The organism is Paracoccus aestuarii, from assembly GCF_028553885.1.
In the GTDB taxonomy this organism is placed as follows: Bacteria; Pseudomonadota; Alphaproteobacteria; order Rhodobacterales; family Rhodobacteraceae; genus Paracoccus; species Paracoccus aestuarii.
In genome coordinates this window covers 2405001-2515824 of record NZ_CP067169.1, presented here as the reverse complement: position 1 = coordinate 2515824, position 110824 = coordinate 2405001, and the positions used below count along the sequence as shown (strand labels likewise).

General features: G+C 68.5%; 113 protein-coding genes, 1 tRNA gene and 6 pseudogenes (2 of these 120 only partly in view). 71 read left to right on the top strand and 49 right to left on the bottom strand.

Translation table 11 applies throughout. The features are described 5' to 3' along the window. Together purU and JHW48_RS12800 are read left to right on the top strand one after the other, a co-directional pair. Positions 1–185 carry the end of a formyltetrahydrofolate deformylase gene (gene purU, locus JHW48_RS12805; RefSeq protein ID WP_119887530.1) on the top strand. 700 nt of this gene lie to the left of the window's left edge, so 185 of the gene's 885 nt are visible here — the last part of the coding sequence; the start codon falls outside the window, past its left edge; it ends in the stop codon at positions 183–185. After that, positions 185–907 carry a class I SAM-dependent methyltransferase gene (locus JHW48_RS12800; protein WP_119887529.1) on the top strand — a complete coding sequence of 241 codons (723 nt, stop codon included), beginning with the start codon at positions 185–187 and terminating at the stop codon, positions 905–907. The genes purU and JHW48_RS12800 overlap by 1 nt, the downstream gene beginning before the upstream one ends. Here the strand turns inward: JHW48_RS12800 and JHW48_RS12795 are convergent. Genes JHW48_RS12795 through JHW48_RS12780 form a run of 4 tightly spaced genes read right to left on the bottom strand, consistent with a single transcriptional unit; the run spans position 885 to position 5475 of the window. After that, entirely contained in the window at positions 885–1961 is a 1077-nt protein-coding gene (locus JHW48_RS12795) for a BMP family ABC transporter substrate-binding protein (RefSeq protein ID WP_119887528.1), read from the bottom strand. The two genes, JHW48_RS12800 and JHW48_RS12795, sit on opposite strands and share 23 nt — an antisense overlap. A 33-nt stretch (positions 1962–1994) precedes the next feature. Further along, a complete protein-coding gene (locus tag JHW48_RS12790; RefSeq protein ID WP_272835617.1) occupies positions 1995–2885 on the bottom strand; it encodes an ABC transporter permease in 891 nt (296 codons plus the stop codon). Beyond that, positions 2882–3958, bottom strand: coding sequence for an ABC transporter permease (locus JHW48_RS12785; RefSeq protein WP_119886684.1), 1077 nt, complete (start codon positions 3956–3958; stop codon positions 2882–2884). Before JHW48_RS12785 ends, JHW48_RS12790 begins: the two co-directional genes overlap by 4 nt. Continuing rightward, complete coding sequence (locus JHW48_RS12780; RefSeq protein WP_119886685.1) at positions 3955–5475, bottom strand: ABC transporter ATP-binding protein; 1521 nt, start codon at positions 5473–5475, stop codon at positions 3955–3957. Before JHW48_RS12780 ends, JHW48_RS12785 begins: the two co-directional genes overlap by 4 nt. Before the next feature lie 96 nt (positions 5476–5571). Between JHW48_RS12780 and dnaE the strand changes: the two genes are divergently transcribed. The 17 genes from dnaE to folD all read left to right on the top strand — a co-directional run bounded on the left by dnaE (position 5572) and on the right by folD (position 23722). Then, the gene (gene dnaE / locus JHW48_RS12775; RefSeq protein ID WP_119886686.1) at positions 5572–9042 is read left to right on the top strand and encodes a DNA polymerase III subunit alpha; all 3471 of its coding nucleotides are present in this window, start codon (positions 5572–5574) and stop codon (positions 9040–9042) included. 100 nt (positions 9043–9142) lie between these two features. Beyond that, positions 9143–9640 (top strand): crossover junction endodeoxyribonuclease RuvC, encoded by a 498-nt coding sequence (gene ruvC / locus JHW48_RS12770; protein ID WP_119886687.1) that lies wholly within the window; start codon positions 9143–9145, stop codon positions 9638–9640. Continuing rightward, entirely contained in the window at positions 9637–10344 is a 708-nt protein-coding gene (gene ruvA, locus JHW48_RS12765; RefSeq protein ID WP_119886688.1) for a Holliday junction branch migration protein RuvA, read from the top strand. The genes ruvC and ruvA overlap by 4 nt, the downstream gene beginning before the upstream one ends. A gap of 15 nt (positions 10345–10359) precedes the next feature. Then, positions 10360–11295 carry a zinc metalloprotease HtpX gene (gene htpX / locus JHW48_RS12760; protein WP_272835616.1) on the top strand — a complete coding sequence of 312 codons (936 nt, stop codon included), beginning with the start codon at positions 10360–10362 and terminating at the stop codon, positions 11293–11295. Further along, entirely contained in the window at positions 11292–12323 is a 1032-nt protein-coding gene (ruvB, locus tag JHW48_RS12755) for a Holliday junction branch migration DNA helicase RuvB (RefSeq protein WP_272835615.1), read from the top strand. Before htpX ends, ruvB begins: the two co-directional genes overlap by 4 nt. A 36-nt stretch (positions 12324–12359) precedes the next feature. After that, positions 12360–12773 carry a tol-pal system-associated acyl-CoA thioesterase gene (ybgC, locus tag JHW48_RS12750; protein ID WP_119886690.1) on the top strand — a complete coding sequence of 138 codons (414 nt, stop codon included), beginning with the start codon at positions 12360–12362 and terminating at the stop codon, positions 12771–12773. 150 nt (positions 12774–12923) lie between these two features. Further along, on the top strand, positions 12924–13616 hold the full coding sequence (gene tolQ / locus JHW48_RS12745; RefSeq protein WP_119886691.1) for a protein TolQ: 693 nt from the start codon (positions 12924–12926) through the stop codon (positions 13614–13616). Positions 13617–13619: 3 nt separating this feature from the next. Next, positions 13620–14069, top strand: a complete 450-nt coding sequence (gene tolR / locus JHW48_RS12740; RefSeq protein ID WP_119886692.1) for a protein TolR — start codon at positions 13620–13622, stop codon at positions 14067–14069. A gap of 3 nt (positions 14070–14072) precedes the next feature. After that, positions 14073–15791, top strand: coding sequence for a protein TolA (locus JHW48_RS12735; protein ID WP_272835614.1), 1719 nt, complete (start codon positions 14073–14075; stop codon positions 15789–15791). Positions 15792–15820: 29 nt separating this feature from the next. Further along, positions 15821–17137 carry a Tol-Pal system beta propeller repeat protein TolB gene (gene tolB, locus JHW48_RS12730; RefSeq protein WP_119886694.1) on the top strand — a complete coding sequence of 439 codons (1317 nt, stop codon included), beginning with the start codon at positions 15821–15823 and terminating at the stop codon, positions 17135–17137. 10 nt (positions 17138–17147) lie between these two features. Then, on the top strand, positions 17148–17756 hold the full coding sequence (locus JHW48_RS12725) for an OmpA family protein (RefSeq protein ID WP_119886700.1): 609 nt from the start codon (positions 17148–17150) through the stop codon (positions 17754–17756). After that, entirely contained in the window at positions 17756–18661 is a 906-nt protein-coding gene (locus JHW48_RS12720) for a tol-pal system YbgF family protein (RefSeq protein WP_119886695.1), read from the top strand. The genes JHW48_RS12725 and JHW48_RS12720 overlap by 1 nt, the downstream gene beginning before the upstream one ends. Beyond that, complete coding sequence (gene tilS / locus JHW48_RS12715; RefSeq protein WP_240637882.1) at positions 18658–19884, top strand: tRNA lysidine(34) synthetase TilS; 1227 nt, start codon at positions 18658–18660, stop codon at positions 19882–19884. Before JHW48_RS12720 ends, tilS begins: the two co-directional genes overlap by 4 nt. A gap of 56 nt (positions 19885–19940) precedes the next feature. Then, entirely contained in the window at positions 19941–21833 is a 1893-nt protein-coding gene (ftsH, locus tag JHW48_RS12710; RefSeq protein ID WP_119886696.1) for an ATP-dependent zinc metalloprotease FtsH, read from the top strand. A gap of 255 nt (positions 21834–22088) precedes the next feature. Continuing rightward, positions 22089–22502, top strand: coding sequence for a MarR family winged helix-turn-helix transcriptional regulator (locus JHW48_RS12705; protein WP_240637883.1), 414 nt, complete (start codon positions 22089–22091; stop codon positions 22500–22502). Positions 22503–22547: 45 nt separating this feature from the next. Then, entirely contained in the window at positions 22548–22850 is a 303-nt protein-coding gene (locus JHW48_RS12700) for a chorismate mutase (RefSeq protein WP_240637884.1), read from the top strand. After that, positions 22847–23722 (top strand): bifunctional methylenetetrahydrofolate dehydrogenase/methenyltetrahydrofolate cyclohydrolase FolD, encoded by an 876-nt coding sequence (gene folD / locus JHW48_RS12695; RefSeq protein ID WP_272835613.1) that lies wholly within the window; start codon positions 22847–22849, stop codon positions 23720–23722. Before JHW48_RS12700 ends, folD begins: the two co-directional genes overlap by 4 nt. Here folD and JHW48_RS12690 read toward each other — a convergent pair. The 6 genes from JHW48_RS12690 to tldD form a co-directional block, all read right to left on the bottom strand. Then, positions 23719–24279, bottom strand: coding sequence for a hypothetical protein (locus JHW48_RS12690; RefSeq protein ID WP_240637982.1), 561 nt, complete (start codon positions 24277–24279; stop codon positions 23719–23721). The two genes, folD and JHW48_RS12690, sit on opposite strands and share 4 nt — an antisense overlap. Before the next feature lie 94 nt (positions 24280–24373). Beyond that, entirely contained in the window at positions 24374–25000 is a 627-nt protein-coding gene (locus tag JHW48_RS12685) for a CoA transferase subunit B (protein WP_119887814.1), read from the bottom strand. Continuing rightward, on the bottom strand, positions 25000–25704 hold the full coding sequence (locus JHW48_RS12680) for a CoA transferase subunit A (RefSeq protein ID WP_119887813.1): 705 nt from the start codon (positions 25702–25704) through the stop codon (positions 25000–25002). Before JHW48_RS12680 ends, JHW48_RS12685 begins: the two co-directional genes overlap by 1 nt. A gap of 84 nt (positions 25705–25788) precedes the next feature. Further along, on the bottom strand, positions 25789–28494 hold the full coding sequence (gene topA, locus JHW48_RS12675) for a type I DNA topoisomerase (protein WP_119887816.1): 2706 nt from the start codon (positions 28492–28494) through the stop codon (positions 25789–25791). 72 nt (positions 28495–28566) lie between these two features. After that, a complete protein-coding gene (gene dprA, locus JHW48_RS12670; protein WP_272835612.1) occupies positions 28567–29676 on the bottom strand; it encodes a DNA-processing protein DprA in 1110 nt (369 codons plus the stop codon). Positions 29677–29737: 61 nt separating this feature from the next. Then, positions 29738–31165: a metalloprotease TldD gene (gene tldD, locus JHW48_RS12665; RefSeq protein ID WP_119886453.1), complete on the bottom strand. Its 1428-nt coding sequence runs from the start codon at positions 31163–31165 to the stop codon at positions 29738–29740. A 215-nt stretch (positions 31166–31380) separates the two neighbouring features. On the opposite strand from tldD, the gene coxB reads away from it, so the two are divergent. The 10 genes from coxB (at position 31381) to JHW48_RS12615 (ending at position 40298) form a co-directional block, all read left to right on the top strand. After that, positions 31381–32271, top strand: coding sequence for a cytochrome c oxidase subunit II (coxB, locus tag JHW48_RS12660; protein ID WP_240637861.1), 891 nt, complete (start codon positions 31381–31383; stop codon positions 32269–32271). Positions 32272–32335: 64 nt separating this feature from the next. Beyond that, on the top strand, positions 32336–33253 hold the full coding sequence (gene cyoE / locus JHW48_RS12655) for a heme o synthase (RefSeq protein WP_119886451.1): 918 nt from the start codon (positions 32336–32338) through the stop codon (positions 33251–33253). After that, positions 33253–33468 carry a hypothetical protein gene (locus JHW48_RS12650; protein ID WP_119886450.1) on the top strand — a complete coding sequence of 72 codons (216 nt, stop codon included), beginning with the start codon at positions 33253–33255 and terminating at the stop codon, positions 33466–33468. Before cyoE ends, JHW48_RS12650 begins: the two co-directional genes overlap by 1 nt. Further along, a complete protein-coding gene (locus JHW48_RS12645; protein ID WP_119886449.1) occupies positions 33468–34043 on the top strand; it encodes a cytochrome c oxidase assembly protein in 576 nt (191 codons plus the stop codon). Before JHW48_RS12650 ends, JHW48_RS12645 begins: the two co-directional genes overlap by 1 nt. 32 nt (positions 34044–34075) lie before the next feature. Continuing rightward, positions 34076–34903, top strand: a complete 828-nt coding sequence (locus JHW48_RS12640; RefSeq protein WP_119886448.1) for a cytochrome c oxidase subunit 3 — start codon at positions 34076–34078, stop codon at positions 34901–34903. A gap of 78 nt (positions 34904–34981) precedes the next feature. Then, the gene (locus tag JHW48_RS12635; protein WP_119886447.1) at positions 34982–35653 is read left to right on the top strand and encodes an SURF1 family protein; all 672 of its coding nucleotides are present in this window, start codon (positions 34982–34984) and stop codon (positions 35651–35653) included. 10 nt (positions 35654–35663) lie between these two features. Further along, positions 35664–37040 (top strand): threonine synthase, encoded by a 1377-nt coding sequence (gene thrC / locus JHW48_RS12630; protein WP_119886446.1) that lies wholly within the window; start codon positions 35664–35666, stop codon positions 37038–37040. A gap of 5 nt (positions 37041–37045) precedes the next feature. Further along, positions 37046–38311: a M16 family metallopeptidase gene (locus tag JHW48_RS12625; protein WP_119886459.1), complete on the top strand. Its 1266-nt coding sequence runs from the start codon at positions 37046–37048 to the stop codon at positions 38309–38311. Then, a complete protein-coding gene (locus JHW48_RS12620) occupies positions 38311–38892 on the top strand; it encodes a GNAT family N-acetyltransferase (protein ID WP_119886458.1) in 582 nt (193 codons plus the stop codon). The genes JHW48_RS12625 and JHW48_RS12620 overlap by 1 nt, the downstream gene beginning before the upstream one ends. Continuing rightward, positions 38892–40298: an FAD-binding oxidoreductase gene (locus tag JHW48_RS12615; protein ID WP_119886445.1), complete on the top strand. Its 1407-nt coding sequence runs from the start codon at positions 38892–38894 to the stop codon at positions 40296–40298. Before JHW48_RS12620 ends, JHW48_RS12615 begins: the two co-directional genes overlap by 1 nt. On the opposite strand, the gene JHW48_RS12610 is transcribed toward JHW48_RS12615, so the two are convergent. From JHW48_RS12610 to JHW48_RS12600, 3 genes are read right to left on the bottom strand one after another with little or no spacing between them, the layout of a single operon-like run. Beyond that, positions 40261–41037 (bottom strand): ABC transporter ATP-binding protein, encoded by a 777-nt coding sequence (locus JHW48_RS12610; RefSeq protein WP_119886444.1) that lies wholly within the window; start codon positions 41035–41037, stop codon positions 40261–40263. The two genes, JHW48_RS12615 and JHW48_RS12610, sit on opposite strands and share 38 nt — an antisense overlap. Continuing rightward, a complete protein-coding gene (locus JHW48_RS12605; RefSeq protein WP_119886443.1) occupies positions 41034–42017 on the bottom strand; it encodes a FecCD family ABC transporter permease in 984 nt (327 codons plus the stop codon). The genes JHW48_RS12610 and JHW48_RS12605 overlap by 4 nt, the downstream gene beginning before the upstream one ends. Further along, entirely contained in the window at positions 42014–42826 is an 813-nt protein-coding gene (locus tag JHW48_RS12600; RefSeq protein WP_119886442.1) for an ABC transporter substrate-binding protein, read from the bottom strand. The genes JHW48_RS12605 and JHW48_RS12600 overlap by 4 nt, the downstream gene beginning before the upstream one ends. A gap of 183 nt (positions 42827–43009) precedes the next feature. Between JHW48_RS12600 and JHW48_RS12595 the strand changes: the two genes are divergently transcribed. Further along, positions 43010–44053 (top strand): NAD(P)-dependent alcohol dehydrogenase, encoded by a 1044-nt coding sequence (locus JHW48_RS12595; protein ID WP_119886457.1) that lies wholly within the window; start codon positions 43010–43012, stop codon positions 44051–44053. A 78-nt stretch (positions 44054–44131) separates the two neighbouring features. On the opposite strand, the gene JHW48_RS12590 is transcribed toward JHW48_RS12595, so the two are convergent. Continuing rightward, entirely contained in the window at positions 44132–44668 is a 537-nt protein-coding gene (locus JHW48_RS12590) for an NADPH-dependent FMN reductase (protein ID WP_119886441.1), read from the bottom strand. A gap of 103 nt (positions 44669–44771) precedes the next feature. On the opposite strand from JHW48_RS12590, the gene cobT reads away from it, so the two are divergent. From cobT to aspS, 5 genes are all read left to right on the top strand, one after another. Continuing rightward, entirely contained in the window at positions 44772–46640 is a 1869-nt protein-coding gene (cobT, locus tag JHW48_RS12585) for a cobaltochelatase subunit CobT (RefSeq protein ID WP_119886456.1), read from the top strand. 94 nt (positions 46641–46734) lie between these two features. After that, positions 46735–47076, top strand: coding sequence for a hypothetical protein (locus tag JHW48_RS12580; RefSeq protein ID WP_119886440.1), 342 nt, complete (start codon positions 46735–46737; stop codon positions 47074–47076). A gap of 176 nt (positions 47077–47252) precedes the next feature. Then, positions 47253–48056 (top strand): glycoside hydrolase family 25 protein, encoded by an 804-nt coding sequence (locus JHW48_RS12575; RefSeq protein WP_419182418.1) that lies wholly within the window; start codon positions 47253–47255, stop codon positions 48054–48056. 14 nt (positions 48057–48070) lie between these two features. After that, positions 48071–48691 carry a CPBP family glutamic-type intramembrane protease gene (locus JHW48_RS12570; RefSeq protein WP_336390888.1) on the top strand — a complete coding sequence of 207 codons (621 nt, stop codon included), beginning with the start codon at positions 48071–48073 and terminating at the stop codon, positions 48689–48691. Positions 48692–48752: 61 nt separating this feature from the next. Then, on the top strand, positions 48753–50528 hold the full coding sequence (gene aspS, locus JHW48_RS12565) for an aspartate--tRNA ligase (protein ID WP_119886437.1): 1776 nt from the start codon (positions 48753–48755) through the stop codon (positions 50526–50528). Positions 50529–50801: 273 nt separating this feature from the next. Here aspS and JHW48_RS12560 read toward each other — a convergent pair whose 3' ends face one another. After that, positions 50802–51536 (bottom strand): response regulator, encoded by a 735-nt coding sequence (locus JHW48_RS12560; protein ID WP_119886436.1) that lies wholly within the window; start codon positions 51534–51536, stop codon positions 50802–50804. 126 nt (positions 51537–51662) lie between these two features. On the opposite strand from JHW48_RS12560, the gene mce reads away from it, so the two are divergent. Then, positions 51663–52067 carry a methylmalonyl-CoA epimerase gene (mce, locus tag JHW48_RS12555; RefSeq protein ID WP_119886435.1) on the top strand — a complete coding sequence of 135 codons (405 nt, stop codon included), beginning with the start codon at positions 51663–51665 and terminating at the stop codon, positions 52065–52067. Then, on the top strand, positions 52067–52336 hold the full coding sequence (locus JHW48_RS12550; protein WP_119886434.1) for a DUF1467 family protein: 270 nt from the start codon (positions 52067–52069) through the stop codon (positions 52334–52336). The genes mce and JHW48_RS12550 overlap by 1 nt, the downstream gene beginning before the upstream one ends. Here JHW48_RS12550 and JHW48_RS12545 read toward each other — a convergent pair. Genes JHW48_RS12545 through JHW48_RS12535 form a run of 3 tightly spaced genes read right to left on the bottom strand, consistent with a single transcriptional unit; the run spans position 52293 to position 53866 of the window. Continuing rightward, the gene (locus JHW48_RS12545) at positions 52293–53009 is read right to left on the bottom strand and encodes an EI24 domain-containing protein (protein ID WP_272835611.1); all 717 of its coding nucleotides are present in this window, start codon (positions 53007–53009) and stop codon (positions 52293–52295) included. The two genes, JHW48_RS12550 and JHW48_RS12545, sit on opposite strands and share 44 nt — an antisense overlap. Continuing rightward, positions 53006–53590, bottom strand: coding sequence for a nitroreductase family protein (locus JHW48_RS12540; RefSeq protein WP_119886433.1), 585 nt, complete (start codon positions 53588–53590; stop codon positions 53006–53008). Before JHW48_RS12540 ends, JHW48_RS12545 begins: the two co-directional genes overlap by 4 nt. Positions 53591–53620: 30 nt before the next feature. Further along, positions 53621–53866, bottom strand: coding sequence for a hypothetical protein (locus JHW48_RS12535; protein ID WP_119886432.1), 246 nt, complete (start codon positions 53864–53866; stop codon positions 53621–53623). A gap of 154 nt (positions 53867–54020) precedes the next feature. Here JHW48_RS12535 and JHW48_RS12530 point away from each other — a divergent pair, with 154 nt between their 5' ends. The 4 genes from JHW48_RS12530 to JHW48_RS12515 all read left to right on the top strand — a co-directional run bounded on the left by JHW48_RS12530 (position 54021) and on the right by JHW48_RS12515 (position 56621). Beyond that, positions 54021–54170, top strand: a complete 150-nt coding sequence (locus JHW48_RS12530; RefSeq protein WP_272835610.1) for a hypothetical protein — start codon at positions 54021–54023, stop codon at positions 54168–54170. 40 nt (positions 54171–54210) lie between these two features. Further along, positions 54211–54789, top strand: coding sequence for a M48 family metalloprotease (locus tag JHW48_RS12525; protein ID WP_272835856.1), 579 nt, complete (start codon positions 54211–54213; stop codon positions 54787–54789). Positions 54790–54791: 2 nt separating this feature from the next. Beyond that, positions 54792–56072, top strand: a complete 1281-nt coding sequence (locus tag JHW48_RS12520; RefSeq protein ID WP_119886590.1) for a DUF2254 domain-containing protein — start codon at positions 54792–54794, stop codon at positions 56070–56072. A gap of 180 nt (positions 56073–56252) precedes the next feature. Then, positions 56253–56621 carry a hypothetical protein gene (locus JHW48_RS12515; protein ID WP_205961923.1) on the top strand — a complete coding sequence of 123 codons (369 nt, stop codon included), beginning with the start codon at positions 56253–56255 and terminating at the stop codon, positions 56619–56621. 59 nt (positions 56622–56680) lie between these two features. Here JHW48_RS12515 and ilvN read toward each other — a convergent pair whose 3' ends face one another. From ilvN to JHW48_RS12500, 3 genes are all read right to left on the bottom strand, one after another. After that, positions 56681–57241: an acetolactate synthase small subunit gene (ilvN, locus tag JHW48_RS12510; RefSeq protein ID WP_119886589.1), complete on the bottom strand. Its 561-nt coding sequence runs from the start codon at positions 57239–57241 to the stop codon at positions 56681–56683. A gap of 25 nt (positions 57242–57266) precedes the next feature. Further along, on the bottom strand, positions 57267–59021 hold the full coding sequence (locus JHW48_RS12505; protein ID WP_119886588.1) for an acetolactate synthase 3 large subunit: 1755 nt from the start codon (positions 59019–59021) through the stop codon (positions 57267–57269). A 153-nt stretch (positions 59022–59174) separates the two neighbouring features. Next, entirely contained in the window at positions 59175–60014 is an 840-nt protein-coding gene (locus tag JHW48_RS12500; RefSeq protein ID WP_119886587.1) for an arginyltransferase, read from the bottom strand. Between the two features lie 196 nt (positions 60015–60210). Here JHW48_RS12500 and JHW48_RS12495 point away from each other — a divergent pair, with 196 nt between their 5' ends. Further along, positions 60211–63000 (top strand): [protein-PII] uridylyltransferase family protein, encoded by a 2790-nt coding sequence (locus JHW48_RS12495; protein ID WP_119886586.1) that lies wholly within the window; start codon positions 60211–60213, stop codon positions 62998–63000. On the opposite strand, the gene JHW48_RS12490 is transcribed toward JHW48_RS12495, so the two are convergent. Continuing rightward, positions 62997–64835: a glycosyltransferase gene (locus tag JHW48_RS12490; RefSeq protein WP_240637871.1), complete on the bottom strand. Its 1839-nt coding sequence runs from the start codon at positions 64833–64835 to the stop codon at positions 62997–62999. The genes JHW48_RS12495 and JHW48_RS12490 overlap by 4 nt on opposite strands. Before the next feature lie 443 nt (positions 64836–65278). Between JHW48_RS12490 and JHW48_RS12485 the strand changes: the two genes are divergently transcribed. Both JHW48_RS12485 and JHW48_RS12480 read left to right on the top strand, forming a co-directional pair. Then, positions 65279–66036, top strand: a protein-coding gene (locus JHW48_RS12485; protein ID WP_119885608.1) for an IS5-like element ISPaes2 family transposase whose coding sequence is annotated in 2 segments (ribosomal slippage) — positions 65279–65603 and positions 65603–66036 — 759 coding nt in all. Because the reading frame shifts where the segments join, the coding sequence is not laid out codon by codon here. Between the two features lie 33 nt (positions 66037–66069). Then, positions 66070–67040: pseudogene (locus JHW48_RS12480) on the top strand (integrase core domain-containing protein); the annotation flags it as partial. On the opposite strand, the pseudogene JHW48_RS12475 reads toward JHW48_RS12480, so the two are convergent. Beyond that, positions 67010–67456 (bottom strand): annotated as a pseudogene (locus tag JHW48_RS12475) (IS5 family transposase); the annotation flags it as partial. The pseudogenes JHW48_RS12480 and JHW48_RS12475 overlap by 31 nt on opposite strands. A 79-nt stretch (positions 67457–67535) precedes the next feature. Between JHW48_RS12475 and JHW48_RS12470 the strand changes: the two are divergent. The 3 pseudogenes from JHW48_RS12470 to JHW48_RS12460 all read left to right on the top strand — a co-directional run. Continuing rightward, positions 67536–68300: pseudogene (locus JHW48_RS12470) on the top strand (IS3 family transposase); the annotation flags it as partial. Between the two features lie 23 nt (positions 68301–68323). Further along, a pseudogene (locus JHW48_RS12465) lies at positions 68324–68749 on the top strand (transposase); the annotation flags it as partial. 78 nt (positions 68750–68827) lie between these two features. Further along, positions 68828–68995 (top strand): annotated as a pseudogene (locus tag JHW48_RS12460) (IS3 family transposase); the annotation flags it as partial. Positions 68996–69096: 101 nt separating this feature from the next. Here JHW48_RS12460 and carA read toward each other — a convergent pair. Then, entirely contained in the window at positions 69097–70242 is a 1146-nt protein-coding gene (carA, locus tag JHW48_RS12455; protein WP_119886582.1) for a glutamine-hydrolyzing carbamoyl-phosphate synthase small subunit, read from the bottom strand. Between the two features lie 139 nt (positions 70243–70381). Here carA and JHW48_RS12450 point away from each other — a divergent pair, with 139 nt between their 5' ends. Both JHW48_RS12450 and JHW48_RS12445 read left to right on the top strand, forming a co-directional pair. Next, positions 70382–70843: a GatB/YqeY domain-containing protein gene (locus tag JHW48_RS12450; protein WP_119886581.1), complete on the top strand. Its 462-nt coding sequence runs from the start codon at positions 70382–70384 to the stop codon at positions 70841–70843. 58 nt (positions 70844–70901) lie between these two features. Beyond that, complete coding sequence (locus JHW48_RS12445) at positions 70902–71090, top strand: DUF3008 family protein (RefSeq protein ID WP_119886580.1); 189 nt, start codon at positions 70902–70904, stop codon at positions 71088–71090. Here JHW48_RS12445 and JHW48_RS12440 read toward each other — a convergent pair. The 4 genes from JHW48_RS12440 to lipB form a co-directional block, all read right to left on the bottom strand. Continuing rightward, the gene (locus JHW48_RS12440) at positions 71087–71584 is read right to left on the bottom strand and encodes a DUF2244 domain-containing protein (protein WP_119886579.1); all 498 of its coding nucleotides are present in this window, start codon (positions 71582–71584) and stop codon (positions 71087–71089) included. The two genes, JHW48_RS12445 and JHW48_RS12440, sit on opposite strands and share 4 nt — an antisense overlap. An 11-nt stretch (positions 71585–71595) precedes the next feature. After that, positions 71596–73275, bottom strand: coding sequence for a cytochrome c oxidase subunit I (locus JHW48_RS12435; RefSeq protein ID WP_119886578.1), 1680 nt, complete (start codon positions 73273–73275; stop codon positions 71596–71598). Between the two features lie 183 nt (positions 73276–73458). After that, entirely contained in the window at positions 73459–73899 is a 441-nt protein-coding gene (locus JHW48_RS12430; protein ID WP_119886577.1) for a c-type cytochrome, read from the bottom strand. 117 nt (positions 73900–74016) lie between these two features. Further along, complete coding sequence (lipB, locus tag JHW48_RS12425; RefSeq protein ID WP_119886576.1) at positions 74017–74661, bottom strand: lipoyl(octanoyl) transferase LipB; 645 nt, start codon at positions 74659–74661, stop codon at positions 74017–74019. 107 nt (positions 74662–74768) lie between these two features. On the opposite strand from lipB, the gene JHW48_RS12420 reads away from it, so the two are divergent. Continuing rightward, positions 74769–74855, top strand: a tRNA-Leu gene (locus JHW48_RS12420). A gap of 25 nt (positions 74856–74880) precedes the next feature. Here JHW48_RS12420 and JHW48_RS12415 read toward each other — a convergent pair. Both JHW48_RS12415 and JHW48_RS12410 read right to left on the bottom strand, forming a co-directional pair. Next, complete coding sequence (locus tag JHW48_RS12415; RefSeq protein WP_119886575.1) at positions 74881–75414, bottom strand: adenine phosphoribosyltransferase; 534 nt, start codon at positions 75412–75414, stop codon at positions 74881–74883. Next, the gene (locus tag JHW48_RS12410) at positions 75411–76013 is read right to left on the bottom strand and encodes a flavin reductase family protein (protein ID WP_119886574.1); all 603 of its coding nucleotides are present in this window, start codon (positions 76011–76013) and stop codon (positions 75411–75413) included. Before JHW48_RS12410 ends, JHW48_RS12415 begins: the two co-directional genes overlap by 4 nt. A gap of 111 nt (positions 76014–76124) precedes the next feature. Here JHW48_RS12410 and JHW48_RS12405 point away from each other — a divergent pair, with 111 nt between their 5' ends. Then, positions 76125–76709, top strand: coding sequence for a GNAT family N-acetyltransferase (locus tag JHW48_RS12405; protein ID WP_119886573.1), 585 nt, complete (start codon positions 76125–76127; stop codon positions 76707–76709). After that, positions 76687–77481: an EcsC family protein gene (locus JHW48_RS12400; RefSeq protein ID WP_272835608.1), complete on the top strand. Its 795-nt coding sequence runs from the start codon at positions 76687–76689 to the stop codon at positions 77479–77481. Before JHW48_RS12405 ends, JHW48_RS12400 begins: the two co-directional genes overlap by 23 nt. On the opposite strand, the gene JHW48_RS12395 is transcribed toward JHW48_RS12400, so the two are convergent. Then, a complete protein-coding gene (locus JHW48_RS12395) occupies positions 77482–79014 on the bottom strand; it encodes an ATP-dependent DNA helicase (protein ID WP_119887507.1) in 1533 nt (510 codons plus the stop codon). Between the two features lie 99 nt (positions 79015–79113). Between JHW48_RS12395 and JHW48_RS12390 the strand changes: the two genes are divergently transcribed. Further along, positions 79114–79320, top strand: a complete 207-nt coding sequence (locus tag JHW48_RS12390) for a hypothetical protein (protein WP_119887508.1) — start codon at positions 79114–79116, stop codon at positions 79318–79320. Between the two features lie 101 nt (positions 79321–79421). Next, complete coding sequence (locus tag JHW48_RS12385; RefSeq protein WP_119887509.1) at positions 79422–79628, top strand: hypothetical protein; 207 nt, start codon at positions 79422–79424, stop codon at positions 79626–79628. Positions 79629–79647: 19 nt separating this feature from the next. Here JHW48_RS12385 and ccrA read toward each other — a convergent pair whose 3' ends face one another. Further along, the gene (ccrA, locus tag JHW48_RS12380) at positions 79648–80937 is read right to left on the bottom strand and encodes a crotonyl-CoA carboxylase/reductase (protein WP_119887510.1); all 1290 of its coding nucleotides are present in this window, start codon (positions 80935–80937) and stop codon (positions 79648–79650) included. Positions 80938–81147: 210 nt separating this feature from the next. Between ccrA and JHW48_RS12375 the strand changes: the two genes are divergently transcribed. After that, complete coding sequence (locus tag JHW48_RS12375; RefSeq protein ID WP_119887511.1) at positions 81148–83106, top strand: protein meaA; 1959 nt, start codon at positions 81148–81150, stop codon at positions 83104–83106. 54 nt (positions 83107–83160) lie between these two features. Here JHW48_RS12375 and rpmE read toward each other — a convergent pair whose 3' ends face one another. The 9 genes from rpmE to JHW48_RS12330 form a co-directional block, all read right to left on the bottom strand. After that, positions 83161–83382 (bottom strand): 50S ribosomal protein L31, encoded by a 222-nt coding sequence (gene rpmE, locus JHW48_RS12370; RefSeq protein ID WP_119887512.1) that lies wholly within the window; start codon positions 83380–83382, stop codon positions 83161–83163. 14 nt (positions 83383–83396) lie between these two features. Beyond that, on the bottom strand, positions 83397–83780 hold the full coding sequence (rplS, locus tag JHW48_RS12365) for a 50S ribosomal protein L19 (RefSeq protein WP_119887513.1): 384 nt from the start codon (positions 83778–83780) through the stop codon (positions 83397–83399). Beyond that, positions 83777–84643, bottom strand: a complete 867-nt coding sequence (gene trmD / locus JHW48_RS12360) for a tRNA (guanosine(37)-N1)-methyltransferase TrmD (protein WP_119887514.1) — start codon at positions 84641–84643, stop codon at positions 83777–83779. The genes rplS and trmD overlap by 4 nt, the downstream gene beginning before the upstream one ends. Beyond that, the gene (gene rimM, locus JHW48_RS12355; protein ID WP_119887515.1) at positions 84640–85155 is read right to left on the bottom strand and encodes a ribosome maturation factor RimM; all 516 of its coding nucleotides are present in this window, start codon (positions 85153–85155) and stop codon (positions 84640–84642) included. Before rimM ends, trmD begins: the two co-directional genes overlap by 4 nt. Positions 85156–85203: 48 nt before the next feature. Continuing rightward, a complete protein-coding gene (gene rpsP, locus JHW48_RS12350; protein ID WP_119887516.1) occupies positions 85204–85557 on the bottom strand; it encodes a 30S ribosomal protein S16 in 354 nt (117 codons plus the stop codon). Positions 85558–85584: 27 nt separating this feature from the next. Then, the gene (locus JHW48_RS12345; protein ID WP_119887517.1) at positions 85585–85881 is read right to left on the bottom strand and encodes a chorismate mutase; all 297 of its coding nucleotides are present in this window, start codon (positions 85879–85881) and stop codon (positions 85585–85587) included. Further along, entirely contained in the window at positions 85878–86420 is a 543-nt protein-coding gene (locus JHW48_RS12340) for a GNAT family N-acetyltransferase (protein ID WP_119887518.1), read from the bottom strand. The genes JHW48_RS12345 and JHW48_RS12340 overlap by 4 nt, the downstream gene beginning before the upstream one ends. Further along, on the bottom strand, positions 86417–87913 hold the full coding sequence (ffh, locus tag JHW48_RS12335; protein ID WP_272835607.1) for a signal recognition particle protein: 1497 nt from the start codon (positions 87911–87913) through the stop codon (positions 86417–86419). Before ffh ends, JHW48_RS12340 begins: the two co-directional genes overlap by 4 nt. Before the next feature lie 165 nt (positions 87914–88078). Further along, on the bottom strand, positions 88079–88666 hold the full coding sequence (locus tag JHW48_RS12330; RefSeq protein ID WP_119887373.1) for an FMN-dependent NADH-azoreductase: 588 nt from the start codon (positions 88664–88666) through the stop codon (positions 88079–88081). A gap of 97 nt (positions 88667–88763) precedes the next feature. Between JHW48_RS12330 and JHW48_RS12325 the strand changes: the two genes are divergently transcribed. From JHW48_RS12325 to JHW48_RS12310, 4 genes and pseudogenes are all read left to right on the top strand, one after another. Next, positions 88764–89609, top strand: a complete 846-nt coding sequence (locus JHW48_RS12325) for a LysR family transcriptional regulator (RefSeq protein ID WP_119887372.1) — start codon at positions 88764–88766, stop codon at positions 89607–89609. A gap of 54 nt (positions 89610–89663) precedes the next feature. Next, positions 89664–90041, top strand: a pseudogene (locus JHW48_RS12320) (EamA family transporter); the annotation flags it as partial. Between the two features lie 85 nt (positions 90042–90126). After that, positions 90127–90615 (top strand): DMT family transporter, encoded by a 489-nt coding sequence (locus JHW48_RS12315; RefSeq protein WP_336390887.1) that lies wholly within the window; start codon positions 90127–90129, stop codon positions 90613–90615. A 70-nt stretch (positions 90616–90685) separates the two neighbouring features. Then, positions 90686–91456 (top strand): division plane positioning ATPase MipZ, encoded by a 771-nt coding sequence (locus JHW48_RS12310; RefSeq protein ID WP_119887371.1) that lies wholly within the window; start codon positions 90686–90688, stop codon positions 91454–91456. Between the two features lie 39 nt (positions 91457–91495). Here JHW48_RS12310 and JHW48_RS12305 read toward each other — a convergent pair whose 3' ends face one another. The 7 genes from JHW48_RS12305 to JHW48_RS12275 form a co-directional block, all read right to left on the bottom strand. After that, positions 91496–92818: a pyruvate dehydrogenase complex dihydrolipoamide acetyltransferase gene (locus JHW48_RS12305; protein WP_119887370.1), complete on the bottom strand. Its 1323-nt coding sequence runs from the start codon at positions 92816–92818 to the stop codon at positions 91496–91498. Between the two features lie 12 nt (positions 92819–92830). Next, positions 92831–94216: a pyruvate dehydrogenase complex E1 component subunit beta gene (locus tag JHW48_RS12300; protein ID WP_119887369.1), complete on the bottom strand. Its 1386-nt coding sequence runs from the start codon at positions 94214–94216 to the stop codon at positions 92831–92833. Between the two features lie 15 nt (positions 94217–94231). After that, positions 94232–95266: a pyruvate dehydrogenase (acetyl-transferring) E1 component subunit alpha gene (gene pdhA / locus JHW48_RS12295; RefSeq protein WP_119887368.1), complete on the bottom strand. Its 1035-nt coding sequence runs from the start codon at positions 95264–95266 to the stop codon at positions 94232–94234. Positions 95267–95350: 84 nt separating this feature from the next. After that, a complete protein-coding gene (locus JHW48_RS12290) occupies positions 95351–95644 on the bottom strand; it encodes an FtsB family cell division protein (RefSeq protein ID WP_119887367.1) in 294 nt (97 codons plus the stop codon). 61 nt (positions 95645–95705) lie between these two features. Beyond that, complete coding sequence (locus tag JHW48_RS12285) at positions 95706–96485, bottom strand: 23S rRNA (adenine(2030)-N(6))-methyltransferase RlmJ (RefSeq protein ID WP_119887366.1); 780 nt, start codon at positions 96483–96485, stop codon at positions 95706–95708. A gap of 38 nt (positions 96486–96523) precedes the next feature. Next, on the bottom strand, positions 96524–96739 hold the full coding sequence (locus JHW48_RS12280; protein WP_170152346.1) for a hypervirulence associated TUDOR domain-containing protein: 216 nt from the start codon (positions 96737–96739) through the stop codon (positions 96524–96526). A 603-nt stretch (positions 96740–97342) separates the two neighbouring features. Next, the gene (locus JHW48_RS12275; protein WP_170152345.1) at positions 97343–97570 is read right to left on the bottom strand and encodes a DUF1127 domain-containing protein; all 228 of its coding nucleotides are present in this window, start codon (positions 97568–97570) and stop codon (positions 97343–97345) included. Between the two features lie 340 nt (positions 97571–97910). On the opposite strand from JHW48_RS12275, the gene JHW48_RS12270 reads away from it, so the two are divergent. From JHW48_RS12270 to murD, 9 genes are all read left to right on the top strand, one after another. Further along, complete coding sequence (locus JHW48_RS12270; RefSeq protein WP_272835606.1) at positions 97911–99002, top strand: Mrp/NBP35 family ATP-binding protein; 1092 nt, start codon at positions 97911–97913, stop codon at positions 99000–99002. 601 nt (positions 99003–99603) lie between these two features. Next, positions 99604–100119 carry a division/cell wall cluster transcriptional repressor MraZ gene (locus tag JHW48_RS12265; RefSeq protein ID WP_119887242.1) on the top strand — a complete coding sequence of 172 codons (516 nt, stop codon included), beginning with the start codon at positions 99604–99606 and terminating at the stop codon, positions 100117–100119. A 3-nt stretch (positions 100120–100122) separates the two neighbouring features. Beyond that, entirely contained in the window at positions 100123–101085 is a 963-nt protein-coding gene (gene rsmH / locus JHW48_RS12260) for a 16S rRNA (cytosine(1402)-N(4))-methyltransferase RsmH (protein ID WP_119887243.1), read from the top strand. Beyond that, positions 101085–101423 carry a cell division protein FtsL gene (ftsL, locus tag JHW48_RS12255; protein ID WP_119887244.1) on the top strand — a complete coding sequence of 113 codons (339 nt, stop codon included), beginning with the start codon at positions 101085–101087 and terminating at the stop codon, positions 101421–101423. The genes rsmH and ftsL overlap by 1 nt, the downstream gene beginning before the upstream one ends. Continuing rightward, a complete protein-coding gene (locus JHW48_RS12250; RefSeq protein WP_119887245.1) occupies positions 101420–103249 on the top strand; it encodes a peptidoglycan D,D-transpeptidase FtsI family protein in 1830 nt (609 codons plus the stop codon). Before ftsL ends, JHW48_RS12250 begins: the two co-directional genes overlap by 4 nt. Then, complete coding sequence (locus JHW48_RS12245; protein WP_205961962.1) at positions 103246–104745, top strand: UDP-N-acetylmuramoyl-L-alanyl-D-glutamate--2,6-diaminopimelate ligase; 1500 nt, start codon at positions 103246–103248, stop codon at positions 104743–104745. Before JHW48_RS12250 ends, JHW48_RS12245 begins: the two co-directional genes overlap by 4 nt. Further along, the gene (locus JHW48_RS12240; protein ID WP_119887246.1) at positions 104742–106112 is read left to right on the top strand and encodes a UDP-N-acetylmuramoyl-tripeptide--D-alanyl-D-alanine ligase; all 1371 of its coding nucleotides are present in this window, start codon (positions 104742–104744) and stop codon (positions 106110–106112) included. The genes JHW48_RS12245 and JHW48_RS12240 overlap by 4 nt, the downstream gene beginning before the upstream one ends. Positions 106113–106116: 4 nt before the next feature. Further along, positions 106117–107199, top strand: coding sequence for a phospho-N-acetylmuramoyl-pentapeptide-transferase (mraY, locus tag JHW48_RS12235; protein ID WP_119887247.1), 1083 nt, complete (start codon positions 106117–106119; stop codon positions 107197–107199). Between the two features lie 70 nt (positions 107200–107269). Next, positions 107270–108667 carry a UDP-N-acetylmuramoyl-L-alanine--D-glutamate ligase gene (gene murD / locus JHW48_RS12230; protein WP_119887248.1) on the top strand — a complete coding sequence of 466 codons (1398 nt, stop codon included), beginning with the start codon at positions 107270–107272 and terminating at the stop codon, positions 108665–108667. Between the two features lie 4 nt (positions 108668–108671). On the opposite strand, the gene JHW48_RS12225 is transcribed toward murD, so the two are convergent. After that, positions 108672–109439: an enoyl-CoA hydratase gene (locus JHW48_RS12225; protein WP_119887249.1), complete on the bottom strand. Its 768-nt coding sequence runs from the start codon at positions 109437–109439 to the stop codon at positions 108672–108674. Between the two features lie 56 nt (positions 109440–109495). Between JHW48_RS12225 and JHW48_RS12220 the strand changes: the two genes are divergently transcribed. The 3 genes from JHW48_RS12220 to rpsI all read left to right on the top strand — a co-directional run. Beyond that, positions 109496–109915, top strand: coding sequence for a PaaI family thioesterase (locus JHW48_RS12220; protein WP_119887250.1), 420 nt, complete (start codon positions 109496–109498; stop codon positions 109913–109915). A 154-nt stretch (positions 109916–110069) separates the two neighbouring features. Next, positions 110070–110534, top strand: a complete 465-nt coding sequence (gene rplM, locus JHW48_RS12215; protein WP_119887251.1) for a 50S ribosomal protein L13 — start codon at positions 110070–110072, stop codon at positions 110532–110534. Between the two features lie 2 nt (positions 110535–110536). Further along, positions 110537–110824 carry the 5' portion of a 30S ribosomal protein S9 gene (rpsI, locus tag JHW48_RS12210; RefSeq protein WP_119887253.1) on the top strand. The gene runs 195 nt beyond the window's last position, so the window shows 288 of its 483 coding nt (coding positions 1–288); the start codon lies at positions 110537–110539; its stop codon lies off the right edge, out of view.

Here is a 110824-nt window from a genome sequence, read left to right as displayed (position 1 = left end):
ACACGGTGCGCGTGACCCATGCCCAATCGCCCGCCGATTACGTCAGCCTGGGCCGCGATGTCGAGGCGCAGGTCCTGGCCCACGCGATCCATGCCCATATCCACGGGCGGGTGTTCCTGAACGGCGACAAGACGGTGGTCTTTCCGCCCTCTCCGGGCAGCTATGCCAGCGAACGGATGGGGTGATGCCGGATAACGGATGGGAGGCATCGGCCCGCGCCTGGATCGCCGATATGGGCTCGGACGGCGATTTCTCGCGCCGTCATGTGCTGGACGGGCCGATGCTGGCGCGGGTCCGGGCCTCGGGGGCGCATGACGCGGTGGATGTGGGCTGCGGCGAGGGGCGGTTCTGCCGCCTGATGCGCGCCGAGGGGATCGACCCCATCGGCGTGGAACCCACCGCCGATCTGCGCGCCACGGCGGCGGCGCGCGACCCCGGCGGGCGCTATCTGGACGCCCGGGCCGAGGCGCTGCCGCTGGATGACGCATCCACCGATCTGGTGGTCAGCTATCTGACGCTGATCGACATCGACGGGCTGGAGGAGGCGGTGGCCCAGATGGCCCGCATCCTGCGTCCCGGCGGGCGGCTGCTGATCGCGAACCTGAACAGCTTCAGCACGGCGGGGACCTGGCGCGGGCGCGCCGATGACAGCCGGGAATTCGTGATGAACGGCTATGCCGATCCGCGCGCGGAATGGGTCAGCTGGCGCGGCATCACGGTGCGCAACTGGCATCGGCCCTTCCAGACCTATCTGCAGGCGCTGTTGGGGCAGGGGCTGGTGATGACCCATTTCGAGGAACCCCAGCCCACCGGCGGCCCGCCCGAAACGGTGCGCCGCTTCCGCGACGCACCCTGGTTTCACGTCATGGAGTGGCGAAAGCCCGTTACTGCGGGATCTGGGCGGTGATGCCCTCGACGAAGAAATCCATCGATTGCAGCATCTCGTCGGTGGCGACCTCGCCCTCGGCCAGCCAGACGCTGCCATCGGCCTTGTTCAGCGGGCCGGTGAAGGGGTGGTATTCGCCCGCGCCGATCGCGTCGCGCAGGGCCTCGGCCTCTTCGCGGACCTCGGCGGGGACAGCCTCGGTGATCTCGCCGATGACGACCTCGCCCTCGCCGATCCCGGCCCAGCTGGAGCCGCTTTCCCACGTGCCGTCCAGCATCGCCTGCACGCGCTTGATGTAATAGGGCGACCAGTCGTCGATGATCGAGGCGACGCGGGGGCTGGGTTTGTACTGCGCCATGTCGCTGGCCTGGCCGAAGCCGATCGCGCCCGCCGCCTCGGCCTGGGCCAGGGGGGCGGTGGAATCGGTGTGCTGCATGATCACGTCCACGCCTTCGGCCAGCAGGGCGTTGGCGGCATCGGCCTCGCGCGCGGGGTCGAACCAGCTATAGGCCCAGACAATGCGCATCTCGACATCCGGGTTGACCTTGCGGGCATGGATGAAGCTGGAATTGATGCCCTGGATCACTTCGGGGATCGGGAAGGAGCCGATATAGCCGATGCGGTTCGATTCCGTCATATGGCCCGCGATGGTGCCGATGACCGCGCGCCCCTCGTAGAAGCGGGCGTCATAGGTGGCGACGTTCTCGGCGGTCTTGTAGCCGGTGGCGTGTTCGAATTTCACGTCCGGGAACCGCGCCGCCACGTTGATCGTGGGGTCCATGAAGCCGAAGCTGGTCGCGAAGATCAGCTGGTTGCCGGCCAGCGCCAGCTGGGTCAGGGCGCGTTCGGCATCCGCCCCTTCGGGGACGCTTTCGATGAAGGTGGTCTGGACGCGGTCGCCGAACTCCTCCTCGATGGCCAGGCGGCCTTGGTCATGCTGATAGGTCCAGCCGCCATCGCCCACCGGGCCCACATAGATGAAGCCGATCTTCAGCGGCTCGTCCTGGGCGAAGGCCGGGGCGGCCAGCACGGCCATCAGGGCGGTGGCGCCGGCCATGATCGTTCTGCGGTTCATGTCATCCCTCTCTCTGCTGTTGGTGCCTGCGGTTCACCGCAGCGCATGGAAATTCGTGCCGAGCGATCCGGGCGCACCCGTCCCCGCGCGGCGGCTGTATTTCTGCCGGGCCGAGATGGCCACCAGCACGATGATCGTCGCCAGATAGGGCGCCATGGACAGCAATTGCACCGGCACCGCGACCCCCGCCGCCTGCAGGCGCAGTTGCAGCACCGTGACCCCGCCGAAGAGCCACGCCCCCGCCAGCACTCCCGGCGCGGTCCAGTTGGAAAAGACCACGATGGCCAGCGCGATCCAGCCTGCGCCCGCCGTCATGCCTTCGGTCCATTGCAGCACGGTGGCGATCGAGATGAAGGCCCCGCCCACCCCAGCCATGGCGCCCCCGAAGGCGATCGCCGCCAGCCGCGTCAGGCGCACGTTGTAGCCAAGCGCATGCGCGGCCTCGTGGTTCTCGCCCACTGCGCGCAGGATCAACCCGCGGCGGGTGCGGTTCAGGAACCACCAGAGCGCGGGCACCATGACCAGCCCCAGCCAGACGATCCAGTTGATGCGCAGGGGGCCTGCGGGCATGACGGGGGCGCGCACGCCCTCGAAGGGCTTGCCCAGCATCGCGGCCAGGCCCAGCCCGAACAGTGTCAGCGCAAGGCCCGAGGCGACCTGATTGCCCAGAAACACCTGCGTCAGCGCCGCGAACAGCAGCGAGATCGCGGCCCCCGCGATGGCCGCGACCAGAAAGCCCAGGAACGGGTTGCCCGTCCCATAGGCCGCGGCGAAGCCCGCCAGCGCGCCGGTGATCATCATCCCCTCGACGCCCAGATTCAGCACGCCCGCGCGTTCCGCGACCAGTTCGCCAAGCGCGGCAAACAGGATCGGCGTCGCGGCCCCCAGCAACACCAGAAAGATCGAGATCGGGTCGATCATCATGCGCGCACCCTCCGGCGGATCTGGAAGCGGGTCAGCAGATCGAAGCCCAACAGAAAGAACAGCAGCATCCCCTGGAACACCTGCACGGTGGCGGCGGGCAGGCCCATGGTCAGCTGCGCCAGCTCCCCCCCGATATAGGTCAGCGCCAGCAGCAGCCCGGCCAGCAGGATCCCCACCGGATGCAGCCGCCCCAGGAACGCCACGATGATCGCGGTGAAGCCATAACCCACGCCGATCCGGTCGGTGATCTGGCCCGCCGGCCCCGCGACCTCGAACAACCCCGCCGCCCCGGCCAGCGCGCCCGAGAGGCCGAGGCAGAAGGCTACCAGCACCGCAGGCCTGACGCCCGCAAAGCGCGCGGCGCGCGGCGCAGTGCCTGCCGCGCGGATGTGGAAGCCGCGGATATGGCGGCTCATCAGAACCCAGGTGCCCAGCACGGCGACCGCCGCCGCAACGACGCCCCAATGCGCGCCGGTCCCGGCGATCAGTTCCGGGTTCGCCGCGGATGGGTATTGCTGCAGGTTGCGCGATCCGGGAAAGCCCATGCCCTGCGGGTTGCGCATCGGGCCAAAGGCCATCCAGGCCGCGATCCGCTGCGCCACATAGACCAGCATCAGCGACACGAGGATCTCGGACGCGCCGAACCAGTTCCGCAGCATCGCGGGGATCATGCCCCAGGCCCAGCCCCCGGCCATGCCCGCCGCGACCATCAGCGGGAACAGCCACCACGCCTCCAGCGGATAGAAGGCCAGCGCGACGGCCGCGCCGGTGATGGCGCCGATGATGTATTGCCCCTCGGCCCCGATGTTCCAGATGCCGGCGCGAAACCCGATGGCGAGGCCCGAGGCGATCAGGATCAGCGGCGCGGCCTTGACCAGCAGCTGCGGGCGGGAATAGCCGGATGCAGGGCCGAACAGCGGGTCCCAGAAGATCGTGCGGATCGCCGCCACCGGGTCATAGCCCATGATCGCGAACAGAAGCCCGCCCGTCAGCATCGTGGCCAGCACGGCCAGAAGGGGGGTCGCCAGCTGCCATTGCGGGGCGGGGGTGGTGCGGGGGATGAGGGCGATCATATCCGCGCCTCCTCCATCCCATGCGCGCCGCCCAGCATCAGGCCGATGCGGTCCAGCGTCAGGCCCTCGGTGGGCACGGGCAGCGACAGGCGGCCTTCGTTCAGCGCGCAGAAACGGTCGGACAGTTCCAAAAGCTCATCCAGATCCTGAGAGATGACGATGACCCCCGCCCCCTGCCGCGCCAGATCCAGCAGCGACTGGCGCACGGCGGCGGCGGCCCCTGCATCGACGCCCCATGTGGGCTGGTTCACGACCAGCACGCGCGGCGCTTGCAGCACCTCGCGGCCGATGACGAATTTCTGCAGGTTGCCGCCCGACAGCGCGCGGGCCGCGACATGGGGGCCGGGGGTGCGCACGTCGAAGGCGGTGATGACCTCCTCGGCAAAGCGGCGGGCGCCCGCGTGATCGATCAGGCCGCGCCGCACCAGCCCGCGACGGGGGCCTGCGGTCAGCAGGGTGTTTTCGGTCAGGCTGAAATCGGGAACGGCGGCATGGCCCAAGCGGTCCTCGGGCGCGGCCAGAAGGCCCGCGCGGCGGCGCGGGTCGGGGCCTTCGCGCGACAGGTCCGCCCCTTCCAGCGTGACGGTGCCGGGGGCGGAGGGCGCCTCGCCCGACAGGGCGGCCAACAGCTCCTCCTGGCCGTTGCCGGCGACGCCGCCGATGCCCAGGATCTCGCCCGCGCGCAGGGTCAGGGCAATGTCCTTGAGCGCCGTGCCTTCCGCATTGGGCGCGGGCTGCGACAGTCCCGCGACGCGCAGCAGCACATCGCCCGCCTGCCGCCCCGAGCGGTCGACCACCCGCATCTGCCCGCCCACCATCATCGCCGCCAGATCGCGGGCCGAATGGGCGCGGGGATCGCAGCTGTCCACGACGCGGCCATGGCGCAGGATCGTGGCGCGGTCGCAATGGGCGCGGATCTCGTCCAGCTTGTGGCTGATATAGAGGATCGCGGTGCCCTGCGCCGCCAGCTTGCGCAGGGTGGCGAACAGCAGCTCGGCCTCCTGCGGGGTCAGGACGCTGGTGGGCTCGTCCATGATCAGAAGGCGCGGGTCCTGCAGCAGGCAGCGGATGATCTCGACCCGCTGACGCTCACCCGCCGACAGGGTGACGATGCGCCGCGCGGGGTTCAGCGGCAGGCCGAAATCATGGCTGACCCGGGTGATCCGCGCGGCCAGTTCGCGCCGCGGCGGCGGGTTTTCCATCCCCAGGGCGATGTTCTCGGCGACCGTCAGCGCGTCGAACAGGCTGAAATGCTGGAACACCATCGCCACGCCCGAGGCGCGGGCGGCGCGGGGATCTGCCGGCGCATGGAGCGCGCCGCCCAGGGTCATCCGCCCGTCATCGGGGCGGACCAAGCCATAGATCATCTTGACCAGGGTCGATTTGCCGGCGCCGTTCTCGCCCAGAAGGGCGTGGATCTCTCCGGGCATGACATGAAACGAGACGTCGTCATTGGCACGCACACCGGGATAGGATTTGCCGACCCCTTCGGCACGGAACACGGGCGTCTCGGTCAAAATCTGTCCCCTTGGTCAAATCCTTGACCTGCTTATCCCGCAATTCGGTGGCCGCGCAATTGCGCTGTTTGGTCAGCCTGCGATACTGTCCCGATCATGACCGTAAAATCCCCCCGATTCATCCATCTTCGCACACATTCCGAGCATTCCTTGCTGGAAGGTGCCATTCCGGTAGGCAAACTGCCAAGCCTTGCCTTGGATGCGGGCATGCCGGCGGTCGCGCTGACCGATACGAACAACATGTTCGCGGCGCTGGAATTCAGCGTGAAGGCCCGCGACAAGGGCATCCAGCCGATCATTGGCTGCACGGTTACGCTGGCGGCGGATGCGACGGGGCCGGTTGTCCTCTTGGCGCAGAACCGCGACGGGTGGATGAACCTGATGGCCCTGTCCTCGTGCCTCTATCTGCGCGAGGGGGGCGCGCTGCCGCATGTGACAGCGGATGAGCTGTGCGATCGTGCCGAGGGGCTGATCTGCCTGACCGGGGGCGCGACGGGTCCGTTGGGCCTGCTGATCGCGCAGGGGCAGGGGGCCAAGGCCGAGGCGCTGGCCGACCGGTTGGCGTCGGCCTTTCCGGGGCGGCTGTATGTCGAACTGCAGCGCCATCCCGGCGAGAACGGCCAGCTAATGGCCGCCGAGGCCGCGTCCGAGGGCGGTCTGGTCGACCTGGCCTATGCACGCGATCTGCCGCTGGTGGCGACGAACGATGTCTATTTTCCCAAGACCACTATGTACGAGGCGCATGACGCACTGATCTGCATCGCGGAAAAGGCCTATGTCGACCAGTCCCAGCCACGGCGCCGCCTGACGCCCCAGCATTACTTCAAGTCCGCCGAAGAGATGGCGGTCCTGTTCGCCGACCTGCCCGAGGCGATCGAGAACACGGTGGAAATCGCCCGCCGCTGCGCCTTTGCAGTGGCCAAGCACGCCCCCATCCTGCCCAAATTCGCCGATGATGAGGTGACGGAACTGCGTCGCCAGGCCCATGCCGGTCTGGCCGAGCGGCTGAAGGTCATCCCCCACGCCGTCACGGTCGAGGAATACACCGCGCGTCTGGATTTCGAGCTGGGGATCATCGAGCAGATGGGGTTTCCCGGCTATTTCCTGATCGTCGCCGATTTCATCCATTGGGCCAAGGAACAGGGCATTCCGGTCGGTCCCGGGCGCGGGTCGGGGGCCGGGTCGCTGGTCGCCTATGCGCTGACCATCACCGACTTGGACCCGCTGCGCTACAACCTGCTGTTCGAACGGTTCCTGAACCCCGAACGCGTCAGCATGCCGGATTTCGACATCGACTTCTGCATGGACCGCCGCGAGGAGGTCATCCGCTACGTCCAGGACAAGTACGGCAAGGACAAGGTGGGCCAGATCATCACCTTCGGCGCGCTGCTGTCCAAGGCGGCGGTGCGTGACGTTGGGCGCGTGCTGCAGCTGCCGTTTGGCCAGGTGGACCGCCTGTCCAAGATGATCCCGGTCGAGGGCGTGAAACCCGTTAGCATCACCAAGGCCCGCGCCGAGGAACCCCGCCTGCGCGAGGCCGCCCGCGAAGAGGTCGTGGCGCGCCTTCTGGATTACGCCGAACAGCTGGAGGGGCTCTATCGCAACGCCTCGACCCATGCCGCCGGGGTGGTGATCGGGGACAGGCCGCTGGACCAGCTTGTGCCGCTTTACCGCGACCCGGCCTCTGACATGCCGGCGACGCAGTTCAACATGAAATGGGTCGAGCAGGCCGGGCTGGTCAAGTTCGACTTTCTGGGCCTGAAGACGCTGACCGTGATCCAGAACGCGGTGGACCTGATCAACGGGCAGGGCCGCCCGCTGCACATCGCGGCCGACGGACGGCAACTTTATCAGCCCGCGCCGGGGACGGAAAACCAGATCAACCTGATCCCGCTGGACGACAAGGCCAGCTATGACCTGTTCGCCAGCGCCCGCACGGTGGCGGTGTTCCAGGTGGAATCGTCGGGCATGATGGACGCGCTGCGCCGCATGAAGCCCACTTGCATCGAGGATATCGTCGCGCTGGTGGCCCTTTATCGTCCCGGCCCGATGGAGAACATCCCGGTCTATTGCGACGTGAAGAACGGCGCGCGGGAGCTGGAATCGATCCACCCCTCGATCGATGACATCCTGGCCGAAACCCAGGGCATCATCGTCTATCAGGAACAGGTGATGCAGATCGCCCAGGTCATGGCGGGATATTCGCTTGGCGGCGCGGACCTTTTGCGCCGCGCCATGGGCAAGAAGATCGCGGCCGAGATGGCCAAGGAGCGCCCCAAATTCGTCAAGGGCGCCGTGGCCAACGGCGTGCCCGAGAAGAAGGCCGGCGAGGTCTTCGACCTGCTGGAGAAATTCGCGAATTACGGCTTCAACAAGTCGCATGCCGCCGCCTATGCGGTGGTCAGCTATCAGACCGCCTGGCTCAAGGCGAACCACCCGGTCGAATTCATGGCCGCGGTGATGAATTGCGACATCCACCTGACCGACAAGCTGGCCGTCTACAAACGCGAATGCGACCGCATGGGGATCGAGATCGTGCCGCCCTGCGTCAACCGCTCGGCGCCGACCTTCACCGTGGGGCCGGGGCGCATCCACTATGCCCTGGGCGCGCTGAAGGGCGTGGGGATCGAGGCCATGCGCCTGATCCACGAGGCGCGCGGGCAGACGCCCTTCCGCGACATGCACGACCTGGCCCGCCGCGTCGACATGAAGCGCGTGGGCAAGCGCCCGCTAGAGATGCTGGCCCGCGCGGGGGCCTTCGATCTGCTGGACGACAACCGCGCGCGGGTGATGAAGGCGCTGGACGGGCTCTGCGCCTGGTCGGCGGCGGTGCAGGAGCAGGCGGCCTCGGCGCAGACATCGCTCTTCGGCGGGGGCGAGGATCTGCCGCCGCCCCGCGCGCCCCTGACCGGCATCTGGCTGCCCGCCGAGAAGCTGGGCGAGGAGCACAAGGCCATCGGCTTCTACCTGTCGGGGCATCCGCTGGACGATTACCAGGCCCCGCTGAAGCGCAAGAAGGTGATGACCCTGGCCGAGATCAACCAGGACGCGCTGAACGGCCCGATGGTCGCCCAGATCGCCGGCACCGTCGCCGCCCGGATGGAGCGGAAATCGGCCAAGGGCACGCAATATGCCTTCGTGGGCCTCTCGGACCCGACGGGCCTCTACGAGGTCACGGTCTTCTCGGACCTGCTGACCGCGTCGCGCGACAAGCTGGAGCCGGGCCAGAACGTGGTCCTGCAGGTCAAGGTCGAGCCTTCGGGCGATCAGGTCAAGATGCTGGCCAATTCCGTGGCCGCGCTGGAGGATTTCGTGGCCGATGCCGGCGCAGGCTGCCTCGCGGTCGAGATCCAGGGCGCCGACACCATCCCGCGCCTGGCCGAGGTCCTGACCCGCGTCACGGCCGAGATCGCCGCCCCCTCCCGCGCCCGCGGGCCGATCCGCCTGCGCCTGCGCCACGAGGACGAGATCATCGAGATCGAGGTGGCAAACGACGCCCCCTTGACCACCCCCGCCCGCCAGGCCCTGCGTGCCGTGCCGGGCGTGCTGGACGTCCTTGAGGAGTGACCGCCGTTTCTTCGTTGCCCAAATACCCATCTTCGCTCCGGGCATTCCTCTGGATAGATGTTCGCGCTTCGTGCTAGAGGTGGGAGAAAATGGGGGCAGCATGAAGGTCTTGGGCATCGATCCCGGTTTGCGGAACATGGGCTGGGGGGTGATCCAGGTCGATGGCCCGCGCATCCGCCACGTCGCCAATGGCACGATCCATTCGGATGGCGCACAGGATCTGGGGTCGCGGCTGTCGGTCCTGTTCCGGGGGCTCTGCGCGGTGATCGCGGCCCATGCGCCCGACGAGGCGGCGGTCGAGCAGACCTTCGTGAACAAGGACGCGACCGGCACGCTGAAGCTGGGACAGGCGCGGGGCGTCGCCCTGCTGGCCCCGGCCGAGGCGGGGATCGCGGTCGGGGAATACGCCCCGAACGCGGTCAAGAAGACCGTCGTGGGCGTGGGTCATGCGGGCAAGGAGCAGGTCCAGCACATGGTGCGCGTCCAGCTGCCCGGCGTGCAGTTCGAAAGCCCGGATGCCGCGGATGCCTTGGCCATCGCCATCTGCCACGCCCGCCATCTGCAGGGCCGCAGCCTGCGCCAGGCGAGGCCCGCATGATCGGGCGCATCGCCGGGGTGATCCTGCACCGTGCCCATGACCAGGTGCTGATCGACGTGCGGGGCGTGGGCTATATCGTGCATGTCAGCGAACGCACGGCGGCAGGGCTGCCGCCGGTGGGGCAGGCGGCTGCGCTCTATACCGAACTGGTCGTGCGCGAGGACCTGATGCAGCTGATCGGCTTTCCGACCATGCTGGACAAGGAATGGCACCGGCTGCTGACATCCGTGCAGGGAGTGGGGGCCAAGGTGTCGCTGGCGATCCTGAGCACCCTTGGCCCGGAGGGGCTGGGTCGGGCGATCGCGCTTGGCGATTGGGCCTCGGTCCGGAAGGCCAATGGCGTGGGGCCGAAGCTGGCACAGCGGATCGTGCTGGAGCTGAAGGACAAGGCGCCCTCGGTCATGGCCCTGGGGGGCGCGCTGACCATCGATGCAGGGGACGTTGCCGCGGGCGGCGGAGCGGAGGAACCGGGCATCGAGCCCGGCCCCTCCGCGGCCCCGGCGCAGGGCGCCGCGGCCCGCCCGGCCTCGGCCGCCGCGCTGACGGGCCAGGCCATGGCGGATGCGCTGTCGGCGCTGACCAATCTGGGCTATGGTCCGTCGGAGGCGGCCAGCGCCGTGGCCGAGGCGCAGGCGCGGGAACCCGGGGCCGCCATGCCCGCGTTGATCCGCGCGGCGCTGCGTCTGCTGGCGCCCAAGGACTGAACCGGAGGACGGATGATGGCAGGAAACGTCAAGGTCTTCATGTTGATGGCGGCGCTGACCGCGCTGGTCATGGCGCTTGGCTGGATGCTGGGCGGATCGGGCGGCGCGCTGATCGCGCTGCTGATCGCGGGGGGCATGAACTTCTTTAGCTATTGGAACAGCGACAAGATGGTGCTGCGCCAGCAGGGCGCGATCGAGCTGTCGCCCCGGCAGGGGGCCGAGCTTTACGCCATGACCAAGCGGCTGGCCGACCGGGCGCAGATGCCGATGCCCAAGCTCTATCTGCTGCCGACCGAGCAGCCCAACGCCTTTGCCACCGGGCGCAACCCGGAAAACGCCGCCGTCGCCGTCACCCAAGGCCTGCTGAACCATCTGTCGGCCGACGAGATCGAGGGCGTCATCGCCCATGAGCTGGCCCATATCCATCACCGTGACACGCTGACCATGACGATCACCGCCACCATGGCCGGGGCCATCGCGATGATGGGCAACATGATGCTGTTCGCGGGCGGCCGCGACGGGCGGGGCGGCGCCTTGGGCGGGATCATCGCGATGATCCTGGCGCCCATGGCCGCGATGATGGTGCAGATGGCCATATCCCGCGCCCGCGAATACGAGGCCGACGCCACCGGCGCGCGCATCTGCGGCAAGCCGCGGGCGCTGGCCTCGGCGCTGCAGCGGATCAGCCAGGCGGCGGGCCGCAGCGTCAACGTCCCGGCCGAGAAGAACCCCGCCGCGGCGGCCATGTTCATCATCAACCCCCTGCACGCCCTGCGCGCCGACCGGCTGTTCACCACCCATCCGCCCACCGAGGAGCGCATCGCCCGGCTTATGGCGATGGAGGGGCGCACCCCCCCCGCCGCGCCTCCGACCGCCCCCTCTGCGGCGGCCTCGCGCATCCCGCGCAGCGGCGCATCGCAGCCGCCCCGCGCCCCTTGGGGCCGGGGATGACCGGTCCCGACCCCGATCTGCGGCCCGAACGGCAGGAGGGTGATGCCGAGGACCGCGCCCTGCGCCCGCAGGGCCTGTCGGAATTCGTGGGCCAGGCCGAGGCGCGCGCCAATCTGAAGGTCTTCATCGAAAGCGCGCGGATGCGCGGCAAGGCGATGGACCACACACTGTTCTTCGGCCCGCCGGGCCTGGGCAAGACCACCTTGGCGCAGATCATGGCGCGGGAGCTGGGGGTGAACTTTCGCATGACCTCCGGGCCCGTCATCGCGCGGGCGGGGGACCTGGCGGCGATCCTGACCAACCTCGAATCGCGCGACGTGCTGTTCATCGACGAGATCCACCGCATGAACCCGGCGGTGGAGGAGGTCCTCTATCCCGCGATGGAGGATTTTGAGCTGGATCTGGTCATCGGCGAGGGCCCGGCGGCCCGCACCGTGCGGATCGAGCTGCAGCCCTTCACGCTGGTGGGGGCGACGACGCGTCTGGGGCTGTTGACCACGCCCTTGCGCGACCGTTTCGGCATCCCCACCCGCCTGCAATTTTACGAGATCCCGGAGCTGGACCTGATCGTGCAGCGCGGCGCGCGGTTGATGGGGATCCCCGCCGATCCCGAAGGCACATGGGAGATCGCACGCCGCGCCCGGGGCACGCCGCGCATCGCCGGGCGCCTGCTGCGCCGTGTCGTCGATTTCGCGCTGGTCGAGGGCAATGGCCGCCTGACGCGCGAGATCGCGGACATGGCGCTGACCCGCCTTGGGGTGGACGACCTGGGGCTGGACGGGGCGGACCGGCGATACCTGACGCTGATGGCCGACCATTACGGCGGCGGCCCGGTGGGGGTCGAGACCCTGTCGGCGGCCCTGTCGGAAAGCCGCGACGCCATCGAGGAGGTGATCGAGCCCTATCTGCTGCAGCAGGGGCTGATCGCGCGCACCCCGCGGGGCCGGATGCTGGCCGCCCGCGCTTGGCGCCATCTGGGGCTGGAGGCGCCGCAGCCCGCCGGGCAGGCGACGCTGTTCGAGCCGTGATTGCCTTCGGGCCGCGCGCCGATTACCGTGCCGCGCATGAGCCATGACCTGACCCTGCGCGTCTATTACGAGGATACCGACCTGGCCGGGATCGTCTATTACGCGAATTACCTGAAATTCATCGAACGCGGCCGCAGCGAATGGCTGCGCGATCTGGGCATCGACCAGGTGGCGATGAAGGCGCAGGGCGCGGTCTTTGCCGTGCGCAGCCTGCAGGCCGATTACCTGCAGCCCGCGCGGTTCGACGACCTCTTGGTGGTGCGCACCGGGCTGGCGCGGATGACCGCGGCGCGGATCGAGGTGGACCAGGCCGTGCTGCGCGACGGGCGGGCGATCTTCACCGCGCGGGTGGTGCTGGCCTGCCTGGACGGGGCGGGGCGGCCGCTGCGCCTGCCGGGCGCGCTGCGGGCCGCGATGGCCCCACTGGCCATGCCCGCCGCCCCGGCATAAGAGGCGATTGCGCCGCACCCGGCGCGCCTTGATGAAAATTGACGCCATTGTGTTGCCGCGGGGGCTGAAACCCGTGGCAGTTACAGGGTAATAGGCCGCAATGCCGGGCTGCCCGATGCAGTCGCGGCCACAGACGATGAGGCAGTGAAGATGGAACCCATTCAGGCCGCCGAGGCCATCGACTTTTCGGCCGTGGCGCTGTTCTGGCGGTCGTCGCTGACGGTCCAGGTGGTGATGATCATGCTGATCGTCGCCTCGTTCTGGGCCTGGGCGATCATCGTGCAGAAATTCCTGGTCTTCGCGCAGACCCGCGCCGAGGCCGCGAAATTCGACCGCGCCTTCTGGTCGGGCGAACCGCTGGACGACCTCTATGACCGCTTGGGCGACCGGCCCAAGGGCCCGTCCGAGCGGATCTTTTCCGCCGGGATGACGGAATGGCGGCGCAGCCACCGCGATGACGGGCGGCTGATTCCCGGCGGCATCGCCCGCATCGACCGCGCCATGAACGTGGCCATCCAGCGCGAGGAGGGGCGGCTGTTCCGCGGCCTGTCCTTCCTGGCGACGGTGGGTTCGACCGCGCCCTTCATCGGGCTCTTCGGCACGGTCTGGGGCATCAAGACCGCCTTCGAGGGCATCGCGCTGTCCCAGGACACCAGCCTGGCCGTCGTGGCGCCGGGCATCGCCGAGGCGCTGCTGGCCACCGCCCTGGGCTTGGTCGCGGCCATCCCGGCGGTCGTCTTCTACAACAAGCTGTCGGGCGACGCGGAACGCATCACCGGCGGGTGGGAGGCGTTCTCGGACGAGTTCTCGACGCTTCTGTCGCGCCAGATGGACGAGGAGTGATCCATGGCAGCCTCGGTCGTCAAACGGGTCCGCAGCAAGGGGCGCAGGCGCAACATGCCGATGTCCGAGATCAACGTCACGCCTTTCGTGGACGTGATGCTGGTGCTGCTGATCATCTTCATGGTGGCGGCGCCCCTGATGACGGCGGGCGTGCCGCTGAACCTGCCGCAGACCGCCGCCAATGCGGTGCCCACCGAACAGGAGGAGCCGCTGACGATCTCGATCCCCGCCGATGGGGCGATGCAGATCATGGACCGGGCGGTGGCCGATGACCAGGTCGTCATCACGCTGCGTGCGATGCTGGCCGAACGTCAGTCGGGCCGGGTCTTCCTGCGCGCGGACGGCACCATCCCCTATGCCCGCGTGGTCCAGATCATGGGCGCGCTGAACGCGGCGGGCATCACCGACATCGTGCTGGTCACCGAGACCGGCGGACCGCGGATGGACGGCTAGGCCATGCAGGATCGCGAGGGTCGCATCGGTTACTGGGTCTCGGGGGTCGCGCATGGGTCGCTGATCCTCTGGGCGATCCTGGGCGGCGCGCTGTTCCGCCCCCAGGACAACCCGCCGGTGCGCACGACCCAGGTCTCGACCATCAGCGGGGCCGAGTTCGAGGCCCTGGCCGCCGCCGCCCGCGGAGCCGGCCCGGTGGGCGCGGATGCGACCGCGGTGGCCAGCCTGCCCGACCCCGTCGATCCGGTCGAGGACGGGGCCGCGCGCCCCGTCGATGCGGTTCCGCCCCGGCCCGGTGACGCCGCCGCGCTGGAACAGCCCGATCAGGGCGAGCTCGCCCCCGATCTGAGCGATCTGGAACCCGCGGCCCCGGTCGACGTAGCCACCGACCTGCCCGAGGCGACGCCCCCGCCGCCGCCGATCCCACCCCCGCCGCACCGCCGCAGCTGGCGCAGGAGGCTCCGGCCGCCCAGCCCGCGCAGCCGCGGCCCCCCACCCGACAGCGCCGCCCTGCCGGTCGCGCCGCGATCCGCCTTGGCGCTGGATGCCTCGCCGCGGCCGCTGGACCGCCCGGCGGGCCTGGTCGAGGCCTTCAACCGCCGCGTGGCCGAGGCCGCCGCCGCCGAGGCCGCGCGCCAGGCGGCCGCCGCCGCCGAAGCCGAGGAACAGCGCGCCGCAGCCGCCGCCGCCCGCGAGGCCGAGGAACGCCGCGCCGCCGAAGCCGCCGCCCGTGAGGCCGAGGAACGCCGCGCCGCCGAAGCCGCTACCCGCGAGGCCGAGGAACGCCGCGCCGCCGAAGCCGCCGCCCGCGAGGCCGAGGAACGCCGCGCCGCCGAAGCCGCCGCCCGCGAGGCCGAGGAACGCCGCGCCGCCGAGGCCGCCGCCCGCGAGGCCGAAGAACGCCGCGCCGCCGAGGCCGCCGCCCGCGAGGTCGAAGAACGCCGCGCCGCCGAAGCCGCCGCCCGCGAGGCCGAGGAACGCCGCGCCGCCGAAGCCGCCGCCCGTGAGGCCGAAGAACGCCGCGCCGCCGAAGCCGCCGCCCGTGAGGCCGAGGAACGCCGTGCCGCCGAGGCTGCCCGTCAAGCGGCCGAGCGCGAGGCCGCCGACCGGCAGGCGCTGGAGGATGCGCTGCGCGAAGCCCAAGGCGGCGCGGGGGGCACCGAGACCGCGTCGGGCGGCGACACGCCCGGCACCCCCTCGCAGACGATCGAGGGCGGCAGCGGCGCCTCGGCGGGCCTCGACCCGCTGGCCGCGGCGCTGGCCGGGGCGATGGCGGGGTCTGGCGCCTCGGATGATGGGGCCGCGGTGCCCTCGGGGCCGCCCACGGACATGATGCGCCTGACCCCTGCGCCGATCGACAGCTCGGTCCTGCCGGATCCGGGGCAGGGGGTGCCGATGGGCGATCCGCTGACCCTGTCGGAACGCGACGGGCTGCGCTTTGCCATCCAGAACTGCTGGAACGTGGGCGCGCTGTCGGTCGAGGCGGCGATGATGACCGTCTCGGTCGGTTTCACGCTGACGCCCGGCGGCGTGCCCGACCAGAACAGCCTGCGCCTGGCCGGATACCAGGGCGGCAGCGAGGCCGCGGCCCAGCAGGCCTTCGACGTCGCCCGCCGCGCGATCCTGATGTGCGGGCGCGACGGCTATCCGCTGCCCGCCTCCAAATACGGCCGCTGGCGCGATGTCGTGGTCGATTTCCGCCCCGACGGGGTCAGCTTCTGATGCCGGTTTGAAAAAGGGATGAGGACACCATGTTCCGTCGATTGATGATTGCCCCCGCCCTGGCCGTCCTGGCCCTGCTGCCCGCCGTCCCGGCCCTGGCCCAGGACGGGCCCCTGCGCATCGAGATCACCGATGGCGTGATCGAGCCCATGTCCATCGCCATCCCCGCCTTTCACGGCGATGCCGAGATCGCGGCCCGCGTCCGCCAGGTCGTGGCCGACAACCTGACCGGCACCGGCCTTTTCCGCGAGATCGCGCCCGAGGCCCATCCCGCCCGCCAGGCCAGCTTCACCGAGGCGGTCAGCTATGAGGATTGGCGCGCGGTGAACGCGCAGGCGCTGGTCTCGGCCGAGGTGCGGCAGATGGGGGACAGCATCTCGGTGCGGTTCCGGCTGTTCGACATCGTCTCGGGCCAGCCGCAGGGCGACGGGATGCAGTTAGACGCCCGCGCCGCCGACTGGCGCCGCGCGGCCCACAAGATCGCCGACCAGATCTATGTCCGCCTGACGGGCGAGCGGCCCTATTTCGACAGCCGCATCGCCTTCGTCCAGGAGACCGGCCCGAAAAGCGCCCGGATCAAGCGGATCGGGGTGATGGATTACGACGGCGCGAACATCCTGTGGATGACCGACAGCTCGTCGCTGGTTCTGGCGCCGAAATTCTCGCCCGACGGGCGGCGGCTGCTGTTCACCAGCTATGGCAGCGGCTTTCCCCAGATCCAGATCATGGATGTGGCCACCGTCAGCGCGCGGCCCCTGACCACCGATCCGAACGCCATGGCCTTTGCGCCGACCTTCAGCCCGGATGGCCGGTGGGTCGCCTATTCGCGCGAACAGGGCGGCAATACCGACATCTGGCTGATGGATGTGGCGACGGGCACGCAGCGGGCGCTGACCAATTCGCCGGCGATCGACACCTCGCCCGGCTTCAGCCCGGACGGGCGGCGCATCGTCTTCGAAAGCGACCGGTCGGGCACGCCGCAGCTCTATATCATGGGGCTGGACGGGGGCGAGCCCACGCGCATCAGCTTTGGCGAGGGGCGCTATGGCACGCCCGCCTGGTCGCCCAAGGGGGACCTGATCGCCTTCACCAAGCAGATCGGCGACCGTTTCCACATCGCCACGATGCGCACCGACGGGTCGGGCGAGCGGATGCTGACCGAATCCTTCCTGGACGAGGGGCCGACCTGGGCACCGAACGGGCGGGTCGTGATGTTCACGCGCGTCACCCCGGGGGGAACCGGCCAGCCGCGGCTGCATTCGGTGGACATCACCGGGCGGAACATGCGACCGATGAATCTGGATTTCGCCGCCTCGGACCCGTCCTGGGGTCCCTTGCTGCCATGAGGGGATGATGATGAACGCCGCGACAAAGCCCGTCCTGCTGGCCGCCCTGCTGGGGCTGGCCGCCTGTGCCCAGCCCGCGCCCCCGGCCCCGCCGGTCGTCGACCCCTATGCCAGCGTCGGCGGCGGCGCGGTGTTCCAGGGCGATCTGGCCGGCGGCACCCTGACCGCCGAGGCGACAGCCCAGTATTTCCAGACCACCGTGGGCGACACGGTGCTGTTTCCCGCCGACCAGACCACCCTGACCCCGGAGGCCCGGGCGGTCCTGGCGCGGCAGGCGGCATGGCTGACCCGGCATCCGGGCTTCACCGCCGTCGTCCAAGGCCATGCCGAGGAGACGGGCACCCGAGAATTCAACCTCGGGCTCGGCGCGCGCCGCGCCAGCGCGGTCCAGGAATACCTGGTCGCCAACGGCGTCGCGCCGAACCGCATCCGCACCCTGTCCTTTGGCAAGGAACGCCCTGCGGCGACCTGCTCGGACGAAAGCTGCTATGCCCAGAACCGCCGCACTGTCACCGTGGTGACCGAGGCCGCGCCCTCCCAATCCCCGGTGGCCCAGGTGCCGATGGCGCAGGCCCCGATCGCACAGGCCCCAATTGCTCAGGCCGGGGCCGGTCTGTGATGCGGCTGGCGCGGTCGCTGTCGCTGGCCTTGGCGCTGGCCCTGCCGGGGGCGGCGCTGGCCCAGGACGACGCCACCTTGGCGGATATGCGCGGCGAGGTCAGCCAGATCCGCAGCCAGCTGCAATCGCTGCGGGCGGAACTGGTCGCCTCGGGCTCCGCCGGGTTCCAGGCGGTGGGCGGCGCGGGCGCCATCGACCGCATGAACGCGATGGAGGCGCAGCTGATGCGCCTGACCAACCAGGCCGAACAGCTGCAGAACCGCATCAACCGCGTCATCGGCGACAATGAACGCCGCCTGGCCGATCTGGAATTCCGCTTGTGCGAATTGCAGCCGGGCTGCGATCTGTCGGCGCTGACCGTGCCCACGGCGCCCTCGGGGCTGCGGCCCGAACTGGCGCCATCGGCGCCGGCCGTGGCCTCGGACGGGGCGCCCGCCTCGACCGCGGCCGAACAGGCCGATTTCGACGCCGCCCGCGCGGTGATGGACAGCGGCGATCACGCCCGCGCCGCCCAGATGTTCGCCGAGGTGGCCGAGACCCATGCCGGCGGCCCCCTGACCGCCGAGGCGCTGTTCCTGCGCGGCCGGGCGCTGGACATGGCGGGCGATCCGCGCGCCGCTGCCGCCGCCTGGCTGGAGGGCTTCGCCGCCGATCCCGACGGCGCGCGCGCCGCCCCCAGCCTGCTGGGCATCGCCCGCGTGATCGAGGGGCAGGGCGACGCCACCGCCGCCTGTCTCTATCTGGCCGAGATCCCGGCGCGTTTCCCCGGCAGCCCCGAGGCCGCCGAGGCCGAGGGCGACATCCTGCGGCTTGGCTGCGGGACGGCGGATCTGGGGGCGCTGGACCCCCTGCTGGACCCCCTGCTGGACCCCGAGGCGGCGGCCGACCTGGCCGAACATCCGTGACGACCGACCCCGCGGCGCGCATCCGGGCCGCGCTGGACCGGCTGGCGGGCGACATGCCCGCGCTTGGGCTGGCGGTGTCGGGCGGCGGCGATTCCGTGGCGATGATGCATGTGGCCGCCGAATGGGCGCAGGGGCGGCGGCTGATGGTCGCCACCGTCGATCACGGGCTGCGCGAGGACAGCGCCGCCGAGGCCGAGGCCGTGGCCCGCGCCGCCCGCGATCTGGGCCTGTCCCATGCGGTCCTGCTGTGGCGGCGCGACACGCCGGTGGGCAATCTGATGGCCCAGGCCCGCGACGCGCGGCTGCGGCTGCTGTCGGGCTGGGCGCGGCGCAACGACCTGCCCGCCGTGGCCATCGGCCATACCGCCGACGACCTGGCCGAGACGCTGGTCATGCGGCTCGGGCGCGGCTCGGGGGTGGACGGGCTGTCGGCGATGACGGATTGGCGCGACGCCTTCGACATGCGCTGGCTGCGGCCCCTGCTGGGCTGCGGCCGGGCGGAACTGCGGTCCTGGCTGGGCGCGCGGGGCATCGGCTGGATCGACGATCCCAGCAATGACAATGCCGATTACGACCGGGTGCGCGCGCGTCAGGCCATCGCGGCGCTTGGGCTGGACGTGGGCGGGCTGGCCCGGTCCGCCCGCCACATCGCCGAGGCGCGCGACGCGCTGGCCAGCTATGCCGCGCTGGTGGCCGATGGCGCGCAGGTCGATCGCGGCAGCCTGACCCTGCCCGCCGCCGCCCTGCGCGAGGCCCCGCCCGAGATCCGCCGCCGCATCCTGGTCGCCGCCGTGCGGTGGGTGACGGGGGCCGATTACCCGCCGCGGCGGGCGGCGATGATGCATGCCCTCGGCGCGATGCTGGCCCAGGGGCGGGTGACCTTGGACGGCGCGATGCTGTCGCCCACCGGCGGCGGGCTGCGCATCACGCGCGAGGCGCAGGCCGCGCTCAGGACCGGGCCCACCCGCGCCCCGGTCTGGGACCGCCGCTGGCAGGTGGACGGGCTGGCCCCCGACCAGCATGTCGCCGCCTTGGGCACCGCGCCCCTGGGCCAGCTGCCATGGCGCGATTCGGGCCTGCTGCGCGACGAGGCCGCGGCCAGCCCCGGCATTTGGCGCGGCGCCGATCTGGTGGGGGCGCCGCTGCTGCGACCCGTGGCGGGCATCCGCCTTGCCCCCCTGCGGGGCGCGGCAGATTTCCGCAGCCTGGTGAAGGCGCATTGAACCTGCCGCGATAATCCCTATTTTCACCCTGACACTTTCCGGCCGGAGGACCCGATTTGGGCAATGCACGCAACTTCGCCTTCTGGGTGGTTCTTTTCCTGATGATCCTGGCGCTGTTCAATCTGTTCAGCGACGGATCGGGGGCGAATAACGGGCGCCAGATCAGCTATTCCGAATTCATTCAGCGCGTGCAGAACAATCAGGTCACCGCCGTCACGATCGACGGCGAGGACGTGACGATCACCGGCGCGGACGGGCAGCAATACGCCACCATCCGCCCGATGGGCGAGGATATCGCCGACCGCCTGATCCAGCAGGGCGTCGACGTGCGCGTCGTCCGCCAGCAGAGCAGCGGCTTCATGTCGCTGCTGGGCGTCTGGCTGCCCTTCATCCTGCTGATCGGGGTGTGGATCTTCTTCATGAACCGCATGCAGGGCGGCGGCAAGGGCGGCGCGATGGGCTTTGGCAAGTCGCGCGCCAAGCTGCTGACCGAAAAGCACGGCCGGGTGACCTTCGACGACGTGGCCGGCATCGACGAGGCCAAGGAGGAGCTGGAGGAGATCGTCGAATTCCTGCGCAACCCGCAGAAGTTCAGCCGCTTGGGCGGCAAGATCCCCAAGGGCGCGCTGCTGGTCGGCCCTCCGGGCACCGGCAAGACGCTGCTGGCCCGCGCCATCGCGGGCGAGGCGGGCGTGCCCTTCTTCACCATCTCGGGCTCGGACTTCGTCGAGATGTTCGTGGGCGTCGGCGCATCGCGCGTCCGCGACATGTTCGAGCAGGCCAAGAAATCCGCCCCCTGCATCCTGTTCATCGACGAGATCGACGCGGTGGGCCGTGCCCGCGGCGTGGGCATCGGCGGCGGCAATGACGAACGCGAGCAGACGCTGAACCAGCTGCTGGTGGAAATGGACGGCTTCGAGGCCAATGAAGGCATCATCATCGTCGCCGCCACCAACCGCAAGGACGTGCTGGACCCCGCGCTGCTGCGCCCGGGCCGCTTCGACCGCCAGATCCACGTGCCCAATCCCGACATCAAGGGGCGCGAAAAGATTCTCTCCGTCCATGCCCGCAAGGTGCCTGTCGGCCCGGATGTCGACCTGCGCCTGATTGCGCGCGGCACGCCGGGATTCTCGGGCGCCGATCTGATGAACCTGGTGAACGAGGCCGCGCTGATGGCCGCGCGCATCGGCCGCCGCTTCGTCAGCATGGCCGATTTCGAAAGCGCCAAGGACAAGGTGATGCTGGGCGTCGAGCGCCGCAGCCTGGTCCTGACGCCGGAGCAGAAGGAAAAGACCGCCTATCACGAGGCCGGCCACGCCATCGTCGGCCTGTCGCTGCCCAAATGCGACCCGGTCTACAAGGCGACGATCATCCCGCGCGGTGGTGCCTTGGGCATGGTCGTCAGCCTGCCCGAGATGGACCGGCTGAACTTCCACAAGGACGAGGCCAAGCAGAAGATCATCATGACCATGGCCGGCAAGGCCGCCGAGATCATCAAATACGGCGAGGAGGGTGTCAGCAACGGCCCGGCCGGCGACATCCAGCAGGCCAGCGCCCTGGCCCGTGCGATGGTGATGCGGTGGGGCATGTCCGACAAGGTCGGCGCCGTGGACTATGCCGAGGCGCATGAGGGCTACAACGGCAGCACCGGCGGCTTCTCGGTCTCGGCCGCGACCAAGGAGCTGATCGAGCAGGAGGTCCGCGACCTGATCGAGGACGGCTATCAGGAGGCCCGCCGCATCCTGATCGAGAAGGAGGCCGAGTTCGAGCGTCTGGCCAAGGGCCTGTTGGAATACGAGACCCTGACCGGCGAGGAGATCGGCCGCATCATCCGCGGCGAGAGCCTGGATGGCGGCGATGACGACACGCCCTCCAGCGTGATCCCCTCGGTCACCGCGATCCCCAAGGCGGGCAAGCCCCTGCCCGGCGGCGATCCCGCCCCCGCCTGATCCGACAAGGGCCCCGGTGTTGTTGCATCGGGGCCTTTTGTCCGGACATGTGCCGGCCCGCACAGCATCTTGCAGATGACGCAGCGTTGAAAACGTTGTCACATGGCGATCCCCATGTCATGCTGCGGGAAAGACTATTGTGCGATTGATTTGGGACTTGCAGGAAACGCAACAGTTGCGAACTGTGCAGTCTGCATCTAGACGGTGGATATGAGCGATAGTGCGGCACCAGACCCGTTTTCAGCCTTGGATTCGATGCTCTGCTTCGATGTCTACGGGGTGAATCTGGCCTTTGGACGGATCTACAAGCCGCTGCTTGATCCGCTCGGGCTGACCTATCCGCAATTCCTGGTCATGATGACGCTGTGGACCGATGACAGCCTGAGCGTGGGCGGCATCGGCGACAAGCTGGGGCTGGACAGCAGCACCCTGACCCCGCTGATCAAGCGGCTGGAACTGGCCAGCCTGGTCACCCGCCAGCGCGACAGCCGCGACGAGCGGCGCGTCATCGTGTCCCTGACCGAGAAGGGCCGCGCCCTGCAGGACAAGAGCGGCCATGTCCAGACCTGCGCCACCGGGGCCACCGGCCTGACCATGGCCCAGATCGCCGATCTGTCGTCCCGGCTGCGCAAGCTGCGGGAATCGCTGCGCCGGTCGGCCCGCGACTGATCGGGGACTTGCGGTTCAGCCCCTTGCGGTGCAAGGAACGGGCCCATGAGCCAGTTCGACGACATCCAAGACATGCCCCGCCTGCGCGCCCGGATCGACGCGCTGGACGCCCAGCTGATGGACCTGATGGCCGATCGCCACGCGCTGATCGATCGCGCCGCGGCGATCAAGGCCGGGATCGGCCTGCCCGCCCGCATCCCCGACCGCGTCGAGGAGGTCGTCGCCAACATCCGTCGCCATGCGCGGGATCGCGGGCTGGACCCCGACCTCTATGACGCGCTGTGGCGGATGCTGATCGAGGCCGCCATCGCCCAGGAGGAACGCCTTTTGAACAAGGACCTGCCATGACCGCCCATATCATCGACGGCAAGGCCTTTGCCGCCACGCTCCGCACCCGCCTGGCAGCCGAGGTCGCGGCCATGGCCGCGCGCGGCATCACGCCGGGCCTGGCGGTCGTGCTGGTGGGCGAGGATCCGGCCAGCCAGGTCTATGTCCGGTCCAAGGGCCGCATGACGCGCGAGATCGGCATGGCCTCCTTCGAGCATCGCCTGCCCGCGACCACCAGCCAGGCCGAGCTGCTGGCCCTGATCGCGCGGCTGAACGAGGATGCCGCGGTGAACGGCATCCTGGTCCAGCTGCCTTTGCCGCAGGGTCTGGACGAGGCCGCGGTGATCAACGCCATCCGCCCCGACAAGGACGTGGACGGGTTCCACATCCTGAACGTGGGCCGCCTGGCCACGGGGCAGAGCGCGATGGTCCCCTGCACCCCCCTGGGCTGCCTGATGCTGCTGCGCGACCATCTGGGGTCGCTGGCGGGGCGCCGCGCGGTGGTGCTGGGGCGCAGCAATATCGTGGGCAAGCCGATGGCCCAGCTGCTGCTGCGCGACAGCGCGACGGTGACCATCGCCCATTCGCGGACCCGCGACCTGCCGGATCTGTGCCGTCAGGCCGACATCCTGGTGGCCGCGGTGGGCCGCCCGCATTTCGTCCAAGGCGACTGGATCAGGCCCGGCGCCACGGTGATCGACGTGGGCATCAACCGGACCGATGACGGGCTGGTGGGGGATGTGGATTTCGACGCCGTGATGGCGGTGGCGGGGGCGATCACGCCGGTGCCGGGCGGGGTGGGGCCGATGACCATCGCCTGCCTGCTGGCCAATACGCTGACCGCGACGGCGCGCGCCAACGGCCTGCCCGATCCCGAGGGGCTGACCCCCTAGGCCGCGATCCGCGCCGCCAGCCGCAGCGCGTGGCTGGCATCCGTGGCCGCGGCAGGCAGGACCGGGTCATAGGCCGCGCGGATCAGCGCCGCCAGATCGGCCGAGGGCGCGATCTCGGTCGCGAAGGTCAGGGCGGATTGCATCATCAGGCGTTCGGCCAAGGCGGCGGGATGGGCCTCGGCCAGGGGGCCGTCCATCGACAGGAAGATCAGGCAGGCCCGGATCGCCCCGGCCTCGTCAAAGCGGAACAAGCGATACTGATCGGCCCCGTCCGCGCGCAGCCGCGCGGGCAGGTCGGGCATTCCCGTCAGCCGGTCCAGATCGGGCAGCCGCGCGAGGTCGTCCCAGTCCCGCGCAAAAAAGATCATCAGGTTCGCGCCGCTTTCGGGGTCGGCATCCGTCACCGGATGGCCCGCATGGGCATAGCCCGCCCGGATCGCCGCGCGAAAGATGTCCAGGCTGTCATCGGCCAGGCCAAAGATCACCGGCGCGACGGGCCGCCCCCACCGGGCGCAGAGGAAACCGCCCTCGGGGCGGGTGAACAGCGTCTGGATCATCTCGGCCTGCATCGGCGGCGCCCCCTTGTCGAAAGGGCCGCGCCCGCGGCCTTGGGTGGTGAATGGGGCGCGCGGGATGCCGCGCGCCCGGTCTTCAGGCGACGATGGTCGCTTGGGTGGCGGCGCGCAGCTCGTCCTCGGTCACGCCCTCGGCGGTCTCGACAATGCGCAACCCGCCCTCGACCACGTCCAGGACACCCAGATTGGTGATGATGCGGTCCACCACGCCCTTGCCGGTCAAAGGCAGGGTGCATTCGCGCAGCACCTTGCTGTCGCCGGCCTTGTTGGTGTGGTCCATGACCACGATCACGCGGCCCACGCCCGCGACCAGGTCCATCGCGCCGCCCATGCCCTTGACCAGCTTGCCGGGGATCATCCAGTTGGCCAGGTCGCCGTTCTCGGCCACCTCCATCGCGCCCAGGATCGCGGCCGCGATCTTGCCGCCGCGGATCATGCCGAAGCTGGTCGCGCTGTCGAAATAGGACGTGCGCGACAGTTCGGTGATGGTCTGCTTGCCCGCGTTGATCAGGTCGGGATCCTCCTCGCCCTCATAGGGGAAGGGGCCCATGCCCAGCATGCCGTTTTCCGACTGCAGGGTGATGTCCTTGTCGCCCACGTAATTCGCCACCAGCGTTGGGATGCCGATGCCGAGGTTCACGTACCAGCCGTCTTCCAGCTCCTGCGCGGCGCGGGCGGCCATCTGATTGCGGTCCCAAGGCATCACGCGGTCTCCTTCTTGCGGGTGGTGCGCTGCTCGATGCGCTTCTCGTGGCTGCCTTGGATGATCCGGTGGACATAGATGCCGGGCAGGTGGATGTGGTCGGGGTCCAGGCTGCCGCGTTCGACGATCTCCTCGACCTCGACGATGCAGATCTTGCCGCACATGGCGGCGGGCGGGTTGAAGTTGCGGGCCGTCTTGCGGAAGACCAGGTTGCCCGTGTCATCGGCCTTCCAGGCCTTGACGATCGAGATGTCGGCCACGATCCCGCGTTCCAGGATGTAATCCTGGCCGTCGAAGGACTTGACCTCCTTGCCCTCGGCGATGACGGTGCCCACGCCGGTCTTGGTGTAGAAGCCGGGGATGCCGCTGCCGCCCGCGCGCATGCGCTCGGCGAGGGTGCCTTGGGGGTTGAATTCCAGCTCCAGCTCGCCCGACAGGTATTGCCGCATGAATTCGGCATTCTCGCCGACATAGGAGCTGATCATCTTCTTGATCTGCCGCGTCTCCAGCAGCTTGCCCAGGCCGAACCCGTCCACGCCGCAATTGTTGCTGGCGATGGTCAGGTCCTTGACCCCTGTTTCGACCAGCGCATCGATCAGCAGTTCGGGGATGCCGCACAGACCGAACCCCCCCGCCGCGATGAACATTCCGTCATGCACGATGCCGTCCAGGGCATCGGCCGCGCTGTCATAGACCTTCTTCATCGGTCCTCCCCGTCCTCGGATGTCTGTCAGGGCCAAGTTGTGGCAAGCGGCCCCGACAGTGTCAATCGCATGGGCGGGGGCCGATCAACCGGCCTCCCCATCCGTATCAGCGGCCTTCCTGGCCGGGGCCTTCTTGGCGGAGGGCTTTTTCGCCGCCGGTTTCTTGGCGGCCGCCTTCTTGGCCGGGGCCTTCTTCGCGGGGGCCTTCTTGGCCTTGGAGGGCGATTTGGCGGCCTTGGCGGCGATCAGCTCCAGCGCCTGGTCCTGGGTCAGATCCTCGGGCGCCACGTCGCGGGGCAGGGTGGCATTGACCTTGGCCCATTTGACATAGGGGCCATAGCGGCCGCTCATGACCTGGATCGGGCCACCATCGGGATGCTCGCCCAGCTCGCGCAGCGGGGCGGCGGCGGTGCGGCCGCGGGTCTGCTTCTGGGCCAGCACCTCGACGGCGCGGTTCATGCCGATGGTGAAGACCTCGTCCACATCGGCGATGTTGGCGTATTTCGACCCGTGCTTCACATAGGGGCCGTAGCGGCCGATATTGGTCTCGATCGGCTGGCCGTCCTCGGGGTGCAGGCCGATCTGGCGCGGCAGGCCCAGCAGCATCAGCGCCTGCGACAGATCCAGATTGGCCGCGTCCCAGCCCTTGGGGATCGAGGCGCGGGGCGGTTTCGGCACCTCCTCGGTCGCCTCGCCGCGCTGGACATAGGGGCCGAAGCGCCCAGTCTTCAGGCTGATCTGGTCGCCCGCATCCTCGCCCAGCACGCGGTCGCCCACCGGCGCCTCGCCATCGGGTGCCGACAGCGGCCTTGTATAGCGGCATTCGGGATAGTTCGTGCAGCCGATGAAGGCCCCGCCCGAACGCGCGGTCTTCAGGTTCAGCCGCCCCGCCCCGCAAAGCGGGCATTCCCGCGGATCGCCTCCGTCGGCGCGCGGCGGATAGAGATGCGGCGCAAGCGCGTCGTCGATCGCGTCAAGAACCTCGGTGATGCGCAGTTCGGAGGTGCCCTCCAGCGCCTTTGAAAAATCCTTCCAGAACCGGCCCAGAACATCGCGCCAGACGCGTTCCCCGGCGCTGATCTCGTCCAGCTCCGTCTCCAGATCGGCGGTGAAGTCATAGCTGACATAGCGCGGGAAGTATTTCAGCAGAAAGATCGTGACCAGTCGGCCCTTGTCCTCGGGGATCAGGCGGTTCTTGTCCTTGCGGACGTAATCGCGGTCCTGGATCGTGGTGACGATGCTGGCATAGGTGGACGGGCGGCCGATCCCCAGCTCCTCCATGCGCTTGACCAAGGTGGCCTCGGTATAGCGGGGGGGCGGTTGGGTGAAATGCTGGCGCGAGGCGACGCGGGCGGCCTCGTCGGTCAACAGGCCGGGTGCGCCGCGCTGGCCCGCGGGGGCCGGGGCGGGATCGCCGCCCTTGTCATGGGCCTTGGCCAGTTCGGCGTCGAAGGCTGCGGGGACCAGGCGCGCGGCCTCGCCCTCGGTGATGGCGGGCAGGCGGGCGCTGTCCTCGCCCTCGTCATCGTCGCGGCCTTGGTCATAGACGCGCAGGAAGCCGTCGAACAGCATCACCTGACCGGTGGCACGCAGGCCCACCTGGCCGTCGGGGCTGGCGATCTCGACCGTGGTCCGCTCCATCCGGGCGGCCTCCATCTGGCTGGCGATGGTGCGCTTCCAGATCAGGTCATAGAGCTTGCGCTGGTCATCCGCGCTGACCTTCAGCCTGTCGGGCGACAGCATCATGTCGGTGGGGCGGATGCATTCATGCGCCTCCTGCGCGTTCTTGGCCTTGTTCTTGTACATGCGCGGCGATTTCGGCAGGTATTCTTCGCCGAAGCGGGCCTTGATGGCGTCGCGGGCCGACATCACCGCTTCGGGGGCCATGTCGATGCCGTCGGTCCGCATATAGGTGATCAGCCCGGCCTCATAGAGGCGCTGCGCCGCCGACATGCAGGCCTTGGCGCCCATGCCCATCTTGCGGCTGGCCTCCTGCTGCAGGGTCGAGGTCATGAAGGGCGGCCAGGGATTGCGGCTGGCGGGCTTGGCGGCGACGCTGGAAACCGTCAGATCGCGGCTGGCGACGGCGCTGACGGCCATCGCCGCCTGACCGGCATCGGCCAGATCGAAGCGGTCCAGCTTCTTGCCGGCCAGCTGGGTCAGGGTCGCGTCATATTCGTCGCCGCCGGGCGTGGCCAGGCGGGCATGGACGGACCAGTATTCGCGGGGCTTGAAGGCCTCGATCTCCATTTCCCGGTCGACGATCAGGCGCAGGCAGACCGATTGCACCCGGCCCGCCGATTTCGCGCCCGGCAGCTTGCGCCACAGGACCGGCGAGAGATTGAAGCCCACCAGATAATCCAGCGCCCGGCGCGCCAGATAGGCATCGACCAGCGGCTGGTCGATGCGGCGCGGCTTGGCGATGGCCTCGGTCACGGCGGTCTTGGTGATGGCGTTGAAGGTCACCCGGTCGACCTGCGCGCCCTTCTTCAGGGCGGGGGCCAAGGCCTCCAGCAGGTGCCAGCTGATCGCCTCGCCCTCGCGATCGGGGTCGGTGGCCAGGATCAGGTTCGGATCGTCCTTCAGCGCGTCCTTGATCGCCTTGAGGTGCTTCTTGCTGTCGGCCGCCACCTCCCATTTCATGTCGAAATCATTGTCGGTATCGACGCTGCCATCCTTGGGGGGCAGGTCGCGGACATGGCCGAAACTGGCCAGCACGCGATAGTCGCCGCCGAGATATTTCTCGATGGTCTTGGCCTTGGCCGGGGATTCGACGACGACGACGGGCATGATGACCTCGGACAGCTGCAATGGGGCGGCAAGATGGGTTCCGGGCGCGGCAGTGTCAACGGGGGTCGCCCGTCACGACAGCGCCAGACGCCCCCCGGCCAGGCGGGTCACGCGGCCCTCCAGCTCCAGCGCCATGATCGCGGCGCTGGCATCGGATGCGGGAATGCCCAGGTCGCGGATCAGGTCGTCCTCCTCGGTGGGCGAGGGCGACAGGCGCGACAGGATGCGCGTCTCCAGCTGGATCGGGCCTTCGGGCGCCGCGGCCCGCGCGGTCGGGCGCAGGGGCGGGGCCGGGCGCGGGGGCGCGGGCGGGTCCATGGCATCCTGGGGCGACAGCGCGTCGATCACATCCGCGGCGCTGCGCACCAAGGTCGCCCCGTCGCGGATCAGCGCGTTGCAGCCCGAGGCGCGGGCATCCATCGGATGGCCCGGCACCGCCATCACGTCGCGATGCTGGTCCAGCGCGTTGCGCGCGGTGATCAGCGTGCCGGACCGCTGCGCGGCCTCGATCACCACGACCGCCCGCGACAGACCCGAGACGATCCGGTTGCGGGCCGGAAAGTTGCGCGCCGCCGGTTCCGCCCCCGGCGGCTGTTCCGAGACCAAGGCCCCGGCTTCGGCGATTCGCGCGGCTAGGCCGCTGTTTTCGGGCGGATAGATCACGTCGATGCCGCCCGCCATGACGGCGATGGTGCCGGTGGCCAGCGCCGCCTCATGCGCCGCGGTGTCTACGCCGCGCGCCAGGCCCGCGACGACGGTCATCCCGGCCTCGCCCAGGCCGCGGGCCATGCCGCGCGCCATCCGCAGCCCCAGGGACGAGGCGTTGCGCGCCCCGATCACCGCAACGATCTGGCGCGACAGCCAGGCCGGGTCGCCCCGCAGCCACAGGACCGGCGGCGCGCCGTCGATCTGGCGCAGCAGGGCGGGGTATTCGGGGCCGTCATGCCGGATCAGCCGCGCGCCCGCGCGCAGCCCCGCGGCCAGTTCCGCATGCACGACGCCTTCGGGGCAGGGGCGATAGCCGGCGATCCCGGCCTGGGCCGCGATCTCGGGCAGGGCGTCCAGGGCGGCGCGGGCGGATCCGTGTTCGGCCACCAGCCGGTGATAGCTGGCCGGACCGACCCGGCGCGACCGAATCAGCTGCAGCACGGCGATGTCGTCATCGGGGATCAGGGGGGGCATCGGTCTCTCCCGGCGGTGGAGAGACCGGCATAGCGCCCGGATGGTTAATATTCGGTTACCGTCAGCCGCCCGAGGCCGATCCGCCCACCGTCAGCCCGCCGATCATCAGCGTCGGCTGACCCACGCCCACGGGCACCCATTGGCCCTGCTTGCCGCAATTGCCGATGCCGGGGTCCAGGGCCATGTCATCGCCCACGGCGCGCACCTGCTGCAGCGCGGTCGCCCCGTCGCCGATCAGCGTGGCGCCGCGAATCGGATCGCCGACGACGCCGTTCCTGACGCGATAGGCCTCGGTGCAGCTGAAGACGAACTTGCCGTTGGTGATGTCCACCTGGCCGCCGCCGAAGCCCACCGCATAGATGCCGTCCTTCAGGTCGGCCAGGATCGCCGCCGGGTCCGCGTCGCCGCCGGGCATGTAGGTGTTGGTCATGCGCGGCATCGGCACATGGGCAAAGCTTTCGCGCCGCCCGTTGCCGGTGGGCTCCACGCCCATCAGGCGCGCGTTCTGGCGGTCCTGCATATAGCCCACCAGGATGCCGTCATCGATCAGTACGTTGCGGGCGGGGGGCGTGCCCTCGTCGTCGATGTTGATGCTGCCGCGGCGGCCCTCGATGGTGCCGTCATCGACCACGGTGACGCCGGGGGCGGCGACGCGTTGGCCCATCAGGCCGGCGAAGGCCGATGCCTTCTTGCGGTTGAAATCCCCCTCTAGCCCGTGGCCCACGGCCTCGTGCAGCAGGATGCCGGGCCAGCCCGGGCCCAGCACCACATCCATCACCCCGGCAGGCGCGGGGACGGATCGCAGATTGACCAGCGCGATGCGCAGCGCCTCGTGGACAAGGCCCTGCCAGTGGTCGTCCTGCATCAGGGGGGACAGGCCGCGCCGGCCGCCGCCGCCCGCGCTGCCGCTTTCGCGGCGGTCGTTGTTCTCGCAGATCACTGCGACATTCAGCCGCGCCATGGGGCGGATGTCGGTGGCCATGCCGCCCTCGGGGCGCAGGATGGCGACCTCTTGCAGGCTGGTGGCCATCGAGACGGTGACCTGCACCACCCGCGGGTCCAGGGCGCGGGCGAAGGCGTCGATCTCGCGCAGCAGGGCGATGCGCCGGGCGACGGGCACGTCCCCCGCCGGGTCGATCGCGGGATAGAGCGCGACCGGCGCCATCGCCGGGGGCAGGGCCATGCGGCCCCCGCCCGCGCCCACGGCCAGGCGCGCCGTCTCGGCCGCGCGGGTCAGGGCGGGTTCGGAAATCTCGGTCGAATGGGCGTATCCGGTGACCTCGCCGCGCACGGCGCGCAGGCCGAAGCCCCGCCCGGCGGTGAATCCCGAATGGCGCAGCCGCCCGTCGTCGAAGACCAGCGATTCCGTCTGGCTGCGTTCCAGGAACAGTTCGCCGTCATCGGCCCCCGCCACGGCCCCGCGCAGGACGCGCAGCGCGCGGTCACGGTCGAGATCGGTCGAGAACGGGTCGAATTGCGGACGGCTCATGCGGGTCTCCTGGAGGGGGCTTGTGGACCTTTTGCCGGGCGCGGCAGGGGGTCGCGTTCCCTTTCCGGCGGGAAATGCTGTAGGTATGACTTGCCCGGACGGGCCAGATATGGTCATAGAACGGACACTGTGAAAGGAAAAGGGGCAGCCTCCCGGCCGCCCCTGCGGCCATTGAGGCCGGGCCAATGCAACGGGATGGAATGATGGCAAAAGCGATGATTGGCCGTGCATTCGCGGCAGCGACCGGGTTCGCGACCGCGAGCATGCTGGCCGGGGCTGCGGCGGCGCAGGGCGTGCTGGGGGACCTGCCCTCGATCGGCAAACCGGTGGCGCGGGGCACGGGGTTCCACCCGGCCGCGACCGAACTGGCACGCGACCAGCAATGGCTGGATTATTTCGTGCTGATCATCATCACCGCCGTGACGGTCCTGGTCTGCGTGCTGCTGCTGATCGTGATCTTCCGCTTCAACAGCCGTGCGAACCCGGTTCCCGCCAAGTTCACCCACAACACCCCGCTGGAGATCGCCTGGACCCTGGTCCCCGTGCTGATCCTGGTGGCGATCGGTGCCTTCTCGCTGCCCATCCTGTTCCGCAGCCAGGAGATGCCCGAAAACCCCGACATCGTCATCAAGGCGACCGGCCACCAGTGGTACTGGTCCTATGAATATCCCGATAACGGCATCGCCTTCGATTCGCTGATGCTGGCCGAGGACGAGCTGGCCGATTTCGGCTATGCCCCCGATGAATACCTGCTGGCGACCGACACCGCCGTGGTTGTTCCCGTGGGCCAGACGGTCCTGCTGCAGGTGACCGCCAGCGACGTGATCCATTCCTGGACCATCCCCGCCTTCGCCGTGAAGCAGGACGCCGTTCCGGGCCGCATCGCCCAGGCCTGGTTCAACGTCGAGACCGAGGGCACCTATTTCGGCCAGTGCAGCGAGCTGTGCGGGATCAACCACGCCTATATGCCCATCGTGGTCAAGGCCGTGCAGCCCGACGTCTATGCGGCCTGGGTCGCCGAACAGGGCGGCACCCTGGGCGACGAGCCCGCCGCCACCGCCGGCCTGGACGCCGATGCCGAGGTCACCTTGGCCCGCGCCGAGTAAGACCGGCTGACATGCAACCGGCGGGGCCCTGCGGGGCCCGGCCAGCCAGACAGAAATAGGCGCGATGACCGATATCAACGCATATGACTCCGCCCCCGAGGCCCAGTTCGGCGACTATGTCGCCCTGCTGAAGCCGCGCGTCATGTCGCTGGTGGTGTTCACCGCCTTCGTCGGGCTGATCGTCGCGCCGATCGACGTGCATCCCTTCATCGCCTTCTGTTCGGTGCTGTTCATCGCCCTGGGCGGCGGCGCCTCGGGCGCTCTGAACATGTGGTATGACCGCGACATCGACGCGGTGATGAACCGCACCCAGTCCCGGCCCATTCCCTCGGGCCGCGTGGACGGGGGCGAGGCCCTGGGCCTGGGCATCGTGCTGGGCGTCATCTCGGTCATGATGCTGGGGCTGGTCGCGAACTGGTTCGCGGCGCTGTTTCTGGCCTTCACGATCTTCTTCTATGCCGTGGTCTATACCGTCTGGCTGAAGCGCTGGACGCCGCAGAACATCGTCATCGGCGGCGCCGCGGGCGCCTTTCCCCCGATGATCGGATGGGCCTGCGCCACGGGCGGGATCAGCATCGAATCGGTGCTGATGTTCGCGCTGATCTTCTTCTGGACGCCGCCCCATTTCTGGGCGCTGGCGCTGTTCATGAAGGAGGATTACCACAAGGCCGGCGTGCCGATGCTGACGGTCACCCATGGCCGCCCCGTCGCGCGGCGCCACATCTTCGCCTATACGCTGGTCCTGGCGCCCTTCGCGCTGTGGCTGGGGCTGACCTCGGTCGGCGGGCCGCTCTACATGGCGGTGGCGGTGGTGCTGAACCTGGCCTTCATCCGCGGCGGCTGGCAGGTGCTGCGCCGGACCGAGGAGGCGGCGGTCGCCGACGGCTATCTGGTCGAGAAGCGCGTCTTCAAGCTGTCGCTCTATTATCTGTTCCTGCATTTCCTGGCACTGCTGGTGCAAAGCTGGATGGGAGGCTGGTGATGGCCCTGAGAACCGAACATGAAATCCACGGGCGCCGCAAATCGCGCAATGTGGGCCTGGGCGTGGTGCTGATCGGCTTTGTCGGCCTGGTCTTCGCCCTGACCGTGGTCAAGGTCCAGCAGGGCTCCATGCTGGAGGCCTTCGACCACCAGCCGCGCGTCTCGCTGCTGCCCGCTGAGGAACCCGCGGCACCCGCCGCGACGGAGGTCCGCTGATGCCGCGTCGTCTCAGCCCCGAGGGCCGCACGGTCGCCATGCTGGTCGGCGTCGTCGTCACCATGGGCGCGCTGTCCTGGGCGGCGGTGCCCTTCTATGACTGGTTCTGCCGCGTCACCGGCTTCGGCGGCACGACCCAGGTGTCCCAGACCACCTCGGACGAGGTTCTGGACGAGGTCGTCCGCGTGCGCTTCGACGCCAATGTGGACAGCAACCTGGGCTGGACCTTCCGCCCGATGCAGACCCGCATGGACCTGAAGATCGGCGAAAGCGGCTTGGCCTTCTACGAGGCGGTTAACACCTCGGACGAGCCCTTGACCGGCACGGCCAGCTATAACGTCGCCCCGGAGGTGTCGGGCTATTATTTCATCAAGGTCGAATGCTTCTGCTTCACCGAGCAGACGCTGCAGCCGGGCGAAAGCATCGAGATGCCGGTCAGCTTCTATGTCGATCCCGACCTGGTGCGCGACCGCGATTCCTCGCATGTGCGCGACATCACCTTGTCCTATACCTTCCACCGGACCGAACCGCGTCGGGCTGCGCTTGACACGGCCCCGGCGGACACCATCAACTAAGACGAATACGAGGGAGCCGACGGGGGACCGCCATGGCGCACGCAAAGAACCACGACTATCATATCCTGCCGGCCTCGATCTGGCCCTTCCTGACCTCGGTCGGCGTCTTCGTCATGCTGTTCGGCGGCGTTGCCTGGCTGACCGGCGAAGTCACGATCATGGGCGTGCCGATCACCGGCCCCTGGATGTTCGCGATCGGCCTGGTGGCCGTGTGCTATGTCTCCTTCGCCTGGTGGGCCGACATGGTGCGCGAGGCCGAGCAGGGCGACCACACCCCGGTGGTGCGCCTTGGCCTGCAATACGGCTTCATCCTGTTCGTCATGTCCGAGATGATGCTGTTCGTGTCGCTGTTCTGGAACTTCATCAAGAACGCGATGTATCCGATGGGCGAGAACAGCCCGATCGAGGACGGCGTCTGGCCCCCGGCGGGGATCGAGACCTTCGACCCCTGGCACCTGCCCTTCATCAACACGCTGGTCCTGCTGCTGTCGGGCGTGGCCGTGACCTGGGCGCACCATGCCTGGGCGCATGAGGGCGACCGCAAGGTGGCGATCAACGGCCTGGCCATCGCGGTGGCCCTGGGCGTGATCTTCACCGGCCTGCAGGCCTATGAATACAGCCACGCGGCCTTCGGTCTGGCCGACACGGCCTATGCCTCGGCCTTCTACATCGCGACGGGCTTTCACGGCCTGCACGTGATCATCGGCACGATCTTCCTGGCCGTCTGCCTGCTGCGCTTCATGCGCGGCCAGATGACCAAGGATCAGCATCTGGGCTTCGAGGCCGCCGCCTGGTACTGGCACTTCGTCGACGTGATCTGGCTGATCCTCTTTGCCGTCATCTATGTCTGGGGCAGCTGACCCCCGCCCTGACTGACCGGAAACGCGCGGAGGGGACCCTCCGCGCGTTTTTCATTGACCCCGACCCGAAGGCTTTCCATGCGCCGCTATCTCTTTCCCGTGATCCTGGGCATCCTCGGCTGCGTCGCGCTGGTCCAGCTGGGCCTGTGGCAGTTGGAGCGTGCCGCCTGGAAGGAGGGCCTGCTGGCCGAGATCCGCGCCGGGATCGAGGGCGACCCCGTGCCCCTGCCGGATGCGGTGGACCGGTCGATGAAATACCTGCCCGTGACCGTCAGCGGCACCACATCCGGGGCCGAGATCGACGTGCTGTCCCATACCCGCGAACAGGGGGCGGGCTATCAGATCGTGTCGCGCTTCGTCACCGATGACGGCCGCGCCATCCTCTTGGATCGCGGCTTCGTCCCGCAGGAGGCGCGGCGACTGGAGCGTCCGCCCGTGCGGCTGGAGGTTGTGGGCAACCTGCACTGGCCCGAGGATGCCAGCGCCTCGACCCCCGCCCCGAACATGGACGAGAACATCTGGTTCGCCCGCGACGTCGAGGCCATGGCCGCGCAGCTGGAAACCGAGCCGGTGCTGGTCGTCGCCCGCGCCATCGGCGGCGACAATCAGGGCGCCCGTCCCTTGGGCGTCACGGTCGAGGGCATCCCGAACAACCATCTGGGCTATGCGGTGCAGTGGTTCCTGATCGCGCTGACCTGGGCGGTGATGACACTGGCGCTGATCTGGCGTATCAGGCAGCGCAGCTATTGAAGGAATTCCGATGCGTTACGTCTCGACGCGGGGCCAGGCCCCGGTTCTGAACTTCGAACAGGCCATGCTGTCGGGGCTGGCGCGCGACGGGGGCCTCTATCTGCCCGAGACGATCCCGGCGCTGGACGACCTGGCCGCGCTGGACGGCCTGCCCTATGAGGAGGTCGCCTTCCGCGTGGTGCGGCCCTTCACCGGCGACAGCTTCACCGATGGCGAACTGCGCGGCGCCATCGACCGCGCCTATGCGCGGATCAGCCATGACGCCCGCGCGCCCTTGGTCCAGCTGGCCCCCGGCCATCACCTGCTGGAGCTGTTCCACGGCCCCACCTTGGCCTTCAAGGATTTCGCGATGCAGCTGATCGCCCAGCTGTTCCAGATCGCGCTGACGCGGTCGGGCCAGCGGATCACCATCGTGGGCGCGACCTCGGGCGATACCGGATCGGCGGCGATCGAGGCCTTCCGCGGCATCGACAATGTGGATGTCTTCATCATGTATCCGCATGGCCGCGTCAGCGAGGTGCAGCGCCGCCAGATGACCACGCCCCCCGCGGCCAATGTCCATGCGCTGGCCCTGACCGGGCATTTCGACGATTGCCAGGCGCGGCTGAAGGACCTGTTCAACGACCATGCCTTCCGCGACGGCGTGGGGCTGGCCGGCGTGAACAGCATCAACTGGGCCCGCGTCGTGGCGCAGATCGTCTATTACTTCACCGCCTGTGCGTCCTTGGGCATGCGGCCCACGGATTTCTGCGTCCCCACCGGCAATTTCGGCGACATCTTCGCGGGGTCCATCGCCCGGCGCATGGGCCTGCCGATCCGCCGCCTGATCGTGGCCACGAACCAGAACGACATCCTGCACCGCGCGCTGACCAGCGGCGAATACCGCATGGGCCAGGTCGAACCCTCGATCAGCCCGTCCATGGACATCCAGATCAGCTCGAATTTCGAACGCGCGCTGTATCTGGCTTATGGCGGCGATGCCGGCGCGATCCGCCAGCTGATGGACGAGCTGAAGGCCGGCGGCTTCGCCATCAGCCAAGGCGCGCTGGAGACGCTGCGCGAGGAATTCTCCTCCGGGCGTGTCTCGGAGGAGGAGACGCTGGCGACCATCCGCGACATGCGCGCCCGCACGGGCGAGGTCCTCTGCCCGCACAGCGCCGTGGGCGTCGCCGTGGCCGAGCGGCATCTGGAACCGGGCGTGCCGATGGTGACCTTGGCCACCGCCCATCCCGCCAAGTTCCCCGATGCGGTGGAACGCGCGACCGGCCTGCGCCCCGGCCTGCCGCCGCATATGGCCGAGCTGTTCGACCTGCCCGAACGCGTCACCCGGGTTGAAAACGATGTCGAGGCGCTTAAGTCCCTGATCCTCGACCGGAGAACGAATTGACCGACATGACCGCCCCCCGCCTGACCACGCTGCCCAACGGGCTGCGCATCGTGACCCGCCAGATGCCGGGGCTGCATTCCGCGGCCTTGGGCATCTGGGTCAGCGCGGGGGGGCGCAACGAACGCGCCGATCAGAACGGCATCGCCCATTTCCTGGAGCATATGGCCTTCAAGGGCACCGCCACCCGCAGCGCGCTGCAGATCGCCGAGGCGATCGAGGATGTGGGCGGCTATATCAACGCCTATACCTCGCGCGACGCGACGGCCTATTACGTCCGCGTGCTGGAGGATCACGTCGATCTGGCCTTTGACGTGATCAGCGACATCGTGCTGAACCCCGTCTTCGACGACCGCGAGATCGAGGTCGAGCGCGGCGTCATCCTGCAGGAGATCGGCCAAGCGCTGGACACGCCCGACGACATCATCTTCGACTGGCTGCAGGAGGCCGCCTATCCCGACCAGCCGATGGGCCGCACCATCCTGGGCCCCGCCGAACGGGTCAGCAGCTTTGGCCGCGCCGATCTGTCGGGCTTTGTGGCGGAAAATTACGGGCCCGGCCAGATGGTCGTCGCCGCAGCCGGTGCCGTCGATCACGACCGCATCGTGCGGCTGGCCGAACAGGTGCTGGGCCATATCGCACCCCGGCCCCAAGGCGCGCGCGAGACCGCCCGCTGGCAGGGCCTGGAGACCCGCCGCGTCAAGCCCTTGGAACAGGCCCATTTCGCCATGGCGCTGGAGGGTCCGGGCTTTCTGGCGCCCGATTTCTATGCCGCCCAGATCTTTTCCTCGGCGCTTGGCGGGGGCATGTCCTCGCGCCTGTTCCAGAAGATCCGCGAGGAGCGGGGGCTGTGCTACACCATCTTCGCGCAATCGGGCTTTCACGACGACACGGGCATGCTGACCATCTATGCCGGGACCGGGGCGGATGATCTGGACGATCTGGCCAGGCTGACCATTGACGAGATCAAGCGTGCCGCTGAGGACATGTCCGAGGCCGAGATCGCCCGCGCCAAGGCGCAGCTGCGCGCGGGCCTGCTGATGGGGCTGGAAAGCCCCTCGGGCCAGGCCGAGCGCATGGCACGGAGTTTGGCGATCTGGGGCCGCGTCCCGGACCCGGCCGAGGTCGCCGAACGCATCGCCGCCGTCTCCGCCGCCGATATCCGCACCCATGCCGAGGCGCTGCTGGGCGGGGCGCGTCCGGCGCTGGCGCTCTATGGTCCGGTGGATCGGGCGCCGACGCTACAGGCCCTGTCCAAAAGGCTGGCTGCGTGATCCTGACGCGGCGCCGTCCCTTCCGGCTGGATGCCGAACGGATCGTGCTGCGCCTGCCCCAGCATTCGGATTTCAACGCCTGGTGCGCGCTGCGCGATGCCAGCCGCGATTTCCTGACGCCGTGGGAACCCGTCTGGTCGCCCGACCACCTGTCGCGGAAAAGCTTTACCAACCGCGTCTATTGGGCGGCGCGCTCGGCCAAGACCGGCACCGCCTTTCCGCTGTTCCTGGTCCATCGCGACGACACGCTGCTGGGGGCGATCACGCTGGACAACATCCGCCGCGGGCCCGCGCAATCGGGCACGATCGGTTATTGGATCGGCCAGCCCCATGCGCGTCAGGGCTTCATGCGCGAGGCGATCGGGGTGCTGGTCCATCACGCCTTCACGACGCTGGACCTGAGCCGGATCGAGGCCGCCTGCCTGCCCGAAAACGCCGCCTCGCGCGGGGTGCTGGAGCGGTCGGGCTTCAAATACGAGGGCGTGGCCCAGAGCTATCTGCAGATCGACGGGCGGTGGCGCAACCATGTGCTCTATGCCAATCTGCGCCGCGACCGGCGCGGCCGGACCGAGGTGCGCTGATGCTGTCCCCCGCCGATCACCGCCTGGCCGCCTCCCTGCCCGAGGGCGTGCTGCGCGACCCCGATCCGCGCTATCTGGAGGAGCCGCGCGGCCGCTGGCAGGGGCGGGCCGGGCTGATCGCCGCGCCCCGCGATGCGGAAGAATGCGCCGCGATCATCCGCGCCTGCGCCGCGGCCCGGGTGGCCGTCGTGCCGCGCGGCGGCGGCACCGGGCTGGTCGGCGGCCAGGTCATGGCGGACGGCCCCGCCCCCCTTGTCCTGACGCTGGAGCGCATGGGCGCCATCCGCGCGACCTTCCCCGAGGAAGGTGTGATGATCGCCGAAGCGGGCGTCACCCTGCAGGCCGCGCGCGATGCCGCCGCGGCGCTGGACCGGCAGTTCCCGCTGTCGCTCGCCTCGCAGGGGACGGCCCAGATCGGCGGGGTGCTGTCGACCAATGCCGGCGGCGTGAACGTGCTGCGTCACGGCAATGCCCGCGCGCTGTGCCTGGGGGTCGAGGCGGTGCTGCCCGACGGGTCGGTGATGCATGACCTGAAACGCCTGCGGAAGGACAATACCGGATATGATCTGCGCGACCTGCTGATCGGGGCCGAGGGGACCTTGGGCATCATCACCGCCGCATCGCTGGTTCTGGCCCCGCGCCCGGCTGAAACCGGCGTGGCGATGCTGGTCGTGGACAGCCCCGCCGCGGCCCTGTCGCTGCTGGCCATGGCGCAGGCGCGCATGGCGGGCGGCGTCACCGCCTTCGAGCTGATCTCGGGTCAGAGCCTGCATTTCCTGGACGCGGCCTTTCCCGCCATGCGCCAGCCGTTTGCCACGCGCCCCGACTGGCTGGTCCTGGTCGAGGTCGGCCTGCCCGCGGGCCTGTCCGCCGATGCCGCGCTGGAGGGGCTGTTCACCGCGGGTGCGGGGGCCGGTCTGGTCCGGGACGGCGTCATCGCGCAATCGGGCCAGCAGGGGGCGGAGCTGTGGGCGCTGCGCGAGCATATCCCGCTGGCCAACCGCCATGTCGGCGCCATCGCCAGCCATGACATCAGCCTGCCCCTGTCCGAGGTCGCCCGCTTCATCGCCGATGCGGGGGCCTGGCTGGCGGGGCAGGGGGACATGCGGATCAACTGCTTCGGCCATCTGGGCGATGGCAACCTGCATTACAACCTGTTCCCCGCGCCCGGCCGGACCCGCAACGATTACGAGGGCATCCGCCGCGACCTGTCCCGCGCCATCCACGAGATGGTCGTGGCGCGGGGCGGCTCGTTCTCGGCCGAACATGGGGTGGGCCGGCTGAAGGCCGCGGACCTGGCGCGATGGGGCGATCCGGCCCGGCTGGCCGCGATGCGGGCGATCAAGGGGGCGCTGGACCCCTTGGGGATCATGAATCCCGGTGCGGTTCTGCCGCCTGCGGGCTGAGCGACAGCGGCTGAAAGACCGGGCCGTCGGGGCCCTGCGACAGATGCGCGGTGATCCCGAAGACCCGCGCCAGCAGGCCGGGCGTCAGGACCTGCATCGGCGGGCCGTCCGCCGCGATCCGGCCCCGGTCCAGCACCACCAGCCGCGTGCAGTGCCGCGCCGCCAGCCCCAGATCATGCAGCGAGGCCACGACCCCGCGCCCCTGCGCGGCCAGTTCTGCGAAAAGCTGCATCACCCGGATGCCCGCCGCCGGGTCCAGCCCCGCCACGGGTTCGTCCGCGACCAGCAGGGGCGTGTCCTGCGCCAAGGCGCGGGCGATCAGAACGCGCGCCTGTTCGCCCCCCGACAGGGTGGTGGCGTCCCGGTCGCGCAGGGGCTCCAGGTCCAGGGCGGCGATGGCGCGGTCCACGGCCTCGCGGTCCCGGGGCGCGGCCATGCCGGGATGGGCGATGCGGCCCAAGGCCACCACGGCGGATACGGGCATGGGCCAGGCGATCTCGCGCGCCTGCGGCAGAAAGGCCGCCGCCCGCGCCCGATCGGCCGGCGTCATCCGCGCCAGCGACGATCCCCCCCGCGACGGCAGCAGGCCCAGGGCCGCGCGCAGCAGCGTCGTCTTGCCCGCGCCGTTCGGGCCCAGCAGGCCCACGAATTCCCCCGCGCGGACGGCCAGGTCGATCCCCTCCAGCACCCGGCAGGATCCGCGCGCGACATCCAGCGATGACAGGCTCAGCAGGGTCATGCGGCCAGCCTCCGCATCCGCAGGATCAGGTGCAGGAAGAAGGGCGCGCCGATCAGCGCGGTCAGCACCCCCAGCTTCAGGTCGCGCCCGGGCAGGATCACCCGCACCGCGATATCGGCGGCCAGCACCATCGCCGCCCCGCCAAGCGCCGAGGCCGCCATCAGCCGCGCCGGATCGCCGCCCACCGCCCGGCGCAGCAGATGCGGCACCACCAGGCCCACGAAGCCGATCGTCCCCGCCACCGCCGTGGCGCCCCCCACCAGCGCCGCAGTGCCCAAGGCCAGCCGCAGCCGCAGGCGCGACAGGCCGACGCCCATGCTGGCGGCGGTATCCTCGCCCAGGGACAGGGCACGCAGGGCGCGGCCCGCGGGCCACAGGATCACCGCGCCCAGCACCATCACCGGCAGGCCGATGCGCACATGCAGCATGGACCGGTCGGCCAGCGACCCCATCATCCAGAAGACGATCTCGTTCGCGGCGAAGGGGTTGGGGGACAGGTTCAGGACCAGCGAGGTCGCAGCCCCCGCCAAGGCCGATATGGCGATCCCCGCCAGGATCAGCGCCAAGGCCCCGCCGCGCGGCCCGGCCAAGGCCAGGACCAGCGCCACCGACAGCCCCGCCCCGGTCAGCGCCGCCAAGGGCAGGCCCAGGGGAAAGGCCGCCGCCAGCCCGGTCTGGATGGCCAGCACCGCGCCCAAGGCGGCGGTGCCCGATGTGCCGATCAGCCCGGGCTCGGCCAGGGGGTTGCGCAGGAATCCCTGCATGGCCGCCCCCGCCAGGCCCAGTGCGGCCCCCACCGCCGCCCCCAGGATCGCGCGGGGCAGGCGCAGTTCCTGCATGACCAGGACCATCAGCGGATCGCCCCGCCCGGCCAGCGCCGCCAGCCCCGCCCCCGGCGCCAGCCAGGTCGTGCCCACCAGCAGCGATCCCAGAAACAGCGCCGCCACCACCAGCGCCAGCCCGGCATTCAGCCGCGTCACGAGGCATCCTCGCGCAGCCGGGCATCCTCGCGCAGGCGGGCGGCGGCGCGCAGCACATGGGGCGTGCCGCAGACCCAATCGCCCCCCGATATCGCCGCGCGGCCCGCGGTGACGGCGCGCAGGGCGGGGTGGTCCAGAACCTCCTCGGCGCGCGAGGCGCCGGGATAGCGGGCCGCGCCCACCACCAGGTCGGGATCGGCCAGGACCAGATCCTCCAGCGGCAGGAAGCCGCCATGGGGCAGGCCCAGCTCGGAGGCGATGCTCTCCAGCCCGGCCAGGGACAGGATCACCCCCGCCAGCCCCTGATCGCCCGAACTGTAGCCGTTCGCCCCGTAAAGCGCCGCGCGCCCGCCCGGGCCTGGCATCTCGGCCAGCGCCGCCAGGTCCGCATCGAACCGCGCGATCACGGCACGGGCGCGGTCCCGGCGGCCCAGCAGGCGGCCCATGCGGTCCAGGTTGGCACGGATGTCCTGCAGGTCCTCCTCGGGGTCGAAGACCTGCACGGGCAGGTCCAGCCGGCGCAGCATGTCCAGCGTGGCGGGCGCGCTGTAGGCGCTGGCCAGGACCAGGTCGGGCCGCAGGCGCAGGATGTCCTCGGCCAGGCCGTGATTGACGGGCAGGGCGGCCGCCTCGCCGGTCATGGCCGACACGCGCGGATCGCGCGACAGATGGCTGACCGAGACCAGCTGCCCCGGCCCCGCCACCAGCATGGCCAGCTGATCGGTGCACAGGTTGATCGACACGACACGCGCGGGCCCCTCGGCCAGTGCCGGGGCTGCGATCAGAGCAAGGGTCAGGGCCAGCCTCATGGATCGGGCCTTTTGCGGTGGCAGGCAGCGCCTGCGGCGACAGTATGGGTCCCGCGCCTTCATCGCGGCGGGGACTTCATCCCCGTGGGCGGGCCGGGTGTCAAGCGCCGGGGGGATTTACACCCGTGCCCCGTTGGCGTTGGATGCGCCCGGAACTCGGGACCGCACAAGGGGGGAATGCCGATGCCAAGATCGCTGGTGCTGGAACGCAAGGGTCAGCTGTCGCTGCGCGAGATCGCGCTGGATCAGCCGATGGGGCCGGGCGATGTGCGCATCGCCGTCCACACGGTCGGGATCTGCGGGTCGGACGTGCATTACTACACCCATGGCCGGATCGGCCCCTTCGTGGTCGAGGCGCCGATGATCCTGGGCCACGAGGCCTCGGGCACGGTGACCGAAGTGGGGGCCGAGGTCACCCATCTGAAGCCCGGCGACCGCGTCTGCATGGAGCCGGGCATCCCCGATCCGTCCTCGCGCGCGTCCAAGATGGGGATCTACAACGTCGATCCGGCGGTGCGGTTCTGGGCCACGCCGCCGGTGCATGGCTGCCTGACGTCGCATGTGGTCCATCCGGCGGCCTTCACCTATCGCCTGCCCGATGCGGTGTCCTTTGCCGAAGGGGCGATGGTCGAACCCTTCGCGATCGGCATGCAGGCCGCGCTGCGCGCCCGGATCCAGCCGGGCGACATCGCCATGGTGCTGGGGGCGGGGCCGATCGGGATGATGACCGCGCTGGCCGCGCTGGCGGGGGGCTGCGCCAAGGTGCTGGTGGCGGATCTGGCGCAACCCAAGCTGGACATCATCGGCGCCTATCCGGGGATCGAGACGGTGAACATCCGCGACATGCCCGCGGGACGCGCCATCGCGCAGGCGACCGATGGCTGGGGGGCGGATGTGGTCTTCGAATGTTCGGGCGCGGCGCCCGCGGTGCTGGGCCTGCCGGCGCTGGCGCGTCCGGGCGGCGCGGTGGTGCTGGTCGGCATGCCCGTCGATCCGGTGCCCATGGACATCGTGGGCCTGCAGGCCCGCGAATTGCGGGTCGAGACGGTGTTCCGCTATGCCAATGTCTATGACCGGGCGATCGCGCTGATCGCGGCGGGGCGGATCGACCTGAAGCCGCTGATCTCGGACACGGTGGATTTCGAGGATGCGGTCGCCGCCTTCGACCGCGCGGCCGAGGGGCGCGAGACCGACGTCAAGCTGCAGATCCGCATGCCCGGGGCATGAGGGGCGCGCCCCCCGGGCAGGGGGGCGCGGTCTGGCTCAGCGCGCGGCCTTCAGGGTTTTGGCATAGAAGGCCAGCTCCTACAGCGTGCCGTCCAGGGCGTTCTTCAGGTTGTCCTCGATCTCGCTGATCGGGGCGTCCTGGCCCAGGGGCGAGACCTTGAAGAAATCGCCGCCGCCGATATGGACTGCGTTGCGGCAGGGGACCATCTGCAGCTCGATCGCGATCAGGCGCAGCTGTTCCAGCGCGCGGGCGCCGCCGACGCTGCCATAGGCCAGCGCGGTCATCGGCTTGCGGTTCCATTCCTTGTAGGCCTGGTCCAGCGCGTTCTTCAGCGCCCCCGTGACCGAGCGGTTGTATTCCGCCACCACGAAGACGAAGCCGTCGAACCCGGCCAGCTTTTCCTGCCATGCGACGGCGCGCGGATCCTCGGAGGGCACCCAGAGGTTCGACGCCTTCTCGTCGAAGAAGGGCAGGTCCTGGTCGCGCAGGTCCAGTTTCTCGAATTCCAGCTCGACGTGATCGCGGACCTTGTCCATGAACCAGTCGGTGGGCTTGTCGGCGAAGCGGGTCTCGCGGGTCGAACCGATGATGACGGCGATGCGTGGCTTGGACATGGGAAATCCTTTCGGGGATGGGATGCGGGGGCACAACACCGAAGGCGGGCCCCGGGTTCAGCGGGGCCTTGCCTGCCGCGCCGGGTGGTGTTCTATGGTCGGCATGAAACGCAGCGACAATCCCGCCGATCCCTTCAAGAAGGCCCTGACCGAGGCGACCCGGGCCCTGGCCGATGACGGCGATCTGAACGTCACCTTCAGCGCCGATCCCGCCGGGGTCGCGGGCGACACGATGCGCCTGCCGCAGGTCAGCCGCCGCCTGACGCGCGATGAGGTGCTGATGGCGCGCGGCACCGCCGATGCGCTGGCGATGCGGGTGCGCCATCATGACGCGGCCACCCATGCGCGCTATGCCCCCGCGGGACCGATGGCGCGCGAGCTCTACGAGGCGATGGAGACGGCGCGCTGCGAGGCCTTGGGCGCGCGCGACATGCCCGGCGCGCTGTCCAATATCGACGCGCGGATCGGCGCGGATGCCGACCGCAAGGGCTATGCCCAGATCAAGGCGCCTGCCGATGCGCCCCTGTCGGTGGCGGCCGGATACATCCTGCGCGAGGCCGCGACCGGCCGCAGCCTGCCCGCCGCGGCCCAGCATGTGGCCGATCTGTGGCGTCCCTTCGTCGAAAGCCAGGCCGCGGGCACCATCGCCGGGGCGACCGGCGCGCTGTCCGACCAGGCGGCCTTCGCGCGGCTGTCGCGCCAGATCATCACCGATCTGGGCTATGGCGATCAGCTGGGCGAGGATCCCGACGCCCCCGAGGAGGACGAGGCCGAGGACGAGGCCGAGCAGGACGAGGAGGCCGGCGACAACCAGGCCCGCGACCAGGATGACAGCGACGAGGCCGAGGCCAGCCCCGAGCGCAGCCAGGAACAGACCCAGGACGAGCGCCAGGCGCAGGTCAGCATGGACGAATCCTCCGAGGACGAGATGTCCGACGAGGCCGAGATGCCCGACAGCGACAGCCCGCCCGACCTGCCGCCCCCGGTCAGCGATGCCAGCCCCGATTACCGCGTCTTTGCCCAGACCTGGGACGAGGAGATCCGCGCCGAGGATCTGGCCGACGCGGCCGAGCTGGAGCGCCTGCGCGCCTATCTGGACAAGCAGCTGGACCCGCTGCGCGGCGCGGTCAGCCGCCTGGCCAACAAGCTGCAGCGCCGGTTGCAGGCCCAGCAGAACCGCAGCTGGGAATTCGACAAGGAGGAGGGCGTGCTGGATGCCGGCCGCCTGGCGCGCGTGGTGGCGAACCCGACCATGCCCCTGTCCTTCAAGATCGAGAAGGACACCGAATTCCGCGACACGGTGGTGACGCTGCTGATCGACAATTCCGGGTCGATGCGCGGGCGGCCCATCAGCATCGCCGCGATCTGCGCCGATGTGCTGGCCCGCACGCTGGAACGCTGCAACGTCAAGGTCGAGATCCTGGGATTCACCACCCGCGCCTGGAAGGGCGGGCAGGCGCGCGAATCCTGGCTGGCCGCGGGCCGCCCGGCCCAGCCCGGCCGCCTGAACGACCTGCGCCACATCATCTACAAATCCGCCGATGCGCCCTGGCGCCGGGTGCGCCCGAATCTGGGCCTGATGATGAAGGAGGGCCTGCTGAAGGAGAATATTGACGGCGAGGCCCTGGAATGGGCGCATCGTCGCTTGGTCAAGCGGGCCGAGGCGCGCAAGATCCTGATGGTGATCTCGGACGGGGCGCCGGTGGATGACAGCACCTTGTCGGTGAACCCGGCGAATTTCCTGGAAAAGCACCTGCGCGACGTGATCGCCATGGTCGAGCGCCGCCGCGCGGTCGAGCTGTTGGCGATCGGCATCGGCCATGACGTGACGCGATATTATCAGCGCGCGGTGACGATCACCGATGCCGAACAGCTGGCCGGCGCGATCACCGAACAGCTGGCCGCGCTGTTCGACAGCGACCCGCGCAAGCGCGCCCGTGTGCTGGGCATGGGCGGCATTCGCAGGGGCTGACGGCCCCCCGGCCAAGCCCTTGCATTTCCACGCAAGCGCCGGGAACCGCCCCGCGCGGGCGACGTTCCCCTGTCACGAAACAATGAGGTGACGCATGTCCTTTAACCACGACAATCCCGAGAAGGCCGCCCGCAAGCACAAACCGGCCATCATCGCCATCATCGTGGCGCTGGCCGTCGCCCTGATCGCCTTCTTGGTCTTCTCGCCCGGTGCGGATGAACAGAATGACGGCATCGCGACGACCCCGCCGCCCGAGGGCACGCCGATCACCGATGCCGAAGGCCTGGGCCAGGATACCGCGCCCCCGATCACCGGCGGCGACAACACCCCCGCCGACGGCACGGCCGGCCCCGTTGGCAATGCCGACCGCCCGGCGGGGGACGACACGCCGACCGGCGGCCCGGTGGACGAACCCGCCCCGGCCCCGGCCAACTGATCCCAAGAACGACTTGGCCCGGCCCGCGCGACAGCTGAGGGCCGGGCCATCTGACGCAACCGTGACCGGGTTGGGTCGGTGACAAGGCCTCACGGTTTTGCGATAACGCGGGGAATGACGCGGCAAGCGTCCGACGCGCAATCGTCGCGAAACCATATGGGGCAGGCATGAAATTTCTGACAAAGCTGATGATGGGACTGGTCGTGGTGACCTTTGCCGTATCCTGTGCGCGCACGCCGCCGCGCGGGCCGGGCGGGGTGCCGCAGGGATACCAGGTGGCCCCCGGGCCGGGCGCGAACCCGCAGCTGGGCGACAGCCGCCCGCATCCTTGGCGCAACGGCGCGCCCTACGGCCATGCCGTTCACGGAATCGACGTATCCCGGTGGCAGGGTGACATCGACTGGATGCGCGTGCGCAATGCCGGGATCAGCTTTGCCTTCATCAAGGCGACCGAGGGGGGCGACCATTCCGACCCGAACTTCCGCCGCTACTGGCACGACGCCGCGCAGGCGCGCATTCCGCGCGGGGCCTATCATTTCTATTACTTCTGCCGGACCGGGGCCGAGCAGGCCTATTGGTTCATCCAGAACGTCCCGCGCGAGGCCGGATCGCTGCCGCCGGTGCTGGACCTGGAATGGACCAATTCGCGCAACTGCCCCCGACGCCCGCCCCCGTCCGAGGTCCTGCGCGAGGCCGAGATCTTCATGCAGATCGTCGGCCGCCATTACGGGCAGCGCCCGGTGATCTATACGACGGTCGATTTCTATCGCGAAAACCAGATGGGCCGCATGAACGCGGAATTCTGGCTGCGTTCGGTGGCGGATCACCCCCGTGTGACCTATCCCGGCCAGGCCTGGACCTTCTGGCAATATACGGGCACGGGGATCGTGCCGGGCATCCGGGGTGATGTCGATATCAACGCCTTTGTAGGGTCCGCTGCGGATTGGTCACGATGGTTGCAGAGACGACTGGTGCGGTAGCCCCGCATCGCTGGTTGAGGTTCGAGTTCGCGGCGCTCTATATCGGGGCGCCGCTGGTCATTGCGCTGTTCCTGCCCGGCGACGCGCTGTTCACGGCGCTGGCGGTGTTCAGCCTGGCGGGCATGGGACTGCTGTGGCTGACGGGCGGGTTCCGCTGGCGCATCCTGGTGCGCGGCTGGCGGCGCATGCCCTGGCGCGAGGTGGCGGGCATCGCCCTGGCCACCGCGCTGGCCAGCTGGGTCATCCTGACCCTGACCCGGCCCGAGGCGCTGTTCGTCATCATCCGCAACCGGCCGGAATTCCTGCTGGTCATCTGGGCCTTCTATCCGATCCTGTCCGCCCTGCCGCAGGAGCTGATCTTTCGACCGCTGTTCTTTCACCGTTATGGCGCGATCCTGCCACAGGGGCGCGCGGCGCTGGCGCTGAACGCGGCGGTGTTCTCCTTCGCGCATCTGATGTTCTGGTCCTGGATCGTGGTGATCATGACCTTCATCGGCGGCTGGTTCTTTGCCCGCGCCTATCTGCGCCACGGCTTTCCGGCGGCCTTCGTGCTGCATGCGGTGGCGGGCAACATCCTGTTCGCGATGGGGATGGGGCTCTACTTCTATACCGGCAATGTGGTCCGGCCGTTCTAACGGTTGACTTCCCCGCCGTCCCGCGCTTTGTGCGGGGGCTGAAAACTTGGGGAAAACGCACATGCACGCCTATCGCAGCCATACCTGCGGCGACCTGAAGGCCGCCGATGCCGGGTCCACCATCCGCCTGTCGGGTTGGGTCCACCGGGTCCGCGACCATGGGGGCGTGCTGTTCGTCGATCTGCGCGACCATTACGGCATGACGCAGGTCTTGGCCGACAGCGACAGCCCCGCCTTCGCCGCGATGGAGCGTCTGCGGGCCGAGACCGTCATCCGCATCGACGGCCGCGTGAAGCTGCGCGACGCGTCGCTGGTCAACCCCAAGCTGCCCACAGGCGAGATCGAGGTCTATGCCACCGAGGTCGAGGTGCTGGGCCCCGCCGACGAGCTGCCTTTGCCGGTCTTCGGCGATCAGGACTACCCCGAGGAGACGCGGCTGGCCTATCGCTTCCTGGACCTGCGCCGCGAGAGCCTGCATGACAACATCATGCTGCGGTCCAATGTGATCCGGTCGATCCGCAACCGCATGTGGGACCAGAACTTCACCGAATTCCAGACCCCGATCATCACCGCGTCCTCCCCCGAGGGCGCGCGCGACTTCCTGGTGCCCTCGCGCCTGCATCCGGGCAAGTTCTATGCCCTGCCGCAGGCGCCGCAGCAGTTCAAGCAGCTGATCATGGTCGCGGGCTTCGACAAGTATTTCCAGATCGCGCCCTGCTTCCGCGACGAGGACCCGCGCGCCGACCGCTCGCCCACCGATTTCTATCAGCTGGACATGGAGATGTCCTTTGTCCGGCAGGAGGACGTCTTCGCCACCGTCCAGCCCGTGATCCAAGGCCTCTTCGAGGAGTTCGGCGGCGGGCGCCGCGTCGATGCCGACTGGCCGCTGATCCCCTATGCCGATGCGCTGCTGAAATACGGCAGCGACAAGCCCGACCTGCGCAACCCGATCGAGATGCAGGTGGTCAGCGACCATTTCCGCGGCTCGGGCTTCGGCATCTTCGCCAAGCTCCTGGAGCAGGAGGGCACCCAGGTTCGCGCCATTCCCGCCCCCACCGGCGGCAGCCGCAAGTTCGCCGACCGCATGAACGCCTTCGCCCAGAGCCAAGGCCTGCCCGGCATGGGCTATATCATCTGGCGCCGCGCCGAGGACGGCTCGACCGAAGCCGCCGGTCCCATCGCCAAGGCGCTCGGGCCTGAGAAGACCGAGGCCATCCGCGCGCAGCTGGGTCTGGCCGAGGGTGACGCGGCCTTCTTCCTGGGCGGCAAGCCGGACCAGTTCGAGGCCGTCGCGGGCCGCGCCCGGACCGAGATCGGCCGCGAGCTGGGCCTAATCGATGAAAACCAGTTCAAGTTCGCCTGGATCGTCGATTTCCCGATGTATGAGAAGACCGATGACGGCAAGATCGACTTCAGCCACAACCCCTTCTCCATGCCGCAGGGCGGGATGGAGGCGCTGGAGGGCGATCCGCTGAAGGTGCTGGGATACCAGTATGACCTGGCCTGCAACGGCTATGAGCTGATCAGCGGCGCGATCCGCAACCACAAGCCCGAGATCATGTTCAAGGCCTTCGAACTGGCGGGCTATCCGGCCTCCGAGGTCGAAAAGCGCTTCGGCGGAATGGTCAAGGCCTTCCGCTATGGCGCGCCCCCGCATGGCGGCTGTGCGGCCGGGATCGACCGGATCGTGATGCTGCTGGCGGATGAGCAGAACATCCGCGAGGTCATCATGTTCCCGATGAACCAGCGCGCCGAGGACCTGATGATGGGCGCCCCCAGTGAGCCTACCAACGAACAGATGCGCGACCTGCGCCTGCGGTCCTTGCCGAAGGAATAAGAGCGAGGCCTCGGGGCTGATGGCAGTACGGTCAGGCGATGGGCTGGCGCATCGCCAAGCCGATCTTGCTACAAGTCGTTCGGTATGCCTTTGAGGGCTGTCGTCTCGATGATCCGAAGCGATAAGCCGCTTGCACAGAATAAGTTACGTAGAGCGCGGGTGAAGCCATATTTCTTCTGCGTTCCACCGTTGCGGCGAGCAAGAGCGGCTTCAAGCTACGTTTTTTGACCAAGTGACCGAGGCGGTAAAAAAGGTGGAGCCTGTCTCGCCGCCTCACATCTCGGCGGCATGGGCCAGGCGGTCGTGGACCATGCCGCTGATCCGCGCCAGGTCCGTGGCCAAGGCATTGCCCGCGTCATGGTCGCGCGCCAGTGCTGCGGCCGCGGCCTCCAGCGCGGGGTCACGCGCCGATCGCGCGACCCCGGCCAGGAAGCGGGCGATATAGTCGATTTCGGTCGTGTCTTGGGCGCTGGAAAGGATCTCGGCCACATGGGTCAGGTCGTCGCGCAGCCCCGATGCGTCGGGCTGGATCACGTCATCGGGCAAAGCGCGCAGCGCGGTCCCGGCCATGCCCGCAGGCAGGCGGCTGAGGATCGCCTGTTGGAACACCGCCAGACTTTCGACGGGCTTGGGCAGGAAGCCGTCGGCGCCCGCGGCCATCGCCTCGGCCGCGCGGTCGGCATCGCCGGACATGGCCAGGATCACGGGGACGCGATGTTCGGCGCGGTTCATCTCGGCGATCAGCGGCACGCCGTCGCCATCGGGCAGGCCCAGATCCACGATCACCACCGCCGGGCGATAGGTCCGCAGGTGACGGTCCGCCGAACGCAGGCAATCCGCGCGGCGAATCCGCGCACCCGATTTCAGGCAGAGCAGGCGCACGGCCTCGCTGGCAAAGCGCGAATCCTCGATCACCAGCACGGTCAGCCCGGTCAGGGGCCTGTTGGGCAGCGACAAACGCCATTGCGGCAAGGGCTTGGCAGCTTCGCTGTGCTGTTCGGTCTGCATGGCGCGATCCCCGTTCCTCTCGATCACCCCATAAAAGCCCCGAATCCCTAAGAAGCGGTTAACGACGCCGCTTTTCCTTTCCCGCAGGGCCCGAAAGCCGTAGAAAGCCCGGAAACGGAGGATGTGATGATCGGTCGCCTGAACCATGTCGCAATCGCCGTCCCCGACCTGTCGGCGGCGGCGGCGCAATACCAGACCACGCTTGGCGCCACCGTCGGCCCGCCCCAGGACGAGCCCGATCACGGCGTCACGGTGATCTTCATCGAGCTGCCCAACACCAAGATCGAGCTGCTGCACCCCTTGGGCGCGGACAGCCCCATCCAGGGGTTTCTGGACAAGAACCCCGCGGGCGGGATCCATCACATCTGCTACGAGGTCGAGGACATCCTGGCCGCCCGCGACCGGCTGCTGGCCCAAGGCGCGCGCGTCTTGGGCGGCGGCGAGCCGAAGATCGGGGCCCATGGCAAGCCGGTCCTGTTCCTGCATCCCAAGGATTTCAACGGCTGCCTGATCGAACTGGAGCAAGTCTGATGAACCTGACCGGCGGTATCGTCCTTTTCGCGTCCCTGTGGTTTCTGACCCTGTTCGTGGTCATGCCCATCGGCCAGCAGAGCCAGGCCGATGCCGGCGCCGTGGTGCCGGGCACCCATGCGGGCGCGCCATCAGGCGTCAACTGGCGGCGCAAGCTGCTGTGGACGACGGCGATCACCTCGCTGATGTGGGCGGTGATCGCGGTCATCATCTTTGGCGGGCTGATCACGCGGGCCGATATCTCGAACCTGGACCAGCTGATCCGCTGACCATCTGGAACAGATGGGTGAAGGCCGCCGCCGCCAGCAGCGGCACGGTGATGTTCACCACCGGGATGACCAGCCCGATCGCCACCGCGACCCCCACCGCCAGCACGCGCCCGCCATGGGCGCGGCGCAGATCGCGCGCGGCCATCTCGGGCATGTGGCGCCGCGCGGCCATCTGGAAGAACTCGCGCCCCAGCAGCCAGCCATTGGCGCCAAAGAACAGGACCGGCGCCAAGGGCCCCAGAAAGGGCGTCAGCACCAAGGTCAGCAGCGCGATCCCCAGCATGGCCAGCATCACCGCCCCCGCCTCCAACAGCCCGTCGAGAAAATCCAGCGACCGGCCCTGACGGTCGGGATAGTGGATGCGCTCGACCGTCTCGGCGACGTTTTCGGCGAACAGGCCCGCAAAGCCCGCCGCCACCGGCGCCATCAGGAAGAACCCCATGATCGGAAACAGCGCCAGCGACCCCCAGGAAAAGATCATCCCGTAATCGACCTGGCCCAGCCAAGGCAAGGTGACGCCGCCGGGGACCAGTATGCGGATCACCCAGAAGATCGCCACCTGCAGCGCCACGAACAGCGTGACGGTCAGCGCCACGCCCAGGATCGCCAGCCGCAGCACCGAGGGGCGCATCAGATCCCCCCAGCCCCGCGCCAAGGCCCGGACCGCGATCACGCGCGCCACTGGGTCTTGGCGGCGATATCGGGGCGCGGACGTTCGGGCGGGGTGGCGCCGCGGGTGCCGATATGGATCAGGCCCGCGATGCGCTCGCCCTCGGCCAGGCCCAGATGGGCGCGGCCGAAATCCGCGTCCAGCGCGGCAAAGCCCGTCAGCCAGGCCGCCCCCCAGCCCGAGGCCAGCGCCGCATTCACCACCCCCAGGCACAGCGCCCCCGCCGACAGGGTCTGTTCCCAGAGCGGCACCTTGGGGCTGTCCACCGGCGACAGGATCACCGCGACGATGACCGGCGAGGCCATGGCCGAGGCGGCCTTGTCCGCGGCCGCCTGGTCCTGGCCCGCATCCAGCACCGCCCGGTGCAGCTGCAGGGCCAGATCGTCCAGCGTCTGCCGGCCCAGCACCAGAAAGCGCCACGGCTCCAGCTTGCCGTGATCAGGGACGCGGGCGGCCAAGGTCAGGATGCGCTCCATGGCCGCGCGGTCGGGGGCGGGGCCGGTCAGCAGCTTGGGCGGATGCGACCGGCGCGTGGCCAGGAAGTCCAGAGCCGCCTGGTTGGGTTGGTCGGGTCGATCGGTCATGGGGTCACTTTCCGGCCGGGGCCTTGCGCGTCAGTCGCGCTTTTCGATGCGGTAATTGCCCTCGGGCAGGTTCAGGGCCAGCCGCAGCTCGGTCAGCTGGTGCATGGACAGGCTGATGCGGACGACCTCCTCGCCATCCTCGCTCATCTGTTCCAGGATCACCCGGTCGTCGAAGCTGAGGATGACCACATCCTCGTTCAGGGGGCGGGTGTTCGGCCCGGCCTCGTCGATCAGGGTGATCACGGTCGCGTCGAAGTCATGCTCGATGGTGAACATCCGAATCTCCTTGTGGCTGGGGCGACAATCGCGTGAATGGCGCCGTGCGGCAAGAAGCCGGGCTTGCCGCCGCATCCGCAGGGGGTAAACTGCGCGAAAGGTCAAAAGGTGCCGCCGCGGCGCCGAAATCAGGGCAGGGCAGATGGCAGGACGGATGGCGCAGGGTTGGTTGGCGGGGGTCCTGGTGGCCGTTCTGGCGGTGGCGGGCTGCGCCCCTATGCCCGAAGGCGCCACCATGCCCGCCCCGCAGCCGTCCCAGCAGGCCCCGGCCCGCGTGGGCCTGCCCCCGCATCGCCCCCCATGACGCCACCCCCAGTGGCGCGGCCCGCAGCTTCGTGCAGGTCATGCGCCGGATGGAGCCGCAGGTCCGCGAGGATTGCCTGGCCCGCCGCACCCGGCCCATCAGCTGCGACTTCGTCTTCGTCGTCGACGACCGCCCGGGGCTGGAACCCAACGCCTTCCAGACCGTGGACCGCAACGGCCGCCCGGTCGTGGGCTTCACCCTGTCGCTGATCGCCCAGACCCGCAATCCCGACGAGATCGCCTTCGTCGTCGGCCACGAGGCCGCGCATCACATCCTGAACCACCTGGACCGCCGGTCGGGCGCGGCCACCGCCGCCGCCGTGGTGCTGGGCAGCATCGCGTCGGCCTATGGCGGCGACACCTCGGCCGTGGCCCGCGCGCAGGAGATCGGCGCCTCGGTCGGGTCGCGATACTATTCCCGCGAATGGGAGCTGGAGGCCGATTATCTGGGCGCCATCATCGCGCTGAACGCGGGCTATGACCCGATCAACGGATCGCGCCTGTTCGAACGCATCCCGGATCCCGGCAACCACGTGCTGGGCACCCACCCCTCGCGCGCGCAGCGCCTGACGCAGGTCCGCCGCGCGGTGGGCGACGTCCAGGCCGGCCGCGTCCGCTGAGGATGGCGCGGCTGGAAGGGGTGAGCCGCCTGCGCTGGCGGCTGCACGAGATCCTGAACTCCCTGTGGTTCCGCGTCACCATCTTCGCGGTTCTGGGGCTGGTGACGGCGGTGGCGGGATCGCTGCTGCGCGACCAGATCCCCGCGGGGCTGGCCGGCCAGATCGGGGCCGAGGCGATCGAGCCGATCCTGGACATCGTCGCCTCCTCCATGCTGACGGTGACGACGTTCTCGCTGTCGATCCTGACGGCGGCCTATGCGACTGCCAGTTCGGGATCCACGCCGCGGGCGGTGACGCTGCTGGTGCGCGACGGGGTCAGCCAGACGGTGCTGGCCACCTTCATCGGGGCCTTCGTCTTCAGCCTGGTCGGGCTGATCATGCTGAACACCGAGCTTTACGGCGATGGCGGGCGGGTGGTGCTGTTCGCGGTGACGCTGCTGGTGATCCTGGTCGTGATCGTGTCGCTGCTGCGCTGGATCAACAGGCTGGGCGAGCTGGGCCTGATCGGCGACAACCTGACCCGGCTGGAGACCGCGACCGCCGTGACGCTGCATGCGCGCCTCGACCGGCCGTGGCTGGGCGCGAACCCGATGCGCGGCGACGCCCCCGCCGATTCCGTCCCGGTCCTGACGCCCGAGGTGGGCCATGTCCAGTCCTGCGACATGGAGAGCCTGTCGGGCCTGGCCGAGACGCATGGGCTGATCGTCTGGATGACCGCGACGCCGGGCGACCTCGTCCATGCCGGGCGGCCTCTGCTGCATGTGAACGGCCTGCCGGGCGACCCGGACGAGGCCGGACCGATTCGCGATTCGCTGGTCGGCTGCTTCACCCTGCGGCCCACGCGCAGCTTCGAACAGGACCCCCGATTCGGCTTTCGCGTCCTGTCCGAGATGGGCCAGCGCGCCCTGTCGCCCGCGGTGAACGACCCAGGCACCGCGATCTCGGCAACGGTGCGGATGATGCGCATCCTGTCCGCTTGGACCGAGGAGGTCGCCCCGGAGGTCACCTATCCGCGCCTGCACATCCGCAGCATCACCGCCGAGGAGATCCTGGAGGACAGCCTGATCCCCCTGGCCCGCGACGGCGCCTCGATCGTCGAGATGCAGGCGGCGCTGCAGGACATGCTGCTGGGGCTGGTCCGGCAGGCGCCCGAGGTCTTCGGTCCCCCCGCCCGCGCCCTGTCGCCGCAGCTGCTGGCCCATGGGCTGGAGGGGCTGGTCCTGGAGGCCGACAAGGCCCGCATCCGGGCCGCATCGCAGAGGGTTCTGGCCGAGGCCGGCTGAGCCTGTGCCAGCCACGACACGCTGCAACCGCCGCGTGAAAAAAAGTTCCGGGCGCAGGATAAAAATGCTGGCAAACCGGCGGATTTCTGCTTTAGTTCAATCAAATTCGCGCAAATGCGCCAGTTTTTGTATTGACAACCCGGGGATGCAACAGGCCCTCGGACGGATGAAGGATCGCCCATGATCGGGGTCGTCGTTTGGAGCAGTGGATCGCGGGAAAAGGCGATCATCTGGTGCGAGGATCAGGCCACGCTGGCCTATCTTCAGGGACATGCGAATTTCGCGGGACCCGTCTGGCCGCAGCCGGGCGACCTGGTGGAGCTGGAGACCCGGACCGTCGGCAACCTGCGCCATGCGCTGCAGGTGACAATGCTGTCCGAACAGGGCTGCCCGGACCTGCCGCGGCTGCTGGCGGACACGCCCCCGGCGCCGCGCCCGGCGCTGCGCGTCGTGGCCCAGCAGGACCGCCCCCAAGCTGACGCGCCCGCCGTGCCGCCGCGCCCGGCGACCCTGTCGCCGGTGCTGGCGCGCTTGGGCGCCGCGCGCTGAGATCACGCTGAAACAAGGAACCCGACCCGCCGGAAGATCGTCCGGCGGGTCTTTTGCCGTCAGATGCCGCGCGACAGGGCGGCGACGCCGGTCCGGGCCAGGTCCATCAGCCCCAAGGGCCGCATCAGATCGGCAAAGGCGTCCAGCTTGGAGGGCGTGCCCACCAGCTCGAAGACAAAGCTTTCCAGCGTCGAATCGACGACATTCGCGCGAAAGATCTCGGCGATGCGCAGCGCCTCGACGCGCTTGTCGCCCTGACCGCGCACCTTGAAGAGGCCCAGCTCGCGTTCCACCGCAGGCCCCTCGACCGTCAGGTCATGGACCTCGTGCACGACGACGATCCGGCCCAGCTGGGCCTTGATCTGTTCGATGACCGAGGGTGTGCCGCGCGTTACCACGGTGATGCGCGAGCGGTGCCCGGTATGGTCCACCTCGGCCACGGTCAGGCTGTCGATATTGTAGCCGCGCCCGGAAAACAGACCGATCACGCGGGCCAGGACGCCCGGCTCGTTCTCGACCATGATGGCCAGGGTGTGGCTTTCCTCGACCTGGGAATGGGGATCGCGCAGGTCATAGGCCGAATGGCGCGACATGCCCTTCTGGATGTTCAATGCGTTCATGGCTCTGCCCTTTCCTGTCCGGCCGTCAGACCAGCACCGCGCCTTCGGATTCGATCACGCCCTGCGTCTCGGCCTCGCCCAGCAGCATCTCGTTATGCGGCTTGCCCGAGGGGATCATCGGGAAGCAGTTCTCGTGCTTCTCGACCAGCACGTCCAGGATGAAGGGGCCGTCATAGTCGATCATCGCTTGGATCGCCGCGTCCAGATCCTTCGGGTCGCGCACCTGCGCGCCCGCACAGCCGAAGGCCTCGGCCAGCTTGACGAAATCGGGCAGGCTGTCCGACCAGCTCTGGCTGTAGCGCTCGCCATGCAGCAGCTGCTGCCACTGGCGCACCATGCCGAGGCGTTCGTTGTTCAGGATGAACTGCTTGACCGGCAGGCGGAACTGCACCGCGGTGCCCATCTCCTGCATGTTCATCAGCCAGCTGGCATCGCCCGCGACGTTGATGACCAGCGCCTCCGGATGCGCCATCTGCACACCGATCGAGGCCGGCAGGCCATAGCCCATCGTGCCCAGCCCGCCCGAGGTCATCCAGCGGTTCGGCCCCTCGAAGCCCAGATATTGCGCGGCCCACATCTGATGCTGGCCGACCTCGGTCGTGATGTAGCGGTCATGGCCCTTGGTCAGCGCCTCCAGCCGTTCCAGCGCATATTGCGGCTTGATGATCGTGCTGCTGGGGCGATAGGCCAGACATTTGCGCGCCCGCCATTCCTCGATCTGGCCCCACCACTGCTTCAGTGCCGGGCTGTTGACCTTGCGGCCGCGGGATTTCCAGACCTTCAGCAGGTCCTCCAGCACATGGCCGACATCGCCGACGATCGGCACGTCGACGCGCACGACCTTGTTGATGGACGACGGGTCGATGTCGATATGCGCCTTGACCGAGCCGGGGCTGAAATCCGCGATCCGCCCGGTGATCCGGTCGTCGAAGCGCGCGCCGATATTGATCATCAGGTCGCAGCCATGCATGGCCAGATTGGCCTCATAGGTGCCGTGCATGCCCAGCATGCCCAGCCAGGCCTTGCCGGATGCCGGATAGCAGCCCAGCCCCATCAGCGTCGAGGTCACCGGAAAGCCCGTCCCCTCGGCCAGTTCGCGCAGCAGCTGGCTGGCGCCGGGGCCGGAATTGATGACCCCGCCGCCGGTATAGAGGATCGGGCGCTCGGCCTGTTCCATCAGCTCGACCAGGCGGGTGATCGCGTCCAGATCGCCCTTCTTGGCGGGCTGATAGCGGCCCTTGTCGATCTGCTTGGGGCCGACATAGGGGCCGGTGGCGAATTGGACATCCTTGGGGATATCGATCAGCACCGGGCCGGGACGGCCCGAGGTCGCGACATGAAAGCCCTTGTGGATCGTCTCGGCCAGCTTGGCCGTATCCTTGACCAGCCAGTTATGCTTGGTGCAGGGGCGGGTGATGCCGACGGTGTCGGCCTCCTGGAACCCGTCGGTGCCGATCATGAAGGTCGGGACCTGGCCCGACAGCACCACCAGCGGGATCGAATCCAGCAGCGCGTCGGTCAGCCCTGTGACCGCATTCGTGGCACCGGGACCGGAGGTCACCAGCACGACGCCCGGCTTGCCCGTGGCGCGGGCATAGCCCTCGGCCATGTGGACGGCACCCTGTTCGTGGCGGACCAGGACATGGGTGATGTCGTTCTGCTGGAAGATCTCGTCATAGATGGGTAGGACGGCCCCGCCCGGATAGCCGAATACGGTATCGACGCCCTGATCGCGCAGCGCCTCGACCACCATTCTCGCACCCGTCATCTCTCGGGACATCGTCTTGCTCCATCATCGTAAAGGACCTGTCCGGGGCACGCGTCACGGCACCCCGACGTCGGCGCAAACTAGGGTGACGCCCGGGCAGGGTCAATGGGTGGCTGCGGATAAAATGACGCAGACGCGGCGGTTCTTGAAACTTTATTTCGCCGTTCAGCGGTCGAACTGGGGCAGGGCGATCCGGGCCACCTGTTCGACGATGGGATCGACGGACAGGGGATGGGCCTCGTTCGAATGATCCTCGGGGTTGCCGATATCCTGCCAGACGCCGCCCTTGTAGATCTCCAATGCGCTGAAGCGGGCCTTGTAGTCCATCTTGCGGCTGCCCGGCACCCAATAGCCCAGATAGACATAGGGCAGGTTCGCCGCGCGCGCGATCTCGATATGGTCCAGGATGATATAGGTGCCCAGGCTGGCCGGCGTCAGCAGCGGGTCATAGAAGCTGTAGACCAGGCTCAGCCCGTCATCCAGCACGTCGGTCAGGCAGACGGCGGCCAGATGGTCGTCGCCCGGGCGCAGCTCCGGCATGGCGTCGTCGTCGCAGCGATATTCGATGACGCGGGTCTTGACCGGGGTCTCCTCGATCATGGCGGCGAATTCGAAGATGTCCATGTCGGCCATGCCGCCATCGGCGTGGCGGCGGTCCAGATAGCGGCGGAACAGCTCGAACTGTTCCTCGGTGGCCCAGGCACTGGTGGCCAGGCGGCGCAGGGCGGTGTTGCGCTGATGGACGCGGCGCTGCGTACGGGTGGGGGCAAAATCGGCCACCCGGATGCGCGCCGACATGCAGGCCACGCAGCTTTCGCAGCTGGGACGATAGAGCACGTTCTGCGACCGGCGAAAGCCCTGCCGCGACAGGGCGTTGTTCAGGTCGGCGGCATTGTCGCCCTGAAGCGCGGTGAACAGCTTGCGTTCCGCCCGACCGTGCAGATAGGGGCAGGGCTGCGGCGCCGTCACATAGAATTGCGGCGCATGGGGAAGCGTATGGCGCATCACGCGCGCCCTTTGCGGCTGCTGTTCAGGTCACGGCTGGTCATGCGGGCGCTGCGATTTCCGTTCCGCCGGGCGGTTGATCGCGTGAGCCTAGCAACCTTTCCCCCACAGGCCAAGCGGGTAGTGCGCCCCTTGGCACGGTCCTGCCGTCCCGGGGCACGTTGACTGATGCCGGGCGGCGGCTAATCTGCCCGCCATGACATTCGCATCCCGCATCACCCGCCTGCCGCTGCCCGTCGATCACGCCCGCGCGGCGGATGTGGCGGGCCTGTTCGCCGATCTGCCCCGGCCCGTGCGCGACCTGATCGCCGGGGCGGCGGGGTCCAGCCCCTATCTGGCCGACCTGCTGCGGCGCGAGGCGGAATGGCTGCCCGGCGCGCTGGATCACGACGATGTCATGGCGCGCGAGACGGCGGGCTTTGCCGATCTGTCCCCCGACGATCTGGCCGTCGGGCTGCGGCGCGCGAAACGGCGCGTGGCGCTGCTGACCGCGCTGGCCGATCTGGGCGGCGTCTGGCCGTTGGAGCGGGTGACCGGCGCGCTGTCGGATCTGGCCGACCGGGCCGTGGACCTGGCCCTGCGCGCCCATGTCGCCACCGAGGCGCGGCGCGGCAAGCTGCCCCCCAGCCAGGCCGATGCGGGCGGCATCTTCGCGCTGGCCATGGGCAAGGGCGGCGCGGGCGAGCTGAACTATTCCTCCGATATCGACCTGATCGTGCTGTTCGACGAGACCGCCTATGCCGAGGCGGACCAGATGGAGGCGCGCGCCGCCCTGATCCGCGCCACGCGCCGGATGGCCGCGACCCTGTCGGACGTGACCGAACACGGCTATGTCTTTCGCGTGGACCTGCGGCTGCGGCCCGATGCGGCGGTGACGCCGGTCTGCATCTCGACCGCCGCCGCGCTGGCCTATTACGAGGCCGAGGGGCGGACCTGGGAACGCGCGGCCTTCATCAAGGCCCGCGCGGCGGCCGGCGACATCGCGGCGGGCCAGCGGTTCCTGCGCGAGCTGCGCCCCTTCGTCTGGCGCAAGCATCTGGATTTCGCGGCGATCCAGGACGCCCATGACATGCGGCTGCGCATCCGCGACCACAAGGGCCTGGGCGGGCGGCTGGAGGTGGCGGGCCACAACCTGAAACTGGGCCAGGGCGGCATCCGGGAAATCGAGTTCTTCACCCAGACCCGCCAGCTGATCGCGGGGGGGCGCGACCGCGATCTGCGCGCCCGCGACACGGTGGGCGGGCTGGCCGCGCTGGCGCAAAAGGGCTGGGTGCCCGCCGATGTGGCGCGCGAGCTGACCGATCATTACCGCCAGCACCGCGACATCGAACACCGCATCCAGATGGTGAACGACGCCCAGACCCACAGCCTGCCCAAGGATGACGAGGGGCTGCGCATCGTCGCCGCCCTGTCGGGCCAGGACGACCCCGCCGCCTGGTGCGCGGCGCTGAAGGACCGGCTGGCCCGCGTCCATCACCTGACCGAAAGCTTCTTCGCCCCCGCCGCGCCGAGCGAGCCCGCGCCCGAGCTTTCCGAGGAATCCCGCGCGATCATCCAGCGCTGGCAGTCCTATCCCGCGCTGCGGTCGGACCGGGCGCGTCAGATCTTTCGCCGGATCGAGGCGCCGCTGCTGGCGCGCATGGCCCGGTCCGGCCACCCGGCCGAGGCCTTGGCCCGGTTCGACGGCTTCCTGTCCGGCCTGCCCGCGGGGGTCCAGCTGTTCGCGCTGTTCGAGGCCAATCCCCAGCTGATCGACCTGTTGGTGGATATCTGCGGCACCGCGCCCGCGCTGGCCGCCTATCTGGCGCGGCACCCGGCGGTGCTGGACGGGGTGCTGGCGGGCAGCTTCTTCGCCCCCTGGCCCGGCCCGGAGGGGCTGCGCGCCGATCTGGACCTGGCGCTGAACCGGGCGCTGTCCCGGCCCGGCGGCGGCTATGAACGCGCGCTGGATGCGGCGCGGCGTTGGGCGCATGAATGGCAGTTCCGCATCGGCGTGCATCACCTGCGCGGCCTGATCGGCGCCGAGGAGGCCGCGCAGCACTATGCCGATCTGGCGGGGGCCTGCGTGGCCGGGCTGTTCCCGGTGACGGCCGACGATTTCGCCCGCCGCCACGGCCCCCCGCCGGGGCGCGGGGCGGTGGTCCTGGGCATGGGGTCCCTGGGGGCACGGGTGCTGAATGCCGGGTCGGACCTGGACCTGATCGTGATCTATGATGCCGGGGGGCAGGACGCGTCCGAGGGGCCGCGGCCCTTGGCGGCGCGGCCCTATTACGCGCGGCTGACGCAGGCGATGGTGACCGCGCTGTCCGCCCCCACGGCCGAGGGGCGGCTCTACGAGGTCGACATGCGGCTGCGCCCCTCGGGGCGCCAAGGGCCGGTGGCGACCTCGCTGGACAGTTTCCGCGCCTATCAGATGGACGAGGCCTGGACCTGGGAACATCTGGCCCTGACCCGCGCCCGCGCCGTCGCCCATGCCGGCCCCGAAGGCGCGTCCCTGGCCGCCGAGATCGAGGATCTGCGCCTGCAGGTCCTGCGCGCGCGGGGCGGCGATGCCCGGGTCCTGCCCGATCTGGCCGAGATGCGCGACCGCCTGTTCGCCGCCAAGCCCGCGCGCGGGGCGCTGGACATGCGCCAAGGGCCGGGGCGGTTGCAGGATATCGACCTGATCGCCCAGAGCTGCGCGCTGCGGGCGGGGGACGGGGCCCGCAGCAGCCTGGCGCAGCTGCGGGCCGGGCGCCGGGCGGGGTTGCTGACGGCGGAACAGGCGGATCGGCTGGCCTCGATCTGGCGGATGCTCTGGGGGCTGCATGCCTCGGGGCGGCTGCTGACCGACCGGGTGCCCTCCCCGTCCGAGATCGGCAAGGGCGGTCGGGATTTCCTGCTGCGCGACAGCGGGGCGGCGGATCTGGACGATCTGGCCGCGACCGCGGGCAGCTTGGCCGGGGAGGCCGCGGGCCTGATCGACGCGCTGGTTCCCCGCCCCTAGGCGCGGGCCTGTTCGGGCAGCGGCTCTGCGGGCGGCGGGCCGGGCTGGCTGGCCGCCTGCGCGCTGTCCTGCAATTCGGCGGCGACCTCGGACAGGCTGCGCCCGCCGATCTGGCCCAGCACCGGGATCGAGACCAGCCCCGGCGCCAGCGGCGCGGGCAGGGCCTCGGCCGCCTCCAGATAGAGGCCATGGGCGGTCTTGTCCCAATAGAAGGGTTTCGCGACCACCTCGTAGATCGCCTTCCACCCCGCCAGGCACCCCAGGGGATAATAGAGATGCAGCGTCGGCACCCATGGCAGCAGGTGGCGGTGCTTGGCCCCGCGGACCGCGCGCATGCCGATGAAGATGCTCAACGCCTCGGAAGCGACGAAAGTCACGAACAGCGCGGTGATGATCCAAGGGCCGATCCCTGCCTCCAGCGGCGGGCGCAGGGGATGGGGTAGGGCCAGCGCCATCAGCCAGAAGCTCCAGAGGATCGGGGCCAGCAGGTATTGCGACAGCGCCCCCAGGAACTGGACCTGAAAGCCCCAGAACCGCCACGCCCCCAGGTCGCGATGAAGCGCGGCCGGGTCACGCATATGCACGGCCCAGGTCATCGCATAGCCCTTGAGCCAGCGCGACCGCTGCTTGATCCAAGGCAGGGTGCGGCAGTTGGCCTCCTCGTCGGTGGTGGTGTTGATGATCTCGGTCCGATAGCCGCGGCGGGCCAGGCGGACGCCCAGATCGGCATCCTCGGTCACGTTCCACGCGTCCCAGGCCCCGACCCGTTCCAGCAGCGCGCGGCGAAAGAACAGGGTCGTCCCGCCAAGCGGCACCACCAGCCCCAAGCGCGCCACGCCCGGCAGCAGGACCCGGAACCAGCCCGCATATTCCACCGTGAAGCAGCGGGCCAGCCAGTTGGTCCGCGGGTTGTAGAAATCCAGCGCCCCCTGCAGGCAGGCCACGTCGGCGGGGGCGTGGTGGAAGCGCCGGGCGACGACATGCAGCTGGTCGGGATCGGGCCGGTCCTCGGCATCCCAGATGCCCACGATCTCGCCCCGGCAGAAGTTCAGCGCATAGTTCAGCGCCCGGGGCTTGGTCTTGATCGGCCCGTCGGGCACGCGGATCACGCGCATCCAATGGGGCAGGCGCACGCCCTCCAGCGCGCGTTCGGTGACGTCGTCGCTGGCCTCGATCACCAGCAGGATGTCGGTGCGGTCGCGCGGATAGGTCAGCCGGGCCAGTCGCGCGACCAGCTTGCCCGCGACATCGCTTTCCTGAAACAGCGGCACCATCACCGAGATCACCGGCAGCGGCACATCCGCCCCCGCCTCGGGGACCGGCTGCGGCCCCGCGCGGCGGGCGGCCAGGAATGCCGCCAGCTTCAGCGCGCTCTGGGTCAGCAGGGTCAGGATCGCCCAGAAGGCCAAGGCGCCGACGACCAGCGTGGGCAGCAGGATCAGCCCCGCGATCACCCCCAGCATCACGATCCAGGCCAGCCGCGCGGTGCGGGCCTGGTTGCGGCTGCGACAGCTTTCGGCGGCGGGCACGCGCAGCTCGGCCTCGCGGATCAGGCGGGTGCGGCTGGAGGCCAGCACCCCCGCCTCGATCTGCGCCTCGGTGCAGAGCAGCATGCGCACATGGCCGAAGGACCGGGGCAGGCGGTGCAGCAGGTCGGTGAAGCGGTCGGGCCGGGCCGTGGCGATCCAGGTGACGCCGCCGATCCGCCGCCACGGCAACAGCCCGTGGGTCAGGCAGAACCCGGCGCCGGCGGCATCGACCAGGCGGGGGTCGGCGGGGCTTTGATCAGGGTCGATGGCGGTGGTGCGCCACTGCCGGGAAAGGGCGTGCGCCAACTGAGTTGCTGTGATCCACCCCTGTTCCAAAAGGACCTGACCAAGCTTTTGGCCAGTATTCTGCTTGATGGACTTCGCGGCCTCCAAGCGATCAATGGTGATCAGGCCCTCATTAACAAAGATTTCACCGAGCCGACGAAGATCTCGCGGAGCAAGGGTTGGACCATTTAATATCACTGTCGTCTGATCGGCTGCTCCCCAGTGCGAGAGGTTACTCATTTGTGCGGAGTGACGATCCTGCATTACGTAACCCCACACTGATTAGACTGCGACATGAATGCGTTAAGCGAGTTAATAAATCGTTAAGCTGGTCGCTGTGAGGAGTATTTGATCCGGTAAATCTTCAGCGGTAGGTCACGTTGAATAGCCCCATATGACTAGGCTCCAGGCCCATTGATCTTACGGTCTTTGCATGATTCAGGCTCCTCAAGGAGACCTGATCGATGAGTAATCTTTACTGGCTGAGCGACGCCCAAATGGAGCGTCTGAAACCGTTCTTTCCCAAGAGCCATGGCAAGCCCCGGGTCGATGATCGTCGCGTTCTCAGCGGCATAATTTTCATCAATCGTAATGGGTTGCGGTGGTGTGACGCGCCGAAGGAATACGGCCCGGCCAAAACCCTCTACAACCGCTGGAAGCGCTGGAGCGATAACGGGGTTTTTGCCCGGATCATGGTCGGCCTTGCCGCCGAGAGCGCCGAGCACAAGACGATCATGAATGACGCGACCTATCTCAAGGCACACCGCACGGCCTCGAGCCTTGGGGTGAAAAAGGGGGGCGCGGGCGCCAGATCGGGCGCACCAAAGGCGGTATGAACACCAAGTTGCACGCTGTCGCCGATGCGAAGGGGCGGCCGATCGGGTTCTTCATGTCGGCCGGCCAGGTTAGCGATTACACCGGCGCGGCGGCGCTGCTGGGCAGCCTGCCGAAGGCTGAGTGGCTTCTGGCCGACAGGGGCTACGACGCTGATTGGTTCAGAGACGCTTTGAAAGACAAGGGGATAAAGGTTTGCATCCCCGGACGGAGGTCCCGCAAGAAGGTCGTCAAATACGACAAGCGGCGTTACAAAAGGCGTAACCGCATCGAAATCATGTTCGGACGTCTGAAGGACTGGAGGCGCGTCGCAACCCGTTATGACCGCTGCCCGGAAACGTTCTTCTCAGCGATCATGCTCGCCGCAACCGTCTTGTTCTGGCTGTGAAACTTAATGGGTCTGGAGCCTAAATGGCGATAGCGCCATACGGTTGAGGATCTCAAGACCGGGCCAAGAGAACCGCGTTCGACGATCTTGACCGAGGCCGAAGAGGTGACCATCGTCGCTTTCCGGCGGTACACGCTGATGCCGTTGGACGATTGCCTGTATGCCCTGCAGCCATCCATCCCGCATCTGACGCGCTCAGCGCTGCATCGGTGCCTGCAGCGATGAGCCATTGCGGCGCCATTGGTTCAAGCCCAATGGCGAATGCATTTCCCGGTTGCCTGATGTGGAGGGCGACAAGCCGAAGCGCCAGAAGTTCAAGCGCTACCCCATCGGCTTCTTTCACATCGACATCGCCGAGGTGCAGACCGCTGAGGGCAAGCTATTTCTGTTCGTTGGCATCGACCGCACGAGCAAGTTTGCCGTCACCCAGCTCGTCGACAAGGCAGACAGGAAGACAGCATGGGAGTTCCTGCAGCACATGCTTGAAGCATTCGCCGACATGCGGCTCATCCTATCAGATCCACACCATTCTCACCGATCGAGCCAGCGGGCGCCACCGGTTCAAGCCCGATGGCGAGGGGCATTCAGTTCGCCGAGCAGCCGCGTAACCGGAATACACTCTCTTCCCGGCCCATGCGCTTTGACATGATCTGCGAGGGCGAGACCTTGTCCGCCATTGGTCCGAGGACAATGGTCGAGCGGTATCGAGCACCGCCTCACGAAGCCAAACCACCCTTGGACGAATGGGCAGGTCGAGCGGATGAACCGCACGATCAAGGACGCGACCGTCAAACGCTTTTATTACGACGATCACGACCAGCTCCGCATCCCCTTTGGCGGACTTCATGGCAGCCTGCAATTTCGCCCGCCGGCTCAAGACCCTCGGAGGGCTCACGCCCCGCGAATACATCTGCAAGATCTGGACATCCGAGCCAGACAGATTCATCCTAAACCCGATCCACCAAATGCCGGGACTGAACAAGGTCTCCGGGCACCTTTCGTAACGCGTGGCGACACGTCTCCAGTCCTTCAGACAACGGAACATGATCTCGATGCGATTGCGCCTTTTGTAGCGCCGCTTGTCGTAGTTCACGGGCGTCTTGCGGGACTTCCGGCCGGGGATGCAGGCGCTTATCCCTTTGGCTTCTAACGCGTCTCGCAGCCAGTCAGCATCATAGTCCCGGTCCGCCAAGAGCCACCCAGCCTTCGGCAGGCTGCCCAGAAGTGCCGCCGCGCCAGTATGATCACTGACCTGTCCTACCGACATGAAGAAACGGATAGGTCTGCCTTCGGTGTCAGTGACGGCATGCGGCTTTGTGTTCCGTTCTCGGGCGAAACTGTCCACCGGTCAGTTTCTTCCTCCCTCGAACCCTTTCGTTCGACCGATCTGGCGACCACGCTCCCATTTTTCCGTGTTCAGTCCCGGCATCTGTTGGATCGGATTTGGGATGAATCTGTCTGGCTCAGATGTCGAGATCTTGCGGGTGTATTCGTAGGGTGTGAGCCAGCGGGCGCAGGAAGACAGGCGCCAGACCAAGCTGCTGCAGAAGGCTTGGGCGGAGAGCGGCAAGGTCTATGGCTACCGCAAGCGGCATGACGATCTGGTCGAACAGGGCGAGAGTATCTGTCCGAACCGCGTTTCCCGACTGGCGCAGCTTGCGGGAATCAGGGCGCAGATCGGCTATAAGCGCCGCCCCGGCAGTTAGGGCGGCAAGCCGTCGGTCGTGGTCGATAGCACCCGCCACCGGCAGTTTGATGTCGAGGCCCCGGACAAGGTCTGGGTGACCGACATCACCTCCATCCGGACGCAGGAGGGCTTTGCTTACCTTGCGGTCGTCATCGATCTGTATTCCCGGCGCGTGGTCGGCTGGTCGATGCAAAGCCGTCAGACGACAGATGTCGTCTTGCAGGCCCTGCTCATGGCTGTCTGGCGGCGCAGGCCTAAGAACAAGGTGCTGATCTACTCGGACCAAGGCAGTCAATTGAGCAGCATGGACTGGGCTGCGTTTCTGCGCGCACACAATCTTGAGCATTCGATGAGCCACCGCGGCAACTGCCATGACAATGCCGTTGCGGAGAGCTTCTTCAACCTGCTCAAGCGCGAGCGGATCAGGCGCAGGACTTACCGGAAGCGCGAAAACGCCAGGCAGGACGTGTTCGATTGCATCGAAATGTTCTACAACCCGAGGCGCAAGCACGCGAGAAACGGAATGCTGTCGCCCGCGGAGTTCGAGCGACGGCAGATCATGAGACGTGAAAGCGTCCGAGAAACACGGGGCTATTCAATTTGCCGATGCGGAAGGCCTTTCTCTATCTGGTCGCCATCATGGACTGGTTCACGCGCAAGGTTCTGGCTTGGCGAATATCGAACATGCTTGAGGCCGACTTCTGCGTTGACGCGCTGAGCGAGGCGATCCACAAGTTCGGCCCGTCCGAGATCATGAATACCGATCAAGGATCGCAGTTCACGTCCTTTGCCTGAACCGACCGGCTGAAACGGATCGGCACCCGGATCTCGATGGGCGGCAAGGGCCGCTGTCTCAACAACATCTTCATCGAACGTCTCTGGCGCTCCCTGACGTATGAGTGCGTCTGTCTCCATGCTTGGAAGACCGGGTCACAGGCAAAAACTGGCATCGGCCGCTGGATCACTTTCTACAATCACCAGCGGCCTCACCCCGCCCATGGCGGTCAACCGCCCGCCGTGGTCTACTTCAACACCATCGAAACCGATCACCAGGTGCAGGCAGTAGCTTAAATCACACCGGAAACTGTCCAAGAGTCGGGGAGTAGCTCAAACGTATGGGACAATTCGGCCACCGAGAGCTTCTTTTCTTCGCGGAAAATCGAGAGGATCAACCGCAAGATCTATCGCACCCGCGACGACGCCCGCGCCGACGTCTTCGACTACATTAAACGCTTATACAACCCGCGCAGGCGGCACTCGAAGCGGGCCTAAATCAGCCCAATGGAGTTCGAGGACCGCGCTATGCTAGCTTAACTTGCTTTCAACGAAACCGGCAGCAGCTCACGCACGTCATATCATTGTCAGCGAGCAAATTAGCGGCGGGCGCGCATCGATTCGGCGAACCGTTCGAACAAATAGAGGCTGTCCTGCGGGCCGGGCGCGGCCTCCGGGTGGTGCTGGACGGAAAAGACCGGGCGGTCGGCCATGCGGATGCCGCAATTGCTGCCGTCGAAGAGGCTGACATGGGTCTCGATCACGCCTTGGGGCAGGGATTGCGAATCCACCGCGAAGCCGTGATTCATCGAGGTGATCTCGACCTTGCCGGTCTCGACGTCGCGGACGGGATGGTTCGCGCCGTGATGGCCATGGCCCATCTTGACCGTCCGCGCCCCGAGCGCCAAGGCCAGCATCTGATGGCCCAGACAGATGCCGAAGATCGGCATGTCACGGTCCAGCAGGTCGCGGATCATCGGCACGGCATATTCGCCCGTGGCCGCCGGATCGCCGGGGCCGTTGGACAGGAAGACGCCCTCGGGCTCGTGGGCCATCACCTCCTCGGCGGTGGCGGTGGCGGGCAGGACGGTCACCTCGGCGCCATAGGTCACCAGCGAGCGCAGGATGTTGCGCTTGGCGCCGTAATCCAGCGCCACGACCTTGAAGGGCCGGTCCTCGGTCACGCGGCCAAAGCCCTTGGCCCAGTCCCATGCGCCCTCGTCCCACCGATAGCTCTGGGCGCAGCTGACGTCGCGGGCCAGGTCCAGACCGACGAGGCCGGTCCAGTCGCGCGCCTTGGCGACCAGCGATTCGATGTCGAAATTGCCGTCCGGGTCATGGGCCAGCACCACATGGGGCGCGCCCTGCTGGCGGATCGCGCGGGTCAGGCGGCGGGTGTCCACGCCGCCGATGCCGATGCGGCCGCGCCGGGCCATCCAGTCGGTCAGCTCGGCCGTTGCGCGCCAGTTCGACGGCTCGGTCGGGTCCCACCGCACGACGATGCCGCTGGCCATCGGGTCCTGCGCCTCGTCATCCTCGGGCGTCACGCCGGTATTGCCGATATGGGGAAAGGTGAAGGTCACGATCTGGCTGGCATAGGAGGGATCGGTCATGATCTCCTGATAGCCGGTCATCGCGGTGTTGAAGACCAGTTCGGCCACAACCTCGCCGGTGGCGCCGAAGCCCCGGCCATAAAACACTGTTCCGTCGGCAAGCGCCAGGCAGGCGGTCGGTTTCGTGGCCATGTCGGCACCTCTGGTATGAAAACAGCCGGTGAATAGGCCCCGCGCGCCGCAAGGTCAACCCGCAGCCGCGCGCTTGAACCGCCGGGCGGGACGCACTAGATCGCCGTGCTTGGGCGCATCCCGCGCCCGGAGGATGATGATGGAACTGCGCGCCAAGCTGCAAGCCGCCACCAAGGACGCGATGAAGGCCAAGGACAGCGCCCGGCTGTCGACGCTGCGCCTGATCGGCGCGGCCGTCAGGGACCGCGAGATCGCCGCCCGGGGCGGTGACGGCGACGGCACCCTGACCGAGGCCGACCTGGTCCTGATCCTGTCGCGCATGGTCAAGCAGCGCCAGGAATCCGCCAAGGCCTATGAGGAGGGCGGGCGGCTGGAACTGGCCGCCAAGGAGGAGGCCGAGATCGGCATCATCCAGGAATTCCTGCCCCGCCAGATGACCGAGGCCGAGACGACCGCCGCCATCGACGCGGCCGTGTCCGAACTGGGCGCCAGCTCGATCCGCGACATGGGCCGGGTCATGGCCGTGCTGAAGGACCGCCATGCGGGCCAGATGGATTTCGGCGCCGTGGGCCCGATGGTCAAGGCCCGCCTGATGGGGTGACCTGATGGGGTGAACCGGGGTCGGGCCTTGGGCGTTCGGCGGGGACAGGAGGTGTCCCATGCCCGCAAGATCCAAGGCCCAGCAACGTGCCGCCGGTGCGGCCCTGTCCGCCAAGCGCGGCGAAACCAAGGTCGGCGACCTGCAAGGCGCGTCCAAGGACATGTATGACAGCATGACCGAGGACGAGCTGGAGGATTTCGCCTCGACCGACCATGACGGCCTGCCCGATCACGTCGAGGACGACTAGCCCTTCAACCGAGCCAGTCGCCGATCCAAGTCGTCGCAGAGTGCCCGGCGTTCCTCGGGCGTCAGGAACGCGCCCAGCTCGATTTCGCGCTGGCCGTCGCTGAGCGTCAGATAGGCCTCGACCGGCCCCTTGCGCAGGGTCGGACGCACCCAATAGCTGTTCGTCTGCCACAGCCGCTCCGGGCGGTCGGGATCGTGCCGCCGCACCTGCAGGCGGCGGTGGTCCAAGGTCACCTCCTCCAGCATCTGGCCGCTGCGATAGGTGGACTGGATGGCGAACCACACCCCCGCCACCGACAGCGCCATGAAGGGCAGCAGCCCCCACAGCACCTGCGTCCCCAGCACCGCCAGCACCGGCAGCAGCAGGAACCCCGCCGTCACCCCGATGAACCACACGAAGCCCCGCCGCGGCAGCGAGCGGTGCGGCCAGAGGGTCAGCGTCTGCAAAAAGGCCCCGGAGTGATCCGGGGCCGATTCTGTCCAGCGATAAGGCATCGGGACGGGTCTCAGTGATGGGCCGGGCTGCGGTCCCAATCCTCGCGCTTGGGCAGCTGCTCGAACGTGTGCTCGGGCGGGGGCGAGGGCAGGGTCCATTCCAGCGTGTCGGCGTATTCGTTCCAGTAGTTGTTCTCGGTCACGCGCTTGCCGGCGAACAGGGTGTAGAACACGATGCCGATGAAGAAGATGAACGAGGCGAAGGACAGATAGGCGCCCCAGGAGCTGACCGCGTTCCAGAACGCATATTCGACCGGATAGTCGATATAGCGGCGCGGCATGCCCTGACGGCCCAGGAAGTGCTGCGGGAAGAAGGTCAGGTTCGCGCCGATGAACATCGCCCAGAAGTGCAGCTTGCCGGCCCATTCGGGATACTGGCGGCCCGACATCTTGCCCATCCAGTAATAGATGCCGGCAAAGATGGCGAAGACCGCGCCGAGCGACATCACATAGTGGAAATGCGCCACGACGTAATAGGTGTCGTGATAGACACGGTCCAGCGGAGCCTGCGACAGCACGACGCCGGTGACGCCGCCCACGGTGAACAGGAACAGGAAGCCGAAGGCCCAGAGCATCGGGGTCTTGAACTCGACCGAGCCGCCCCACATCGTCGCGATCCACGAGAAGACCTTGATGCCCGTGGGCACGGCGATCGTCATGGTGGCCAGCATGAAATAGGCCTGCTGGGTCAGCGACATGCCGACGGTGTACATGTGGTGCGCCCACACGACGAAGCCCAGGATCCCGATCGCGGCCATGGCCAGAACCATCGGCAGGTAACCGAAGATCGGCTTCTTCGAGAAGGTCGCGATGACGTGGCTGATGATGCCGAAGCCGGGCAGGATGATGATGTAGACCTCGGGGTGGCCGAAGAACCACAGGATGTGCTGATACAGCACCGGGTCACCGCCGCCGGCCGGGTTGAAGAAGTTCGTGCCGAAGTTGCGGTCCATCAGCAGCATGGTGATGGCGCCGGCCAGGACGGGCAGGGCCAGCAGGATCAGCCAGGCGGTGATGAAGACCGACCAGGCGAAGAGCGGCACCTTGAACAGCGTCATGCCGGGGGCGCGCATGTTCAGGAAGGTGGTGATGATGTTGATCGCACCGACGATGGAGCTGGCACCCGAGACGTGGACCGCGAAGATCGCCAGATCCATCGAATAGCCGCCCTCGTTCGTGGACAGCGGCGGATACAGGACCCAGCCCACGCCCGAACCCAGCTGCTGGTTGCCGCCCGGCGCCAGCAGCGAGGCGATGCCCAGCAGCAGGCCGGCCACATAGAGCCAGTAGCTGAGGTTGTTCATGCGCGGGAAGCTCATGTCCGGCGCGCCGATCTGCAGCGGCATGAAGTAGTTGCCGAAACCGCCGAACAGCGCCGGGATCACCACGAAGAACATCATCAGGACGCCGTGATAGGTGATCAGGACGTTCCACAGGTGCCCGTTGGGGGTGCATTCGCGGCTGGCATCGGCGAAGAAGCGCGCGCCTTCCATGCACATGTACTGGACGCCCGGCTCGTGCAGTTCCATCCGCATGTAGACGGTGAACGCGACCGCGATCAGGCCGGCCAGGCCGGAGGTGAACAGGTACAGGATACCGATGTCTTTGTGATTGGTGGACATGAACCAGCGGGTGAAGAACCCGCGCTGGTCATGATGGTCGTCGTGGCCGTGTGCGGCTGCGTCTGCCATACCCGAACTCCCTCAAGATGTCTTCGACCCGGCCTGGCAGACCGGCATTATCACGCGTTCTTTAGACCACCCGTGCAGACCGGGCAATGCGTCACTATGGACTTTGACGAGAAAGCCCCCGCCGGTGAAGCCGTCTTGGCGGGGGCCGGTCCTTCAGGTGATGCGGCAGATCGCCGCGCCGCGTCACTCGGTCGGCGCGTCGGGCGACACGGTGGTCAGATAGGCCGCCAGATCCGCCTGGTTGCGGTTCAGGCGGAAGGTCATCTTGCTGCGCACGGACGAATCGCCGGACTTCTCCTGGACCCAGGCACCGGGATCGGTGACATAGGCGATCATCTCCTCCTCGGTCCAGACCATGTCCGGATTGGCCTCGCGCACGGCAAGCAGGCCGTCGCCGTAGCGGTAGCCCTCCTCATGCGCGATGGGCGCGCCGATGATGTTCCACAGGTTCGGGCCGGTGGCGCCGCCGCGCACGATGTCGGTGCCGGCATCGTCCTGGATCATGTGGCAGGCCCGGCATTTGCGGAATTCGCTCTCGCCCACGGCGGGATCGCCCGCATCCTGGGCCAGGGCGGGCATGGCTAGGGTCGCGCCCAGCAGGGCGCCGACAATGGCTGGTCTCATCTGTGCTTCCTCGTTCGGCCCTTGGGCGGGCAATCTTCTCCCACCGGCAGCCTAGACCCGGAGCCTCGGGGAAATCCAGCCATCGAAAGGTCGCATGGAAAGAAGTGATCGCGGCCCTCAGGCGAAGCGGTCCCGGAAGCTGTCGCGCAGAGCGACATCCAGGTCGGCCATCCCCACCGGCAGGCCCAGATCGACCAGCGAGGTGACCCCGTGCCCGATGATCCCGCAGGGCACGATGCCCGCGTAATGCCCCAGATCGGGATCCACGTTGACCGAGATGCCGTGAAAGCTGACCCACCGGCGCAGCTTGATGCCGATGGCGGCGATCTTGTCCTCGCGCATGGCGCCGTCGGGCAGGGGGGGCTTGTCGGGGCGTTCGATCCAGACGCCCACCCGGCCCGCGCGCACATGCCCCGTCACTCCGAACCGGCCGAGCGCGTCGATGACCCACCCCTCCAGCTGGGTGACGAAGGCGCGCACGTCGCGCCCTCGCCGGTTCAGGTCCAGCATCACGTAGGCGATTCGCTGGCCCGGCCCGTGATAGGTGTATTGCCCGCCGCGCCCGGTCGGATGGACCGGAAAGCGCGCATCCAGCAGATCCTCGGGGCGCGCGCTGGTCCCCGCGGTATAGAGCGGCGGATGCTCGACCAGCCAGATCGCCTCGTTCGCGCGGCCCGCGCCGATATCGGCCACGCGGGCCTCCATCAGGCGCACCGCGTCCTCATGGCCCGTCAGGCCGTCGCTGATGATCCATTCCACCATGGCCGCGATGTGGCCTTCCCGGCGCGCCGCGTCAATGCCCCGCGCGCGGCGCAGAAATCGCTTTCCTTCGCCAAAGGGCTGGGCTATCAGGCGCGCACTGCCCGGATGCGGCCGTGGCGGAATTGGTAGACGCGCAGCGTTGAGGTCGCTGTTCCTTAACCGGAGTGGAAGTTCGAGTCTTCTCGGCCGCACCAACCCCTTCCCGAACGATCGGGCCGTTCAGTGGCCCTCGAATTCGCAGAGGGCGTGGACGGGCATGTCCATCGCCTCCAGCACCTTGCGGCCGCCCAGGTCGGGCAGGTCGATGACGAAGGCGCAGCCGATCACCTCGGCCCCGAGACGACGGCAGAGCGTGATCGCCGCCGCCGCCGTGCCGCCCGTCGCCAGCAGGTCGTCCACGATCAGGACCTTTTCGCCGGGCTTCAGCGCGTCGTCATGGATCTCCATGATCGCCTCGCCATATTCCAGCTGATAGGCCTCGCTGATGACCGTGCCGGGCAGCTTGCCCTTCTTGCGGATCGGCACGAAGCCGGTGGACAGCTGATGCGCCACCGCGCCGCCCAAGATGAAGCCGCGCGCCTCCAGCCCCACGACCTTGTCGATGCGCGTGCCGGCATGGGTGTGCAGCAGCTGGTCCACCGCCATGCGAAAGCCGCGCGCATCCGCGAACAGCGTCGTCACGTCGCGAAAGATGATCCCCTCATGCGGGAAATCGTGGATCGAGCGGATGTAGTCGCGGACCGAACGGCTCATGCCGGGCGCTCCATCTCGAAGAGGTCGGTGACGGCGGCGTAATCCTTGTAGCCGAGCCGCGAGATCCAGCCCCCCGCGGCACGCGGGTCGAACCGGCCGTCCACGATGCAGTCGTCGCGCAGATGCACCCCCGTCACCACGCCGAAGACCGCGAAATTGGCATCCCCCGCCAAGGGCACGATCTGGGTCATCCGGCATTCCAGCGCGGCGGCGGCCCCCTCCACGCGCAGACAGTCGATGCCGGTGCAGGGCGCGGATGGGATCCCGGCCGCCTCGAATTCGCTGGCCCCGGCGGGCAGGGGGGCGGATGTCGCGTTGATCTGGTCGCGCAGATCGCCGGTGGCGATGTTGACGCAGAAGACCCCCGTCTCGATGATCTGGGCGACGCTGTCCTTGGTGCCTGCGCGGTCGCCCTTGGCCCCGGTCGAGGCGAACATCACCTGCGGCGGCACATAGGCCACGGCGTTGAAGAAGGAATAGGGCGCCAGGTTGTCGCCCTTGGATCCGCGGGTCGAGATCCAGCCGATCGGGCGCGGGGCCACGATCGCGTTGAAGGGGTTGTGGGGCAGGCCGTGTCCGGCTTCGGGGCGATAGAACATGGGCGGCCTCCTGATGCGTTCGCGCGCCAACCTGCCCCGGATTTTCGTCCGGCGCAATGTTTCGCGCGGGCGCGGGGCATGCTATGGCGCCGCCCGACAGCAGGAGGCGCGATGTACGAGATCTGCCCCGAGACCCGCGCCGACGGCCCCGAGGTCGAGACGCTCTATGACCTGTGCTTTGCGCCGGGTCGGACGGCGCTGTCATCCTATCGTCTGCGCGACGGGGTCCCGCCCGTGGCGGATCTGTGCCTGGTGCTGCGCGGCGCGGGCACGCTGATGGCGGCGATCCGGTTCTGGCCGGTGCGCGTGGGGCGGCGACGGGTGCTGCTGCTGGGGCCGATCGCGGTCCATCCGACCGCTCAGGGCGAGGGGCTGGGCGGGCTGTTGATGCATGACAGCCTGCGCCGGGCCACGGGCTGCGGCTGGTCGCGGGTGCTGCTGGTGGGGGACGAGCCCTATTACCGGCGTTTCGGCTTTGTCCGGCTGGACGGGGTGGTCATGCCGCCCCCCACCAATCCCGACCGCGTGCTGGGGCTGGAACTTCGCGCCGGGGCCTGGGTTGGTGTGACGGGGCCGGTGGCGCGTGAACCCGACCCCGTTCAGATGCCGTCGCTGCCGACCGCGCCCCAGGGCGAGGATTGCCGGCAGGTCCAGACGCCGGAAAGGCCCCATCGTGACGAAACCCCCCGCCGCTGATCCCCCCCGGACCGAGATCCTGCCCCCCATCACCGACCCGGTCCTGCTGGACCAGATCGACCGCCTGGCCCGACGCCATGCCGAGGCCGCGGGCATGGGGATGCAGCTGATGACCCGTATCGGCAACGGGGCCGAGGGCCTGCTGGACCGGCTGCCGGGCTTTGTGCGCGGGCGGCTGGACGGAGCCACGCGGGCGGCGCTGATGCGGGCCTTCGGGGCGGCGAACCGGTCGCGCAAGGTGGTGCGCGACCGCGGCGACTGGTTCAACCGGATGGCCTCGACCGTGACGGGGGCGGCGGGCGGCGTGGGCGGCTTCGCCGGCGCGCTGGTCGAATTGCCCTTCACCGTCACGCTGCTGTTGCGGGCGATGCTGGACATCGCCGCCGAACACGGCCTGGACCCCGACAGCGACGAGGTGCGGATGGAATGCCTGCGCATCTTTGCCGCCGCAGGGCCGATGGAGCCCGATGACGGCGCCACCGACATGGGCCTGCTGGCCGCGCGGCTGTCGGTGACGGGCCAGACGGTGCAGGGGCTGATCAGCAAGGTCGCGCCGCGCCTGTCCGTGTCCCTGGGCCAGAAGATGGCCGCCCAGGCCGCCCCGGTCTTTGGCGCGGTGGTGGGGGCGTCGATCAACTATACCTTCGCGCGCTATTATCAGGAACTGGCGCGGGTGCATTTCGGCCTGATGCGCCTGTCGCGCGAGACCGGCCTGCCGCGCGAGGCGCTGACCGAGGCGCTGCAACTGGCCATCCGCCGGCATGCGGCCTGATCACGCCTCGTCATTCTCCAGCGCCAAGGGGGCGGCGTCGGCGGTCAGGTCCGCCGTGCCCAAGGGGCCGGAGGGCCGCGCCAGCCGCGCCTTGGTGATCCAGAACAGCCGTTCCTGCGCGCGCGTGATCGCGACATAGGCCAGCCGCTTCCACAGTTGGACCCCGGCCTCGGCCCGGTTGGACCAAGCGGCGGCGCTGATATCGGGGCCGAAGACCTGCACCTGCGGCCATTGGCTGCCCTGCGCCTTGTGGATGGTGACCGCCGCCCCGTGCAGAAAGGCCGCGCCCATGCGGGCGGCATAGGGGATGAAGGGTTCGTCCTCGTCCGGCATCTCGATCTTGACGATGCTGGCGGCGGACAGGCGCGGATCCTCGGCCCCGATCACATGCAGGCGCGAGAAGCCGGGCTTGCGGCCCGGCCCCAGATAGACGACCTGGGCGCCCTTGATCAATCCGCGCGCCTCCAGGTCGATGCGTTTCTTGCGGTGTTTCAGCGGCAGTTCCAGCCCGTCGCAGATCAGCGGCTCGCCCGGCAGCAGCGCGTCGCCCGGCGCGCCGAAGGCGGTGCGGAAGGCGTGGATCAGCCGGATGCGCGTCGCGTTGCGCCAGACCAGCACCGGGCTGCGCGACATCAGGTCGCTTTCCACGCGTTCGGCCCAGACCACGCGGTCATCCTTGCGCGCCGCCGCGCGGATCATCGATTCGAATTCGTCGAAGCCCAGCCTGTCATCCGACAGCGCATGGGCCAGGTCCAGGATCGGGTTGTCGTCGGCCTGGCGGTGGATGCGGTTCAGGATCAGCCGCTGCGGGGCGGCCAGACGGTCGAAGACCATCGCCCCCGACTGGCCCACCGGGGCCAGCTGGGCCGGATCGCCGAACAGGACCAGCACCGGAAAGATCTCGCGCAGATCCTCGAACTGCTTTTCGTCCAGCATCGAGGCCTCGTCGATCAGCCCGACATCCAGACCCTCCTCGCGGCGGGTCCAGCCGCGGATGAAATCCGATCCGCGCAGCCCCGCATTGGCCAGCGCGCCGGGGATCGAGGCATGCTGGTCATAGAAGGCCTTGGCCCGATCCAGCGCGACATCGGTCAGCCCCTCGATCACCGGGCGTTCGCCGGTGCCGGTCAGCCATTCGGCGATCTTTTCGTATTGGGGATCATAGACCGGGGTATAGAGGATGCGGTGGATCGTGGTGGCGGGCACGCCGCGCATGCGCAGCACGAAGGCGGCCTTGTTCGTCGGCGCCAGGATCGCGACGCTGCGCCGGTCCTTGCGCTTGCGGCCCTCGTAATCGGGGCTGATCAGGTCCACCCCGGATGCCAGCAGCGCCTTGGTGATCATCGACAGCATCAGCGTCTTGCCCGACCCCGCCTTGCCGATCACCGCCATGACGCGGCCCTTGCCGGGTTCGGCCGGCTGGACCTCCTCGGCGATGATGTCGATGCCCGCCGCCCCGAAGGTCTCGGCAAGGCTGTCCCATGCGTCGGCCTGGTCGGGCGACAGGGTGGGGGCGGGGGCAAGGCTGTTCATGCCCTGTCCCATATCGCGACTGGCCGCCCGAAGCAAAGCGCGGCGCAACTTTTTCCGCCGCTCATGCGTAACTGATCCATCCCCAAGGAAGGAACCGCCATGATCGAGCTGTTCTTCGTCACCTGCCTGCTGGCCCAGCCCGACCGCTGCACCGATCGAAGCCTGCTGTTCGAGGAACGCGGCGGGCTGTTCGGCTGCATGCTGCAGGGCCAGTCCGAGCTGGCCCGCTGGATCGAGACCCATCCGTCCGAACGCGTGCGCGAATGGAAATGCCGCTATGCCGGGGCGGGCGAGCGCCGCGCCTGAAATTCAGGCAGCGGCCCCGCGGCGGGCATCGCGCGCTTTGGCGCAGGGCCATGCCGTGCTAGGCTGCATCGGCGGGGAGGACACCCAAGCGAGGTCGTCCCATGATCGAACTGTTCTTCGTCACATGCCTTGCGGCGGACCCGGCCGTCTGCCGCGACCGCAGCCTTCTTTATACCCAAGACGTGGGTCTGATGACCTGCATGATGGGGGCGCAGACCCAATTGGCCGCATGGGCCGCCCGCCACCCGGATCAGCGCGTGGCGCGCTGGCAATGCCGGATGGCGGGGTTGTCCGACCGGACGGCGTGAGGCCCGGGGTCCGGGCGCCTCAGCGGCGCCCGGCCTCCAGCGCATCCTCGAAGGTGCGCAGGCCCATGCGCGGGGACTGGACCAGCACCGACATGTTGCCGGGCTTGTGCTGGTTGCGATACATCTTCATATGCGCCGCCGGGATCTCGGCCCAGGGAAAGACCTCGGACATGCAGGGGTCCAGGCGGCGTTCCAGCATCAGCTTGTTGGCGGCGCTGGCCTGCTTCAGATGCGCGAAATGCGAACCCTGCACGCGCTTCTGGTGCATCCAGAGGTAACGCACGTCGAAGGTGCAGTTGAACCCGGTGGTGCCTGCGCAGATCACGACCATGCCGCCCTTCTTGCAGACCAGGGTGCTGACCGGAAAGGTCGCCTCGCCCGGATGCTCGAAGACGATGTCCACGTTGTTGCCCTTGCCGGTGATGTCCCAGATGGCGGCGCCGAACTTGCGCGCCTCGGTGAACCATTCCTTGTATTCGGGCGTGTTCACCTTGGGCAGCTGGCCCCAGCAGTTGAACTCCTTGCGGTTGATGACCCCTTTGGCGCCCAAGCCCATGACGAAGTCGCGCTTGTCCTCCTCGGAGATCACGCCGATGGCGTTGCCGCCGGCCGCGTTGATCAGCTGGATCGCATAGGACCCCAGCCCCCCCGAGGCGCCCCAGACCAGCACGTTCATGCCGGGCTTCAGTTCGTGCGGCTCGTGGCCGAAGAGCATCCGATAGGCCGTGGCCAGGGTCAGCGTGTAGCAGGCCGATTCCTCCCAGGTCAGGTGGCGCGGGCGGGGCATCAGCTGCTGGGCCTGGACGCGGGTGAACTGGGCGAAGCTGCCATCGGGGGTCTCGTATCCCCAGATCCGCTGCGTGGGCGAGAACATCGGGTCGCCGCCATTGCAATGCTCGTCATCGCCGTCATCCTGGTTGCAGTGGATGACGACCTCGTCCCCGACCTTCCAGCGCTTGACCTTGTCGCCCACCGCCCAAACGATGCCCGAGGCGTCGGATCCGGCGATGTGATAGGGCTGCTTGTGCACGTCGAACATGCTGATCGGCACGCCGAGGCCCGCCCAGATGCCGTTATAGTTGACGCCCGCCGCCATCACCAGGACCAGCACCTCGTTGCTGTCGATCTTGGGGGTCTCGACGACCTCCAGCTGCATGGCCTGATCGGGTTCGCCTTGGCGTTCGCGGCGGATCGCCCAGGCATGCATCTGTGCAGGCACATGGCCCAGAGGCGGCATCTCGCCGACCTCATACAGGTCTTTGACGGGCGCATCATAGGGCGCGATCGTGGTCGGTGCGTCGAGGGCCATCTGCTTCTCCTGTCCAGTGCCGCAGCGCAGAATCAATGCGCCTGATTGGCTTGTCCTATGTCAAACAGGGTAATAATGCAATCATCGAACCCGTCAAGACGAAATAAAATGTCCGCTGCGTCGCCGCATCTGCCGCGGTGCGGCGAATTGACGGCGCAGTATTCTGTCTGTATCAATTTTGCAAAGGCAATATTGTTGCGAGGACCTCTGATGGCCGAGAAGGACAAACCCTGGTTGTTCCGCACCTATGCGGGCCATTCGACGGCGGCGAAATCGAACGCGCTCTATCGGACAAACCTGTCCAAGGGTCAGACCGGCCTGTCGGTGGCCTTCGACCTGCCGACCCAGACCGGCTATGACAGCGACCACATCCTGGCGCGGGGCGAGGTCGGCAAGGTCGGCGTGCCCGTCTGCCATCTGGGCGACATGCGCGCGCTGTTCGACCAGATCCCGCTGGAGCAGATGAACACCTCGATGACGATCAACGCGACCGCGCCCTGGCTGCTGTCGCTCTATATCGCCGTGGCCGAGGAGCAGGGGGCCGATGTGTCGCGCCTGCAGGGCACCGTCCAGAACGACCTGATCAAGGAATACCTGTCGCGCGGCACCTATATCTGCCCGCCCGCGCCGTCCTTGGCGATGATCACCGACATCGCCGCCTATACCCGCCAGCACCTGCCCAAATGGAACCCGATGAATGTCTGTTCCTATCACCTGCAGGAGGCGGGCGCGACGCCGGAGCAGGAGCTGGCCTATGCGCTGGCCACCGCCATCGCGGTGCTGGACGACCTGAAGGGCAAGGTCCCCGAGGAGAGCTTCCCCGAGATGGTCGGGCGGATCAGCTTCTTCGTGAATGCGGGCATCCGCTTTGTGACCGAGCTGTGCAAGATGCGCGCCTTCACCGAGCTGTGGGATGAAATCACCCGCGACCGCTATGGCATCGCGGAGGAGAAATACCGCCGGTTCCGCTATGGCGTGCAGGTCAACAGCCTGGGCCTGACCGAGCAGCAGCCCGAGAACAACGTCTATCGCATCCTGCTGGAGATGTTGGCCGTCACGCTGTCCAAGAACGCCCGCGCCCGCGCCGTGCAGCTGCCCGCCTGGAACGAGGCCCTGGGCCTGCCGCGGCCTTGGGATCAGCAATGGTCGCTGCGTATGCAGCAGATATTGGCCTATGAGACGGACCTTCTGGAATATGGCGATCTGTTTGACGGCAACCCGGTGATCGCGGCGAAGGTCGAGGAGCTGAAACAAGGCGCGCGGGACGAGCTGGCGCTGCTGGACCAGATGGGCGGGGCGATCGCGGCCATCGACTACATGAAGGCGCGGCTGGTCGAATCGAATGCCGCCCGTCTGGGGCGGATCGAGACGAATGAGACGGTCGTGGTCGGCGTGAACCGCTGGCAGCAGGCGGAACCCTCGCCGCTGACGGCGGGGGATGGCGGGATCATGGTCGTGGACCCGGCGGTGGAACAGGATCAGATCGCCCGGCTGCAGGCCTGGCGGGGGGCTCGCGACGAGGGGGCCATCGAGGCCGCCCTCGCCGCGCTGCGCCTTGCGGCGCAGAAGGGGGACAACATCATGACTCCGTCCATCGCGGCGGCGCGGGCCGGGGTCACGACCGGCGAATGGGCCGGCGTGATGCGGTCGGTGCATGGCGAATATCGCGGCCCCACGGGCGTGTCCGCAAGCCCGTCCAACCGCACCGAGGGACTGGAGGAGATCCGCGAGGCGGTGGATGCGGTCAGCGCCCGCCTGGGGCGGCGGCTGAAGTTCCTGGTCGGCAAGCCGGGCCTCGACGGCCATTCCAACGGGGCCGAACAGATCGCTTTTCGCGCCCGCGACTGCGGCATGGACATCACCTATGAGGGCATCCGCCTGACGCCCGAGGAGATCGTCGCCCGCGCGCGCGAGGAGGAGGCCCATGTCGTCGGCCTGTCGATCCTGTCGGGCAGCCACCTGCCGCTGATCGAGGATCTGATGGCGCGGATGCGGGCCGCCGGGCTGGACCACGTGCCGGTCATCGTCGGCGGCATCATCCCCGACGAGGATGCGGCACGCCTGCGGGCCATGGGCGTGGCGCGGGTCTATACCCCCAAGGATTTCCAGCTGAACACGATCATGATGGATATCGTGGGGCTGGCCGAACCCGGCGCCGAGGCCGCCTGAAATGCGGAACGCCGCCCCGATGGGGCGGCGTTCGCGGTGTCGATGGCGGCTGGATCAGAAGCCCAGGCCGGCATATTTCGACTTGAACTTGGACACACGGCCACCGGCATCCATCAGGCGCGACGAGCCGCCGGTCCAGGCCGGATGCGAGGTCGGGTCGATGTCCAGCGACATGGAATCACCTTCCGCGCCCCAGGTGGAGCGGGTCTCGTAGGTGGTGCCGTCGGTCATCTTGACCGAGATCATGTGGTAATCAGGGTGGATGTCTTTTTTCATGGCGTGACCTCGGCTCAGGCTTTCGCGTCCGACAGGGGACGGTAGTTGGTCTTTTCGACGATACGGGCCGACTTGCCGCGACGATCGCGCAGATAGTACAGCTTGGCGCGACGGACCTTGCCGCGACGCACGACCGTGATCGAATCGATATTGGTCGAATAGAGCGGGAACACGCGTTCCACGCCTTCGCCGAAGCTGATCTTGCGGACCGTGAAGCTGGCCGCGATGTTCGCGCCGCCACGGCGCGAGATGCAGACGCCTTCGTAGTTCTGGACGCGGGTGCGGGTGCCCTCGGTCACTTTATAGCCGACGCGGATCGTGTCGCCGGCCTTGAAGTCGGGGATGGTCTTGCCGAGCTCGGCGATCTGCTCGGCTTCGAGTTGTGCGATCAGGTTCATCGCTTGGGTTCCTTGTCATGCTCGCGGTGTCTCCGCGATTGGTCTGATGCGCCCGAGCGCTGTCGGTCCTTTGTCGGGTCCATACCGTCCTGGTATGCCCGCCACAGATCGGGGCGGCGTTCCCTGGTCAGCCTTTCGGCCTCACTCGCCCGCCAATCGGCGATGGCCGCGTGATTGCCCGACAGCAGAACCGGCGGGATGTCGCGGCCGTCCCATTGGGCAGGCTTCGTGAACTGGGGAGCCTCGAGAAGACCCCGGTTGCCGATGGAAAAGGATTCCTCGGCCAGAGAATCATGATTGCCCAGCACGCGCGGTATAAGCCGGACCGTCGCGTCGATCAAGACCTGCGCGGCGATCTCTCCTCCGGTCAGGACATAGTCGCCGATGCTGACCTCCTCGATGGCGTGCTTGTCCAGCACGCGCTGGTCCACGCCCTCGAAGCGGCCGCAGATCAGGGTAACCCCGGGGCCTTGCGCCAGGGCGCGGGCGCGGGCCTGGGTCAGCGGCCTGCCGCGCGGCGACATGTAGATCACCGGCAGGCCGGGTCCCGCCTCGCGCAGGGCCGCGTCCAGCACGTCGGGGCGGATCACCATGCCCGCGCCGCCGCCCGCGGGGGTGTCGTCGACGTTGCGGTGCCGGCCCAGCCCGTGTTCGCGCAGCGGGATGGTCTGCAGGTTCCACAGACCCTGCGCCAGGGCCTTGCCGGTCAGGGACAGGCCCAGGATGCCTGGAAAGGCCTCGGGGAACAGGGTGACGATGCGCGCGGTCCAGGCGCCCAGGACCTGCGGTTCCGCCATCAGCTCGCGCGGGCGCAGGCTGGGGCGGGCGGTCAGGCGGCCATGGGATCGGGGCGCGTCGGTCATTCCCCGCCGTCGCCTCCGCTGTCCTGGGGCGGGTCGACGATGATGCGGCGCGCGGCCAGATCGACCGTCGGCACCACGGCCCGGGTGAAGGGCAGCATCAGCGCCTGCGCGCCGCCCACGATCTCCAGGATGTCGCCCGCGCCGTGGTCATAGATCGCGCGGACCCGGCCCAAGGCGGCGCCGCCGGTATCGACGACCTCCAGCCCGATCAGGTCGGCGTGATAGAATTCGTCATCGGGCAGCGAGGGCAGCACGCTGCGCGGCGCCCAGAGCGTGACGCCTCGCAGGGCATCGGCCTGTTCCTTGGTGGTGACGCCCGACAGCCGCGCGCCCAGGCCCCCGGTGACCGGGCGCGTCAGGGTCAGGTCGAACCGGCGCGCCCCGTCCTCGGTCGTCAGGGGGGCATAGCCCGCGATGTCGGTCGGCTCGGCGCAGAAGCTTTTCAGCCGCACCTCTCCGTGGACCCCGAAGGCGCCCGCGATGGCGCCGACGCAGATGCGATCATGGCTCATGTCAGTCCCCCGAAAGGCAGACTGGCGGGGTCGCCCCCGCCAGCAGGATCACTCGGCGTCGGCCGGAGCGGCCTTCTTGGCGCGCTCTTCGGCGCGGGCCTTGGCTTTCTTGCCCGGCTCGGCCTTCTTCATGTTCTTGCGCTCGGTCTTTTCCTTGACGCCGGCGGCCTCCAGGAAGCGGGCGACGCGGTCCGTGGGCTGCGCGCCCTGGCCCAGCCAGTACTGGATGCGCTCCACGTCCATCTTGACGCGGTCTTCGCTGTCCTTGGCCAGCAGCGGGTTGTAAGTGCCCAGCTTCTCGATGAAGCGGCCGTCGCGCGGCATGCGCGAATCGGAGGCGACGATGGCGTAATGCGGGCGCTTCTTGCTGCCACCACGGGCCAGGCGGATCTTCATGGACATGGATAGTCTCCTTGGGTTGTCGTCCGGTCAGGACTGATAATGCTCGTGGTGCCGAATGACTTCGGCGATCACGAAGGTCAGGAATTTGCGCGCGAATTCCGGGTCGAGATCGGCCTCGCGCGCGAGGCGTTCCAGGCGTTCGATCTGGCTTGCCTCGCGCGAGGGATCGGACGGCGGAAGGTCGTGGTCGGCCTTGAGGCGGCCGACGGATTGGGTGTGCTTGAAGCGCTCGGCCAGCGTATAGACCAGGATCGCGTCCAGGCGGTCGATGCTGGCGCGGTGGTCCTTCAGCAGGGCCGCGGCGCGGGCGGTGGCGTCGGTCATGCGGCCTCCGGGGCGGGGTGGCGATAGACGATGCAGGGGTGATCGAAGACCGGCGTGGCGGCCCCCCGGTCGCGCACCGCCCCAAGCCGTTCGGCCAGCGCGATCGAACGGGCGTTCTCCGGGTCGATATAGCTGACGGCGGTGGTCCAGCCCAGATCGCGGAAGGCGTGCTCGCGCGCGGCGCGCACGGCCTCGGCCACCAGACCCTTGCCCTCCACCGCCTGCGACCAGGCGGTCCAGCCCAACTCGCGCTCGGGCCAGCCATCGGGATACCACGGGCCGACCATGCCCAGGGGCATGTCCTCCTGCCCCTTGTGGCAGAAGACGAACATGCCAAAGCCGCGCATCACCCAATGGCCGGTCAGATGGCCGAAGGCGCGCCAATAGGCGCCGGGCTTGGGTTCGGTCACGCCGCCGCCCACGAAGCGCGCGCGGTCGGACTGATAGAAGCTGCGCCAATGCGGCCAGTCGCCGCCCTGCGGCGCGCGCAGGATCAGGCGCTCGGTCTCGAGGGCCGGGGTGGGGGACAGGGTGATCATTTCTTGCCGAACATCCCGCCCAGCCCGCCCGGCAGCCCGGCGCGGCCCAGTTGACCGCCCAGGCCCTTGGGATCGGCCAGCATCTTCTGCGCCTCGGCCATCTTGGCGGGGTCGAGGTTGTCCATGTCGGGCAGGCCGCCGCCCTTGCCTGTCATGGCGCGCATGGCCTGCTTCAGCATGCCGCCCTTGCCCATCTTGCCCAGCTTCTTCATCGTGTCGGCCATCTGCTTCTGCATCTTCAGCAGCTTGTTCAGGTCCGACACGTCGAGACCCGCACCCGCGGCGATGCGCTTTTTCCGGCTGGCCTGCAGCAGGTCCGGATTGGCGCGTTCCTTCTTGGTCATCGAATTGATCAGGGCGATCTGGTGGCGGATGACCTTGTCATCATAGCCCGCGGCCTCGGCCTGCTTGGCCATCTTCTGCATGCCGGGCATCATGCCCATGACAGACTGCATGCCGCCCATTTTCTGCATCTGCTCCAGCTGGCCGCGCAGGTCGTTCATGTTGAAGAGGCCCTTCTGGAACCGCTTCATCATGCGCTCGGCCTGCTCGACCTCCAGCACAGCTTGGGCCTTCTCGACCAAGGCCACGATGTCGCCCATGCCCAGGATGCGGCCCGCGACGCGCTGCGCGTCGAAGGTCTCCAGCGCGTCCATCTTTTCGCCCAGACCCACGAAGCGGATCGGCTTGCCGGTCACGGCGCGCATCGAGAGGGCCGCGCCGCCGCGCCCGTCGCCGTCCATCCGGGTCAGGACCACGCCGGTGACGCCGACCTTGGCGTCGAATTCCGTGGCGACGTTCACGGCATCCTGGCCGGTCAGGCCGTCGACGACCAGCAGCGTCTCGCGCGGCTGCGCGATGTCGCGGACTTGCTGGACCTGGTCCATCAGCGCCTGGTCGATATGCAGGCGACCGGCGGTGTCCAGCATGACCACGTCATAGCCGCCCAGACCCGCCTGCGTCTTGGCGCGGGTGGCGATCTGTGTCGCGGTCTGGCCCGGCACGATGGGCAGCGTGTCGACGCCGATCTGCTGGCCCAGAATGGCCAGCTGCTCCATCGCGGCGGGACGGTTGGTGTCCAGCGACGCCATCAGCACGCGCTTCTTTTCGCGGTCCTTCAGGCGCAGGGCCAGTTTCGCGGTGGTCGTGGTCTTGCCCGAACCCTGCAGGCCGACCATCAGGATGGCGGCGGGCGGGTTGTCGATGCGCAGCGCGCCCGCATCCTCGTCCCCCGACAGGACCTTGATCAGCTCGTCATGGACGATCTTGACGACCTGCTGGCCGGGGCTGACCGATTTCGTGACCGCGGCACCCGTGGCCTTGGCGGTGACCGCCTTGACGAAGCCGCGCGCCACCGGCAGGGACACGTCGGCCTCCAGCAGGGCCACGCGGACCTCGCGCATGGCGGCGGTGACGTCATCCTCGGTCAGGGCGCCCTGCTTGGTCAGCCGGTCGAAGACGCCGCCCAAACGGTCGGAAAGGTTCTCGAACATCGTCGGGCCTCCTGGTCCAAAACACGAATGCCCCCGTGGGCGCGACGCGCTGACGGGGGGCGATCCCCACGGCCTGCGCAGGGACCGGAAGGCCAACCTTCCGGGAATCCGGGATCGTTTACGAAAGAACGCCCCCCAAGTCAACCTTGGAGGGCGGGATCATAATCAGGCCGCCAGCGCGTCCATCGCCGCCTGCGCGCGGGCCATGCCCGCATCGCGGTCGAAGGCCAGCCCGTCGGCGGGTACGAAGGTCACGTCGGTGATGCCCAGAAAGCCCAGCATGTGGCGCAGATAGCCCGAGGCATGGTCCAGATCCGACCCCATCGGCGTGCCCGCGGCGGTATAGGCGACGATGGCGCGCTTGCCGGTCAGCAGGCCCTCCGGGCCCTCGGCGGTATAGCGGAAGCTGACGCCAGCCCGTGCGATCTGGTCCAGCCAGTTCTTCAGCGTCGCGGGCAGCGAGAAGTTGTAGACCGGCAGCCCGATCACCAGCGTGTCGGCGGCCTGGACCTCGGCCAGCAGTGTGTCCGAGGTGCGGATGCGGTCCTGTTCCTCGGCGGTGGGGCTGTCGGTGCCGACGCGCACGGCGCGGAACCAGGTGCTGTCGATGGCGGGCACGCCTTCGTTCAAGTCGCGGCGGGTGACGGTCGCGCCGGGATTGGCGTCGCGCAGGCGATCGACGATCTGGGCGGTCAGCTGGCGCGAGACCGAGGCGTCTTCGGTGATGGCGCTGTCGAGATGCAGGATGTTCATGGCGGGCTCCATTGGTTTTCTGCGTTGCAGCAGATTTAGGTCTATGCACCGGCGAACGAAAGGGCGATAGTCGCGCAACACTTGTGCGGGGATGCACATGCAGATCGAATCCTGGGACGATATCCGCGTGGCGCTGGCCGTGGCGCGCATGGGCACGGTCAGCGGCGCGGCCCAGGATCTGGGGGTGCATCATGCGACCGTCATCCGGCGCATCGACGCGCTGGAGACGGCGCTGCAGGCCCGGCTGTTTCAGCGCCACACCCGCGGCTATGCCCTGACCGAGGCCGGGCGCACCCTGCTGGAGGCGGCAACGGCCGCCGATCAGCGTTTCGCCCAGATGGCCGCGCGCATCGCGGGCGCCGCCGAACGGATCGAGGGCGAGCTGATCGTCACCTCGCTGCCCGAGCTGGGCGATCTGGTCCTGCCGCGGCTGAGCGCGCTGCTGGCCCGCCATCCCGACCTGCGGCTGACCTATGTCACCGATACCCGCCTGTTCCGCCTGGATGCGGGCGAGGCGCATGTCGCCATCCGCGGCGGCCCCAAGCCGCAGGAGCCCGATTACGTCGTGCGCGCGCTTGGGGTGATGGACACGACGCTCTATGCCTCCGAGGCCTATCTGGCGCGGCATGGGACCATCAGGGATCCGCGCGACCACCGCTTTGTGTTGCCCGGCCCGATGGCGCGGGGCGCGCCCTTCATGCGCTGGCTGCAGGACCGGATCGGGCCGGAGAACATCGTCATGACAGCCAATGACGCGGTGGCGCGGGCGGCGGTGATCCGCGCCGGGCTGGCCGCGGGGGTGCTGCCCGACAGCCTGGCCGCGGACCTCGTCCCGGCCCTGAGCATGGAGGAATGGCAGTCGCAGCTGTGGCTGGTCACCCATGTGGACCTGCACCGCACGCCCAAGGTCCAGGCCGCGCTGGCGGCGCTGCGCGACGACTGACCCTTTCCTTTGCCGCGGCGGCGTTGCACGTTGTGCAGGCAACCGGAGCCCGCCATGACCGCCACCGCGAACGCCCTGAACCAGACCCCGCCGGGCATCAGCGCCCAGATGGGGGCGGCCGAATGGGGCCTGCTGATCCTGCTGTCGGTGATCTGGGGCGGGTCGTTCTTCCTGATCGGGGTGATTGTGCCGTTTCTGCCGGTGCTGTGGATCGTGGCGCTGCGGGTGGCCATCGCGGCGCTGGTGCTGTGGGGGATCGTCTGGGTCACAAGGCGGGCGCTGCCGAGGGGCGCGGGCCTCTGGGGGGCGTTCCTGGTGATGGGGGTGCTGAACAACGCCATCCCCTTCGCGCTGATCGCTTGGGCGCAGGGGTCGATCCCGGCGGGGCTGGCCTCGATCCTGAACGCGACGACGCCGCTCTTCACGGTGCTGGTCTCGACCCTGCTGCTGGCGGATGAGCGGGCGGGGGCGCTGCGCCTGATGGGCGTGGCGACGGGGGCGCTGCGGGGTGGCCGTGATGATCGGGCTGGACGAGGTCGCGGGCCAGGCGCATGGCGTCCTGCCGCAGCTGGCGATGCTGGGGGCGGCGGTCAGCTATGCCTTCGCCAACACCTTCGGGCGCCGGTTTCGCGCGCGGGCCGTCGATCCGGTGGTGACGGCGGCGGGCATGGTCACCGCGACCAGCCTCGTGCTGCTGCCGCTGGCGCTGATCCATGACGGGCCGCCGCCGCCGCTGCCGGGGCGCATCTGGCTGTCCGTCGCGGTGCTGGGGGTGGTCTGCACGGGGCTGGCCTATGTGCTGTTCTTCCGCATCCTAGCGCGGGCGGGGGCCACGAACATCTCGCTGGTGACTTTTCTGGTTCCGGTCTCGGCGATCCTGCTGGCATGGCTGTTTCTGGCCGAGACCCTGGGCCCGGCCCAGATCCTGGGCATGGCGGTGATCGGGCTGGGGCTGGCGATGATCGACGGGCGGCTGCTGGGCCGCCACCCGCCGGGCCGGGCCTGACGGCGCGGGCATCGACGCCCGCGATCCCATCCGCTAGGTTTCCCGCCAAGGGCAGGGCAGGGGGCCGCGCGTGGCACATATCATCACCGTCGGGAACGAGAAGGGCGGGTCGGGCAAGTCCACCACCTCGATGCATGTGGCGACCGCGCTGGCGCGGATGGGCCACCGCGTCGGCGGGCTGGACCTGGATGTCCGCCAGCGCAGCTTCGGCCGCTATTTGGAGAACCGCACGGCCTTTTGCCGCCGCATGGGGATCGACCTGCCCACGCCCCTGCTGGGCCGGCCCGGCGACGGCCCCGACCCCCTGACCCCCGCGCTGGAGGCGTTGGAGCGCGATTGCGATTTCATCCTGCTGGACTGCCCCGGCTCGCATACCCGGCTCAGCCAGATGGCGCACAGCCTGGCGGACACGCTGATCACGCCGATGAATGACAGCTTCGTCGATTTCGACCTGCTGGCGCGGATCTCGCCCGAGGGGGAGGTTCAGGGCCCGTCGATCTATGCCGAGATGGTCTGGAACGCGCGCCAGATGCGGGGTCAGGCGGGAGCGGGGCCGATCGACTGGCTGGTGCTGCGCAACCGCCTCGGCAGCCAGCAGATGCACAACAAGCGCAAGGTCGGCGGCGCGCTGGCCGATCTGTCGCGGCGCATCGGCTTTCGCGTGGCGCCGGGATTTTCCGAACGCGTGGTCTTTCGCGAGCTGTTTCCCAACGGGCTGACGCTGCTGGACCTGAAGGATGCGGGCGGCGAGACGATGAGCATGTCCCATATCGCCGCCCGCCAGGAATTGCGCGACCTGATCGCCGAGCTGCGCCTGCCCGGCGTCAGGATCGCCTTCTGACGGCGGGGCGGGGTCCTGCGTGGCCCCGCCCGGGGCCGATCAGGCCAGCATGCCCATCGGGTTTTCCAGATGGGCGACGATCGCCTGCAGCAGTTGCGCGCCAAGCGCGCCGTCGATGACCCGGTGATCGACCGACAGGGTCATGGACATGACGTTGCGGATGACGACCTCACCATCCTCGACCACGGGGGTCGGGATGCCGGCGCCCACGGCCAGGATCGCGCCATGGGGCGGGTTGATGACGGCGTCGAAATTCTCGATGCCGAACATGCCCAGATTGCTGATCGCGAAGCTGCCGCCCTGATATTCATGGGGCGCCAGCTTTTTCGATTTCGCGCGGCCCGCCAGATCCTTCATCTCGGCCGAGAGCGCCGAGAGGGTTTTGGATTCCGCATCCTTGAGGACCGGGGTGAACAACCCGCCCTCGATCGCCACGGCGACCGCGACATCCGAGGGTTTCAGCTTCAGGATCCGGTCGCCCGCCCAGACCGCGTTGGCGTCCGGCACCTCCTGCAGGGCCAGGGCGCAGGCCTTGATGACGAAGTCGTTGACCGACAGCTTGACGCCGCGCCCCTCGAGCTTCTTGTTCAGCGTGGCGCGGAAAGCCATCAGCTCGTCCAGCTTGGCCGAGCGGCGCAGGTAGAAATGCGGGATGGTCTGTTTCGCCTCGCCCAAGCGGGCGGCGATGGTGCGGCGCATCCCGTCCAGCGCGACCTCGGTCGTCTCGCGGTCGGCATACATCTTGAGGACCGCGTCGGCGGACGGCCCCTTGGGGGGCTGGGCTGCCGCGGCGGGGGCGAGCTTGGGCGCCTCGGCCTTCGCCTCGGGCGCGGGGGCCGTGCCGGGCTTGGCATTCTCGACATCGGCTTTGACGATCCGGCCGCGCGGGCCGCTGCCGGTGATCTGGGACAGGTCCAGCCCCTTGTCGGCCGCGATGCGCCGCGCCAAGGGCGAGGCGAAGATGCGGCTTCCGTCCTTGCCGCCCTGCACGGCGGCATCCTTGGGCGCGCCGATCGGTCCGCCATAGCCCTTGTCGGCGGGGCCGGGTTCGGCATCCGCCTTGGGCGCGTCCGGTTTCGCCTCGGGGGCCTTCGGGGCGTCGATGTCGCCGGCCTCCTCGCCATCCTCCAGCAGGACGGCGATGGGGGTGTTGACCTTGACCCCCGATGCGCCTTCCTCGATCAGGATCTTGCCGATGCGGCCCTCATCGACGGCCTCGAATTCCATCGTGGCCTTGTCGGTCTCGATCTCGGCGATCACGTCGCCGGACTTCACCTCGTCGCCTTCCTTCACCAGCCATTTGGCCAGCGTGCCCTCCTCCATGGTGGGCGAGAGCGCGGGCATCAGGATTTCCGTGGGCATCGCGCTGCTCCCTTACTTGTAGGTGACTTTTTTCACGGCTTCGACGACCTCGGCGGGCGTGATCAGCGCGTGCTTTTCCAGATTGGCGGCATAGGGCATGGGCACGTCCTTGCCGGTGCAGTTGATCACCGGCGCGTCCAGATAATCGAAGGCGTTCTCCATCACCCAGGCCGAGATGTGATTGCCGATGGCGCCGACGGGGAAGCCCTCTTCGACGGTGACCAGGCGGTTGGTCTTTTTCACCGAGGCCAGGATGCTGTCGTAATCCAGCGGGCGGAGCGTGCGCAGGTCGATGACCTCGGCATTGATGCCCTCCTCGGCCAGTGTGTCGGCGGCCTCCAGCGCGTGGGCCATGCCGATGCCGAAGCTGACGATGGTCACGTCATCGCCCTGACGCGCGATGCGGGCCTTGCCGAAGGGGATGGTGAAATCGTCCATGTCCGGCACCTCGAAGGAGCGGCCATAGAGGATCTCGTTTTCGAGGAAGATCACCGGGTTCGGGTCGCGGATCGCCTGTTTCATCAGGCCCTTGGCGTCGGCGGCGCTGTAGGGCATCACCACCTTCAGGCCGGGGATCGCAGCATACCAGGCGGCATAGTCCTGGCTGTGCTGGGCGCCCACGCGGGCCGCCGCGCCGTTCGGGCCGCGGAAGACGATCGGGCAGCCCATCTGGCCGCCGGACATGTAGAGCGTCTTGGCCGCCGAGTTGATGATATGGTCGATGGCCTGCATGGCGAAGTTGAAGGTCATGAATTCGACGATCGGACGCAGGCCGGCCAGCGCGGCGCCGGTGCCGATGCCGGCAAAGCCGATCTCGGAGATCGGCGTGTCCACGACACGGCGCGGGCCGAACTTGTCCAGAAGACCTTGGCTGATCTTGTAGGCGCCTTGGTATTCGCCCACCTCCTCGCCCATCAGGAAGACGGTCTCGTCGCGCTCCATCTTCTCGGCCATGGCCTCGCGCAGGGCTTCCCGCACGGTCATGGTCTTCATCTTGGTGCCTTCGGGCCAGTCGGGGCTGCGGTCGGGTTCGGGCGTCTTCACCTTTTCCACCGCGGATTCGCCGGGCTGGGTCGAGGCATCCTCGGTCTCGGGCTTCTTGGCCTCGGCAGGCTTCTCGGCGGGTTTGGGGGCCTCGATGTCGTCGGCGGATTCGCCTTCCTCGACCAGGACGGCGATGGGGGTGTTGACGGCGACGCCTTGGGTGCCCTCGGCCACCAGGATCTTGCCCATCACGCCCTCGTCCACGGCCTCGAATTCCATCGTGGCCTTGTCCGTCTCGATCTCGGCGATGATGTCGCCGGACTTGACGGCGTCACCTTCCTTCTTCAGCCATTTGGCCAGGGTGCCTTCCTCCATCGTGGGGGACAAAGCGGGCATCAGGATTTCGGTTGCCATTGCGTGTCACCCCCCTCAGGCGTGTTCTTCGGCGCTGCCCTGGGGCAGGTCGTCGGCATAGATGTCGGTCCACAGCTGATCCAGCGCGGGCTCCGGGCTTTCCTTGGCGAATTCGGCGGAATCGTTGACGATGTCCTTGATTTCCTTGTCCAGCGCCTTGAGGTCCTCCTCGGTCGCGTGCTTGCCGGTCAGCAGCATCTCGCGGATGTTCTCGATCGGATCACGCTCGTCGCGCATCTTCTGGACCTCCTCGCGGGTGCGGTATTTCGCGGGGTCGGACATGGAATGGCCGCGATAGCGATAGGTCATGACCTCCAGGATGTAGGGGCCCTTGCCCGCGCGGCAATGCGCCACGGCCTTTTCACCGGCGGCCTTCACGGCCAGCACGTCCATGCCGTCCACCTGTTCGCCCGGGATGCCGAAGGCCTCGCCCCGGCCGAAGAGGCTGGTCGATTTCGTGGAACGCTTGACGCTGGTGCCCATGGCATACTGGTTGTTCTCGATCACGAAGATCACCGGCAGGTCCCACAGCTCGGCCATGTTGTAGGTCTCGTAGACCTGGCCCTGGTTGGCCGCACCGTCGCCGAAATAGGTGAAGGTGACGTTGTCATTGCCCAGATACTTGTCGGCGAAGGCAAGCCCCGCACCAAGCGGCACCTGCGCCGCCACGATGCCATGGCCGCCGTAGAAATGCTTTTCGCGGCTGAACATGTGCATGCTGCCGCCCTTGCCCTTGGAATAGCCGCCCTCGCGGCCGGTCAGCTCGGCCATGACGCCGCGCGCCTCCATCCCGCAGGCCAGCATGTGGCCGTGATCGCGATAGGAGGTGATGCGCTTGTCGCCCTCTTTCGCGCAGGCCTCGAGGCCGACGACGACGGCCTCCTGGCCGATATAGAGGTGGCAGAAGCCGCCGATCAGGCCCATGCCGTAAAGCTGGCCGGCCTTTTCCTCGAACCGGCGGATCAGCAGCATGTCGCGGTAATACTGGAGAAGCTCGTCCTTCGAGACATTCGCCTGCGTCTCGGGTTGGGAGCTCGGTTTCCTGGCCATGCGGCGTATCCTCCTGGAAGCGTGGTCGGAATAGTTCAGCGTTAAACTATCCGTAGCGCATCGCCGCAACCCGTGCAATGCCGCCTAGCGGAGGATGATTTCATCCGCCCGCAACACGCCCAGCACCTCGCGCGCGCGTTCGTCCAGCAGGTCCAGATCCAGATAGTCGTCGGACAGGCGGCGGGTCAGGTTCTGCATCCGCGTGACCTCGGCGCGCAGGGCGTCGCGGGCCTCGGCCAGCTCGGCCGTCTCGGATTCGATCTGGATGCGGCGCAGGATGCCCGACGGCCCCTGCACAGCCGCAAAGGCGAAATAGAGGCCCAGAAGGACCGTCAGGACCAGAAAGACGGTGGCGCCGATGGACAGTCTTTGGGGCATGGGGCAGTTCCTTGTCGCGCAGCGATCCTGCCACAGGCCGGGTGCGGGGGGAAAGCCCCCGTCAGGCGTGGCGGTCGAATATCGCCTGCAGGCGGCGGGCCTCGTCCGCCATGCCCCAAGGCGGGTTCAGCACCCACATCCCCGATCCCACCATGGAATGGCCGGGCCGGGCGGGGGCAAAGCGCACCTCCGAGATCAGGGCATCGGGATGATCGACGGCCAGCCGCGCGGTCATCGCCAGATGGCGGTTGTCGGTCAGCAGCGGATACCACAGCGCGATGATCCCCACGTTCCACTTGCGCGCGATCTGGGCGATGCGGCGGGGAACGGATTCGTAATCGGCCTTCACCTCGTAGCTGGGGTCGATCAGCAGCAGCCCGCGGCGCGGATCGGGCGGGCAGAGGGCGTTGGCCATCGCGAACCCGTCGCGGTGATGGGTGGTGGCGAATCCCGCCACCGCGCGCAGCGCCTCGTATTCGCCGGGATGCAGTTCGGCCAGATGGGCGCGGTCGTCAGGGCGCAGGAAATGCGCGGCGATCAGCGGCGATCCGGGATAGGCGCGCGGTCCCCGGACGGCACGGATGGCGTCCAGCGCCCCGATCAGCGGGTGATCCCCCGGCAGCCAGCCGCCGGTGATGGCGCGGTCGACGCCCTGCGCGGCCTCCTGCGTCTTCTGCGCCTGGTCCGATCCCAAGTCATAGAGGCCGCGACCCGCATGGGTCTCCAAGTAGGAGAGTGGCTTGTCCTTGGCGGTCAGGTAATCCATCGCCCAGGCCAGCAGCGCATGTTTATGCAGGTCGGCCAGGTTACCCGCGTGATAGCCGTGTTGATAGCTGAGCATGCCGCCCCGATAGCGCGTTTCCCGCCGCCCGGAAAGGGTCAGTCGGCGCGGCTGACCTCGGATGCGGATTTCAGCACCTTGGTGCCGTCATCCTGCTCGATCAGATAGGCGGGGTCGTCCTTGCTGGCATCGCGGGTGACGGTGTTGCCCTTGATCGTCCGTTCGACCTTTTCGGTGAAGGTCTCGGCGATCTTGCCGGTGGCGGTGCCGTTGCCCCATTTCCATTCGACCTTGGACCCTTTGCGCAGACTCATCGCGACCTCCGACATGCTGTCGGGGTCAATGCGCGGATCATGGGGCGGGTTCCTGCGGGAGGGCGCGGCGACCTCCAGGGAGGAGGAGGGGAGGTCGCCGCTGAACGCTGGCCCAGGGAGGAGGAGGGGCCGCGTATGGGGTGCGGCAGGGCCAGGGAGGAGGAGGGCCGTGCCGCAGGCGCCGGGTCCGGGAGGGAGGAGGAGAGGACCGGGCGCATCCGTGTGCCGCAGATGGGGCGGCTATGTGAGGGCGCGGCGACCTCCAGGGAGGAGGAGGGGAGGTCGCCGCTGAACGCTGGCCCAGGGAGGAGGAGGGGCCGCGTATGGGATGCGGCATGGCCAGGGAGGAGGAGGGCCGTGCCGCAAGCGCCGGGTCCGGGAGGGAGGAGGAGAGGACCGGGCGCATCGGGTTGCCGCAGATGGGGCGGCTATGGGTTTGTGCGGCGACCCCTGGGGAGGAGGATCGGGGCCGCCGCCTTGGCACGAGAACCCGGGGAGGAGGATCGGGTTCCTGCGCGTCTTGCGGCGACATCCCTCAGGGAGGAGGAAGGAGGGATGTCGCCAGACCCGGTCCAGGGAGGAGGAGAGGACCGGGAAAGGGAATTACTGGGCCGAGCCCCAAGCCGCTTCATGGGCCAGGCGGGTGATCATCGAGCGGCTGATGCCCAGATCGTCCAGATCACGGGTGGTCAGCGCGTTCAGTTCACGCACGGTCTGGCGGTAGACGGCGCGGCGGGCGCGGTTTTCCTGCATGCGCTGGATGGCGCTCAGCAGGCGGCCACGCAGGCCGGCGACGGCGGCGGTGTTCTGTGCCTGGGCGATAACAGCCATCTTGGTATCCTTTCGGTTCGTCTCGTCTGTCGCCGTTCCCGGATTGGCCCGGCGCTTCGTTGGATTGAAGATGGACCCATCGGGGCGATCTGACAACGGACGGTTTGGTAATGCTGCCATGCAGCAATTGCATGTCTTAAGCTGACCTATCGCCCCGCTAGGTCATGAAATGTTGACATAAAATTGACACGATACATCTGTTAGCGATCACGCCGCGAGGCCGAAAAACCGCCGCTTTGCAGGGGCTTGGTGCCGGGCCGGCACGGTTTGTCGCAGGGGGTGTTGAGGGCCCGGCTTCTATGCTTCATGCTGCAGGTCCCACAAGCCCGAGGTCTGTCACATGAACGTCACCCGCGAAACGATCCTTACGGAAATCTCGGATATCCGTCTTCCGCAGGGGGGCAGCCTGGGTCAGGCCGACATCATCCGGGCGATATCCGTCGATGGCGACACTGTCCGATTCGTGCTGGAGGTTGAGAACGCCGCCACCGCCGAGGCCCTGCGCCCGGTCGAGGCCGAGGCCCGCGCCCGGCTGGAGGCGCTGCCCGGCATCGCGCGCGTGCAGATCGTCATGACCGCCCCCGCCAAGCCCGCCCCGCCCAAGGCCGTGTCGGGGCAGGGGCCCGCCCCCTCGCTGAAGGTGGGGGGCCATCCCACGCCCCAGGCCGGGCCGCAGGCAATTCCCGGCGTGCGCCACATCATCGCCATCGGATCGGGCAAGGGGGGCGTGGGCAAATCGACCGTCACCTCGAACTTGGCGGTGGCCTTGGCGCGGGCGGGGCGCAAGGTGGGGCTGCTGGATGCCGACATCTATGGCCCCTCGCAGCCGCGGATGATGGGCGTGTCGGGCCGCCCCGCCAGCCCGGACGGGCAGCGCATCGATCCCATGCACGCCCATGGCGTCACCGTCATGTCCATCGGCCTGATGCTGAAGGAGGGGGAATCGCTGGTCTGGCGCGGCCCCATGCTGATGGGCGCGCTGCAGCAGCTGTTGCAGCAGGTGAACTGGGGCGAGCTGGATGTGCTGCTGATCGACCTGCCGCCCGGCACCGGCGACGTCCAGCTGAGCCTGTGCCAGAAGGCCCCGGTGACCGGCGCGATCATCGTCTCGACCCCGCAGGACGTGGCGCTGCTGGATGCGCGCCGGGCCATCGACATGTTCAACAAGCTGAAGACCCCCGTTCTGGGGATGGTCGAAAACATGTCCACCTATATCTGCCCCCAATGCGGCCACGAGGCGCATCTCTTTGGCCATGGCGGGGTCGCGGCCGAGGCGGAATCGCTGAACCTGCCCTTCCTGGGCGCGCTGCCCCTGCAGCTGGAGGTGCGGCTGGCCGGCGATTCGGGCCGCCCCGCCGCCTTGGGCGAGGGCGCGGTGGCCGAGGCCTATGCCAGGCTGGCCGACCGGCTGGTCCAGGGCGGAATCGCCTGAGCCGCGGGAATTCGCGGGACATCCGGGAAATCACGGGACCGAACCCTCACGCCCGCGTGATCCGCCGTGATCGCGCGGGCGGAAAACTGTCGACCTGCCCTGAATTTGCGCTTGGCGCGCCGTGAACTGTGGTGAAATCGCCTCAGCACGGGAAAAAACCGGGCCGGGACGGGCTGGCTACATCTAGTGTGCTATTTCTGCAACCACACAACCTGTCGGCGAATTCCAGTCGCGGCGCGCTCTGTTCGCGATTCGATCCGGGCCGAGGGCGCGGGCGAAAAGCCGCTGCGGGCCAAACTGGGCCATTGCTTCCCATGAATTCCCATGTCACAACCGGATCACGAAGACGGGCAGGAAATGGGGCGACAAGACCCCGCGAAGGCGAAGCAGACTTCATACAGGCATCCGTTTTCCAACATCGTCGGCCCCGCGGTCGCGAGCAGCACCTCCCCCAGGTGGCGCGCGCAGGGTCGGCAACCACCCCGCAAAGGGGCCCGGGTCAATCGGGAACGAGGGCGGCGGATCGGGCAGTGGCAGCGGCCCGATCCGCCCTTTCTCTTTCGGACGTCCCGAAAGAGCGGACAGTGAGGGCGGGCGCAAGGTGGCGCGAAAGTTCAGAGGCACCGAAACCGTCAAGGTCGATGGCAAGGGGCGGATGTCCGTCCCCGCCCGGCTGCGGCGCGTCTTCGATGCCGGGGACCCGTCCTTTTCAGGCGCCAATACCGGACGCACGCAGCTGGTCGCCGTCTACGGCCCCGACTGGTGGAACTGGATCGAGCTCTACACCATCGACGCGATCGAGGAGATCGACGAGCAGATCGACCGGCTGACCCGCGGCAGCCAGGAGCGCCGCTGGCTGGAGCTGCTGATGAACGGCCAGTCCACCGACCTGGAGATCGACCGCGAGGGCCGGCTGGTCCTGCCCGCCAAGCTGCGCGACAAGCTGGGCTTTGCCGAGGGCACCGAGACGGTCTTCGAATCGCGCGGCGACTACATCCAGGTCTATCACCCCGACAGCCGTCCCAAGGATGTCGCCGCGCTGGAGGATTTCGCCGCCAGCAAGGGCCCGGAATTCGACCCCCGCGCCTTCCTCCATGCGCCCCGCGACGAGGGCTGAGCCATGGCCGATCCGCATATCCCCGTCCTGCTGGCCCCGCTGCTGCGCGCCGTGGCGCCCGTGCAGGGCACCTGGCTGGACGGCACCTTCGGCGCGGGCGGCTATGCGCGCGGGCTGCTGCAGGCGGGCGCGGAGCGGGTGATCGGCGTGGATCGCGACCCGTCGGTCTTTGCCATGGCCGATGACTGGCGCGCGCCCTGGGGCGACCGGCTGGATCTGGTCGAGGGGACGTTTTCCGACCTGGACCGCCTGGCCGGGCAGCCGCTGGACGGGGTGGTGCTGGATCTGGGCGTCAGCTCGATGCAGCTGGACCAGGCGGATCGGGGGTTCTCCTTTCTGCGCGACGGGCCGCTGGACATGCGGATGGGGGGCGACGTGCCCTCGGCCGCCGATCTGCTGAACACCGCCGAGGAGGCGCAGATCGCCGATGTCCTTTATCATTACGGCGAGGAACGCGCGGCGCGGCGCATCGCCCGGGCCATCGTCGCGGCCCGTCCCCTGACCCGCACCGCCCAGCTGGCCGAGATCGTGGCCGGATGCCTGCCGCGCCCCAAGCCGGGCCAGAGCCATCCCGCCACCCGCAGCTTCCAGGCGATCCGCATCTGGGTGAATGACGAATTCGGCCAGCTGGTCGCGGGCCTGTCGGCGGCGGAACGCGCGCTGCGCCCGGGCGGCCAGCTGGCCGTCGTCACCTTCCATTCGCTGGAGGACCGGATCGTCAAGCGCTTCATGCAGGCGCGCGCCGATGCGGGCGGGGGCGGCAACCGCTATGCGCCCGTGACCCAGGCCGTGCGCCCGGCCTTCACGCTGCCCTTCCGCCGCGCTATCGGCCCCGACGCGGACGAGCTGTCGGTGAATCCGCGGTCGCGTTCGGCCCTACTGCGAGTCGCGGTACGCACCGATGCGCCCGCCGGGACGGTCGATGCGCGCGACCTGGCCATGCCCCGCCTGCCGGAGGGTCGCTGATGCGGTCGCTGACCTATCTGGCCTGCGTGATGGTGGTGATGGGCCTGGCCTTCTGGGCCTATCGCGAGAATTACGCCACCCAGGCCTCGATGGCCCAGATGTCCCAGGTCCAGCGCGAGATCGCGGGCCTGCGCGACGAGCTGGGCGTCCTGCGGGCCGAATGGGCCTATCTGAACCGCCCCGAGCGGCTGCGCCAGCTGGTCGACCTGAACTTCGAGCGGCTGCAGCTGGTCCCGGTCGAATCGGGCCAGTTCCTGGATCTGGACCATGTCGACTATCCCGCGCCGCCGCCGCCCCCCGAAATCCCCGATGACATCTCCGAGGAAACCCAGCCATGATCCGCACCCCCTTGCGCCCCCTGGCCCGCATTCTTCGCGCCCGTGAACGCGGCGAGAACCCGGACGACATCGAGGCCGAGAACCGGCGCCGCCGCCATGAACAGGAGCAGGCCCGCGCCCGCAGGCGGGCCGAGGGGCGGCTGATCGTGATGGCGGGCTGTTTCCTGCTGGCCTTCGGGACGGTGGCGACGCGGATGGGGGTGCTGGCCTCCAGCGACGCGGCCGAGCCGCGCGCCCAGGTCCTGTCGGGCCAGATCATGTCGCAGCGCGCCGACATCACCGACCGGCGGGGCCGGGTGCTGGCGACGAACCTGCTGACCCATTCGGTCTATGCCCATCCCCATCAGATGGTCGATCCGGTCGGTGCCGCGCGCGGCCTGGCGCGGATCTTTCCCGATCTGGACGTCGAACGGCTGACGCGCGATTTCACCGGCGAACGCAAGTTCATGTGGATCAAGCGCAAGATCAGCCCCGAACAGATGCAGGCCGTCCATGACCTGGGCGAGCCGGGCCTGCTGTTCGGCCCGCGCGAGATGCGCATCTATCCCAATGGCGACGTGGCCAGCCACATCCTGGGCGGGTCCGGCTTTGGCAACGAGGGCGTCAGCAGCGCCGAGGTGATCGGCGTGGCGGGCGTCGAGAAGGCCTTCGACGCCTGGCTGCGCGACCCCGCCAACGAAGGCGCGCCCCTGGCCCTGTCCATCGACCTGACGCTGCAGCAGGCGATGGAGGACGTGCTGTGGTCGGGCATGACGGTGATGAACGCCAAGGGCGCGACCGGCATCCTGATGGAGGTCGCCTCGGGCGAGATCCTGGCCATGGCCAGCCTGCCCGATTTCGACCCGAACGACCGGCCCCGCCCGCTGCTGACGGGCGAGCCCTCGGACAGCCCGCTGTTCAACCGCGCGGTCCAGGGCCAGTACGAGCTGGGTTCGACCTTCAAGATCTTTCCGGTCGCGCAGGCACTGGACCTGCAGCTGATCAACCCCTCCAGCGGGATCAACGCGCAGGCGCCGATGCGGATCGGGCGGTTCCTGATCAACGATTTCCACAACTACGGGCGCGAGCTGTCGGCGACCGACGTGATCGTGAAATCCTCGAACGTGGCGACGGTGCGGATCGCGCAGATGATCGGCGTGGACCGCCAGCGCGATTTCCTGGAAAAGCTTGGCCTGTTCGTGCCGACCCCGGTCGAGATGGTCGAGGCGCCGACCGGCCAGCCCTTGGTCCCCACCCGTTGGCCCGCGGTGACCGCGGCCACGGTCAGCTTCGGCCACGGGCTGGCGGCCAGTCCGCTGCATCTGGCGGCGGCCTATGCGACCATCGCCAATGGCGGGCGGCGCGTGACCCCCACCTTGGTCCATGGCCGCCAGCGCCCGGAGGGTGAGCAGGTCCTGTCGCCCCGCGCCGCCGCCATGTCGGTGGACATGCTGCGCCAGGTCGTCACGCGCGGCACCGCCCGCCAGGCCGAGGTTCCGGGCTACGAGGTCGCGGGCAAGACCGGCACCGCCGACAAGCCGCGCGCCTCGGGCGGGTATTACAAGAACAAGGTCATCGCGACCTTCGCGTCGATCTTTCCCGCCAGCGATCCCAAATACGTGCTGATCGTCGCGCTGGACGAACCCGAGACGACGGTGAACGGCACGGTGGTCAGGACCGCCGGTCACACCGTCGTGCCCGTCACCGCCGAGGTCGTGCGCCGCTTGGGCCCGCTGTTGGGGCTGGAGCCGATCACCGACGAAAAACTGCCGACGGTCGCCGCCCGGTTCGAGCCGCGTGTTGAACCCGCGACGGAGGCTGCGGTAAGGCTCGTCTCGAACCAATGACGGGTGGGAACGTGAACACGGATCAGCTGGCGCTGTCGCGCCTTGGCCTGCGGGCATCGGGCGGGCGCGACCCGCAGATCACGGGGCTGTCGCTGGACAGCCGCCATGTGCGGCCCGGCCACCTGTTCGCGGCCCTGCCCGGATCGGCGATCCATGGCGGGGAATTCATCCAATACGCCATCCGCATGCAGGCCGCAGCCATCCTGACCGACCGCCAGGGGGCCGAGATCGCGGCCGATCAACTGGCCGGTTGGGACGGCGCGCTGGTCGTGGCTGAGGATCCGCGCGCGGCCCTGGCGGGTGCGGCGGCCTTGTGGTTCGCCGATCAGCCCGATCACGTCGTGGCCGTCACCGGCACCAGCGGCAAGACCAGCGTGGCCAGCTTCACCCGCCAGATCTGGCAGGCGCTGGATCACAAGGCGATCAGCATGGGCACGATGGGGGTCGAGGGCGACCACCACGCGCCCCTGTCCCATACCACGCCCGATCCCCTGACCCTGCATCGCATCCTGGCCGAGGCGGCGGGCGCGGGCGTCACCCATGCCGCGATGGAGGCGTCCAGCCACGGGCTGGACCAGCGCCGCCTGGACGGGGTGCGGCTGGAGGCGGGGGCCTTTACCAATTTCAGCCAGGATCACCTGGATTACCATGCGGGCTTCGACGAATATTTCGCGGCCAAGGCGCTGCTGTTCAACCGCGTGCTGGAGGACGGCGCGGCCGCCGTCATCAATATCGACGGCGCCCGCGGGCGGCAGATGGCCGACATCGCCACCGATCGCGGCCTGGCGCTGACGACGGTGGGAACGGGCGACAACGCCATGCTGCGCATCCTGGGCCAGCGCTATGACGCGACGGGGCAGGACCTGCGGTTCTCGCTGATGGGGCAGGCGCATCTGATCCGCCTGCCGCTGATCGGCGGATTCCAGGCGGAAAACGTGCTGGCCGCGATGGGCCTGTGCCTGGCCGCGGGCGACGCGGCCGATGACATCCTGCGCGTGCTGCCCGGGCTGACAACGGTCCGGGGCCGCATGCAGCTGGCCGCGCAGCGCGACAACGGGGCGGCGGTCTTCGTCGATTACGCGCATAAGCCCGGCGCGGTGATCGCGGCGCTGCAATCGCTGCGCCCGCATGTGATGGGCCGGATCATCTGCATCATCGGCGCGGGCGGCGATCGCGACCGCGGCAAGCGCCCGCTGATGGGCCAGGCAGCAGCCGATCATGCCGATGTGGTCATCGTCACCGACGACAACCCCCGGACCGAGGATCCCGCCGCCATCCGCGCCGCCGTGCTGGAGGGCGCGGGCCCCGAGGCCACGGAGGTCGGCGACCGTGCCGAGGCGATCCTGCGCGGCGTCGATGCGCTGCAGCCGGGCGACGCGCTGCTGATCTGCGGCAAGGGGCACGAGACCGGCCAGATCGTCGGTCAGGACGTCTATCCCTTCGACGATGCCGAACAGGCCTCGGTCGCGGTGGCGGCACTGGACGGTCGGATATGACATTATGGACATCGGAGGAGGCCGCCGCCGCCACCGGCGGGCGGGTGACGGCACCTTGGGCCGCGACGGGCGTGTCGATCGACACGCGCAGCATCCGGCCGGGCGATCTGTTCGTCGCGCTGCAGGCGGCGCGCGACGGGCATGATTTCGTGGCCCAGGCCCTGGCCGCGGGCGCGGCCGCCGCGCTGGTCAGCCGCATCCCCGATGGCGTTGCGCCGGATGCGCCGCTGCTGGTCGTTCCCGACGTGCTGCACGGGCTGGAGGATCTGGGCCGCGCGGGCCGCGCCCGCATGCAGGGCCGCGTCATCGCCATCACCGGGTCGGTCGGCAAGACCTCGACCAAGGAGATGGCGCGCGCCGCCTTGGCCGGGCAGGGCGTGATCCATGCGGCCGAGGCCAGCTACAACAACCATTGGGGCGTGCCGCTGACCTTGGCCCGCATGCCCGCCGACACGGATTTCGCCGTCATCGAGATCGGCATGAGCAATCCGGGCGAGATCGCGCCCCTGTCGCGCATGGCCCGCCCGCATGTGGCGATGATCACCACCATCGCCGCCGCCCATCTGGAGGCCTTCGGTGCGATCGAGGGGATCGCCCGCGAGAAGGGCTCGATCTTTCAGGGGCTGGTCGCCCCCGGCCATGCAATCATCCCCGAGGACCTGCCCGTGACCCAGATCCTGCGCGACTGCGCGGATGCGGCGGGGGCCTTCGTGCTGGGATTCGGCGATCACGGCATGGCCCGGCCGCTGCGCATCAGCGCCAGGGATGGCGGGCTGTCGGGCCAGGCGCGGATCACGGGCGAGACGGTCTCCTTCGCGCTGGGGACGACGGGGCGGCATTTCGCGATGAATGCGGTGGGCGTGCTGGCCGCGCTGGGCGCCGCCGGGGCGGATGTGGCGCAGGCGGGCGGGCGCCTGTCGGACTGGCGCCCGCCGAACGGCCGGGGTGCGCTGGAGGATCTGGGCGGCATCCGCCTGATCGACGACGCCTTCAACGCCAATCCGACATCGCTGTCGGCGGGGCTGGCGATGCTGGCGGCCCAGGACGGGCCGCGCCGCGTGGCCATCCTGGGCGACATGCTGGAACTGGGCCGGGACGAGGTCGCGATGCATCGCGACATGGCCCGCGACCCGGCGATGGACCGGATCGACCTGGTCCATTGCGCGGGGCCGCTGATGCGGCACCTGCATGACGCGCTGCCCGAGGGTCGGCGCGGGATCTGGGCCGCGACCGCGGCCGAGCTGGCCGCATCCGCGCCCGACCTGATCGGGGCGGGCGACGTGGTGCTGGTCAAGGGTTCGAAATCCTCGCGGATTTCCACGGTGGTCGACGCGTTGCGCGCCCGGGCCGCCCAAGACAAAGGATAATGCCATGCTCTACTGGCTCAGCAATCTGTCGGAGGGGGGGGATTTCTTCAACCTCTTCCGCTATATCACCTTCCGGGCGGGGGCCGCGTTCTTCACGGCGCTGTTCTTCGGCTTCATCTTCGGCCAGCCGCTGATCAACTATCTGCGCCGCGTGCAGAAGAAGGGCCAGCCGATCCGCGATGACGGCCCCGAAGGGCATCTGGCCAAGGCGGGCACGCCCACCATGGGGGGGCTGCTGATCCTGTCTGCGCTGCTGTTCTCCACGCTGCTCTGGGCGCGGCTGGACAATGGCTATGTCTGGATCGTGATGCTGGTCACGGCGGGCTTCGCCGCGATCGGTTTCGCCGACGACTATGCCAAGGTCACCAAGCACAACACCAAGGGCGTCAGTTCGCGCACCCGGATGGGGCTGGGCCTGCTGATCGCGCTGGCGGCGGGGCTGGCGGCCAGCGTCATGCATCCCGCGGCGCTGACCAACCAGCTGGCGCTGCCGGTCTTCAAGGATGTGCTGATCAACCTGGGCTGGTTCTTCGTGCCCTTCTCGATGATCGTGATCGTGGGGGCGGCCAATGCGGTGAACCTGACCGACGGGCTGGACGGGCTGGCCATCATGCCGGTGATGATCGCGGCGGGCACGCTGGGCGTCATCGCCTATACCGTGGGCCGCGTGGACTTCACCGAATATCTGGGCGTCCACCACGTTCCCGGATCGGGCGAGATCCTGATCTTCGTCTCGGCGCTGATCGGCGGGGGGCTGGGGTTCCTGTGGTACAACGCGCCCCCCGCGGCGGTCTTCATGGGCGATACCGGGTCGCTGGCCCTGGGTGGCGCGCTGGGGGCCATCGCCGTCGTCACCAAGCACGAGATCGTGCTGGCCATCGTCGGCGGCCTTTTTGTGGTCGAGGCGCTGTCGGTCATCATCCAGGTCCTCTATTTCAAGCGCACGGGCAAGCGGGTCTTTCTGATGGCCCCCATCCACCACCATTTCGAAAAGAAGGGCTGGGGCGAGGCGCAGATCGTCATCCGCTTCTGGATCATCGCGCTGATCCTGGCGCTGATCGGCCTGGCGACGCTGAAACTGCGCTAGACCCGGCGGCGCGGACCGCCTATCCCGCGGGGGGCGGGGAACCCCGTCATTTTCCTGCAGGAGCCGTGCCATGATCCCAGTCCAGGGCGTCGAAGATCAGACCATCGCGGTCCTTGGCCTGGGGCGGTCGGGCCGGGCCACCGTCGCCGCGCTGGCCGAGGGCGGCGCCCGTGTCATTGCCTGGGATGACGGCCAGGACACCCGCGAGGCCGCCATCGCCCAAGGGATCGAGATCGCCGACCTGACCCGCGATGCCGCCTGGGACGGCGTGCGCGCGCTGATCGTCAGCCCGGGCATTCCGCATCTTTATCCCCGTCCGCATCCGGTCATCGCCCAAGCCTATGCCCGTGGCGTGCCGGTCGATAATGACGTGGGCCTGTTCTTTCGCAGCTATGCCAGCGCCGATTGGGAGGGGTTCGACCGCGCCCCCCGTGTCGTCGCCGTCACCGGGTCGAACGGCAAGTCGACCACCACCGCGCTGATCCACCATATCCTGTCCGAGGCGGGCCGCCCGGTCCAGATGGGCGGAAATATCGGCACGGGCGTGCTGTCGCTGGACCCCGCCATCGACGGCGAGGTCGTGGTGCTGGAGCTGTCCAGCTATCAGACCGACCTTGCGCGGGCGCTGACGCCGGATGTGGCGGTCTTCACCAACCTGTCGCCGGATCATCTGGACCGGCATGGCGGCTATGGCGGCTATTTCGCGGCCAAGCGGCGCCTGTTCGCCGAGGGCGGCCCGGACCGCGCCGTGATCGGCGTCGACGAGCCCGAGGGCCAGTACATCGCCAACCAGCTGGGCATGGGCCCGTCCGATGACCGGGTGATCCGGATCTCGTCGGGGCAGAAGCTGGAGCGTTACGGCTGGTCGGTCTTTGCCCGCAAGGGGTTCCTGTCGGAATGGCGCAAGGGGCGGCAGGCGGGGTCCATCGACCTTCGCGGCATCGGCGGGCTGCCGGGGGCGCATAACCACCAGAACGCCTGCGCGGCCTATGCCGCCTGCCGCGCGCTGGGCCTGGCCCCGCGCCAGATCGAGGCCGCGTTCCACAGCTTTCGCGGCCTGCCCCATCGCAGCCAGCTGGTCGCCGAGATCGGCGGCGTGCGCTATGTCAATGACAGCAAGGCCACCAATGTCGATGCCGCCGCCAAGGCGCTGCAGGCCTTCGACCGGATCCGCTGGATCGCCGGGGGCCTGGGCAAGGAGGGCGGCATCGCCGGGCTGGTCCCGCATCTGGGGCGGGTCAGCAAGGCCTATCTGTTCGGCCATTCGGCCCGCGACTTCGCGATGGAGCTGAACGGCCTGCCGCATGAGGTGGTCGAGACCCTGGCCCAGGCCACCGAACGGGCCCATGCCGAGGCCGAGCCGGGCGAGACCGTCCTGCTGGCCCCCGCCGCGGCCAGTTTCGACCAATATCCGAACTTCGAGAAGCGCGGCGAGGATTTCATGCGCGTGGTCGAGGGGCTGGCCTGACGGATCAGCGGCGCCGGTCCAGGAAGGCGGCGATGCCCTCGGCGGTCGCGGGCTGCATCATGTTGGTGCACATGGCCTCGGCCGCGATGCGATAGGCGTCGGGCAGGGCTTGGCCGGCCTGGGCGCGGAAGGCGGCCTTGCCGATGCGGATCGCGGCCGGGTCCTTGGCGGCGATGCTGTCGGCCAAGGCGCGGGTCTCCTCCTCCAGCCGGTCGGGACGGGTCACGCGGTTGACCAGGCCCAGATCGGCCGCGCGGGCGGCGGGGATGAAATCGCCGGTGGTCAGCATCTCGAAGGCGGCGCGGGGCGGGATCGCCCGCGACAGCGCCACCGCCGGGGTGGAACAGAACAGCCCGATCGCGATGCCGTTCACGCCGAATCGCGCCTGATCCGATGCCGTGGCCAGATCGCAGGAGGCCACCAGCTGACAGCCCGCCGCCGTCGCCACCCCCTGGACCTGGGCGATCACCGGCTGGGGTAGGGCCGCGATCCGCATCATCAGGGCCGAGCAGCGGTCGAACAGGTCCGTCAGCGCCGCCTGCGGGTCCGGGCCTTCGCGCATCGCCTGCATCTGGCGCAGGTCATGGCCCGCGCAGAAGGCCCGCCCCCGCGCCGACAGGATCACCACCCGCGCATCCGATGCCGCGATCCGGTCCAGCGCTTCGGTCAATGCCGCGATCATCTGCAGCGACAGGGCGTTGTGATTGCCGGGGCTGTCCATCACCAGATGGGCGATGGGGCCGTCATTCCGCGTGGTCAGGGGCTGAAACATCTTGAACTCCGGTTCGTTTGGCGAAAGCGTAAGGCGCAAAGGGGCAGGGGGGAAGCATGACGATCGCCATGGACCGGGACGCGCTGAACGCGTTCCTGGCGCGGGACTTTCCGCAGGTCGCGGGCAGCTATCGCGTCGAAAGCGTGGGGCCCGAGGGCCTGGTCGCGCGGCTGGTGGTGGATGAGGGGCATCTGCGCCCCGGCGGCACGGTCAGCGGGCCGTCGATGTTCGCGCTGGCGGATCTGGCGATCTATTGCGCGATCCTGTCGCGGATCGGGCCGGTGGGGCTGGCGGTGACGACCAGCGCCAGCATCGACTTCATGCGAAAGCCCGTGGCGGGGGTGGATCTGCTGGCGGAATGCCGGGTGCTGAAGCTGGGGCGGGTGCTGGCCGTGGCGGATGCGCTGATCCATTCCGAGGGGCTGGACGAGCCGGTGGCGCGCTGTTCCATGACCTATTCGATTCCGCCGAAATGACCTGATTTCCGGGGTCTGCAATGCGGTATTCAGATACCTAAGTTGCAAGCATCTGTTTTTGTTCGGGTAATCCGTCCGGTGTGGGCTTGACCTGCGCGCGGCGATTCAGGATATACGCCCATCTCGAATACACACGACCCTGAAGGGACGACAGATGAAGACCTATACCGCGAAACCGGCGGAGATCGAGAAGAAGTGGATCCTGATCGACGCCGAGGGCGTCGTTCTGGGCCGCCTCGCCACGATCGTCGCCAGCCGCCTGCGCGGCAAGCACAAGCCCAGCTTTACGCCGCACATGGACATGGGCGACAACGTGATCATCATCAACGCCGACAAGGTGCAGATGACGGGCAACAAGCGCGACGACAAGAAATACTACTGGCACACCGGCCATCCGGGCGGCATCAAGCACCGCACCGCGCGCCAGATCCTGGAAGGCGCCCATCCCGAGCGCGTCGTCTTCAAGGCGGTCGAGCGCATGATCAGCCGCAACAAGCTGGGCAAGCAGCAGATGACGCATCTGCGCGTCTATGCCGGGACCGAGCATCCTCATGAGGCGCAGCAGCCCGAGGTTCTGGACGTGAAAGTCCTGAACAAGAAAAACACCCGGAGCGCATGATCATGGCCGAAGACATCAAGACTCTCGACGATCTGAAATCGGCCGTGTCGGTGAACGCCGCCGAGCCGGCCGCCACCCGCGAGGCGCAGCGCGACGACATGGGCCGGTCCTATGCCACCGGCAAGCGCAAGGACGCGGTCGCCCGCGTCTGGGTCAAGCCGGGTTCGGGCAAGGTCACCGTCAACGGCAAGGACATCGACGCCTATTTCGCGCGTCCGGTTCTGCAGATGATCCTGCGCCAGCCCTTCGAGGTTGCGGGCGTGGTCGGCCAGTACGACGTCCAGGCGACC

Coding starts and splice junctions, on each gene's coding strand:
- JHW48_RS12245 (WP_205961962.1), top strand. CDS start 103,246: ATGACGGGTGGGAACGTGAACACGGATCAGCTGGCGCTGTCGCGCCTT.
- JHW48_RS12385 (WP_119887509.1), top strand. CDS start 79,422: ATGATCGAACTGTTCTTCGTCACATGCCTTGCGGCGGACCCGGCCGTC.
- JHW48_RS12500 (WP_119886587.1), bottom strand. CDS start 60,014: ATGCGCCATACGCTTCCCCATGCGCCGCAATTCTATGTGACGGCGCCG.
- thrC (WP_119886446.1), top strand. CDS start 35,664: ATGCGTTACGTCTCGACGCGGGGCCAGGCCCCGGTTCTGAACTTCGAA.
- JHW48_RS12415 (WP_119886575.1), bottom strand. CDS start 75,414: ATGAGCCGTTCGGTCCGCGACTACATCCGCTCGATCCACGATTTCCCG.
- JHW48_RS12635 (WP_119886447.1), top strand. CDS start 34,982: ATGCGCCGCTATCTCTTTCCCGTGATCCTGGGCATCCTCGGCTGCGTC.
- JHW48_RS12640 (WP_119886448.1), top strand. CDS start 34,076: ATGGCGCACGCAAAGAACCACGACTATCATATCCTGCCGGCCTCGATC.
- JHW48_RS12580 (WP_119886440.1), top strand. CDS start 46,735: ATGTCCTTTAACCACGACAATCCCGAGAAGGCCGCCCGCAAGCACAAA.
- tolB (WP_119886694.1), top strand. CDS start 15,821: ATGTTCCGTCGATTGATGATTGCCCCCGCCCTGGCCGTCCTGGCCCTG.
- JHW48_RS12345 (WP_119887517.1), bottom strand. CDS start 85,881: ATGACCGACGCCACCGCCCGCGCCGCGGCCCTGCTGAAGGACCACCGC.
- JHW48_RS12305 (WP_119887370.1), bottom strand. CDS start 92,818: ATGCCCACGGAAATCCTGATGCCCGCGCTCTCGCCCACCATGGAGGAG.
- lipB (WP_119886576.1), bottom strand. CDS start 74,661: ATGGTGGAATGGATCATCAGCGACGGCCTGACGGGCCATGAGGACGCG.
- mraY (WP_119887247.1), top strand. CDS start 106,117: ATGCTCTACTGGCTCAGCAATCTGTCGGAGGGGGGGGATTTCTTCAAC.
- JHW48_RS12645 (WP_119886449.1), top strand. CDS start 33,468: ATGCCGCGTCGTCTCAGCCCCGAGGGCCGCACGGTCGCCATGCTGGTC.
- rplS (WP_119887513.1), bottom strand. CDS start 83,780: ATGAACCTGATCGCACAACTCGAAGCCGAGCAGATCGCCGAGCTCGGC.
- JHW48_RS12315 (WP_336390887.1), top strand. CDS start 90,127: ATGATCGGGCTGGACGAGGTCGCGGGCCAGGCGCATGGCGTCCTGCCG.
- htpX (WP_272835616.1), top strand. CDS start 10,360: ATGGCAGGAAACGTCAAGGTCTTCATGTTGATGGCGGCGCTGACCGCG.
- JHW48_RS12790 (WP_272835617.1), bottom strand. CDS start 2,885: ATGATGATCGACCCGATCTCGATCTTTCTGGTGTTGCTGGGGGCCGCG.
- tolR (WP_119886692.1), top strand. CDS start 13,620: ATGGCAGCCTCGGTCGTCAAACGGGTCCGCAGCAAGGGGCGCAGGCGC.
- topA (WP_119887816.1), bottom strand. CDS start 28,494: ATGCCCGTCGTCGTCGTCGAATCCCCGGCCAAGGCCAAGACCATCGAG.
- JHW48_RS12615 (WP_119886445.1), top strand. CDS start 38,892: ATGCTGTCCCCCGCCGATCACCGCCTGGCCGCCTCCCTGCCCGAGGGC.
- JHW48_RS12290 (WP_119887367.1), bottom strand. CDS start 95,644: ATGCCCCAAAGACTGTCCATCGGCGCCACCGTCTTTCTGGTCCTGACG.
- JHW48_RS12520 (WP_119886590.1), top strand. CDS start 54,792: ATGGCGCGGCTGGAAGGGGTGAGCCGCCTGCGCTGGCGGCTGCACGAG.
- rpsP (WP_119887516.1), bottom strand. CDS start 85,557: ATGTCCATGAAGATCCGCCTGGCCCGTGGTGGCAGCAAGAAGCGCCCG.
- JHW48_RS12450 (WP_119886581.1), top strand. CDS start 70,382: ATGGAACTGCGCGCCAAGCTGCAAGCCGCCACCAAGGACGCGATGAAG.
- pdhA (WP_119887368.1), bottom strand. CDS start 95,266: ATGGCCAGGAAACCGAGCTCCCAACCCGAGACGCAGGCGAATGTCTCG.
- JHW48_RS12430 (WP_119886577.1), bottom strand. CDS start 73,899: ATGAGACCAGCCATTGTCGGCGCCCTGCTGGGCGCGACCCTAGCCATG.
- JHW48_RS12650 (WP_119886450.1), top strand. CDS start 33,253: ATGGCCCTGAGAACCGAACATGAAATCCACGGGCGCCGCAAATCGCGC.
- JHW48_RS12395 (WP_119887507.1), bottom strand. CDS start 79,014: ATGAACAGCCTTGCCCCCGCCCCCACCCTGTCGCCCGACCAGGCCGAC.
- ruvB (WP_272835615.1), top strand. CDS start 11,292: ATGACCGGTCCCGACCCCGATCTGCGGCCCGAACGGCAGGAGGGTGAT.
- JHW48_RS12795 (WP_119887528.1), bottom strand. CDS start 1,961: ATGAACCGCAGAACGATCATGGCCGGCGCCACCGCCCTGATGGCCGTG.
- dnaE (WP_119886686.1), top strand. CDS start 5,572: ATGACCGTAAAATCCCCCCGATTCATCCATCTTCGCACACATTCCGAG.
- JHW48_RS12515 (WP_205961923.1), top strand. CDS start 56,253: ATGATCGGGGTCGTCGTTTGGAGCAGTGGATCGCGGGAAAAGGCGATC.
- JHW48_RS12560 (WP_119886436.1), bottom strand. CDS start 51,536: ATGCAGACCGAACAGCACAGCGAAGCTGCCAAGCCCTTGCCGCAATGG.
- murD (WP_119887248.1), top strand. CDS start 107,270: ATGATCCCAGTCCAGGGCGTCGAAGATCAGACCATCGCGGTCCTTGGC.
- tolQ (WP_119886691.1), top strand. CDS start 12,924: ATGGAACCCATTCAGGCCGCCGAGGCCATCGACTTTTCGGCCGTGGCG.
- ccrA (WP_119887510.1), bottom strand. CDS start 80,937: ATGGCCCTCGACGCACCGACCACGATCGCGCCCTATGATGCGCCCGTC.
- ffh (WP_272835607.1), bottom strand. CDS start 87,913: ATGTTCGAGAACCTTTCCGACCGTTTGGGCGGCGTCTTCGACCGGCTG.
- JHW48_RS12625 (WP_119886459.1), top strand. CDS start 37,046: ATGACCGCCCCCCGCCTGACCACGCTGCCCAACGGGCTGCGCATCGTG.
- JHW48_RS12535 (WP_119886432.1), bottom strand. CDS start 53,866: ATGTTCACCATCGAGCATGACTTCGACGCGACCGTGATCACCCTGATC.
- JHW48_RS12610 (WP_119886444.1), bottom strand. CDS start 41,037: ATGACCCTGCTGAGCCTGTCATCGCTGGATGTCGCGCGCGGATCCTGC.
- ruvA (WP_119886688.1), top strand. CDS start 9,637: ATGATCGGGCGCATCGCCGGGGTGATCCTGCACCGTGCCCATGACCAG.
- JHW48_RS12275 (WP_170152345.1), bottom strand. CDS start 97,570: ATGGCTGTTATCGCCCAGGCACAGAACACCGCCGCCGTCGCCGGCCTG.
- JHW48_RS12300 (WP_119887369.1), bottom strand. CDS start 94,216: ATGGCAACCGAAATCCTGATGCCCGCTTTGTCCCCCACGATGGAGGAA.
- JHW48_RS12270 (WP_272835606.1), top strand. CDS start 97,911: ATGAACGTCACCCGCGAAACGATCCTTACGGAAATCTCGGATATCCGT.
- JHW48_RS12690 (WP_240637982.1), bottom strand. CDS start 24,279: ATGATCCAGACGCTGTTCACCCGCCCCGAGGGCGGTTTCCTCTGCGCC.
- JHW48_RS12720 (WP_119886695.1), top strand. CDS start 17,756: ATGCGGCTGGCGCGGTCGCTGTCGCTGGCCTTGGCGCTGGCCCTGCCG.
- JHW48_RS12405 (WP_119886573.1), top strand. CDS start 76,125: ATGTACGAGATCTGCCCCGAGACCCGCGCCGACGGCCCCGAGGTCGAG.
- JHW48_RS12225 (WP_119887249.1), bottom strand. CDS start 109,439: ATGTTTCAGCCCCTGACCACGCGGAATGACGGCCCCATCGCCCATCTG.
- JHW48_RS12595 (WP_119886457.1), top strand. CDS start 43,010: ATGCCAAGATCGCTGGTGCTGGAACGCAAGGGTCAGCTGTCGCTGCGC.
- JHW48_RS12495 (WP_119886586.1), top strand. CDS start 60,211: ATGACATTCGCATCCCGCATCACCCGCCTGCCGCTGCCCGTCGATCAC.
- rimM (WP_119887515.1), bottom strand. CDS start 85,155: ATGAGCCATGATCGCATCTGCGTCGGCGCCATCGCGGGCGCCTTCGGG.
- mce (WP_119886435.1), top strand. CDS start 51,663: ATGATCGGTCGCCTGAACCATGTCGCAATCGCCGTCCCCGACCTGTCG.
- JHW48_RS12375 (WP_119887511.1), top strand. CDS start 81,148: ATGGCCGAGAAGGACAAACCCTGGTTGTTCCGCACCTATGCGGGCCAT.
- dprA (WP_272835612.1), bottom strand. CDS start 29,676: ATGCCCCCCCTGATCCCCGATGACGACATCGCCGTGCTGCAGCTGATT.
- JHW48_RS12680 (WP_119887813.1), bottom strand. CDS start 25,704: ATGAAGAAGGTCTATGACAGCGCGGCCGATGCCCTGGACGGCATCGTG.
- cyoE (WP_119886451.1), top strand. CDS start 32,336: ATGACCGATATCAACGCATATGACTCCGCCCCCGAGGCCCAGTTCGGC.
- JHW48_RS12530 (WP_272835610.1), top strand. CDS start 54,021: ATGGCGCAGGGTTGGTTGGCGGGGGTCCTGGTGGCCGTTCTGGCGGTG.
- JHW48_RS12250 (WP_119887245.1), top strand. CDS start 101,420: ATGATCCGCACCCCCTTGCGCCCCCTGGCCCGCATTCTTCGCGCCCGT.
- JHW48_RS12600 (WP_119886442.1), bottom strand. CDS start 42,826: ATGAGGCTGGCCCTGACCCTTGCTCTGATCGCAGCCCCGGCACTGGCC.
- JHW48_RS12390 (WP_119887508.1), top strand. CDS start 79,114: ATGATCGAGCTGTTCTTCGTCACCTGCCTGCTGGCCCAGCCCGACCGC.
- JHW48_RS12325 (WP_119887372.1), top strand. CDS start 88,764: ATGCAGATCGAATCCTGGGACGATATCCGCGTGGCGCTGGCCGTGGCG.
- ruvC (WP_119886687.1), top strand. CDS start 9,143: ATGAAGGTCTTGGGCATCGATCCCGGTTTGCGGAACATGGGCTGGGGG.
- aspS (WP_119886437.1), top strand. CDS start 48,753: ATGCACGCCTATCGCAGCCATACCTGCGGCGACCTGAAGGCCGCCGAT.
- JHW48_RS12440 (WP_119886579.1), bottom strand. CDS start 71,584: ATGCCTTATCGCTGGACAGAATCGGCCCCGGATCACTCCGGGGCCTTT.
- rplM (WP_119887251.1), top strand. CDS start 110,070: ATGAAGACCTATACCGCGAAACCGGCGGAGATCGAGAAGAAGTGGATC.
- JHW48_RS12285 (WP_119887366.1), bottom strand. CDS start 96,485: ATGCTCAGCTATCAACACGGCTATCACGCGGGTAACCTGGCCGACCTG.
- JHW48_RS12685 (WP_119887814.1), bottom strand. CDS start 25,000: ATGCCTTGGGACCGCAATCAGATGGCCGCCCGCGCCGCGCAGGAGCTG.
- JHW48_RS12445 (WP_119886580.1), top strand. CDS start 70,902: ATGCCCGCAAGATCCAAGGCCCAGCAACGTGCCGCCGGTGCGGCCCTG.
- JHW48_RS12435 (WP_119886578.1), bottom strand. CDS start 73,275: ATGGCAGACGCAGCCGCACACGGCCACGACGACCATCATGACCAGCGC.
- JHW48_RS12550 (WP_119886434.1), top strand. CDS start 52,067: ATGAACCTGACCGGCGGTATCGTCCTTTTCGCGTCCCTGTGGTTTCTG.
- ilvN (WP_119886589.1), bottom strand. CDS start 57,241: ATGAACGCATTGAACATCCAGAAGGGCATGTCGCGCCATTCGGCCTAT.
- JHW48_RS12330 (WP_119887373.1), bottom strand. CDS start 88,666: ATGAACATCCTGCATCTCGACAGCGCCATCACCGAAGACGCCTCGGTC.
- JHW48_RS12505 (WP_119886588.1), bottom strand. CDS start 59,021: ATGTCCCGAGAGATGACGGGTGCGAGAATGGTGGTCGAGGCGCTGCGC.
- JHW48_RS12220 (WP_119887250.1), top strand. CDS start 109,496: ATGACGATCGCCATGGACCGGGACGCGCTGAACGCGTTCCTGGCGCGG.
- JHW48_RS12705 (WP_240637883.1), top strand. CDS start 22,089: ATGCTCTGCTTCGATGTCTACGGGGTGAATCTGGCCTTTGGACGGATC.
- JHW48_RS12525 (WP_272835856.1), top strand. CDS start 54,211: ATGCGCCGGATGGAGCCGCAGGTCCGCGAGGATTGCCTGGCCCGCCGC.
- JHW48_RS12735 (WP_272835614.1), top strand. CDS start 14,073: ATGCAGGATCGCGAGGGTCGCATCGGTTACTGGGTCTCGGGGGTCGCG.
- JHW48_RS12540 (WP_119886433.1), bottom strand. CDS start 53,590: ATGACCGATCGACCCGACCAACCCAACCAGGCGGCTCTGGACTTCCTG.
- coxB (WP_240637861.1), top strand. CDS start 31,381: ATGATTGGCCGTGCATTCGCGGCAGCGACCGGGTTCGCGACCGCGAGC.
- JHW48_RS12785 (WP_119886684.1), bottom strand. CDS start 3,958: ATGATCGCCCTCATCCCCCGCACCACCCCCGCCCCGCAATGGCAGCTG.
- JHW48_RS12590 (WP_119886441.1), bottom strand. CDS start 44,668: ATGTCCAAGCCACGCATCGCCGTCATCATCGGTTCGACCCGCGAGACC.
- cobT (WP_119886456.1), top strand. CDS start 44,772: ATGAAACGCAGCGACAATCCCGCCGATCCCTTCAAGAAGGCCCTGACC.
- ftsL (WP_119887244.1), top strand. CDS start 101,085: ATGCGGTCGCTGACCTATCTGGCCTGCGTGATGGTGGTGATGGGCCTG.
- ybgC (WP_119886690.1), top strand. CDS start 12,360: ATGAGCCATGACCTGACCCTGCGCGTCTATTACGAGGATACCGACCTG.
- folD (WP_272835613.1), top strand. CDS start 22,847: ATGACCGCCCATATCATCGACGGCAAGGCCTTTGCCGCCACGCTCCGC.
- rpmE (WP_119887512.1), bottom strand. CDS start 83,382: ATGAAAAAAGACATCCACCCTGATTACCACATGATCTCGGTCAAGATG.
- carA (WP_119886582.1), bottom strand. CDS start 70,242: ATGGCCACGAAACCGACCGCCTGCCTGGCGCTTGCCGACGGAACAGTG.
- JHW48_RS12410 (WP_119886574.1), bottom strand. CDS start 76,013: ATGTTCTATCGCCCCGAAGCCGGACACGGCCTGCCCCACAACCCCTTC.
- JHW48_RS12240 (WP_119887246.1), top strand. CDS start 104,742: ATGACATTATGGACATCGGAGGAGGCCGCCGCCGCCACCGGCGGGCGG.
- JHW48_RS12800 (WP_119887529.1), top strand. CDS start 185: ATGCCGGATAACGGATGGGAGGCATCGGCCCGCGCCTGGATCGCCGAT.
- JHW48_RS12280 (WP_170152346.1), bottom strand. CDS start 96,739: ATGAGTCTGCGCAAAGGGTCCAAGGTCGAATGGAAATGGGGCAACGGC.
- tldD (WP_119886453.1), bottom strand. CDS start 31,165: ATGAGCCGTCCGCAATTCGACCCGTTCTCGACCGATCTCGACCGTGAC.
- rsmH (WP_119887243.1), top strand. CDS start 100,123: ATGGCCGATCCGCATATCCCCGTCCTGCTGGCCCCGCTGCTGCGCGCC.
- JHW48_RS12725 (WP_119886700.1), top strand. CDS start 17,148: ATGAACGCCGCGACAAAGCCCGTCCTGCTGGCCGCCCTGCTGGGGCTG.
- JHW48_RS12340 (WP_119887518.1), bottom strand. CDS start 86,420: ATGATCACCCTGTCCCCCACCCCGGCCCTCGAGACCGAGCGCCTGATC.
- trmD (WP_119887514.1), bottom strand. CDS start 84,643: ATGACCGACGCGCCCCGATCCCATGGCCGCCTGACCGCCCGCCCCAGC.
- JHW48_RS12700 (WP_240637884.1), top strand. CDS start 22,548: ATGAGCCAGTTCGACGACATCCAAGACATGCCCCGCCTGCGCGCCCGG.